The organism is Pseudomonas sp. TWR1-1-4 (genome assembly GCF_049897165.1).
Taxonomy (GTDB): Bacteria; Pseudomonadota; Gammaproteobacteria; order Pseudomonadales; family Pseudomonadaceae; genus Aquipseudomonas; species Aquipseudomonas canadensis.
On record NZ_JAFCVS010000009.1, the window covers coordinates 171,530 to 282,650 of the forward strand.

The 111,121-nt window shown below is 60.7% G+C and carries 114 protein-coding genes (2 of these 114 cut by a window edge); 51 read left to right on the forward strand and 63 right to left on the reverse strand.

Features of this window, described 5'->3' with window-relative positions:
* From amn to ACP7C6_RS27485, 3 genes are all read right to left on the reverse strand, one after another.
* A protein-coding gene (amn, locus tag ACP7C6_RS27475; RefSeq protein ID WP_161634128.1) for an AMP nucleosidase crosses the window boundary here: on the reverse strand, positions 1-1,371 show its 5' portion. It extends 102 nt beyond the left edge of the window; only the first 1,371 of its 1,473 coding nucleotides appear in the window; it begins with the start codon at positions 1,369-1,371; its stop codon lies off the left edge, out of view.
* Between the two features lie 66 nt (positions 1,372-1,437).
* Entirely contained in the window at positions 1,438-3,084 is a 1,647-nt protein-coding gene (locus ACP7C6_RS27480; RefSeq protein ID WP_426109507.1) for an acyl-CoA dehydrogenase family protein, read from the reverse strand.
* Between the two features lie 193 nt (positions 3,085-3,277).
* Positions 3,278-5,668 (reverse strand): hybrid sensor histidine kinase/response regulator, encoded by a 2,391-nt coding sequence (locus ACP7C6_RS27485; protein WP_323624913.1) that lies wholly within the window; start codon positions 5,666-5,668, stop codon positions 3,278-3,280.
* A 276-nt stretch (positions 5,669-5,944) separates the two neighbouring features.
* Here ACP7C6_RS27485 and ACP7C6_RS27490 point away from each other — a divergent pair, with 276 nt between their 5' ends.
* The 4 genes from ACP7C6_RS27490 to ACP7C6_RS27505 all read left to right on the forward strand — a co-directional run bounded on the left by ACP7C6_RS27490 (position 5,945) and on the right by ACP7C6_RS27505 (position 9,468).
* Positions 5,945-6,742 carry a hydroxymethylpyrimidine/phosphomethylpyrimidine kinase gene (locus ACP7C6_RS27490; protein WP_016978603.1) on the forward strand — a complete coding sequence of 266 codons (798 nt, stop codon included), beginning with the start codon at positions 5,945-5,947 and terminating at the stop codon, positions 6,740-6,742.
* A gap of 21 nt (positions 6,743-6,763) precedes the next feature.
* Positions 6,764-7,387, forward strand: a complete 624-nt coding sequence (gene thiE / locus ACP7C6_RS27495; protein ID WP_028618056.1) for a thiamine phosphate synthase — start codon at positions 6,764-6,766, stop codon at positions 7,385-7,387.
* A 17-nt stretch (positions 7,388-7,404) separates the two neighbouring features.
* On the forward strand, positions 7,405-8,688 hold the full coding sequence (hemL, locus tag ACP7C6_RS27500; RefSeq protein WP_016973898.1) for a glutamate-1-semialdehyde 2,1-aminomutase: 1,284 nt from the start codon (positions 7,405-7,407) through the stop codon (positions 8,686-8,688).
* A 225-nt stretch (positions 8,689-8,913) separates the two neighbouring features.
* Positions 8,914-9,468 (forward strand): tetratricopeptide repeat protein, encoded by a 555-nt coding sequence (locus tag ACP7C6_RS27505; protein WP_010206766.1) that lies wholly within the window; start codon positions 8,914-8,916, stop codon positions 9,466-9,468.
* On the opposite strand, the gene ACP7C6_RS27510 is transcribed toward ACP7C6_RS27505, so the two are convergent.
* The 6 genes from ACP7C6_RS27510 to ACP7C6_RS27535 form a co-directional block, all read right to left on the reverse strand.
* Positions 9,469-10,581, reverse strand: coding sequence for a succinylglutamate desuccinylase/aspartoacylase family protein (locus ACP7C6_RS27510; RefSeq protein WP_426109508.1), 1,113 nt, complete (start codon positions 10,579-10,581; stop codon positions 9,469-9,471).
* A gap of 9 nt (positions 10,582-10,590) precedes the next feature.
* Positions 10,591-11,301: an ABC transporter permease gene (locus ACP7C6_RS27515; RefSeq protein ID WP_426109528.1), complete on the reverse strand. Its 711-nt coding sequence runs from the start codon at positions 11,299-11,301 to the stop codon at positions 10,591-10,593.
* Positions 11,301-12,014: an ABC transporter permease gene (locus tag ACP7C6_RS27520; protein WP_426109509.1), complete on the reverse strand. Its 714-nt coding sequence runs from the start codon at positions 12,012-12,014 to the stop codon at positions 11,301-11,303. Before ACP7C6_RS27520 ends, ACP7C6_RS27515 begins: the two co-directional genes overlap by 1 nt.
* A gap of 16 nt (positions 12,015-12,030) precedes the next feature.
* Positions 12,031-12,789, reverse strand: coding sequence for a transporter substrate-binding domain-containing protein (locus tag ACP7C6_RS27525; RefSeq protein WP_426109510.1), 759 nt, complete (start codon positions 12,787-12,789; stop codon positions 12,031-12,033).
* Between the two features lie 38 nt (positions 12,790-12,827).
* A complete protein-coding gene (locus tag ACP7C6_RS27530; protein ID WP_426109511.1) occupies positions 12,828-14,882 on the reverse strand; it encodes an NAD(P)-binding protein in 2,055 nt (684 codons plus the stop codon).
* A gap of 228 nt (positions 14,883-15,110) precedes the next feature.
* Positions 15,111-15,437, reverse strand: a complete 327-nt coding sequence (locus ACP7C6_RS27535) for a DUF1820 family protein (protein ID WP_003194436.1) — start codon at positions 15,435-15,437, stop codon at positions 15,111-15,113.
* Positions 15,438-15,568: 131 nt separating this feature from the next.
* Here ACP7C6_RS27535 and miaB point away from each other — a divergent pair, with 131 nt between their 5' ends.
* The 5 genes from miaB to lnt all read left to right on the forward strand — a co-directional run bounded on the left by miaB (position 15,569) and on the right by lnt (position 20,879).
* Positions 15,569-16,897 (forward strand): tRNA (N6-isopentenyl adenosine(37)-C2)-methylthiotransferase MiaB, encoded by a 1,329-nt coding sequence (miaB, locus tag ACP7C6_RS27540; RefSeq protein WP_016978599.1) that lies wholly within the window; start codon positions 15,569-15,571, stop codon positions 16,895-16,897.
* Between the two features lie 113 nt (positions 16,898-17,010).
* The gene (locus tag ACP7C6_RS27545; protein ID WP_016978598.1) at positions 17,011-18,015 is read left to right on the forward strand and encodes a PhoH family protein; all 1,005 of its coding nucleotides are present in this window, start codon (positions 17,011-17,013) and stop codon (positions 18,013-18,015) included.
* The gene (gene ybeY / locus ACP7C6_RS27550) at positions 18,008-18,466 is read left to right on the forward strand and encodes an rRNA maturation RNase YbeY (protein WP_010206771.1); all 459 of its coding nucleotides are present in this window, start codon (positions 18,008-18,010) and stop codon (positions 18,464-18,466) included. The genes ACP7C6_RS27545 and ybeY overlap by 8 nt, the downstream gene beginning before the upstream one ends.
* Before the next feature lie 41 nt (positions 18,467-18,507).
* Positions 18,508-19,347, forward strand: coding sequence for an HlyC/CorC family transporter (locus ACP7C6_RS27555; protein ID WP_010206772.1), 840 nt, complete (start codon positions 18,508-18,510; stop codon positions 19,345-19,347).
* 8 nt (positions 19,348-19,355) lie between these two features.
* Positions 19,356-20,879 carry an apolipoprotein N-acyltransferase gene (gene lnt, locus ACP7C6_RS27560; protein WP_426109512.1) on the forward strand — a complete coding sequence of 508 codons (1,524 nt, stop codon included), beginning with the start codon at positions 19,356-19,358 and terminating at the stop codon, positions 20,877-20,879.
* Positions 20,880-20,970: 91 nt separating this feature from the next.
* Here lnt and ACP7C6_RS27565 read toward each other — a convergent pair whose 3' ends face one another.
* Positions 20,971-21,732: a YdcF family protein gene (locus tag ACP7C6_RS27565; RefSeq protein ID WP_311893814.1), complete on the reverse strand. Its 762-nt coding sequence runs from the start codon at positions 21,730-21,732 to the stop codon at positions 20,971-20,973.
* A gap of 114 nt (positions 21,733-21,846) precedes the next feature.
* On the reverse strand, positions 21,847-22,164 hold the full coding sequence (locus tag ACP7C6_RS27570) for a hypothetical protein (protein ID WP_305382997.1): 318 nt from the start codon (positions 22,162-22,164) through the stop codon (positions 21,847-21,849).
* A gap of 261 nt (positions 22,165-22,425) precedes the next feature.
* On the opposite strand from ACP7C6_RS27570, the gene leuS reads away from it, so the two are divergent.
* The 5 genes from leuS to ACP7C6_RS27595 all read left to right on the forward strand — a co-directional run bounded on the left by leuS (position 22,426) and on the right by ACP7C6_RS27595 (position 28,549).
* Entirely contained in the window at positions 22,426-25,032 is a 2,607-nt protein-coding gene (leuS, locus tag ACP7C6_RS27575) for a leucine--tRNA ligase (RefSeq protein ID WP_426109513.1), read from the forward strand.
* A gap of 88 nt (positions 25,033-25,120) precedes the next feature.
* Positions 25,121-25,726, forward strand: coding sequence for an LPS assembly lipoprotein LptE (lptE, locus tag ACP7C6_RS27580; RefSeq protein ID WP_028618068.1), 606 nt, complete (start codon positions 25,121-25,123; stop codon positions 25,724-25,726).
* Positions 25,727-25,765: 39 nt separating this feature from the next.
* Positions 25,766-26,803: a DNA polymerase III subunit delta gene (gene holA, locus ACP7C6_RS27585; protein ID WP_426109514.1), complete on the forward strand. Its 1,038-nt coding sequence runs from the start codon at positions 25,766-25,768 to the stop codon at positions 26,801-26,803.
* A gap of 194 nt (positions 26,804-26,997) precedes the next feature.
* Positions 26,998-27,162, forward strand: coding sequence for an alternative ribosome rescue factor ArfA (gene arfA / locus ACP7C6_RS27590; protein WP_003176285.1), 165 nt, complete (start codon positions 26,998-27,000; stop codon positions 27,160-27,162).
* Positions 27,163-27,223: 61 nt separating this feature from the next.
* The gene (locus tag ACP7C6_RS27595) at positions 27,224-28,549 is read left to right on the forward strand and encodes a lytic murein transglycosylase (protein WP_426109515.1); all 1,326 of its coding nucleotides are present in this window, start codon (positions 27,224-27,226) and stop codon (positions 28,547-28,549) included.
* A 130-nt stretch (positions 28,550-28,679) separates the two neighbouring features.
* On the opposite strand, the gene ACP7C6_RS27600 is transcribed toward ACP7C6_RS27595, so the two are convergent.
* From ACP7C6_RS27600 to ACP7C6_RS27660, 13 genes are all read right to left on the reverse strand, one after another.
* Positions 28,680-29,600: a S66 peptidase family protein gene (locus ACP7C6_RS27600; protein ID WP_308908902.1), complete on the reverse strand. Its 921-nt coding sequence runs from the start codon at positions 29,598-29,600 to the stop codon at positions 28,680-28,682.
* Positions 29,601-29,708: 108 nt separating this feature from the next.
* The gene (gene lipA / locus ACP7C6_RS27605) at positions 29,709-30,710 is read right to left on the reverse strand and encodes a lipoyl synthase (protein ID WP_017735632.1); all 1,002 of its coding nucleotides are present in this window, start codon (positions 30,708-30,710) and stop codon (positions 29,709-29,711) included.
* 26 nt (positions 30,711-30,736) lie between these two features.
* The gene (lipB, locus tag ACP7C6_RS27610; RefSeq protein ID WP_122683565.1) at positions 30,737-31,384 is read right to left on the reverse strand and encodes a lipoyl(octanoyl) transferase LipB; all 648 of its coding nucleotides are present in this window, start codon (positions 31,382-31,384) and stop codon (positions 30,737-30,739) included.
* A complete protein-coding gene (locus ACP7C6_RS27615; protein WP_015886061.1) occupies positions 31,384-31,659 on the reverse strand; it encodes a DUF493 domain-containing protein in 276 nt (91 codons plus the stop codon). Before ACP7C6_RS27615 ends, lipB begins: the two co-directional genes overlap by 1 nt.
* 84 nt (positions 31,660-31,743) lie before the next feature.
* Positions 31,744-32,901: a D-alanyl-D-alanine carboxypeptidase family protein gene (locus ACP7C6_RS27620; RefSeq protein WP_027605239.1), complete on the reverse strand. Its 1,158-nt coding sequence runs from the start codon at positions 32,899-32,901 to the stop codon at positions 31,744-31,746.
* A gap of 180 nt (positions 32,902-33,081) precedes the next feature.
* Positions 33,082-34,080 carry a septal ring lytic transglycosylase RlpA family protein gene (locus tag ACP7C6_RS27625; protein WP_028618072.1) on the reverse strand — a complete coding sequence of 333 codons (999 nt, stop codon included), beginning with the start codon at positions 34,078-34,080 and terminating at the stop codon, positions 33,082-33,084.
* Positions 34,080-35,090: a lytic murein transglycosylase B gene (gene mltB / locus ACP7C6_RS27630; protein ID WP_010206788.1), complete on the reverse strand. Its 1,011-nt coding sequence runs from the start codon at positions 35,088-35,090 to the stop codon at positions 34,080-34,082. Before mltB ends, ACP7C6_RS27625 begins: the two co-directional genes overlap by 1 nt.
* 17 nt (positions 35,091-35,107) lie before the next feature.
* Positions 35,108-36,211 carry a rod shape-determining protein RodA gene (gene rodA, locus ACP7C6_RS27635; protein ID WP_050587903.1) on the reverse strand — a complete coding sequence of 368 codons (1,104 nt, stop codon included), beginning with the start codon at positions 36,209-36,211 and terminating at the stop codon, positions 35,108-35,110.
* 31 nt (positions 36,212-36,242) lie between these two features.
* Positions 36,243-38,141 (reverse strand): penicillin-binding protein 2, encoded by a 1,899-nt coding sequence (mrdA, locus tag ACP7C6_RS27640; protein WP_028618074.1) that lies wholly within the window; start codon positions 38,139-38,141, stop codon positions 36,243-36,245.
* A 15-nt stretch (positions 38,142-38,156) separates the two neighbouring features.
* A complete protein-coding gene (rlmH, locus tag ACP7C6_RS27645; RefSeq protein WP_003176297.1) occupies positions 38,157-38,624 on the reverse strand; it encodes a 23S rRNA (pseudouridine(1915)-N(3))-methyltransferase RlmH in 468 nt (155 codons plus the stop codon).
* A 9-nt stretch (positions 38,625-38,633) separates the two neighbouring features.
* Entirely contained in the window at positions 38,634-39,128 is a 495-nt protein-coding gene (rsfS, locus tag ACP7C6_RS27650) for a ribosome silencing factor (protein WP_010206793.1), read from the reverse strand.
* 69 nt (positions 39,129-39,197) lie between these two features.
* Positions 39,198-39,842, reverse strand: a complete 645-nt coding sequence (nadD, locus tag ACP7C6_RS27655) for a nicotinate-nucleotide adenylyltransferase (protein ID WP_028618075.1) — start codon at positions 39,840-39,842, stop codon at positions 39,198-39,200.
* Positions 39,842-41,107, reverse strand: coding sequence for a glutamate-5-semialdehyde dehydrogenase (locus tag ACP7C6_RS27660; RefSeq protein WP_236317658.1), 1,266 nt, complete (start codon positions 41,105-41,107; stop codon positions 39,842-39,844). Before ACP7C6_RS27660 ends, nadD begins: the two co-directional genes overlap by 1 nt.
* A 175-nt stretch (positions 41,108-41,282) precedes the next feature.
* Here ACP7C6_RS27660 and ACP7C6_RS27665 point away from each other — a divergent pair, with 175 nt between their 5' ends.
* On the forward strand, positions 41,283-41,966 hold the full coding sequence (locus tag ACP7C6_RS27665) for a DNA-3-methyladenine glycosylase (RefSeq protein WP_028618077.1): 684 nt from the start codon (positions 41,283-41,285) through the stop codon (positions 41,964-41,966).
* Between the two features lie 105 nt (positions 41,967-42,071).
* Positions 42,072-43,388: a bifunctional DedA family/phosphatase PAP2 family protein gene (locus tag ACP7C6_RS27670; RefSeq protein ID WP_028618078.1), complete on the forward strand. Its 1,317-nt coding sequence runs from the start codon at positions 42,072-42,074 to the stop codon at positions 43,386-43,388.
* Here ACP7C6_RS27670 and ACP7C6_RS27675 read toward each other — a convergent pair.
* The 3 genes from ACP7C6_RS27675 to ACP7C6_RS27685 are packed head-to-tail and all read right to left on the reverse strand — an operon-like array spanning position 43,385 to position 45,063.
* Entirely contained in the window at positions 43,385-43,975 is a 591-nt protein-coding gene (locus ACP7C6_RS27675; RefSeq protein ID WP_426109516.1) for an LON peptidase substrate-binding domain-containing protein, read from the reverse strand. The genes ACP7C6_RS27670 and ACP7C6_RS27675 overlap by 4 nt on opposite strands.
* Positions 43,976-43,996: 21 nt before the next feature.
* Positions 43,997-44,713, reverse strand: coding sequence for an LrgB family protein (locus ACP7C6_RS27680; protein WP_068937069.1), 717 nt, complete (start codon positions 44,711-44,713; stop codon positions 43,997-43,999).
* Positions 44,710-45,063, reverse strand: coding sequence for a CidA/LrgA family protein (locus ACP7C6_RS27685; RefSeq protein WP_308908041.1), 354 nt, complete (start codon positions 45,061-45,063; stop codon positions 44,710-44,712). The genes ACP7C6_RS27680 and ACP7C6_RS27685 overlap by 4 nt, the downstream gene beginning before the upstream one ends.
* 177 nt (positions 45,064-45,240) lie before the next feature.
* Between ACP7C6_RS27685 and ACP7C6_RS27690 the strand changes: the two genes are divergently transcribed.
* The 3 genes from ACP7C6_RS27690 (at position 45,241) to ACP7C6_RS27700 (ending at position 48,295) form a co-directional block, all read left to right on the forward strand.
* Positions 45,241-45,696 (forward strand): MaoC family dehydratase, encoded by a 456-nt coding sequence (locus ACP7C6_RS27690; protein WP_010206803.1) that lies wholly within the window; start codon positions 45,241-45,243, stop codon positions 45,694-45,696.
* A 209-nt stretch (positions 45,697-45,905) separates the two neighbouring features.
* On the forward strand, positions 45,906-47,624 hold the full coding sequence (locus ACP7C6_RS27695; protein ID WP_068937067.1) for a C13 family peptidase: 1,719 nt from the start codon (positions 45,906-45,908) through the stop codon (positions 47,622-47,624).
* 29 nt (positions 47,625-47,653) lie between these two features.
* Positions 47,654-48,295: an oxidoreductase gene (locus tag ACP7C6_RS27700; protein WP_068937066.1), complete on the forward strand. Its 642-nt coding sequence runs from the start codon at positions 47,654-47,656 to the stop codon at positions 48,293-48,295.
* A gap of 110 nt (positions 48,296-48,405) precedes the next feature.
* On the opposite strand, the gene ACP7C6_RS27705 is transcribed toward ACP7C6_RS27700, so the two are convergent.
* From ACP7C6_RS27705 to ACP7C6_RS27720, 4 genes are read right to left on the reverse strand one after another with little or no spacing between them, the layout of a single operon-like run.
* Complete coding sequence (locus ACP7C6_RS27705) at positions 48,406-48,690, reverse strand: YceK/YidQ family lipoprotein (protein WP_028618085.1); 285 nt, start codon at positions 48,688-48,690, stop codon at positions 48,406-48,408.
* The gene (gene ubiX / locus ACP7C6_RS27710) at positions 48,683-49,312 is read right to left on the reverse strand and encodes a flavin prenyltransferase UbiX (protein ID WP_028618086.1); all 630 of its coding nucleotides are present in this window, start codon (positions 49,310-49,312) and stop codon (positions 48,683-48,685) included. The genes ACP7C6_RS27705 and ubiX overlap by 8 nt, the downstream gene beginning before the upstream one ends.
* Positions 49,309-50,658: a UDP-N-acetylmuramate:L-alanyl-gamma-D-glutamyl-meso-diaminopimelate ligase gene (gene mpl, locus ACP7C6_RS27715; RefSeq protein WP_068937065.1), complete on the reverse strand. Its 1,350-nt coding sequence runs from the start codon at positions 50,656-50,658 to the stop codon at positions 49,309-49,311. Before mpl ends, ubiX begins: the two co-directional genes overlap by 4 nt.
* A 57-nt stretch (positions 50,659-50,715) precedes the next feature.
* A complete protein-coding gene (locus ACP7C6_RS27720; RefSeq protein ID WP_028618088.1) occupies positions 50,716-52,614 on the reverse strand; it encodes a sigma-54-dependent Fis family transcriptional regulator in 1,899 nt (632 codons plus the stop codon).
* A gap of 271 nt (positions 52,615-52,885) precedes the next feature.
* On the opposite strand from ACP7C6_RS27720, the gene exaC reads away from it, so the two are divergent.
* The 9 genes from exaC (at position 52,886) to ACP7C6_RS27765 (ending at position 62,137) form a co-directional block, all read left to right on the forward strand.
* Positions 52,886-54,406, forward strand: a complete 1,521-nt coding sequence (gene exaC, locus ACP7C6_RS27725) for an acetaldehyde dehydrogenase ExaC (RefSeq protein WP_028618089.1) — start codon at positions 52,886-52,888, stop codon at positions 54,404-54,406.
* A gap of 79 nt (positions 54,407-54,485) precedes the next feature.
* Positions 54,486-55,919, forward strand: a complete 1,434-nt coding sequence (gene eat, locus ACP7C6_RS27730; protein ID WP_028618090.1) for an ethanolamine permease — start codon at positions 54,486-54,488, stop codon at positions 55,917-55,919.
* Positions 55,920-55,971: 52 nt separating this feature from the next.
* Complete coding sequence (locus ACP7C6_RS27735) at positions 55,972-57,366, forward strand: ethanolamine ammonia-lyase subunit EutB (RefSeq protein ID WP_426109517.1); 1,395 nt, start codon at positions 55,972-55,974, stop codon at positions 57,364-57,366.
* Positions 57,363-58,196, forward strand: a complete 834-nt coding sequence (eutC, locus tag ACP7C6_RS27740; RefSeq protein ID WP_068937063.1) for an ethanolamine ammonia-lyase subunit EutC — start codon at positions 57,363-57,365, stop codon at positions 58,194-58,196. The genes ACP7C6_RS27735 and eutC overlap by 4 nt, the downstream gene beginning before the upstream one ends.
* A gap of 92 nt (positions 58,197-58,288) precedes the next feature.
* A complete protein-coding gene (locus ACP7C6_RS27745) occupies positions 58,289-58,747 on the forward strand; it encodes a GNAT family N-acetyltransferase (RefSeq protein ID WP_017735604.1) in 459 nt (152 codons plus the stop codon).
* 284 nt (positions 58,748-59,031) lie between these two features.
* Positions 59,032-59,688, forward strand: coding sequence for a DedA family protein (locus ACP7C6_RS27750; protein ID WP_028618093.1), 657 nt, complete (start codon positions 59,032-59,034; stop codon positions 59,686-59,688).
* A gap of 6 nt (positions 59,689-59,694) precedes the next feature.
* Positions 59,695-60,510, forward strand: a complete 816-nt coding sequence (locus ACP7C6_RS27755; RefSeq protein ID WP_028618094.1) for a zinc-dependent peptidase — start codon at positions 59,695-59,697, stop codon at positions 60,508-60,510.
* Between the two features lie 109 nt (positions 60,511-60,619).
* A complete protein-coding gene (ppa, locus tag ACP7C6_RS27760) occupies positions 60,620-61,147 on the forward strand; it encodes an inorganic diphosphatase (RefSeq protein ID WP_003219382.1) in 528 nt (175 codons plus the stop codon).
* Between the two features lie 213 nt (positions 61,148-61,360).
* Complete coding sequence (locus ACP7C6_RS27765) at positions 61,361-62,137, forward strand: LexA family transcriptional regulator (RefSeq protein ID WP_426109529.1); 777 nt, start codon at positions 61,361-61,363, stop codon at positions 62,135-62,137.
* 274 nt (positions 62,138-62,411) lie between these two features.
* On the opposite strand, the gene ACP7C6_RS27770 is transcribed toward ACP7C6_RS27765, so the two are convergent.
* Positions 62,412-62,648, reverse strand: a complete 237-nt coding sequence (locus ACP7C6_RS27770) for a hypothetical protein (protein WP_028618097.1) — start codon at positions 62,646-62,648, stop codon at positions 62,412-62,414.
* A gap of 453 nt (positions 62,649-63,101) precedes the next feature.
* On the opposite strand from ACP7C6_RS27770, the gene ycaC reads away from it, so the two are divergent.
* The 3 genes from ycaC to ACP7C6_RS27785 all read left to right on the forward strand — a co-directional run bounded on the left by ycaC (position 63,102) and on the right by ACP7C6_RS27785 (position 64,915).
* Entirely contained in the window at positions 63,102-63,734 is a 633-nt protein-coding gene (ycaC, locus tag ACP7C6_RS27775; RefSeq protein WP_016978556.1) for an isochorismate family cysteine hydrolase YcaC, read from the forward strand.
* Between the two features lie 150 nt (positions 63,735-63,884).
* Positions 63,885-64,451 carry a hypothetical protein gene (locus ACP7C6_RS27780; RefSeq protein ID WP_028618098.1) on the forward strand — a complete coding sequence of 189 codons (567 nt, stop codon included), beginning with the start codon at positions 63,885-63,887 and terminating at the stop codon, positions 64,449-64,451.
* A 29-nt stretch (positions 64,452-64,480) separates the two neighbouring features.
* Positions 64,481-64,915: a hypothetical protein gene (locus tag ACP7C6_RS27785; RefSeq protein ID WP_028618099.1), complete on the forward strand. Its 435-nt coding sequence runs from the start codon at positions 64,481-64,483 to the stop codon at positions 64,913-64,915.
* A gap of 15 nt (positions 64,916-64,930) precedes the next feature.
* On the opposite strand, the gene ACP7C6_RS27790 is transcribed toward ACP7C6_RS27785, so the two are convergent.
* Positions 64,931-65,962 (reverse strand): PDDEXK nuclease domain-containing protein, encoded by a 1,032-nt coding sequence (locus ACP7C6_RS27790; protein WP_426109518.1) that lies wholly within the window; start codon positions 65,960-65,962, stop codon positions 64,931-64,933.
* Positions 65,963-66,148: 186 nt separating this feature from the next.
* Between ACP7C6_RS27790 and ACP7C6_RS27795 the strand changes: the two genes are divergently transcribed.
* The 6 genes from ACP7C6_RS27795 (at position 66,149) to ACP7C6_RS27820 (ending at position 72,411) form a co-directional block, all read left to right on the forward strand.
* A complete protein-coding gene (locus ACP7C6_RS27795; RefSeq protein ID WP_426109519.1) occupies positions 66,149-66,793 on the forward strand; it encodes an NAD(P)H-dependent oxidoreductase in 645 nt (214 codons plus the stop codon).
* Positions 66,732-67,109, forward strand: coding sequence for a MerR family transcriptional regulator (locus ACP7C6_RS27800; protein WP_068937059.1), 378 nt, complete (start codon positions 66,732-66,734; stop codon positions 67,107-67,109). The genes ACP7C6_RS27795 and ACP7C6_RS27800 overlap by 62 nt, the downstream gene beginning before the upstream one ends.
* A gap of 158 nt (positions 67,110-67,267) precedes the next feature.
* Positions 67,268-67,510, forward strand: coding sequence for an exodeoxyribonuclease VII small subunit (locus ACP7C6_RS27805; protein ID WP_003176346.1), 243 nt, complete (start codon positions 67,268-67,270; stop codon positions 67,508-67,510).
* Entirely contained in the window at positions 67,507-68,394 is an 888-nt protein-coding gene (gene ispA, locus ACP7C6_RS27810) for a (2E,6E)-farnesyl diphosphate synthase (protein ID WP_426109520.1), read from the forward strand. Before ACP7C6_RS27805 ends, ispA begins: the two co-directional genes overlap by 4 nt.
* Before the next feature lie 110 nt (positions 68,395-68,504).
* The gene (dxs, locus tag ACP7C6_RS27815) at positions 68,505-70,403 is read left to right on the forward strand and encodes a 1-deoxy-D-xylulose-5-phosphate synthase (protein ID WP_068937057.1); all 1,899 of its coding nucleotides are present in this window, start codon (positions 68,505-68,507) and stop codon (positions 70,401-70,403) included.
* 118 nt (positions 70,404-70,521) lie between these two features.
* Positions 70,522-72,411 (forward strand): TonB-dependent receptor domain-containing protein, encoded by a 1,890-nt coding sequence (locus ACP7C6_RS27820; protein ID WP_028618104.1) that lies wholly within the window; start codon positions 70,522-70,524, stop codon positions 72,409-72,411.
* Here ACP7C6_RS27820 and ACP7C6_RS27825 read toward each other — a convergent pair.
* From ACP7C6_RS27825 to nrdR, 11 genes are all read right to left on the reverse strand, one after another.
* Positions 72,408-73,193, reverse strand: a complete 786-nt coding sequence (locus tag ACP7C6_RS27825; protein WP_426109521.1) for a cobalamin-binding protein — start codon at positions 73,191-73,193, stop codon at positions 72,408-72,410. The two genes, ACP7C6_RS27820 and ACP7C6_RS27825, sit on opposite strands and share 4 nt — an antisense overlap.
* A complete protein-coding gene (locus tag ACP7C6_RS27830; protein ID WP_016978545.1) occupies positions 73,190-73,609 on the reverse strand; it encodes a nuclear FMR1 interacting 1 family protein in 420 nt (139 codons plus the stop codon). Before ACP7C6_RS27830 ends, ACP7C6_RS27825 begins: the two co-directional genes overlap by 4 nt.
* Positions 73,606-74,223 (reverse strand): GTP cyclohydrolase II, encoded by a 618-nt coding sequence (gene ribA / locus ACP7C6_RS27835; protein WP_016978544.1) that lies wholly within the window; start codon positions 74,221-74,223, stop codon positions 73,606-73,608. The genes ACP7C6_RS27830 and ribA overlap by 4 nt, the downstream gene beginning before the upstream one ends.
* Positions 74,224-74,453: 230 nt before the next feature.
* On the reverse strand, positions 74,454-75,173 hold the full coding sequence (locus ACP7C6_RS27840) for a substrate-binding periplasmic protein (protein ID WP_028618107.1): 720 nt from the start codon (positions 75,171-75,173) through the stop codon (positions 74,454-74,456).
* 66 nt (positions 75,174-75,239) lie between these two features.
* Positions 75,240-76,205: a thiamine-phosphate kinase gene (thiL, locus tag ACP7C6_RS27845; protein ID WP_305383093.1), complete on the reverse strand. Its 966-nt coding sequence runs from the start codon at positions 76,203-76,205 to the stop codon at positions 75,240-75,242.
* Between the two features lie 18 nt (positions 76,206-76,223).
* The gene (gene nusB, locus ACP7C6_RS27850; RefSeq protein ID WP_010206836.1) at positions 76,224-76,724 is read right to left on the reverse strand and encodes a transcription antitermination factor NusB; all 501 of its coding nucleotides are present in this window, start codon (positions 76,722-76,724) and stop codon (positions 76,224-76,226) included.
* Positions 76,721-77,197, reverse strand: a complete 477-nt coding sequence (ribH, locus tag ACP7C6_RS27855) for a 6,7-dimethyl-8-ribityllumazine synthase (protein WP_003176356.1) — start codon at positions 77,195-77,197, stop codon at positions 76,721-76,723. The genes nusB and ribH overlap by 4 nt, the downstream gene beginning before the upstream one ends.
* Positions 77,198-77,287: 90 nt before the next feature.
* Positions 77,288-78,379 carry a bifunctional 3,4-dihydroxy-2-butanone-4-phosphate synthase/GTP cyclohydrolase II gene (ribBA, locus tag ACP7C6_RS27860; protein ID WP_016978541.1) on the reverse strand — a complete coding sequence of 364 codons (1,092 nt, stop codon included), beginning with the start codon at positions 78,377-78,379 and terminating at the stop codon, positions 77,288-77,290.
* A 15-nt stretch (positions 78,380-78,394) separates the two neighbouring features.
* Positions 78,395-79,057 (reverse strand): riboflavin synthase, encoded by a 663-nt coding sequence (locus ACP7C6_RS27865; protein WP_017736638.1) that lies wholly within the window; start codon positions 79,055-79,057, stop codon positions 78,395-78,397.
* Positions 79,058-79,102: 45 nt separating this feature from the next.
* Positions 79,103-80,239, reverse strand: a complete 1,137-nt coding sequence (ribD, locus tag ACP7C6_RS27870; protein ID WP_016978539.1) for a bifunctional diaminohydroxyphosphoribosylaminopyrimidine deaminase/5-amino-6-(5-phosphoribosylamino)uracil reductase RibD — start codon at positions 80,237-80,239, stop codon at positions 79,103-79,105.
* Positions 80,236-80,700 carry a transcriptional regulator NrdR gene (nrdR, locus tag ACP7C6_RS27875; protein ID WP_010206843.1) on the reverse strand — a complete coding sequence of 155 codons (465 nt, stop codon included), beginning with the start codon at positions 80,698-80,700 and terminating at the stop codon, positions 80,236-80,238. Before nrdR ends, ribD begins: the two co-directional genes overlap by 4 nt.
* Positions 80,701-80,840: 140 nt before the next feature.
* Between nrdR and ACP7C6_RS27880 the strand changes: the two genes are divergently transcribed.
* The 3 genes from ACP7C6_RS27880 (at position 80,841) to trxA (ending at position 82,973) form a co-directional block, all read left to right on the forward strand.
* The gene (locus tag ACP7C6_RS27880) at positions 80,841-81,296 is read left to right on the forward strand and encodes a YbaY family lipoprotein (protein ID WP_028618110.1); all 456 of its coding nucleotides are present in this window, start codon (positions 80,841-80,843) and stop codon (positions 81,294-81,296) included.
* The gene (locus ACP7C6_RS27885; RefSeq protein ID WP_028618111.1) at positions 81,293-81,949 is read left to right on the forward strand and encodes a class I SAM-dependent methyltransferase; all 657 of its coding nucleotides are present in this window, start codon (positions 81,293-81,295) and stop codon (positions 81,947-81,949) included. Before ACP7C6_RS27880 ends, ACP7C6_RS27885 begins: the two co-directional genes overlap by 4 nt.
* Before the next feature lie 151 nt (positions 81,950-82,100).
* Entirely contained in the window at positions 82,101-82,973 is an 873-nt protein-coding gene (trxA, locus tag ACP7C6_RS27890) for a thioredoxin (RefSeq protein WP_426109522.1), read from the forward strand.
* On the opposite strand, the gene ACP7C6_RS27895 is transcribed toward trxA, so the two are convergent.
* Positions 82,970-83,311, reverse strand: a complete 342-nt coding sequence (locus ACP7C6_RS27895; protein WP_305383103.1) for a hypothetical protein — start codon at positions 83,309-83,311, stop codon at positions 82,970-82,972. The two genes, trxA and ACP7C6_RS27895, sit on opposite strands and share 4 nt — an antisense overlap.
* A 130-nt stretch (positions 83,312-83,441) precedes the next feature.
* Between ACP7C6_RS27895 and ACP7C6_RS27900 the strand changes: the two genes are divergently transcribed.
* The 5 genes from ACP7C6_RS27900 (at position 83,442) to ACP7C6_RS27920 (ending at position 87,357) form a co-directional block, all read left to right on the forward strand.
* Positions 83,442-84,047 carry a DUF2796 domain-containing protein gene (locus ACP7C6_RS27900; RefSeq protein ID WP_426109523.1) on the forward strand — a complete coding sequence of 202 codons (606 nt, stop codon included), beginning with the start codon at positions 83,442-83,444 and terminating at the stop codon, positions 84,045-84,047.
* 6 nt (positions 84,048-84,053) lie between these two features.
* Entirely contained in the window at positions 84,054-84,764 is a 711-nt protein-coding gene (locus ACP7C6_RS27905; RefSeq protein ID WP_028618115.1) for an ABC transporter ATP-binding protein, read from the forward strand.
* A gap of 1 nt (position 84,765) precedes the next feature.
* A complete protein-coding gene (locus tag ACP7C6_RS27910; protein ID WP_236317693.1) occupies positions 84,766-86,031 on the forward strand; it encodes an ABC transporter permease in 1,266 nt (421 codons plus the stop codon).
* 11 nt (positions 86,032-86,042) lie between these two features.
* A complete protein-coding gene (locus ACP7C6_RS27915; protein ID WP_028618117.1) occupies positions 86,043-86,564 on the forward strand; it encodes a DUF3299 domain-containing protein in 522 nt (173 codons plus the stop codon).
* Positions 86,565-86,658: 94 nt separating this feature from the next.
* On the forward strand, positions 86,659-87,357 hold the full coding sequence (locus tag ACP7C6_RS27920) for an OmpW/AlkL family protein (protein WP_028618118.1): 699 nt from the start codon (positions 86,659-86,661) through the stop codon (positions 87,355-87,357).
* Positions 87,358-87,472: 115 nt separating this feature from the next.
* Here the strand turns inward: ACP7C6_RS27920 and ACP7C6_RS27925 are convergent, their stop codons facing one another.
* Together ACP7C6_RS27925 and ACP7C6_RS27930 are read right to left on the reverse strand one after the other, a co-directional pair.
* Positions 87,473-88,357, reverse strand: coding sequence for a sugar nucleotide-binding protein (locus ACP7C6_RS27925; protein ID WP_028618119.1), 885 nt, complete (start codon positions 88,355-88,357; stop codon positions 87,473-87,475).
* Between the two features lie 86 nt (positions 88,358-88,443).
* Positions 88,444-90,528, reverse strand: coding sequence for a mechanosensitive ion channel family protein (locus tag ACP7C6_RS27930; protein WP_028618120.1), 2,085 nt, complete (start codon positions 90,526-90,528; stop codon positions 88,444-88,446).
* Positions 90,529-90,698: 170 nt separating this feature from the next.
* Here ACP7C6_RS27930 and ACP7C6_RS27935 point away from each other — a divergent pair, with 170 nt between their 5' ends.
* Genes ACP7C6_RS27935 through ACP7C6_RS27945 form a run of 3 tightly spaced genes read left to right on the forward strand, consistent with a single transcriptional unit; the run spans position 90,699 to position 93,674 of the window.
* The gene (locus tag ACP7C6_RS27935; RefSeq protein ID WP_426109524.1) at positions 90,699-91,478 is read left to right on the forward strand and encodes an endonuclease/exonuclease/phosphatase family protein; all 780 of its coding nucleotides are present in this window, start codon (positions 90,699-90,701) and stop codon (positions 91,476-91,478) included.
* A complete protein-coding gene (gene clsB / locus ACP7C6_RS27940) occupies positions 91,475-92,737 on the forward strand; it encodes a cardiolipin synthase ClsB (RefSeq protein ID WP_068937047.1) in 1,263 nt (420 codons plus the stop codon). The genes ACP7C6_RS27935 and clsB overlap by 4 nt, the downstream gene beginning before the upstream one ends.
* The gene (locus tag ACP7C6_RS27945; RefSeq protein ID WP_426109525.1) at positions 92,727-93,674 is read left to right on the forward strand and encodes a lysylphosphatidylglycerol synthase domain-containing protein; all 948 of its coding nucleotides are present in this window, start codon (positions 92,727-92,729) and stop codon (positions 93,672-93,674) included. Before clsB ends, ACP7C6_RS27945 begins: the two co-directional genes overlap by 11 nt.
* A 5-nt stretch (positions 93,675-93,679) precedes the next feature.
* Here the strand turns inward: ACP7C6_RS27945 and ACP7C6_RS27950 are convergent, their stop codons facing one another.
* The 3 genes from ACP7C6_RS27950 to ACP7C6_RS27960 all read right to left on the reverse strand — a co-directional run bounded on the left by ACP7C6_RS27950 (position 93,680) and on the right by ACP7C6_RS27960 (position 96,665).
* On the reverse strand, positions 93,680-94,435 hold the full coding sequence (locus ACP7C6_RS27950; RefSeq protein ID WP_426109526.1) for an alpha/beta hydrolase family protein: 756 nt from the start codon (positions 94,433-94,435) through the stop codon (positions 93,680-93,682).
* Positions 94,425-95,534, reverse strand: a complete 1,110-nt coding sequence (locus ACP7C6_RS27955; RefSeq protein WP_308908046.1) for a DUF3182 family protein — start codon at positions 95,532-95,534, stop codon at positions 94,425-94,427. Before ACP7C6_RS27955 ends, ACP7C6_RS27950 begins: the two co-directional genes overlap by 11 nt.
* Positions 95,535-95,705: 171 nt before the next feature.
* Positions 95,706-96,665 (reverse strand): GlxA family transcriptional regulator, encoded by a 960-nt coding sequence (locus ACP7C6_RS27960; RefSeq protein ID WP_311893747.1) that lies wholly within the window; start codon positions 96,663-96,665, stop codon positions 95,706-95,708.
* Positions 96,666-96,761: 96 nt separating this feature from the next.
* Between ACP7C6_RS27960 and ACP7C6_RS27965 the strand changes: the two genes are divergently transcribed.
* Positions 96,762-97,313, forward strand: coding sequence for a cysteine hydrolase family protein (locus ACP7C6_RS27965; protein ID WP_028618127.1), 552 nt, complete (start codon positions 96,762-96,764; stop codon positions 97,311-97,313).
* A gap of 33 nt (positions 97,314-97,346) precedes the next feature.
* On the opposite strand, the gene tam is transcribed toward ACP7C6_RS27965, so the two are convergent.
* Positions 97,347-98,108: a trans-aconitate 2-methyltransferase gene (tam, locus tag ACP7C6_RS27970; RefSeq protein WP_068937043.1), complete on the reverse strand. Its 762-nt coding sequence runs from the start codon at positions 98,106-98,108 to the stop codon at positions 97,347-97,349.
* A 101-nt stretch (positions 98,109-98,209) separates the two neighbouring features.
* Here tam and ACP7C6_RS27975 point away from each other — a divergent pair, with 101 nt between their 5' ends.
* Complete coding sequence (locus tag ACP7C6_RS27975; RefSeq protein ID WP_028618129.1) at positions 98,210-99,130, forward strand: LysR family transcriptional regulator; 921 nt, start codon at positions 98,210-98,212, stop codon at positions 99,128-99,130.
* Between the two features lie 57 nt (positions 99,131-99,187).
* Here the strand turns inward: ACP7C6_RS27975 and ACP7C6_RS27980 are convergent, their stop codons facing one another.
* Together ACP7C6_RS27980 and ACP7C6_RS27985 are read right to left on the reverse strand one after the other, a co-directional pair.
* Positions 99,188-99,703, reverse strand: coding sequence for a single-stranded DNA-binding protein (locus tag ACP7C6_RS27980; protein ID WP_003232445.1), 516 nt, complete (start codon positions 99,701-99,703; stop codon positions 99,188-99,190).
* A gap of 9 nt (positions 99,704-99,712) precedes the next feature.
* Positions 99,713-101,107, reverse strand: a complete 1,395-nt coding sequence (locus ACP7C6_RS27985) for an MFS transporter (protein WP_010206876.1) — start codon at positions 101,105-101,107, stop codon at positions 99,713-99,715.
* 178 nt (positions 101,108-101,285) lie between these two features.
* On the opposite strand from ACP7C6_RS27985, the gene uvrA reads away from it, so the two are divergent.
* Positions 101,286-104,120 (forward strand): excinuclease ABC subunit UvrA, encoded by a 2,835-nt coding sequence (gene uvrA, locus ACP7C6_RS27990; RefSeq protein WP_426109527.1) that lies wholly within the window; start codon positions 101,286-101,288, stop codon positions 104,118-104,120.
* Between the two features lie 67 nt (positions 104,121-104,187).
* Here uvrA and bfr read toward each other — a convergent pair whose 3' ends face one another.
* The 10 genes from bfr to rplO all read right to left on the reverse strand — a co-directional run.
* Positions 104,188-104,652: a bacterioferritin gene (bfr, locus tag ACP7C6_RS27995; protein WP_003176400.1), complete on the reverse strand. Its 465-nt coding sequence runs from the start codon at positions 104,650-104,652 to the stop codon at positions 104,188-104,190.
* 155 nt (positions 104,653-104,807) lie between these two features.
* On the reverse strand, positions 104,808-106,256 hold the full coding sequence (locus tag ACP7C6_RS28000) for a catalase (RefSeq protein ID WP_068937817.1): 1,449 nt from the start codon (positions 106,254-106,256) through the stop codon (positions 104,808-104,810).
* Between the two features lie 238 nt (positions 106,257-106,494).
* The gene (gene rplQ / locus ACP7C6_RS28005) at positions 106,495-106,881 is read right to left on the reverse strand and encodes a 50S ribosomal protein L17 (RefSeq protein ID WP_003176402.1); all 387 of its coding nucleotides are present in this window, start codon (positions 106,879-106,881) and stop codon (positions 106,495-106,497) included.
* Positions 106,882-106,922: 41 nt separating this feature from the next.
* A complete protein-coding gene (locus ACP7C6_RS28010) occupies positions 106,923-107,924 on the reverse strand; it encodes a DNA-directed RNA polymerase subunit alpha (RefSeq protein ID WP_003176403.1) in 1,002 nt (333 codons plus the stop codon).
* Between the two features lie 22 nt (positions 107,925-107,946).
* Complete coding sequence (gene rpsD / locus ACP7C6_RS28015; protein ID WP_003176404.1) at positions 107,947-108,567, reverse strand: 30S ribosomal protein S4; 621 nt, start codon at positions 108,565-108,567, stop codon at positions 107,947-107,949.
* Between the two features lie 18 nt (positions 108,568-108,585).
* Positions 108,586-108,975 (reverse strand): 30S ribosomal protein S11, encoded by a 390-nt coding sequence (rpsK, locus tag ACP7C6_RS28020; protein WP_002555466.1) that lies wholly within the window; start codon positions 108,973-108,975, stop codon positions 108,586-108,588.
* A gap of 30 nt (positions 108,976-109,005) precedes the next feature.
* On the reverse strand, positions 109,006-109,362 hold the full coding sequence (gene rpsM, locus ACP7C6_RS28025) for a 30S ribosomal protein S13 (RefSeq protein WP_003194635.1): 357 nt from the start codon (positions 109,360-109,362) through the stop codon (positions 109,006-109,008).
* A gap of 129 nt (positions 109,363-109,491) precedes the next feature.
* Entirely contained in the window at positions 109,492-109,608 is a 117-nt protein-coding gene (rpmJ, locus tag ACP7C6_RS28030; RefSeq protein WP_002555468.1) for a 50S ribosomal protein L36, read from the reverse strand.
* Positions 109,609-109,636: 28 nt separating this feature from the next.
* On the reverse strand, positions 109,637-110,965 hold the full coding sequence (secY, locus tag ACP7C6_RS28035; RefSeq protein WP_003194637.1) for a preprotein translocase subunit SecY: 1,329 nt from the start codon (positions 110,963-110,965) through the stop codon (positions 109,637-109,639).
* Positions 110,966-111,121, reverse strand: partial view of a 50S ribosomal protein L15 gene (gene rplO / locus ACP7C6_RS28040; protein WP_003176407.1) — the final stretch only. 282 nt of this gene lie beyond the right edge of the window; the window shows 156 of its 438 coding nt (coding positions 283-438); its start codon lies beyond the right edge, outside the window — the gene reads right to left on this strand; the stop codon is at positions 110,966-110,968.

Sequence of the window (111,121 nt, forward strand, 5' to 3'; positions counted from 1 at the left end):
CTGACTGACCGCACGCTCATAGAATGCGTTGGCCGAACCGGGCAGCTTGATCTCACTGTGCAGTGGCTTATCCGACACACACAGCAAAGTGCCGTACGGCACCCGCAAGCGATAACCCTGGGCGGCGATAGTGCCGCTTTCCATGTCCACGGCCACGGCGCGGGACAGGTTGATCAGCGGCCGCTCCTGTGCCCAGCGCAGTTCCCAGTTACGGTCGTCGTAGGTCAACACGGTGCCGGTGCGCAGGCGTTTTTTCAGCTCTTCGCCTTTTTCGCCAGTGACGTTGGCCGCCGCTTGCTGCAAGGCCAACTGCACTTCGGCCAGGGCCGGGATCGGGATGTTCGGCGGCACGACGCGGTCGAGAATCCCGTCGCGGCGCATGTAAGCGTGAGCCAGCACGTAATCGCCGATGGTCTGGGATTGGCGCAGGCCGCCGCAGTGGCCGATCATCAGCCAGCAATGCGGACGCAGCACGGCCAGGTGGTCGGTGATGTTCTTCGCGTTGGACGGGCCGACGCCAATGTTGACCAAGGTCACGCCGTGGCCGTCAGTGGCTTGCAAGTGATAAGCCGGCATCTGATAACGGTGCCACACCACCCCGGCAGCAATCGCGGAGGCTTCACCGTGGTCCATCGCTTTGTCGATCACCACGTTGCCCGGCAACACCATGCGGATAAAACGCGGGTCGCTGCGCAGTTGTTCCAGGCCATGCAGGATGAACTGGTCGACATAACGGTGGTAGTTGGTCAGCAGGATCCACGGCTGCACATGGCGCCAATCGCTGCCGGTGTAGTGCACCAAGCGGCGCAGGGAAAAGTCCACGCGCGCCGCATCGAACAACGCCAGGGGCAGCGGGTCAGTGTTTTCCCAGTCGTACAGGCCATCGGCGATGCCATCAGTGGCGGCCGACAGGTCGGTACTCGGGAACACGCGGGCCAGGGTCGCCGCAGTCACGCCGGAGCCGGCCAGTTCATCGCCCTGCTCCACTACGTAAGGGTATGGAATGTTCTGCTGGCTCACACCGACTTCCACCGTCACGGTGAAGTCGTGCATCAGCGGCACCAGTTGCTCCAGCAGGTATTTACGAAACGCCGCAGGATGGGTGACGGTAACGCTGTAGGTCCCTGGTAACTGAACCTTGGCATACGCCCGGGTGGTCTGTGGGACTTCGCCGTGGCAGTGGTAGGTCAGGCGCAGTTCCGGGTAGCGGAACAACGCACGTTGTTCGGCGTCGGGTTCGACGCGGTCCTTGAGGTATTGCTTGAGGGCTTGATTGAGCGCGCCCGTGGCACGCTCATGCAGGGCCGCCAGCCGGTCCACGGCTTCTTCAGCGGTTTGAACGACAACAAAAGCTTCGGTCACGGTAAGCATCCTGTGTTCTGACTTGCAGGCCTTTATCTTGCCTGTATCCCCGTCAGACGCAAACTTTGAATGCAATCAACAAGGTGTGGACCTGGCGACAATCGCCGCCACGTCGACGCCACGCGGCAGGGTGCCATACACTCGACCGGACGATTCGCCCAAGCGACTGGCGATAAACCCATCGCTGACCGCCGCATTGCCGGCTTCCAGCAACAGCTTGGCCTGCAACGCCACGGCGATGTCTTCGGTAAGCTGGCGCGCACGGTATTGGATGTCCTGGGTGTCCATAAAGGCTGACTTCAATTGCTCGATATGCCGCGCCAGTAGCTTGTCGCCATGCCCATCCCCCAGCTCGACAAACAGCGCTTCCAGCACGCCCGGCTCTTTTGACAACGCGCGCAGCACGTCCAGGCACTGCACGTTGCCAGAACCTTCCCACGTCGAATTCACCGGCGCCTCACGGTACAGGCGTGGCAGGATGCTGTCCTCGACGTACCCGGCACCGCCCATGCACTCGGCGGCTTCATTGATCATGGCCGGGGCGCGTTTGCAGATCCAATACTTGCCCACGGCTGTCACGAGCCTGGCGAACTTGGCTTCCTGCTCATCGCCTAAATGATCCAATGCGCGGCCCATGCGCATGCTCAGGGCCAACGCGGACTCGCTTTCCAACGCCAGGTCCGCCAGCACGTTTTGCATCAAGGGTTGTTCGCTGAGCACCCGCCCCCCCACCAAACGATGGGCACAATGATGGCTGGCCTGGGTCAGCGCCTGGCGCATCAATGCGCTGGAGCCGACCATGCAATCGAAGCGGGTCATGGCGACCATTTCGATGATAGTCGGCACGCCACGGCCTTCCTCACCGATCATCCAGGCCAGGGCGCCACGGAACTCTACTTCGCTGGAGGCGTTGGAGCAGTTGCCCAGTTTGCTTTTCAGGCGCTGGATGTAGAACTCGTTGCGCGTGTCATCCGGGCGGTGCCGGGGCAATAGGAAGCAGGTCAGGCCCTTGTCGGTTTGCGCCAGGGTCAGGAAGGCATCGCACATCGGTGCCGAGCAGAACCACTTGTGGCCCACCAGTTCATACGCCTGGCCCGGACCGCCGGCACCCACCGGATAGGCGCGAGTGGTGTTGGCGCGCACGTCGGTGCCGCCCTGTTTCTCGGTCATGGCCATGCCGATAGTGGCACCGACCTTGTGAGCGATGCCGACATTGCGCGGGTCGTATTGGGTATTGAGGATTTTCGGCAGCCAGGTCTTGGCCAGATCCGGTTGCAGGCGCAGGGCAGGCACGCAAGCGAAGGTCATGGTCAGCGGACAGCCGGTGCCGGCTTCGGCCTGGCTGTGCAGGTAGGTCATGGCGGCGCGGGCCACATGAGCGCCGGACTGCGGATGCGCCCACGGCAGCGACGGCAAGCCATGTTCGACGGCCGTGCGCATGAGTTCGTGGTAAGCCGGGTGAAACTCCACCAGGTCGATGCGATGGCCATAACGGTCATGGCTGTTGAACACCGGTTTGTTCTGGTTCGCCAGGAATCCGGCCTCCATCAACGGCCCACCGGCCAGTGCGCCGTAGGCATCGATACGCGCTTCTGCCCAGCCAGCACCAAAGCGGCGCGACCATTCCTGCAGGGGCAAATCGATACGGTACAGGTTGGTGCCGTCCAGGGACGGTGGCTGGTTGGTGACGTCGTGGGTTTCGGCAAACTGATGCAGGTTCATGACGGGCCTCCTGGAAAAAGGCCCATTTCGATTGAGGCTGTTTGTAGGAGCGAGCTTGCTCGCGAAGAACGTGAGAGCACCGCGTTTTTACAGGGTGCTCGCGTTATCGTTGACGTTCTTCGCGAGCAAGCTCGCTCCTACACGGTGCCCGTCGATTGAGGCCGGTTTTTTCAGTTAAACACCGTCATACCGCTTAAAAAAGTGGCATACCCGCCGAATGTCCGGCGCTTTCGCCCTCTACCGGACACAGCAACCGACGCTCCAACACCGCCTGCAAGGCCTCGAAACGCACAGGTTTGGCCAGGCGATCGGAGAGGCCGATGCCGTGGCAGCGCTCACGCTCCGACGCATTCAGCGACGTACTCAAGGCGATTACCGGTAACTCACCGCAGCCGGGCAATGCACGGATCTGACAACACAACGAGAAGCCACCTTCAGGGATATCCAACAGTACTGCGTCGAAATCTCCTGCTTGCAAGGCAGCCAACGCGTTCGGGCCGGTGTCCACGGTTTTCACCCGGTATCCGAGTTTGAGCAGCATGCCGCGCACCACCAGTTGGCCGACGCTGTTGTCGTCCACCAGCAGCACCGAGCACTCCTGAGGTGCGCGCTGCTTATCCGGCGCAGGCCGGGATTCAGGTGCTAGGGGACTGACCTCCACTTCAAGCTGGAAGCGGCTGCCTTTGCGCGGCTCGGAATGATGGGTGAGACGCCCGCCCAGCAGCTCGATCAGTTGCCGGCAGATCGCCAGGCCGATACCGAGGCCGCCGTACTCGCGGGTCATGGAGCCATCCAGTTGGAAGAACCGCTGATACAGGGTCGCTTCGTCGAGGAAAGCAAAGCCGATTCCGGTGTCGGTGACGATAAAGCTCAAGCGCAGGCCACCGCCACTCTGGGGCACACCGACCACGCGCAGGCGCACCGCGCCTTCGTGGGTGAACTTAAAGGCGTTGTCCAGCAGGCAATCCAGGCACTGCAGCAGTTTGTCGGCGTCGCCCAGTACGCGGTCTGGCAACTCGTCCGCCACATCGATGGAGAACGCCAGGCCTTTGCTCTGGGCGCTGGCGGTGAACTGCTGGCGCAAGGTGTCTAGCGTACCGCGCAGGCTGAATACCTGGGGTTGGGCGCTCAAGCGGCCGGCCTGCAATTCGGTGAGGGTAAGGATGCCGTTGACCATGCGCATCATGTCCCGCGCCGAACCGGCGGCGGTTTGATGGTATTGCGCCAGGTCCGCGTCCAGGGGCACGGTCTGCATCAGTTCGAGGGAGCCGATCACGCCGTTCATGGGCGTACGCAGTTCGTGCGTTAGGGTGGCGAGGAACTCGTCCTTGAGTCGGTTGCTGCGGGCCAATTGCTGGTTGAGCACTTCAAGTTTTTGGCTGGCATCGAGCAGGATCTGCGCTTGTTGCTCGCGCATGGAATTGATGCGGTCGGCCAGAGCCAGGGACAGCAGCGCCACTTCAATCGCCGAGCCGATCTGGCTGGCATACATGGTCAGGAATACGTTGGGCAGATAGCCCAGCACCATCAGCGTATTCACCACTCCACCTAGCAGGAACGCCGACCAGGCGATGATGAAATAGCGCGCCACCCGCTGGCCGCAATACCAGGCCTTGATGGCGGCGACAAAAATAGTCACGGTAAACACCAGTGCCAAACCGGTGGCCAGGCGCAGTGCCAGCGCGTAGCTGGTCATCAACGACAGCAGCATCACTACGCCACCGCAGGCCACCAGCGCCAGCAACAGCCGGTTGATCCAGCGACTGTGCTGGGCCGTGTGCAAAAAGCTGCGCGCAAACAGGCTGCCGAACAACGCCGCCGAGCCGATCAGGAATGGCGTCGCGGCATTCGCCCACCAAGGATTGTTCGGCCAGAAATACTCCACCGCCGCACCGTTGACCGACAGCTGATACATGCCAAACGAGGCAATATAAAAGATGTAATAGAGGTAGCTGGTGTCGCGCACGCTGAGGTAGATGAACAGGTTATAGACCAGCATCCCCAGCAACACGCCATAGATCAGGCCCAGCACATACAGGCGCAGCGGCTGTTGCTCCAGGTAGGCGGTGCTGGACCACAGCGTCACAGGCGCCTGGATCGATCCTTCGCTTTGCAGGCGCAGGTACACGGTTTTTGCCTCGCCCGGCGTGAAGTCGACCTTGAACAAGTAGTTGTTCTGGCGGATCTCACGGGCGGAAAACGGCAGCGCATCCCCAGTACGTCCTGCCAGCCGATAAGTGCCGGTGTTGTCGGGCAGGTAGAGGTCAAGATGGTCGAGCGGCGGGTACGCCAACTCCAGCAACCAGGTGCGCTGCGCTTCGGGATTAGTGGGTAGGTAATGCAGATTGACCTTGAGCCAGAACACCGAGCGCGAGTAGCCAGCATTCAGGGTGTCTTTATCGTGGGGCTTGAACTGCGCGGTGGCGGACGGCGCGATCACATCCGCGATGGTGAGGGCATCGGTCGGGTCTTCGAGCACTTGCATCGCTCGCCCCAACGGCAGGCTTTGTGTGTCCTGGTTAAACTCGATGGCGTTGGCGAGCATCGGCAACCCGCACAACAATAAAATCAGCAAATAGCGCATAGAGCCCCAGCGTGGCCTGTCCGGTTATGTCAAAAAGCCCCCCATTCCTTTTGAGAAGACGTACACCGGCAATACAGTAAGTAGTTTGGATCCACTCTAGCATAGCCACTAAAGGCTATTGGACACCATTGAAATAATTTTTTGAAAGGCTCTAGAACGAGGCTTTCAGCGATATTCAGCGAGTGCAAAACCGCCAAAAAAGCGTCACTGCGATGGCAAAATTCAACCATCGCCAGACGGCCCCGCCAAAAGCGTTTGGTGGTAAGCTCGCGCACCATGAATATCTACAGCTCTCGTCCCGTTGTCCTCTGTCTCTCCGGCCATGACCCCAGTGGTGGCGCCGGCTTGCAGGCAGATATCGAAGCCCTGCTCGCCCAGGGTTGCCATGCGGCTCCGGCCGTCACCGCCTTGACCGTGCAAAACACCGTCAATGTCATCGATTTCCGCGTGCTCGACCGCGAGTGGGTACTGGCTCAGGCCAATGCTGTACTCGGCGATTCAGAAGTGGCGGCGGTCAAGCTGGGCATGCTCGGTTCCACCGCGATGGTCGACACCGTAGTCGAACTGCTGCAGGCGCATCCGCACCTGCCGGTGGTATGCGACCCGGTGCTACGCGCCGGCGGCGGTGGCAGCCTGGGCAAGGACGAAGTCGGTTATGCAATGCGCGAGCGGTTGTTGCCGCTGTCGCTGATTGCCACGCCCAACCTGCCGGAAGCGCGCATCCTCGCGGAGCTGCCTGAAGGCACCGCAGACGAATGCGCCGAGAAGCTGCTGCCGTACATCAAGCACCTATTGATCACCGGCGGCCATGGCGACGAGCACGAAGTGCACAACCGCCTCTATAGCCGCGACGGCACGCGCCAGACCTTTACCTGCCAGCGCCTGCCCGGCAGCTATCACGGTTCGGGCTGTACGTTGGCCAGTGCGTTGTCCGGCCGGATTGCCCAGGGCGAAGGCTTGGTGAGCGCCGTGCAATCGGCCCTCAACTACACTTGGCGCACCTTGCGTGATGCCGAACAACTCGGCCAGGGCCAGTTTGTACCGCGCCGGCTGCCGCTGGATTTTTGCTCGTAAGACGACAGAGGGGCCTGCCCGATGAAACTACGTGGCCTTTACGCCATTACCGACAGCCAACTGCTGGCCGGTAAATTCCTCGCCTACGTCGAAGCAGCGTTGGACGGTGGCGTGACCCTGCTGCAATACCGCGACAAAAGCAGCGACGAAGCCCGACGCCTGCGTGAAGCAGAAAAGCTGCGGGAGCTGTGCTCGCGCTACAAGACCCAGTTGATCATCAACGACGACGCCGAACTGGCCGCCCGCCTCGGCGTCGGCGTGCACCTGGGCCAGACCGACGGCCCGCTGACCCCGGCCCGTGCCCTGCTAGGCTCCAAAGCCATCATCGGTTCCACCTGCCACAGCCAGATCGAACTGGCCGAGCAGGCCGCCAAGGAAGGCGCCAGCTATGTCGCCTTCGGCCGCTTCTTCAATTCCAACACCAAGCCCGGCGCACCGGCCGCCACCACAGAGATGCTGGCCCAGGCCCGTGCGCGTTTGCAGTTGCCGATCTGCGTGATCGGCGGCATCACCCTGGAAAACGCCGCCCCCCTGGTAGCCCACGGCGCCGACCTGCTGGCGGTGGTGCATGGCCTGTTTGGCGCCGACAGCACCCAGGAAGTCACGCGCCGCGCCCGTGCGTTCAACGCCCTTTTTCAGATTTGATTTAAGAGAGCCCGATCATGTCCCGTTCCGAAACGCTGTTTGCCAATGCCCAGAAACACATCCCCGGCGGTGTGAACTCCCCCGTGCGTGCGTTCAAGAGCGTGGGCGGCACGCCGCTGTTCTTCAAGCATGCCGAAGGCGCCTACGTCACCGACGAAGATGACAAGCGCTACGTGGACTACGTCGGCTCCTGGGGCCCGATGATCCTCGGCCACAGCCACCCGGACGTGTTGGACGCGGTGCGCAAGCAACTGGAACACGGCCTGTCCTACGGCGCGCCGACCGCCATGGAAACCGAGATGGCCGATCTGGTCTGCTCGATCGTACCGTCGATGGAAATGGTGCGCATGGTCAGCTCCGGCACCGAAGCCACCATGAGCGCGATCCGCCTGGCCCGTGGTTTCACCGGCCGCGACAGCATCATCAAGTTCGAAGGCTGCTACCACGGTCACTCCGACAGCCTGCTGGTGAAAGCCGGTTCCGGCCTGCTGACCCAAGGCGTGCCAAGCTCGGCCGGTGTGCCGGCGGCTTTCGCCAAACACACCCTGACCCTGCCGTTCAACGACATTGCCGCCGTCGAGCAGATGCTCAACGAAGTGGGCCAGGACGTGGCCTGCATCATCGTCGAGCCGGTGGCCGGCAACATGAACTGTGTACCACCGGCGCCAGGCTTCCTCGAAGGCCTGCGCGAGCAGTGCGACAAGCACGGCGTGGTGCTGATTTTCGACGAAGTGATGACCGGTTTCCGCGTCGCGCTCGGCGGCGCACAGGCTCACTACGGCGTCACGCCGGACCTGAGCACCTTCGGCAAGATCATCGGCGGTGGCATGCCGGTGGGCTGCTTCGGCGGCAAGCGTGAAATCATGCAGCACATCGCGCCACTGGGCCCGGTGTACCAGGCGGGCACCTTGTCGGGTAACCCGCTGGCCATGGCCGCCGGCCTGACCACCCTACGCCTGATCAGCCGCCCGGGCTTCCACGCCGAGCTGACCGACTACACCACGCGCCTGCTCGACGGCCTGCAACAGCGCGCCGATGCCGCTGGCATTCCGTTTGTCACCACCCAGGCGGGCGGGATGTTTGGCCTGTACTTCAGCGGCGCTGACGATATCGTCACGTTTGATGACGTGATGGGCAGCGACGCCGATCTGTTCAAGCGCTTCTTCCACCTGATGTTGGAAGGCGGTGTGTACCTGGCGCCAAGCGCTTTCGAAGCCGGCTTCACCTCGATCGCCCATGGCGAAGCCGAGTTGAAACTGACCCTCGATGCCGCCGAACGCGCCTTTGCCGCATTGAAATAATGGGTCGTACAAATCAGGCGCCGCGCAAACGGTGTCTGATTTGCTACTTTGCTTACAGAGATTTCCGCGTTTTTTAGAGAAATCACCTGCAATCCGGCAGATAACTTGCCCAAGCAGCAGAAAAACGAGTAAAGACTTTGTAAGCAGAGGCCTGCTTATTTCATAATGCGCGCTTATTGGATCCCCCGAGGGTCCGCGCGCCCCGTCAGAGGTAAGTCGATTCCCATGAAACGCACCGGCCGCACCCTGGTTCTGGGCTGCCTGTTGCTCCTTCAGCCGCTGCTGGCACATGCACAAGCAGGCGGCAACTCGTTGTTAATCCCAGCGATGGGTCGTTGCACCCTCAATACCCAGCCAGACAGCCAGGCCGAAGCCCTGAGCGCGTGCCAGAAACAGGCCGACGGCGGGGATGCGCAGGCGCAATACGAGTTGGGCGAGTACTTCCACGACAGTAAAAACCCGGCCCGCGACCTCAACAAGGCCTTGAGCTACTTCGAGAAAGCCTCGTTGCAAGGGCACGCCCAAGCGCAATTCGAACTGGGCAACATGTTCTTCAAAGGCGAAGGCGTGCCGGCCAACAACGTCCAAGCGTATATCGTGCTGAAAATGGCCGCGGTCAACGGCGCAGAAGACGCACTGGACACCGCCGACGAAGTCGCCGAGCACATGCAGCGCGATGAGTTGGAAGTGGCGACCCAGGTGCTAGGGCAGATTTTCCGCAATTATCTGCAGGAATTGCAGAGTGCCGACGGGCGTTCGCCCTTCTCACCCCTGCCCTGATCAAGGCGACAACAAATAACCCTGTCGGTATGCCTTTTGGCCGGCGACATGGGCGATTGTCATACCGGTGCTAGCCATTCGCCGTATTGATCGAACATACAAAAGCCCTGCATGTGTGCAAGCCACCGGCGTCACGCGATCGGTGATCGGGTCGATGATTTCCGCCACGATTTGCCCTGCCTTCAGGTAATCTCCCACCTGCGCGCAGAACACGATCAAGCCTCCCGTCGGGCTGGTCACCGGCTCTACCCCTGCCAACGGGGTCGGTAGATTGAGCAATGGCGGCAATGGAGGCGCTTGGCTATCAATCGCACCACGCTCAATTAGAAAGTTAATCAACGCCTGGCAATCCTGACGAGCCAGCCCATGATCCACATCAGCAACCCCTCTTAATTCCACGGTCACAGCGAACCCAGGTGCCGAGAAGCGCCCGGCAAACCGCGCCTGCATTTGCTCCCAAAACAACGTAAAGCACTCATCGAACGACTGCCCACCGGCTTCTTTGGTCAAAAAGCAGGCCTCCGCGCCCAGATAGCGGGCCAGCGGCTCCACCTGTGACCAGAAATCCGGCGACAGATACAAGTGCTGCACGGCTTCGAAATCACAATGCAGGTCCAGCACGATATCGGCGTCACAAGCCAGCGTCTGCAGGATCAGGCGCATGGATTGCAACTGCGTCGCCGATACCTGGCTGGCAAGCGTTTGCCGCAAGGTCGAGCGGATCAGTTGTAGATTGCTGGAAGGATCATCAGTCAACAGACCTTGCACGTCATCACCGACCTGCTGGCTGACATCAAGGAAGAAACGGTTGAAGTTCTCACGGCTGTCGTTATCGAAGCGCCCCTGCGGCACGTCCATGAGTACCTGCTCCAAACCCAGCGGATTGGCTACCGGCACCAGCACGACCGACCAAAGTAGCAGCCCGGCCGCCTCCATCTGTGCCAGTTGCTGCTTCAGGTGCCATAACACCAGCATCCCCGGCAACTCATCAGCGTGCAGCGACGCCTGGAGGTAAACCTTACCTGCCGGATTGGCTGGCTCGTAATGAAAACTCTGGATCTGCCGGGTCATACCCGGCACGGCCGCCAGTAATTCATGTACGCGAGTCTGCATAGCGGCCCCCTATCGGCCTGGATCGAGAAAGCGCAACCAACGTCGTTCAGCCAGGCGAAACAGACCGACCAAGACAAACGTGATGCACAGGTAAAGAGCTGCGGCAAGGCCGAAGGACTGGAAGGTCAAGAAGGTCGCAGCGTTGGCATCCCGGGCAACTTTGAGGATGTCCGGAACCGTGGCCGTAAACGCCAACGTGGAGGAATGCAGCATGAAGATCACTTCATTGCTGTAGTACGGCAATGCCCGGCGCAAGGCCGAGGGCATGACCAAGTGGATATACAGCTTCCAGCTTTCAAACCCCAAGGATCGCGCGGCCTCGATTTCACCGCGCGGTATTGCTCGAATGGCGCCCGCCAGTATTTCGGTGGTGTAGGCCCCAGTATTCAGGGCGAACGCCAGCAGCGTGCAGTTCAGTGCCTCGCGAAAAAAACTATCCAGCAGTGGCTGCTCACGCACCGCGGTAATGCTGTAAATCCCGGTGTAGAAAATCAGCAACTGGATATAAAGCGGCGTGCCACGGAACAGATAGGTGAAGCTTTGCACCGGCCAACGCCAGCGGCGCCGGGACGACGCCCTGGCGATGGACAGTGGCAGTGCCAGCAACAGGCCAAAACACAGCGAGGCGCTGGTCAGCCATAAGGTCATTGCCAGGCCGGTCACTTGTTGACCGTCGGAATAGAGGAGTGGTCGCCAATATTCCTGGATCAGCTCAATCATCATGATGCCTCCTGCACACCGGCACCGTAGCGGCGACCCAGCCAGCGCAACGCGGCGTTTGAAACGCTGCTGAGCACCAGGTAGATCAACGCTGCAAACAGCAAAAAAGCTAACAATTGCTGGCTGCTCTTGCCCGCCACCTGGGCCACTTTCACCAGGTCCGCCAAGCCGATGATCGACACCAGCGCGGTGGCCTTGAGCAACACCATCCAGTTATTGCCCAGCCCTGGCAGGGCGAAGCGCATCATCTGCGGGAATATCACGTGCACAAAGCCTTGATAGAAGGTCATGCCAAGGGCCTTGGCGGCCTGATACTGGCCAAGAGGCACGGCCAGCAAGGCGCCGCGAAAGGTCTCGGTGAAATAGGCGCCGTAGATAAACCCCAGGGTCAGCACGCCCGCGCTGAAGGGGTCGATTTCGATGTAGGCCCAACCCAGCGCATTTGTCAGACGACTCAAGCCTGTTTGCAGCCCATAGAAGATCAACAACATCAACAATAGGTCCGGCACCCCACGGATCAGGGTGGTGTAGAGCTGTGCGCAGATGCGCCAGGACCTGACCTTGGACAACTTGGCGCCGGCCCCCAGCAAGCCGAAGACCAGCCCCAGCAGCAATGACAGCAACGCCAGTTGCAGCGTTACCCAGACACCGCGCAATAACAGCGGTGCAAAACCGTCCAGGGTCGCGGCGAATTGCGTAAAAGTGGGTAGCATGTTGCGCCCTCGCCGGTCATTGGCCGCTGAACATGTCCACACCCGGGAAATACTGCTCTTGCAGCCGGGCATAGGTGCCATCGGCGTGCAATGCCGCCAGCCCCTTATCCAGCAGGGTTTTCAAGGCCTGATTGCCTTTGGCTATGCCGATGGCACTTTTGGAAGGCATCAGTTCGCTTTCAATCAACGGCCCCAGCACAAACCCCGCTCCTTGGTTGGATCGCAAAAAACCGCTCTGCGCCTGCTGGGCGTCCTGCAATGAAGCGTCCAAACGACCCGCCACCAGGTCGGCATACACCTGCTCCTGATCGGCATAAGCCACGATTCTCAAGCCTTGCTTGGCGAGCACTTGCCGGGCGTAGGTTTCCTGGGTGCTGCCCTGCAAATAGCCTACGGCCTTGCTCTTGGACAGCTCGGTGCCTGGGCGGAACACCATGGCGGTGGGGCTGGAAAAAACCTCCGAGGAGAAATCGATCACCTTTTGTCGTGCGTCAGTGACCGTCATTGAAGCCAGGATCGCATCAATCTTGCCGGCATTCAGGCTGGGGACCAGGCCGTCGAAATCGCTTTCGACCCATTGGCAGCGAACGTTAAGGTTACTGCAAATGGCAGTACCCACATCAACTTCGAAACCTGTCAACGCCCCCTTAGTGTCCTTGTAGGCAAACGGGGCGTAGTTAGGGTCAACACCAAAACGTATTACCGTATATTCATTGGCAAAGAGAAATGTATTTATAAACAGTGTTGCAAATAACGTCAGGATTATTTTTTTCATTATTATAGGCCTCGTCATTAATGAAACAGCAGGACTGACTACACTTCGATAAAAGGAATTTCTCGACGTACAACTAATGAATCAGCAGGCGCATCGAACTCTCGTGCCATGCGATGCCCTGAATACACAGCGGCTGCAATGGTGCCCGGCGCCACGCAGTCGCCGATTAACGCCAGCGTGGTGATACCGGCCGCGCGCATTTGTTCGGGGCCGTTATGCAACGCCTGATACAGCGCTTGCTCGGGCGCTCGAGAGGTGACCAACAACAAGGACGCGGCGGGAACGAAGCGGGTTCGCTCGGTGTAGACACACCCGGCGACCACGCCCTCCGGCATGCCGCCGACCAGCGTGTGAGACGCGATGATCGTGACACTCAACTCCAGCAGGCGACGCTGGATGCGATGCTGTTCAAGGGTGTTATGGGTCCAGGCCGCTACATCTGCCGCCGGGGTAACGAAGATTACGTCCACACCCCGCGCCACCAAATGCTCGGCCAGCACGCTGCCCATGTAGTAATGATCATCGTCGAACAACAGCACCGGTGACGGCGGCAACACACCGGCCATCACGTCGTCCGGCGTCAGTACGGGCAGGCACTCCAGGCCCGGCATAGGGTGACGCAGGGCGCGTCCCAAGCCGTCCCGCCGCCAGTGGGAGCCGGTGGCGATAAACACGTGCTCGGCAGCGAAGTCGAGCACATCCTGGACTTGCATGGGGCTTTCCCGATAAATCTCGACCGACGCCAGGCGGCTCAAGGCATCCAGTCGATAGTCGACGACCCGAGCCCAACTCGCCAGTCCGGGAAGGCGCGCCTCCAGCGTCACGCGCCCACCCAGCGTGCGCAGGCTGTCGGCCAGCGCTACATCCATTCCTCTCGCCCCCAATATCCGTGCGCACTCAAGCCCTGCGGGCCCGGCGCCGACCACCAGCGCGCGCCCAGGCTGAGGCGCTCGCTGGACCGACTCGGGGTGCCAGCCGCGCCGCCACTCCTCGCCCATGGTCGGGTTCTGGGTGCAACGTAAAGGCGTGCTGGTGTGATCACCACTGACACACACGTTGCAGCCTATGCACTCACGAATTTCCTCCGCGCGCCCCTCTTCAATCTTCTTCGGCAAGAAAGGATCGGCAATCGAAGGGCGGGCTGCGCCGATCAGGTCGATTACCCCACTGCGGACCAGGGAGACCATGGTGTCCGGCGAAGTAAACCGCCCGACGCCAACCACCGGCTTGCGGGTCAGCGCCTTAAGCCCCTGCAGGAAGTCCGCTTGGTAACCTTCCGGAGCAAAGCGCGACGTCATGCTGTCGTTGGACCAGTCGGCGACATTCACATCCCATAAATCCGGCAAGTCCGCCAACATCGAGAAGATCTCAGCGCCTTCGCCCTCGCGACTCAAGCCACCCGCCATCTGCTCATCCACCGCCAGGCGTACTGCCACGGCACACCGGTCACCCACTGCGTCGCGGGTGTCTTCAATCAGTTCGCGCAACAGGCGCACCCGGTTCTCTAACACACCGCCGTACTCATCAGTGCGCCGGTTGTTACGTGGCGTAAGGAAATGGAATGGCAGGCCCAGATCATGCCCGGCGTAAACATAGATGATGTCAAAACCCGCGTCCCGCGCACGCAGCGCAGCTGCCCGGTGCAGTGCACGCAGTTGCTGGATATCGGCACGGCTCATGGCCCGCGCCTGCACGGGGTCATAACCCCGCACCGGTGTATTGGAGGGTGCCCAGGGGATTTCACGGCTGTAGCGGTTGGGCGCGGAGTAACCGTTGAACGCCAACTCGACGCCGGCCAGAGAACCGTGGTGGTGAACCGCCTCACACATCCGCGCAAGTGCCGGAATGTCGCGCTCATCCCACAACCGCGCTTCTATGTAGGGCGAGAACTCGCTCAGCGGGCTGATCTCACACTCCTCGGTACAGACCACGCCCCACCCACCCTCGGCTTTTAACCCCCGCATGCGGGCCATAGCCGACGGATGCACATGACCCATGCCATTGCAGTGGGGCACTTGATAAAAGCGATTGCGGGTGCGAACCGGGCCGATTTGTACCGGTTCAAACAGAATGTCGTAACGAGGATCGCGCACAGGGCTACTCCCGAACAGGTACGTTCGTTAATGACTGCGTGATTAAGAAACTCGGTGTTAACTAGTGGCGAGGTGTAACTGTGCTGAAGTAAGGGAAACTTCGAGGCGCTTTATTATTAATGCATCTATGACGCCCTCTGCGCACAGACGAAAACTGCTACTTTTCCAGCAGAATGTCCATGCACAACAGGAACATTTCAGAAGTGTCCTACAAATTTACAATGGACTTTACTTTTCAGGCATCGGCATCGGAAACGGCATCACGTTACTGGTGCCACGCGCTTCGCTGATCTTCGGCGTGCCCAAACGCTCGACCTCATCGATGCGCACAATCGAATGCATCGGCACAAAGCTGCGCACCACGCCTTCGAACTGCGCCTTGAGCTTCTCTTCGCCCGGGTCGACGACCAACTGGGTGCGCTCGCCAAAGACGAACTCTTCCACCTCCAGGAAACCCCACAGATCGCTCTGATAGATCTGCTTGGCGTACATTTCGAACACCTGGCCCTGGTTGAGGAAAATCACCTTGTAGATTGGAGCTTCACGTTTGGTCATGGTGGGCGAATAACACATCGGGGATATAAAAGAGGGCGCGAACTATAGCATGGCACCCGATGCACAACGCTAGGAACCAATGGGCATGCCCCCTATAATGCGCGGTTCTTTACCACCAGTTGACGATTCCCATGGCCAAGAAGCTTTACATCGAAACCCACGGTTGCCAGATGAACGAGTACGACAGCTCGCGCATGGTCGATCTGCTGGGCGAACACCAGGCCCTGGAAGTCACCGCCCGCGCCGAAGATGCCGACGTGATCCTGCTCAATACCTGCTCGATCCGCGAGCGGGCCCAGGACCGTGTGTACTCGCAGCTGGGCCGCTGGCGCGAATTGAAACTGGCCAACCCGGACATGGTGATCGCCGTCGGCGGTTGCGTGGCCAGCCAGGAAGGCGCCGCGATCCGCGACCGCGCGCCCTATGTTGACGTGGTCTTCGGCCCGCAGACCCTGCACCGCCTGCCGGAAATGATCGACGCCGCGCGTGTTACCAAGCTGCCGCAAGTCGACGTGTCATTCCCTGAAATAGAAAAATTCGACCATTTGCCCGAGCCGCGCATTGACGGGCCGAGCGCCTACGTGTCGGTGATGGAAGGTTGCAGCAAGTACTGCACCTTCTGCGTGGTGCCTTACACCCGTGGCGAAGAAGTCAGTCGGCCGTTTGACGACGTACTGTCGGAAATCATCCACCTGGCCGAAAACGGCGTGCGCGAAGTGACCCTGCTGGGCCAGAACGTCAACGGCTATCGCGGCCAGACCCACGACGGCCGCCTGGCCGACCTGGCGGAATTGATCCGCGTGGTCGCCGCCGTGGACGGTATCGAGCGCATCCGCTACACCACCTCGCACCCACTGGAGTTCTCCGACAGCCTGATCCAGGCCCACGCCGAAGTGCCGGAACTGGTCAAGCACCTGCACTTGCCGGTGCAATCGGGCTCTGACCGCATCCTCTCGGCGATGAAGCGCAACCACACGGCCCTGGAGTACAAATCCAAACTGCGCAAACTGCGCGCGGCGGTGCCGGGTATCTGCATCAGCTCGGACTTTATCGTCGGCTTCCCCGGCGAGACCGAGAAAGACTTCCAGCAGACCATGAAGCTGATCGAAGACGTCGGCTTCGACTTTTCCTACTCGTTCGTCTACAGCCAGCGCCCCGGCACCCCGGCGGCCGACCTGCTGGACGAAACCCCGGAAGCGCTGAAAAAAGAGCGCCTCAACGCGCTGCAACACCGCTTGAACCAGCAGGGTTTCGAGATCAGCCGACAAATGGTCGGTTCGACCCAGCGCATCCTGGTCACCGACTACTCGAAAAAAGACCCCGGCGAACTGCAAGGCCGTACCGAGAACAACCGAATCGTAAACTTCCGTTGCGATAATCCGACCCTGATCGGCCAGTTTGCCGATGTACACATCGACGCGGCGCAGCCCCATTCGCTGCGTGGGTCGTTGATCCCATAATCACTTTTTGAATTATCGCCAGCCAACATGTGCCGTTTAAGTGCTTTCGCACACAGCCGGCTGGCGTTATTCTCTATTTCACCTCAACAGCCAAAGGGCGGCTAAAAGCGACCTTGAACGCACCCATAGCAGAACCCCATCGTTTCATCCTCGAGCCCTTTGAGGCTCTCCGTTTCGCCAACCTGTGCGGACAGTTCGACGAGCACCTGCGCCTGATCGAACAACGCCTGGGCATCGAGATCCGCAATCGCGGCAATCAGTTCGAGCTCATTGGTGAGGCCCTGCACACTAAATCCGCAGAAAACCTGCTGCGCCGTCTCTACCGCGAAACCAAGGGTAGCGAGCTGTCGCCAGAAATCGTGCACCTGTATTTGCAGGAATCGGCTGTGGAAGACTTGGCCAACAATCCGGTGGCTGAAGCCAGCGTGGCCCTGCGTACCAAAAAAGGCATGATTCGCCCAAAGGGCTTGAACCAGCAGAAGTACGTCAAGGCAATCCTCGGTAACGATATCAATTTCGGCATCGGCCCTGCCGGTACCGGCAAGACCTACCTGGCCGTGGCCTGTGCAGTGGATGCCCTTGAGCGCGAGCAAGTGCGCCGCATCCTGCTGGTGCGCCCAGCGGTCGAGGCCGGCGAAAAGCTCGGTTTCCTGCCCGGCGACCTGGCCCAGAAGATCGACCCGTACCTGCGGCCGCTCTACGACGCACTTTACGAGATGCTTGGCTTTGAATACGTGGCCAAATTGATCGAGCGCCAGGTGATCGAGATCGCCCCGCTGGCCTACATGCGCGGCCGCACCCTGAGCAACAGTTTCATCATCCTCGACGAAAGCCAGAACACCACAGTCGAGCAGATGAAAATGTTCCTGACTCGCATCGGGTTCGGCTCCACGGCCATTATCACCGGCGACATTACCCAGGTTGACCTGCCCAAGGGCACCAAGTCGGGCTTGAGCCATGTGATTGAAGTACTCAAGGACGTGCCGGGCATCAGTTTCACGCACTTCTCGCCCAAGGACGTGGTGCGCCATCCGCTGGTACAGCGCATTGTCGAAGCCTACGAGCGCTTCGAACACCGCGATGACGGGCTGTCCAAGGACGTTCGCCGCGATGCTTGAGCTTGACCTGCAGCTGGCCACCGATGCGCCCGCCCCCAGTGAAGCCCAGTTCCGCCAATGGTGTGCCCTGGCCCTGCGCCAGCGCACCGCCGATTCGGAACTGACCATTCGACTGGTGGACGAGCCCGAGGGCCGTGAACTGAATCACACCTGGCGCCAGAAGGATTATGCGACCAACGTGTTGTCCTTCCCTGCCGACGTACCGGATGAGCTGCTGGATATCCCACTGCTGGGCGATCTGGTCATCTGTGTCGCCGTGGTGGAGCGCGAAGCAAAAGAACAAGGCAAGGAACTTGAGGCCCATTGGGCCCATCTAGTCATCCACGGCTGCTTGCATCTCTTGGGTTACGACCATATAGACGATGACGAAGCCGAGGAAATGGAAACACTGGAACAAACGTTGCTTGCAGAATTGGGTCATCCGGACCCGTATGCGGACGACGAAGTTTAAAAACACTCAACTGTAACAATAAAGGATTCAGAGTAATCGCTATGAGCGAAGACCGATCGAGCAACGGGCAGAAGTCATGGCTGGGTAAGCTGACCCAGGCTTTTGCCCACGAGCCGAAAAACCGCCAGGAGCTGCTTGAGCTGCTGCGCGAGGCCCATCAGAACAAGTTGCTGGACAGCGAAGCGCTGGCCATCGTCGAAGGCGCCATCCAGGTGGCTGACCTGCAAGTACGCGACATCATGGTCCCGCGCTCGCAGATGATCAGCATCAAGGCGACCCAGACCCCACGGGAATTCCTCCCGGCCGTGATCGACTCGGCGCACTCGCGCTACCCGGTGATCGGTGAAAGCCATGACGACGTCATGGGCGTCCTGCTGGCCAAGGACCTGCTGCCGTTGATCCTCAAGGAGAACGGCGACAGCTTCAACATCAAGGACCTGCTGCGTCCGGCCACCTTCGTGCCCGAGTCCAAGCGCCTGAACGTGTTGCTGCGTGAATTCCGCGCCAACCACAATCACATGGCCATCGTGATCGACGAATACGGCGGCGTAGCTGGGCTGGTGACGATTGAAGACGTGTTGGAACAGATCGTCGGCGACATCGAAGACGAACACGACGTCGAAGAAGACAGCTACATCAAGCCGCTGCCCAGCGGTGACTTCCTGATCAAGGCGCTGACGCCGATCGAGAACTTCAATGAGTTCTTCGACAGCGAATTCTCCGATGACGAGTTCGATACCGTGGGCGGCCTGGTGATGAGTGCGTTTGGCCATCTGCCAAAACGTAACGAGACCACCGAGATCGGCGCGTATCGCTTCCGCATCCTGAATGCCGACAGCCGTCGCATCCATCTGATCCGCCTGACACCTATTGCCCGCTAAGGAATGACATGCAGCGCCTAACCCGCCCCGGCTGGCCCGGTAATTTGCTGGCCGTGGTGGCCGGCGCCATCACCACCCTGGCGCTGGCGCCGTTCGACCTGTGGCCGTTTGCGCTGGTCGCGGTCGGCTTGTTCTATGTCGGGCTGCGGGACCTGAGCCCGCGCCAGGCATTGGGCCGCGGTTGGTGTTTCGGCTTCGGCTTGTTCGGCGCCGGCACTAGCTGGATCTACTACAGCATCCACCACTTCGGCGGCGCTTCGGTGCTGCTGGCGGGTTTCCTGATGCTGCTGTTTACCGCCGCTATCGCGTGGTTCTTCGCCCTGCCCGCCTGGTTGTGGGCGCGCTGGTTGCGGCGCAATGAGGCGCCGTTGGCGGATGCGTTGACGTTTGCCGCCTTGTGGGTGGGCCAGGAAGCATTTCGCGGCTGGTTCCTCACTGGTTTCCCGTGGCTATACTCCGGCTACAGCCAGCTTGACGGCCCGCTGACGGGCTTGGCCCCAGTGGGCGGCATGTGGCTGATCTCCTTTGCCCTGGCACTGACAGCAGCGCTGCTGTGCAACCTGCCGCGTCTGCTGGCTGGCAAGCGCAACGCATTTATCGGCGCAGGCCTGGTGTTGCTGGTCGCGCCCTGGGCCATCGGCCTGGCGCTCAAGCATCACACCTGGACCAGCCCCTCCGGTGCGCCACTGACCGTGGCCGCCATCCAGGGCAACGTCGAACAAAGCATGAAATGGGACCCGGAGCAGCTCAACGCACAGCTCGCGCTGTACCGCGACATGAGCTTCACCTCCAAGCCCGTCGACCTGCTGGTGTGGCCGGAAACCGCCGTGCCGGTGCTCAAAGAGTCTGTCGAAGGCTACCTGGGCATGATGGGCAAGTTCGCCGCCGACCGGCACACCGCGCTGATCACCGGCGTGCCAATCCGCCAGGAAGTGCATCACCAGAAGCGCTACTTCAACGGCATCACCGTGGTTGGCGAAGGCGACGGCACCTACCTCAAGCAGAAGCTGGTGCCCTTTGGCGAGTACGTGCCGCTGCAGGACATGCTGCGCGGCCTGATTGCGTTCTTTGATCTGCCAATGTCGGACTTCGCACGCGGACCGTCCGACCAGGCGATGCTGCAGGCCAAGGGCTATCAGATTGCGCCGTTCATCTGCTACGAAGTGGTGTACCCGGAGTTCGCCGCAGGCCTGTCGGCGCAGAGCGATTTGCTGCTGACCATCAGCAACGACACCTGGTTCGGCCGCTCCATCGGCCCGTTGCAGCACCTGCAAATGGCGCAGATGCGTGCACTGGAAGCTGGTCGCTGGATGATCCGCGCCACCAACAATGGCGTGACCGGGCTGATCAACCCGTTTGGGCAGATCACCGCGCAGATCCCGCAATTCGAGCGCGGCATCCTCTACGGCGAAGTGGTGCCGATGCACAACCTCACGCCGTACCTGCAATGGCGCTCATGGCCGTTGATCATTGTGTGCCTGGGGCTGTTTGGCTGGACGCTGCTGGCGGGCCGGATGTCGAAAACGGTCTAACGCCTGTAGGAGCTGGCTTGCCAGCGATGGCGTCCTTAAAGTAAACACAGGTCTCAAGGGACTCATCGCCGGCAAGCCGGCTCCTACATGTTCAGCGGTAGAACAACCGGTAGCCCACCTGCCCCACCGCTTCGTTGATCAACTGCCCGCTGCGCCACACCGCTACGAATTCAGGCATCCACCCGCCCAGTGGCCGTGCGTTGTCCACGCCCAGAAAACCCACGGGCGCCGGCACCACGGTAAAGCCCGCTCTCTCAAAGCTCCACACCGAACGCGGCATGTGCCAGGCCTGGGTCACCACCACGACGCGCTTGATGCCCGCTGGCAGCAGAATCTCTGCGCTCATCTGCGCATTTTCCCAAGTGGTACGGCTGCGCTCTTCCTTCCAGCGCACCGCTACACCGAAGTCATCCTGCATCGACACTGCCATCAACTCCGCTTCGCTGGGCGGTGTGCCGTAATGCAGGCCGCCGCTGGTCAGCACCGGCAAGCCGGAAGCCTTGGCCAATCGTGCGGCGTAGCGCTGGCGCTCCAGGCCGATCCCGGTGGGCTGGTCGGTGCCCCAGGCCGGGTCACCGCGCTCACGTCCGGAGCCCAATATCACTATCGCGTCGGCGCGCTGGGCCAGCGTCGACCAGTCTTCCCGGGGCAATGCCGGTTCGGTTTCCAGGGCCCGTGCGCCCCGCTCCACCACAACCGGCAGGCTGATCAACCACAGCCCCCCAAAACCCAGGGCAAAGCAGCACGCGGCCAAGCGCGGGCGGCTGCGACGAAACCACCAGGCAAGTGCCAACAGCAGCAAGAGAATGCCGGGCGGCAGGAGCAGTTGTTTGATGAAATAACGAATAGGCATCGGGCATCTCCATAGATGCCCGAAGCCTAAGGTGTAACGGGGTTTAGCGACAATCTTTACGGTGACATGCTTTACAGTGAAACGGCGTGGTGAAGCCGTCCAAGGGGCAGTGAATTACTTGTAGCGGGCGGACCGGAGCTTTTCCGGGCCACGACCGGCCGACAAGTCCTTGAGCCACACCACTTTGGCTGAGTGCGCAGGCTCCTTGATTGGCGGGGTTGCCACCAGAGGAGGCGCACTGCGCCCATTCCTTTCCAGATATACCTTGATCAGTTCCAGCTCCGCGCAACTAAGACCGCGCAGTTCCAACTCCACAGGCCGTTCATCACGCAATCGGCCTGCTGTCCTCGCTGCATCCAATGCACGACCCAAGCGGTCGATCAGTCCTTCGTAGACATCCGGTTTCGATACGATTCTTTGCGATTCAACCATCCCCTCACCTCATTGAAGAAAGACTTGCTCCCCAATAAACAGCGTAGTCCTCGTGGCTGCGCGCGCCTGGCGCCGCGACAGACGGCCCTGCCTGCGCAATCAGGGTTTCCCTCGATAGAGTGGGGTCATGTATGCTACGGCGCTTCCTGTAACTCCACTTCCCGCAGGGTTTGGGCACGGACGCGCCGCTTTTTGGTGTCGATCAACCTGAACGTTGCACCGAAGAGGATTAGGCCACCCCTATTCAGTTCAAAAGTAGCCATGCACGAACAATATCAGCCCCGTGAAATAGAAAATGCCGCCCAAACCTTCTGGGACGAGCAAAAGTCCTTTGAAGTCAGTGAACAGCCAGGCAAGGAGACTTTCTATTGCCTATCGATGTTCCCTTACCCCAGCGGCAAGCTACACATGGGGCACGTGCGTAACTACACCATCGGCGACGTGATTTCCCGCTACCAGCGCATGCAAGGCAAGAACGTCCTGCAACCCATGGGTTGGGACGCCTTCGGCATGCCGGCGGAAAACGCCGCGATGAAAAACAACGTGGCCCCCGCCAAGTGGACCTACGAAAACATCGCCTACATGAAGACCCAACTGCGCAGCCTGGGCCTCGCGGTGGACTGGTCCCGCGAAGTGACCACCTGCAAGCCGGACTACTACCGCTGGGAACAATGGCTGTTCACGCGCCTGTTCGAAAAAGGCGTGATCTATAAGAAGAGCGGCACCGTGAACTGGGATCCGTTGGACCAGACCGTACTGGCCAACGAGCAAGTGATCGACGGTCGCGGCTGGCGCTCCGGCGCGCTGATCGAAAAGCGCGAAATCCCGATGTACTACTTCAAGATCACCGCCTACGCGGATGAGCTCTTGTCGAGCCTCGACGATTTGCCGGGCTGGCCTGAACAGGTCAAGACCATGCAGCGCAACTGGATCGGCAAATCCAAGGGCATGGAAGTGCAGTTCCCGTACAACGTCGATTCGATCGGCGAAGCGGGCGCACTCAAAGTCTTCACCACCCGTCCGGACACTTTAATGGGAGCGACCTACGTCGCTGTGGCCGCCGAGCACCCGCTGGCCACCCAGGCCGCACAGAACAATCCTGAACTGCAGGCGTTCATCGCTGAATGCAAAGGCGGCAGCGTGGCTGAAGCCGACGTCGCCACCCAGGAGAAAAAAGGTCTGCCGACCGGCCTGTTCGTCGAACACCCCCTGACCGGCGAGAAGCTGCCGGTGTGGGTCGCCAACTACGTGCTGATGCACTACGGCGATGGCGCCGTAATGGCAGTGCCGGCTCACGACGAGCGCGATTTCGAATTCGCCACCAAGTACAGCCTGCCGATCAAATCCGTTGTGCGCACCAGCTCGGGCGATACCAACCCGGCCCCGTGGCAAGACGCCTATGGCGAGCACGGTGAGCTGATCAATTCCGGCGAGTTTGATGGCCTGGACTTCCAAGGCGCCTTCGACGCCATCGAAGTCGCCTTGATCAAGAAAAACCTCGGCGCCTCGCGCACCCAGTTCCGCCTGCGCGACTGGGGTATCAGCCGCCAGCGCTACTGGGGCTGCCCGATCCCGATCATCCACTGCGAAAGCTGTGGCGACGTGCCAGTACCGGAAGACCAACTGCCAGTCGTCCTGCCGGAAGACGTGGTGCCGGACGGCGCCGGTTCGCCATTGGCGCGCATGCCCGAGTTCTACGAATGCAGCTGCCCGAAATGCGGCCAGCCTGCCAAGCGTGAAACCGACACCATGGACACCTTTGTCGAGTCCTCGTGGTACTACGCCCGCTACGCCTCGCCGCACTATGAGGGCGGCCTGGTAGAAAAATCCGCGGCTGACCACTGGCTGCCGGTGGACCAGTACATCGGCGGTATCGAACACGCCATCCTTCACCTGCTGTACGCGCGCTTCTTCCACAAGCTGATGCGTGATGAAGGCCTGGTGAGCTCCGATGAGCCGTTCAAGAACCTGCTGACCCAGGGCATGGTGGTCGCCGAGACTTACTACCGTCGCGAAGCCAACGGTGCCTACACCTGGTTCAACCCGGCGGACGTCGAGCTTGAGCGCGACAGCAAGGCCAAGGTCATCAGCGCCAAGTTGATCGCCGACGGCCTGCCCGTGGAAATCGGTGGCACCGAGAAGATGGCCAAGTCGAAGAACAACGGCGTTGACCCACAGTCGATGATCGATCAGTTCGGCGCCGATACCTGCCGCCTGTTCATGATGTTCGCCTCGCCGCCTGACATGAGCGCCGAATGGTCCGACTCCGGCGTCGAAGGCTCGCACCGCTTCCTCAAGCGCGTCTGGCGCCTGGCGCACGCCCACATCAGCCAGGGCCTGCCGCGCAAGCTGGACGTGGCCGCCTTGAGCGACGAGCAGAAACTGATTCGCCGCAGCACCCACCTGGCCATCAAGCAAGCCAGCCAGGACGTGGGCCAAAACCACAAGTTCAACACCGCCATCGCCCAGGTGATGACGCTGATGAACGTGCTGGAAAAAGCGCCACAAGCCACCGAACAGGATCGCGCACTGGTACAGGAAGGCCTGGAAACGGTCACCCTGCTGCTGGCACCGATCACGCCGCACATCAGCCACGACCTGTGGAACCGCCTGGGCCACAGCGACGCCGTCATCGATGCGCGCTGGCCGGTGCAGGATGACAGCGCCCTGGTACAGGACACGCTGCAACTGGTAATCCAGGTCAACGGTAAACTGCGTGGCCAGATCGACATGCCGGCCACGGCCAGCCGCGAAGACGTCGAGGCTGCTGCCCGCGTCAACGAGAACGTGCTGCGCTTTACCGAAGGCCTGACGATCCGCAAAGTGATCGTGGTGCCTGGCAAACTGGTCAATATCGTCGCTAGCTAATCGGATCGGGCGCAGGGTTCAAACCCTGCGCCGAACAAAGCCTTCAGGGCCTCGATAAGGCCCACATGGTTTCAAGGGGAGCAACAAAATGATCAAACGCAATTTGCTGGTGATGGGCCTTGCCGTGCTGCTGAGCGCTTGCGGCTTCCAGCTGCGCGGCACCGGCACCAACGACCTGGCGATCAAGGAACTGGACGTCAGCGCCCGCAATGCCTACGGCGAAACCGTGACGCAGTTGCGCCAGGTTCTGGAAAACAGCGGCGTGCACGTCTATACCGGCGCGACGTACAAACTGTTCCTGGTAGACGAGAGAGAAACCCAGCGTAACCTGAGCTACGCCAGCGCCGGGCGTGCATCCGACGTCGAGCTGAGCACCGAATTGAGCTTTCAAATCCAGGGTCGCGACCATCTGCCGTTGATGGGTGACAAGATCCAGGTCCAGAAGGTCGTGAGCCACGATGGCAACAACCTGGTGGGCTCGGACTCGGAAATCGTCCAGGTGCGCAAGGAAATGCGTCGCGAGCTGGTTCAGCGCATGATCCTGCGTCTGCAACTGCTGACGCCGGTGCAATTGGAAGCCCTGCAGCAACAAGCTGACAACAAGGCCAAGGCCGATGCTGACGCGCTGAAAGCCGCCAAAGAGTACGAAGACAACACACCGAAACAATCGCCTGTTGAAGTTCCTGTCGAGTAAGCCAGACGGGGCGCCCCAAGCGCCCCGTTCGCCCTGCCTATGAAACTTGCTCCCGCCCAACTCGCCAAACACCTGCAAGGTGGCCTTGCGCCTGTCTACATCGTCAGCGGCGATGACCCGCTGCTGTGCCAGGAAGCCGCCGACGCCATCCGCACGGCTGCACGTCAGCAAGGCTTCGACGAACGCCAGGTCTTCAGCGCCGACGCCAGCTTCGACTGGGGCACGCTGCTGCAAGCTGGCGCGAGCATGTCGCTGTTTGCCGAGAAACGCTTGCTGGAGCTGCGCCTGCCTTCGGGCAAGCCGGGCGACAAAGGTGCCGCCGCCCTGATGGAGTACTGCTCGCGACCGGCCGAAGACACGGTGCTGTTGATCAGCCTGCCCAAGCTCGACGGCAGCGCGCAGAAAACCAAATGGGGCAAGGCCCTGGTGGAAGGGCCGCAAACCCAGTTCATCCAGATCTGGCCAGTGGACAGCAACCAGTTGCCGCAATGGATACGCCAGCGCCTGTCCCAATCGGGGCTGTCGGCGACCCAGGACGCAGTGGAGCTGATCGCGGCTCGGGTCGAAGGCAACTTGCTGGCCGCCGCCCAAGAGATCGAGAAGCTCAAGCTGATGGCCGAAGACGGGCAGATTACCGTCGAGACCGTCCAGGGCGCCGTGGCGGATAGTGCGCGCTTTGATGTGTTCGGGCTGGTGGATGCGATCCTCAATGGCGAACCCGCCCACGCCCTGCGCATGCTCGAAGGCCTGCGCGGTGAAGGCGTGGAGCCTCCGGTGATTCTCTGGGCCCTGGCCAGGGAACTGCGCGTACTGGCCAATATTGCCCTGCAATACAGCCAGGGCACGCCGTTGGACAAGGCCTTCAGCCAAGCCCGACCGCCGGTTTGGGACAAGCGCAAACCGCTGATGAGCAAAGCGCTGCAACGGCACTCTGCACAACGCTGGGCGCAGCTCTTGCTGGAAGCGCAGCGCATCGACGCTCAGATCAAGGGCCAGGCGGCCGGTTCGCCGTGGATGAGCCTGAGCCGTTTGTCGCTGCTGATGGCCGGCCAGCGCCTGACCCTTCCCGCCGAGTAACCACCGCTCTCTGTAGGAGCCGGCTTGCCGGCGATGGGGCCGTTGACGGTAACGGTGATCCCAAGACCGCCATCGCCGGCAAGCCGGCTCCTACAGGTGATGCGTGACCTTCCTACCTATCGCCGGGCTTTACAGCAGTCCAACATCGGCAGATGATTTGCACCGCTCCATCCCACCTATCGAGAGTAACGACCATGAGCAAAAAGCCATCCAAGCATGGCCCCAACAAGGCCAAATCCATCATCGCCCAGCCACTGTTCCGCAGCCGTCAGGAACGCGCCGGCAAGGGCAAAGGCAGCTACCGCCGCGAAGCCTTCCAGTCTAATAGCTGGGAGGCTTCTTACTTTCTGGCTGCCTGAAGGCAAGCGCCCCTCCGACATGATAAGGTCTGCACCTGATTTGTAATCCCTGGACCTGTGCATGCCCTCTAGTCTTTCCCGTCGTTGGCACATTCGCCAATTGATCGCTGCCTCCAGCCTCATTCTGCTCGTCGCCTGCGCGGAAAAACCCACTGCCGCCGACGCTCAACCCCTGCCCAAGCTCCAGACCGCCCCTGTGGTAGCGCCCGCTGTTGTGGCCCCGCTGGCGGTGGATAATCTGGACATCCAGCCGACCCAGACCTTTGCCGAATGGCAGGCTGGCTTCCGTGTGCAAGCCCTGCAGGCCGGCATCACCGCCGCTGTATTCGATAACGCCTTCGCCAATGTCACCCCCGACATGGCAGTGATCCGTGCCGACCGCAGCCAGCCGGAGTTTTCCCGCCCGGTGTGGGAATACCTCGACGGCGCCCTCTCGCCGCTGCGCGTGCGTAACGGCCAGGCGCTGCTGATCAAGTACGCCGATACCCTGCAAAGCATCGAACAACGTTATGGCGTTGACCGCCAGGCGCTGGTATCGGTATGGGGCATGGAGAGCAACTTCGGCCAGTTCCAAGGCAATAACTCGGTGATCCGTTCCCTGGCGACCCTCGCTTACGAAGGGCGTCGCCCGGCATTCGCCCAGGCGCAATTGCTGGCCGCGTTGCAAATCATCCAGCACGGCGATATCCAGGCCGACCAGATGAAAGGCTCCTGGGCCGGCGCCATGGGCCAGACCCAATTTATCCCGACCACCTACAACACCCACGCCGTGGACTTCGACGGCGACGGTCGCCGCGATATCTGGAACAGCCCGGCTGACGCCCTCGCCTCCACCGCGCACTACCTGCAGAGCTCCGGCTGGCAGAAAGGCCAGCCATGGGGCTTTGAGGTGAAACAACTGCCGGCGAACTTCGATTACGCGCTGGCCGATGGTGGCATCCGCAAAACCGTTGCCGAGTGGATGAAACTCGGTATTCAGCTGCCCTTTGGCGCGAGCATGCCGCCGAACGTCGACCAACTGTCCGCCGCTCTGCTACTGCCCGCAGGTTATCGTGGCCCGGCGTTCCTGGTGCTGGATAACTTCCGTGCGATCCTCAAGTACAACAACTCGTCGTCCTACGCCTTGGCGGTCGGCCTGTTGTCGGAACGTTTCGGTGGTGGTGGTGTGATTCGTGGCGATTGGCCGAAGGATGAGCGGCCATTGAGCCGCTCGCAGCGTATCGACCTGCAGACGGCCTTGAGTGCCAATGGCTATGACGCGGGCAACCCGGATGGGATTATCGGCGCCAATACGCGCAAGGCGATTCGTGCGGCGCAGCAGGCGCTGGGCTGGCCGGCGGACGGGTATCCGACGGTGAAGTTGCTGGAGTCGCTGCAGAACCGTTAGATCGGCTTATGGCTGCTACCGCTTTCGCGAGCAAGCCCGCTCCCACATTTGACCGAGTACATACATTTGGAATGCGGTTGAATGTGGGAGCGGGCTTGCTCGCGAAGGCGGTTTAACGGGCGACAACAGGCTACGGCTTTAACACTACATCCTGCTCCAACACCAACTGCTGCTCCCCCGCATCCAGCCGTACCAACGCACCCATCGGCAGCGTCAGGTTCGGATCGCAATGCCCACTGCGCCAGCCGGACAACACCGGAATGCGCAACGGTTCGAAGGTCTGCTTGAGCAGGCGCTCCAGCGCGGCACTGTCCACACCCGCCACATCCCCGACCAGCACACCGGCCACCTGCGCCAGCTTGCCCGCCAGGCGCAGGTGCGTCAGCAGTCGGTCAATGCGGTAGATCGGCTCGTTGACGTCTTCGATCAGCAGGATGATGCCTTCGGCGTCGATCTCAAAAGGCGTGCCCATGACTGCCGCGATCATCGACAGGTTGCCACCCAGCAGACGCCCGCAGGCGATACCCGGTTCAATAGTGGTCAGCGGGTAGGCTGCGGGGTGCGCCAGTACGCTGCCAGCACCCAACTGGCCACGAAGCATGCTGAACAATGAAGACTCGGTAGGTGGCTGCTTGTCACCCAACAGGTCGGCGTTGAGCATCGGACCGTGGAAGGTCACGAAACCGGCGTAGCGACTGATGGCCAGGTGCAACGCGGTGATGTCGCTGTAGCCTACGAATGGCTTGGGGTTGGCGCGCAGCAGGCCGAAGTCCAGACTATCGAGCAGGCGTGGCGTGCCGTAGCCGCCGCGCAGGCAGAAGATGGCGTCGATGTCAGGGTTGGCAAAGGCGTTGTGCAGGTCGTTGAGGCGGGTTTTATCGCTGCCGGCGAGGTAGCCGTCGCGTTCATAGACGCCGGGGAAGATTCGCAGCTCGTAGCCGCGAGTGCGCATCCACTGGCCGGCTTTTTCGACGTCCAGGGTGGCGGGGCCGGCGGGGGCGATCAAGGCGACGGTGCCTTCGCTGCGAAGGGCAGGTACTGCAGCGGTCAGTTGAGTCATCCATGGTTCTCATCAGTTGATGGGGCCGCTTCGCAGCCCAGCGCGGAGCAAGCCCGCTCACCACAGCAAGCCCCTCCCACATTGGGGCTGCGGCGCGACTTAAGAAACCAGGCTTGCCTTGACCAGCTTGGCCTGCTCGTCCGCGTGGTACGAGGAACGTACCAGCGGGCCCGACGCCACGTTCTTGAAGCCCATCTTGTAACCTTCCTCGGCGAACCAGGCGAAGGTGTCCGGGTGCACGAAACGCTGCACCGGCAAGTGGCTGCGGGACGGTTGCAGGTACTGGCCCAGGGTCAGCATGTCGATGTCGTGTTCGCGCATGCGCTTCATGACTTCGATGACTTCTTCGTCAGTCTCGCCCAGGCCCAGCATCAGGCCGGATTTGGTCGGGATGTGCGGCATCATCTGCTTGAATTTCTGCAGCAGGGTCAGCGACCACTGGTAGTCCGAACCCGGACGCGCAGCCTTGTACAGGCGCGGCACGGTCTCCAGGTTGTGGTTGAACACATCCGGCGGCTCGGCGGCGGTGATTTCCAGCGCCACGTCCATGCGGCCACGGTAGTCCGGGACCAGGGTTTCGAGCATCACGTTTGGCGACAGTTTGCGGATTTCGCGGATGCAGTCGGCAAAGTGCTGGGCACCGCCGTCGCGCAGGTCGTCGCGGTCTACCGAGGTGATCACCACGTACTTGAGGCGCAGGTCGGCGATGGCGATGGCCAGGCTTTCCGGCTCGTTGACGTCCAATGGCTTCGGACGGCCGTGGCCGACGTCGCAGAACGGGCAACGACGGGTGCAGATGTCACCCATGATCATGAAGGTGGCGGTGCCGCCGGAGAAGCATTCGCCCAGGTTCGGGCAGGACGCTTCTTCGCACACGCTGTGCAGCTTGTGTTTGCGCAGCAGGGCCTTGATACGGTCGACTTCCGGCGAAACCGGGATGCGCACGCGGATCCAGTCAGGTTTCTTCGGCAGTTCGGTGGTCGGAATGATCTTCACCGGGATGCGTGCAACCTTCTCGGCGCCGCGCAGCTTGACGCCGGCTTCCACCTTGGCACGCGGGGCCGGGGCCGGACGGTCGGTAACGTCCACCGTCGGGATCATGGTTTGCACTGCATCAGTAGTCATAATCAGTCGATTCCGCCCGTAAGGGTCGTCTGCTCAGCATAGTCGAGGTGTTTGACGAGCTGCGCACGCAGCCGGGCACTCACCTCGGCAAATTTAATCGGTGAAGCATGGTCACTCAGTTGCGTCATCGCCAACCCGGCGTAGCCACACGGGTTGATCCGCCGGAACGGGGCCAGGTCCATGTCCACATTCAGGGCCAGGCCATGAAAGGAACAGCCGTGGCGAATCCGCAGCCCCAGCGAGGCGATTTTCGCGCCGTCGACATACACACCCGGTGCATCGGGCTTGGCCGCGGCGGTCACGCCGTAACTGGCCAAAAGCTCGATCAGGCATGTCTCCATGCGGCTGACCAAGTCGCGTACGCCAAACCCCAGCTTGCGCACATCCAGCAACAGGTATGCGACAAGTTGACCCGGGCCATGGTAAGTCACTTGGCCACCTCGGTCGACCTGCACCACCGGAATATCACCCGGCAGCAACAGATGCTCGGCCTTGCCGGCCTGGCCCTGGGTGAAGACCGGCGGGTGTTCCACCAGCCAGATTTCATCGGGGGCCGAGGTGCCGCGTTCATTGGTGAACCGCTGCATGGCGTGCCAGACGGGCTCGTAGTCCATCCGGCCGAGCTCGCGAAAGCCCAGGACGTGAGACATCACAGCACCATGTGCACGAAGCCGGTGGCCCGCAGTTCGCTGTTGATGTTGTAGAGCTGGTCTTGATCGGTCGCAACGATGTGCAACTGGATCGTGGTGTATTTGCCGGTTGAGCTGGAGCGCTCATCCACGCGCTGATCGTTGATCGTTGCGTGTTTGCGCACGATCTCGAGGATCAGGTCTTTACGGCCGACACCGGTATCGCTGATCACCTTGATGGGATAGTCCACCACCGGAAATTCGATCTTTGGCGCCTTTACTTCTTTATCGGTCATGGCAGAACGGCCTCGTAAGCGGTAAGCCGTGGCGACGGCAAAGCCCCGCGTCGGATCAACGCGGGGCTTTGCAGGTGCACACAATCAGTTGAACAAGCCGTAGAAGAATAGACGGATGCTATCCCACACGCGGCGGAAGATACCACCTTCGTCGACGGCGTCCAGTGCGATCAGGTCGGCGCTGTGCACCACCTTGTCGTCCAGTTTCACTTCGACCTTGCCAATCACGTCACCCTTGGCGATTGGAGCAACCAATTGCGGGTTCATGGTCATGCTGGCAGCGAGCTTTTTCAGCTGGCCTTTAGGCATGGTCAGGGTCAGGTCTTCAGCCAGGCCGGCCTTGACTTGGGAGGTTGCGCCTTTCCACACCGGCGCGGTCGCCAGTTCAGCACCCTTCTGGTAGAAGGTCTGGGTTTCGAAGAAGCGGAAACCGTAGGTCAGTAGTTTCTGCGTTTCGGCCGCACGGGCCTGCTCGCTGTTGGTGCCGAAGACCACGGCGATCAGGCGTTGGCCATCACGTACGGCGGACGACACCATGCAGTAGCCGGCTTCGTCGGTGTGGCCGGTTTTCAGGCCATCGACGGTCTTGTCACGCCACAGCAACAGGTTGCGGTTAGGCTGCTTGATGTTGTTCCAGAAGAACTCTTTCTGGGAGTAGATCGCGTAGTGCACCGGGTCGACACGGATGATCGCGCGCGCCAGGATCGCCATGTCGTGAGCCGACGAGTAGTGCTCTGGGTTCGGCAGACCGGTCGGGTTCATGAAGTGGCTGTTGGTCATGCCCAGGTCGGCCACGGTTTTGTTCATCATGTCGGCGAATGCGTCTTCGCTACCGGCGATGTGCTCGGCCAGGGCGACGCTGGCGTCGTTACCCGACTGAATGATGATGCCGTGCAGCAGGTCGCTCACGGTGACTTGCGAGCCGACCTTGATGAACATCCGCGAACCGCCGGTGCGCCAGGCGTTTTCGCTGACAGTAACCGGGTCGTTCTCGCCGATCTGGCCGCGACGGATTTCCAGGGTCGCGATGTAGGCAGTCATCAGTTTGGTCAGGCTGGCCGGCGGCAGGCGCTGGTCACCGTTGCTCTCGACCAGCACGTTGCCACTGGCGGCATCCATGAGGACCCAGGACTTGGCGGCCAGTTGCGGGGAAGCCGGCACCATTTCAACGGCCCAGGCGGCCGGGGTGATGATCAGCGAAAGAAGCAGGCACGTGCGTTTGGCTAAGGTGGTGATGTTCATCCGTCTCTCGAAATTGCTTATGGAAACTTGCCCTCGCGGGCAAAACTTATTCAGACAGCCCGTTGCCAGACTGTCGCGTGTTCGGTTGCCCGCTCACCCCTTGCCCCTGGGTTTTTATTGTCTAACGAGCCAACAACCAGGGTTCGAGCCCGCGCACGAGCCTGAACCATCAATTCTCTATTATTCGGCAGTGACGACGCTGGGTTGCCCCAGGTTGGCCATGCGCACGCTGTTCTGAACGTGTGCCACTTCGCTCGGCGAGCCGATCGGGCCCATGCGTACACGGTGCAAGGTTTGCTGGTTACGCACGATGGAACTAATGAACACCGGCGCGTTGACCATGCCACTGAGCTTGGACCTTAACAGTTCTGCCGCATCCGGGTTGGCGAAAGCGCCGACCTGCAGGTATTGCCCGCCAGCCATGGACGCACCAGGCGCCGCATGCGGCACGACCACCGTATCAGGCGCGTGCTGTGCCGGCGGCGGCGTCCATTGCTCGATCTTGCCGGTGGAAGCAGTCACTTGCGGCTGTTGGGTTTGCGGCTCATTGAGCATCAGCGGTGCCGGCTTGCCACGCTGGGCCCAGTACTGCGCCGGGTCGATGCCTTCGACCTTCACGCGCGCAGTGCCGGTTTCGGCGTAACCGAGTTTCTTTGCGGCGGCGTAGGACAAGTCGATGATGCGGTCCGAGTAGAACGGGCCACGGTCGTTCACGCGCAGGATCACTGTGCGATTGTTGTCCAGGTTGGTCACGCGTACATAGCTGGGCAGCGGCAAGGTCTTGTGCGCCGCGCTCATGCCGTACAGGTCATACACTTCGCCGTTGGCGGTGTTCTGGCCATGGAACTTGGTGCCGTACCAGGACGCCGTACCCGATTGCACGTAGGTCTTGGACTCCTGCAACGGGAAGTAGCTTTTGCCCAGCACGGTGTAGGGGTTGGCCTTGTACGGACCGGTGTGCAGGGTCGGCGTAGCATCCGGGATCTTCGACACGTCGACGTCCCACCACGGCGCGCCGTCTTTGTGCGCGCGGTTGATATCCAGACCCGGCTGGGAACGGACAACCGCGCCCCCGGACTTCGGCGCCGGGCCACGGCTGGTGGAGCAACTGACGACCAGCAGGGACAACGCGGCGAACGCCACCAGCTTGAGCGGTTGATTGAACGGCGATGCCCGCATTACTTGTTGCCCCGTGCTTGGACCAGCATGTCTGACAGCTGATGCACGGCCATGGCGTACATCACACTGCGGTTATAACGCGTGATTGCGTAGAAATTCTTAAGGCCCATCCAGTATTCCGGGCCGTTTTCGCCTTCAAGGCGGAACGCCGTGACTGGCATATCATCCGGCAGCGCATTCTGACTCGACCAGCCCAGCGCCCGCAACTCCCCGACCGTCTTGGCCGGCTCGATGCCCTGGGTCAGGCCTTCATCGGCGCGGTCACCGGTGACATCGGCGCGGATCACCACCGGCTCGCCGGCTACCCAGCCGTGGCGCTTGAAGTAGCTGGCCACGCTGCCGATGGCATCGTCGGGGTTGCTCCAGATGTTGATATGCCCGTCGCCGTCAAAATCCACCGCATAGGCGCGGAAGCTGCTCGGCATGAACTGCGGCAAGCCCATCGCACCGGCGTAGGAGCCTTTGAGTGTCAGCGGGTCGACCTGTTCTTCACGGGCCAGCAGCAGGAATTCGCGCAGTTCCTTGCGGAAGAAGTCAGCGCGCGGCGGGTAATCGAAGCCCAGGGTCGACAAGGCGTCGATCACCCGGTAGCTGCCGGTATTGCGCCCGTAGAAGGTTTCGATGCCAATGATCGAGACAATCACCTGGGCCGGTACACCGTACTCCTGCTCGGCGCGTGCCAGTACGGCCTCGTGCTGGCGCCAGAAATCCACACCCCGCGCCACACGGGCGTCCGTCAGGAACATCGGGCGGTATTCCTTCCACTGCTTCACACGTTCGGCAGGGCGGGAGATGGCGTCGAGGATCGCCTGCTTTTTCTGGGCTTCGCGGAACACGCCCATCAGTTGTTCACCGGCGAAACCATAGTCGCGGGTCATTTCACCGACAAACTCGGCGACCTGGGGTGAACCATCGTAGTCACCGGCCTGCGCCTCTTGCGTTGCGCCCAGCAGGCCAATCAGGCCCATCCAGGACGCGTGCCGAGTCGCCCAGCCGCGCATTACTTGCATTGACATCTTCACCTTATTCAAACCTGCGCGATCCATTTGCGATGCGTATGAATCGACATCAAAACCCCAAACGCTGACAGCAATGTCACCAGCGAAGTTCCGCCGTAGCTAATGAACGGCAACGGCACCCCAACCACCGGCAACAGGCCACTGACCATACCGATGTTGACGAAAACGTAAACAAAAAAAGTCATGGTCAAGGCACCGGCCAGCAATTTGCCGAACAGTGTCTGCGCCTGGGCGGTGATCACCAGGCCGCGACCAATCAACAGCAAATAGATCAGCAACAGCGCGCAAATGCCCACCAGGCCGAACTCTTCGCCCATTACTGCAATGATGAAGTCGGTATGGCTTTCCGGCAAAAAGTCCAAATGCGACTGGGTACCCAGTAACCAACCCTTACCAAATACTCCACCGGAGCCGATGGCGGCCTTCGATTGGATGATGTTCCAGCCGGTGCCCAGCGGGTCGCTTTCCGGGTCGAGAAAGGTGAGGATCCGCTGCTTCTGGTAGTCGTGCATAAAGAAGAACCACATGGCGATGGCCACGGGTACGGCGGCGGCCAGTACGCTGAGGATCCAGCGCCAGCGCAATCCGCCCATGAACAGCACGAACGCACCGCCCGCCAGGATCAGCAGCGAGGTGCCGAGGTCGGGCTGGCGCACGATCAGGATGAAGGGTACGCCGATCAGGATCAGGCTGATCCCCACGTGCTTGAGCTGCGGCGGCAAGGTGCGCTTGGACAGGTACCAGGCGATGGTCGCCGGCATCAGGATCTTCATGAATTCCGACGGTTGGAAGCGAATCACCCCCGGAATGTTGATCCAGCGGGTCGCGCCCATGGCGTTGTGGCCCATTACGTCCACCACCACCAAAAGCAATACGCCTGCCACATAGCCGAGTGGCACCCAACGGGCCATGAAGCGCGGCTCAAGCTGAGCGATTACCACCATCGACAACAAGCCCAGGCCGAACGACGAGGCCTGCTTGATCAGCAGGTCCCAGTTCTTGCCGCTGGCCGAATACAGGACAAACAGGCTGCCCGCCGCGAGGGTCAGCAGCAGGATCAGCAACGGGCCATCAATGTGCATGCGCTGCAGCAACGTCGCACGGCGACGCATCACATCCTCACTGGAGAGGATGCGGTCAAAATTACTCTTCACGGGCCGTAACCTCGGTGCTTGAAGGGGGGCCGCCATATTCGGGCTTGAGCCTGCCGTCGTCGGCCAACAGCCAGGCGTCCATCACTTGACGCACAACGGGCGCCGCGACGCCGGAGCCGGACTCGCCGTTCTCGACCATCACCGCTACCACGATTTTCGGGTCGTCCGCCGGGGCGAAGCCGACAAACAAGGCGTGGTCTCGGTGGCGTTCCTGAACCTTGGTGCGGTCGTATTTCTCGCCCTGCTTGATCGCCACGACCTGGGCCGTACCGCTCTTGCCGGCGATGCGGTATTGAGCGCCAATCGCGGCCTTGCGCGCAGTACCACGGGCGCCGTGCATCACTTGCTGCATGCCATGGTTGACCTTGGTCCAGTCGGACGGGTCGCGCAGCACGATGTCCGGGATCGGGTTTTCGTCCAAAGGCTTCTCGCCCTCGATGGTCTTTGCCAGGTGTGGACGGTTCCAGATGCCTTTGTTGGCTACCAGTGCCGTGGCCTGGGCCAATTGCAGCGGCGTGGCTTGCATATAGCCCTGGCCGATACCGAGAATCAGGGTTTCACCCGGGAACCACGCCTGGCGGCGGGTTGCGCGCTTCCATTCGCGCGACGGCATCAGGCCAGGTGACTCTTCGAACATGTCCAGGGAGACTTTCTGACCGAGGCCGAATTTGCCCATGTAGGCAGAGAGGCGGTCGATCCCCAGCTTGTGCGCCAGGTCGTAAAAATAGGTGTCGTTGGAGCGCATGATCGCGGTGTCCAAGTCGACATAGCCGTCACCGGTGCGGTTCCAGTTACGGTATTTATGATCGTAGTTGGGCAGCATGTAGTAGCCGGGGTCATAGACTCGACTGGAGGCCGTCACCACACCCGCGTCCAACCCCGCAATCGCCACCGCCGGCTTGATCGTCGATCCCGGCGGATACAGGCCGCGAAGCACGCGGTTGAACAGTGGCCGGTCGATGGAATCGCGCAATTCGGCGTAGGCCTTGAAGCTGATGCCGGTCACGAACAGGTTGGGGTCAAAGCTCGGCTGACTGACCATCGCCAGCACTTCGCCCGTCTTCGGGTCCAGGGCAACCACCGCGCCACGACGACCACCCAGGGCCATTTCGGCAGCTTCCTGCAGCTTGATGTCCAGGCTCAGCACGATGTCTTTGCCCGGCACCGGGTCGGTACGCTTGAGCACCCGTAGCACGCGGCCACGGGCGTTGGTCTCGACTTCTTCGTAACCCACCTGGCCGTGCAACTCCGGCTCGTAGAAACGCTCGATGCCGGTCTTGCCGATATGGTGGGTGCCGCTGTAATTGACCGGATCGAGGGTCTTCAGCTCTTTCTCGTTGATCCGCCCCATGTAGCCGACAGAGTGGGCAAAGTGCGGCCCTTGCGGGTAATGCCGCACCAACTGCGCCACCACTTCCACACCCGGTAGACGGAACTGGTTCACCGCGATCCGCGCGATCTGTTCTTCGGTCAGCTCGAACAGGATGGGCACCGGCTCGAACGGCCGGCGCCCCTGCTTCATGCGTTTTTCGAAGATCACCCGGTCTTCCGGCGTCAGCTGCAGCACCTCGACGATCACATCGAGGATCTGCTGCCAGTCGCCGGACCGCTCTCGAGTCATGCTCAGGCTAAAGCTGGGCCGGTTATCCGCCACCACCACGCCATTGCGGTCGAAAATCAGCCCACGGGTTGGCGGAATCGGTTGCACATGCACCCGGTTGTTTTCCGACAAGGTGGAGTGATAGTCGTACTGGATCACCTGCAGGTAATACAGGCGCGCGATCAGCACGCCCAACAACGCCACCACCATGATTGCGCCAAACACCACGCGAGCGCGTACAAGACGTGCGTCTTTCTCGTGGTCCTTGATGCGGATCGGCTGGGTCATCGGGAGAGGCGCAGATTATTTGTGGTAAGGGTGCCCGGACAGAACTGTCCAGGCGCGATACAGCTGTTCACCGATCAGAATCCGTACCAACGGGTGCGGCAACGTCAGCGCCGACAACGACCAACGCTGATCTGCTCGCGCACAGACTTCCGGCGCCAGCCCTTCGGGGCCGCCGACCATGAAGTTGACGGTACGCGAATCCAGGCGCCAGCGATCCAGTTCCACCGCCAACTGCTCGGTGCTCCAGGGTTTGCCGTGCACTTCAAGGGTGACGATGCGCTCGTTGGGGCCGACCTTGGCCAACATGGCTTCGCCTTCCTGACGGATGAAGCGCGCCACATCGGCATTCTTGCCCCGGGTGTTAAGCGGTATTTCCACCAGCTCAAGCGACAGCTCAGCGGGCAGACGCTTGGCATACTCGTGCCAGCCTTCTTCCACCCACTTGGGCATGCGTGAACCGACAGCGATCAGACGCAGGCGCACAGCCGTTCCTTATTCCTGGTCTTTGTTCAGCTTGTCGAAGTGCGCGTGGCCCACTTCCGGGCTGTGGTGCTTGCCATCGGCGGCACGGCTCTGCTCGGCGCCTTTCCACAGACGCTCCAGGTCGTAGAACTGGCGGGCGTTGGAGGTCATCATGTGAACGATCACGTCGTCCATGTCCAGCAGCACCCAGTCGCTGTCGCCCTTGCCTTCTTCACCCAATGGCTTCACGCCCTGGGCTTTGACGGCTTCGCGGACCTTGTCCAGCATCGCGCCGATCTGGCGGTTCGAGGTACCGGTGGCGATGATCATGTAGTCGGTGATGCTCTGCTTGTCGCGCACGTCAAGCACCTGGATGTCCTGGGCTTTAACGTCTTCCAGGGCGGCCACGGCGACTTTTACCAGCTCTTCGCCGGCCAGCTCAGGGCCGGTGTGGGCTTCTACTGGCAGCGGAGCGCTTTTGAAGGTGCCTTTGCGCTTAACTTTGCTTACGTCTTTGTTCGTCATATAAAACTCGTTTTGCTCGTATGTTCGGGCGCTCGCTGCACATTGATTCGTGCGTTCAAGCGCGCCTTTTCAGTTCGACGCACGGTAAAGCCCGTGCGCATCGATGTAGGCCAGGACCGCGTCAGGCACCAGGAAACGTACCGACTTACCGCTGGCCAGCAGTTGACGGATCTGGGTGGCGGACACCGCAAGCGGGGTCTGCCAGACGAATGCAATATTCCCGTTCGGCCCGGTCAGGGCCAAGGGGTCACTTACCGACCGCGCGGCCAGCAGGTTGCGCAAGGCATCCGGCGGTTCGCTGTCGGCATCCGGGCGTTGCAAAACCAGGATGTGGCAATGCTGGAGGAGTTCCTCCCAGCGGTGCCAAGAGGGCAGGCCGCAAAATGCGTCCCAGCCCAAAAGCAGAAACAACTGGTCATCCGCGGCCAACTCGGCGCGCATCAGTTCCAGGGTGTCAACAGTGTAGGACGGTTTATCGCGCTTGAGCTCGCGGTCGTCCACCACCAACGGCGATATGCCCTGCACCGCCAGGCGCACCATTTCCAGGCGCTGCTGCGGTGACACTTGCGGCGTATCGCGATGGGGCGGCCGAGCGTTGGGCATCACACGCAACTCGTCCAGCGCAAGGGCATCCGCGACTTCCAGGGCACTGCGCAAATGGCCGATGTGCACGGGGTCGAAAGTACCGCCGAGCAGCCCGATGCGTTTACCCATCAAGTGCGCACATGACCGTCGCCGAACACCACGTACTTCTCGCTGGTCAGGCCTTCCAGACCAACCGGGCCGCGTGCGTGCAGCTTGTCGGTGGAGATACCGATCTCCGCCCCCAGGCCGTACTCGAAGCCGTCGGCAAAACGCGTCGAGGCGTTGATCATCACCGAAGCGGAATCCACTTCGTTGAGGAAACGCCGGGCATCGCTGAAATGCTCGGAAACAATGGCGTCAGTGTGCTTGGAGCCGTAGGTGTTGATGTGTTCGATGGCTTCGTCCAGGTCGTCGACCAGCTTGATCGACAGGATCGGCGCCGTGTATTCGGTGTACCAGTCCAGCTCGGTCGCCTCAATTACGTCCGCGCCCAACAGCGCACAGGTGCGCTCACAACCGCGCAGCTCAACACCTTTGTCACGGTAGATGGCAGCCAGCGGCGGCAGCACGCGCTCGGCAATGCCGACGTGCACCAGCAGGGTTTCCATGGTGTTGCATGGGGCGTAGCGGTGGGTCTTGGCGTTGTCGGCGATGCGGATCGCCTTGTCAATGTCGGCGGCGATGTCGATGTAGACATGGCACACGCCATCCAGGTGCTTGATCACCGGCACCTTGGCGTCGCGACTGACGCGCTCGATCAGGCTCTTGCCACCGCGTGGCACGATCACGTCGACGAATTCCGGCATGGTGATCAGCGCGCCCACGGCGGCGCGGTCGGTGGTTTCTACCACCTGCACCACTTCGGCGGGCAACTCGGCCACGGCCAGGCCCTGCTGGATGCACGCGGCGATGGCACGGTTGGAATTGATCGCCTCGGAACCGCCACGCAGGATGGTGGCATTGCCAGACTTGAGGCACAGGCTCGCGGCGTCGATGGTCACGTTCGGGCGCGACTCGTAAATGATGCCGATCACGCCCAGGGGCACGCGCATCTTGCCGACCTGGATGCCGGACGGCAGGTAACGCATATCGCGGATTTCACCGATGGGGTCAGGCAGCTTGGCTACCTGACGCAGGCCTTCGATCATGTCGTCGATACGTGCCGGGGTCAGCGCCAGGCGGTCCAGCAGGGCCGGTTCCAGGCCATTGGCGCGGCCGTTGGCCAGGTCTTGCTCGTTGGCGGCGGTGAGCTCGGAGCGCGAAGCATCCAGAGCGTCGGCGGCGGCCAGCAGGGCGCGGTTCTTCTGCGCGGTGCTCGCACGGGCGATCAACCGCGAGGCCTGACGGGCAGCGCGACCCAGGCGGGTCATGTAGTCAAGAACGGACTCAGTCATGGTCAGGGAGTCTTGGCAGAGAGGAAAGCGGCAGATTATAGCTGTGACGCCGCCCGACTGACAGCGGTGAGGGGCGGATGGTCGAAATGAACTGTAAAAACCTGGGGTTCAGCGGTAATTAAGGTGGGAGTTGTTATGATTCCGTCACATTTAGCCGTATTTACCCCTGACTGCCATGCCCAGCTCATCGCCCCAACTCCCCGCAAGCGCCCTGCCCGATAGCTTTTTCGACCGTGACGCACAAACGCTCGCGCGAGATTTGCTCGGAAAAGTCATACGCCATCGCGTCGGAAAAATCTGGCTTTCGGCGCGAATTATTGAAACCGAAGCCTATTACGTGGCCGAAAAAGGCAGTCACGCGTCATTGGGCTACACAGAAAAACGTAAGGCTTTGTTTCTGGACGGCGGCCATATCTACATGTACTACGCCCGTGGCGGCGATTCCCTGAACTTCAGCGCCCATGGACCGGGCAATGCCGTGTTGATCAAATCGGCCTATCCGTGGGTCGATGAATTATCCGGCCCGGCGAGCCTTGCGCAGATGCTGCTGAACAACCCGAATGCCGACGGCAGCCCGCGCGCGTCGCAAAAGCTGTGCGCTGGCCAGACACTATTGTGCAAAGCCTTGGGGCTGAAGGTGCCGATGTGGGACGCCAAGCGCTTCGATCAGGAACTGCTCTACGTTGAAGACGTCGGCCAGACCCCGACCCAGATTATCCAGACCACGCGCCTGGGCATCCCCAGCGGCCGTGATGAACACCTGATGTACCGCTTCGTCGATGCTGGCTACGCGCCTTATTGCACGCGGAACCCGCTGCGCCGCGGCCAGGTCGAAGGCCGCGACTACTTTTTGACTTAACACGACCTGTAGGAGTCCGGCTTGCCGGCGATAGCGATCTCAAGGTCGCCATCGTCGGCAAGCCGGACTCCTACAAGGTGCACGAACCTGGATGGAGGGGATTGTATGGGCCAATGGCTCGATAGCATTACCGGCTGGTTGACCCTGAACCCCGAATGGCTGGCGGTCGCGGTGTTTATCGTCGCGTGCGTGGAGTGCCTGGCCATCGCCGGGTTGATCGTGCCGGGCACGGTGTTGTTGTTTGCCATTGCCGCCCTCGCCGGCAGCGGTGCGTTGTCACTCAGTGAAACCCTGTTGCTGGGTTTCCTCGGCGGTCTACTGGGTGATGCGGTTTCCTACTTCCTGGGCCGACATTTCCATCAGAACATCCGGCGCTTGCCCGGCTTACGTCACCACCCTGAATGGATGAACGGCGCCGAGACCTACTTCCACAAGTACGGCATCGCCAGCCTGTTGGTCGGCCGCTTCATCGGCCCGCTGCGGCCCATGCTGCCGATGGTGGCCGGGATGTGCGACATGCCCTTCCCGCGCTTTGCGATTGTCAGCATCGTCGCGGCCGCAGGCTGGTCGGTGGCGTATCTGCTGCCAGGCTGGGCAACCGGCGCGGCTTTCCGTCTGCCTTTGCCCGAAGGTTTCTGGCCCGAAGCGGCAGTAGTTGCGGGATGCCTTGCGGTATTGATTGGACTGAGCCTGAACAGCAGCTTGCGCGGCCATCGTCGCGCCACCTTGTGGATTGGCTGTGCCAGCCTGGTGCTGTTGATTGCGTTGTTTATTGGCTACCACTCGCTGGACAACTTCGACAAAGGTCTCAGCGCCCTGGTGCAGGAACACCGCAGCCCCTGGCTGGACGAGGTGATGGTACGCATCACCCAACTGGGCGAATTCAAGAAGATGTTCTTCGCCAGCGCCGTGTTCACCGGTCTCTTGCTCCTGGCGCGACAATGGCGCCATGCTGTGTTTGTCGGCGCAACGCTGGCCGGGGCTGCGGTGATCAACACGGGGACCAAGCTGTTTTTCGCGCGAGGCCGCCCGGAAATTCTGACAGACCCGTTGACCAGTTTCAGCATGCCCAGTGGCCATGCGTCCGGGGCGTTCGCGTTTTTCCTGGCCCTGGCGATCCTGGCCGGTCGCGGGCAACCCGTGCGGTTGCGCCTGACCTGGATGTTGCTGGGCTGCATTCCCGCCGCGTTCATTGCGCTGTCGCGGGTTTACCTCGGTGCCCATTGGCCCACGGACATCCTGGCTGGCACACTGCTGGCGATGACGGTGTGCGCGTTCAGCCTGGGCGTCAGCCAGTACCGAAGCCCGCTGCCGGCCATGTCGCAAAAAACCTGGTGGCTGTTGCTGCCGGCGCTGGTCGCGGTGCTGAGTTTCATCGCGCTCACCGGCACGCCCCACGCCCTGCTGCGCTACGCCTATTAAGTGAACAGTTCGCCCTGCAACTCGTCGAGCAGCATCTGGATCGCATCCAGGCGCTGCTGCGGGTCATCAAGTTGCAGCAGGTCGATCTTGTCGGCCTCGGTAAAGGGCAGCAGATACGCCAACTGATTGCCCAAGGCTTGCTGCCCGTCGGCGTGGGCGTCCATGTCCAGCGAGGCCACCATCGGGTGCTCGGCCAACGCTTGGAGCAGCGCCAGCAGGTCGGCGTCTTCCTCTTCCAAGGGTTGATCCGGCAGTTCTTCGAGCCATTGCACCTCGGCCACCAGCAACTGATTTTTCTGCACGCCAGCGTCCCGCACGCGGAAGCGGCGCCCGCCCTCGACACGAATCCCCAACAAGCCATTGTCTTGTTGTTTGAAGTCACGGATCAGCGCTTCACAGCCGATCAATGCGTAGACGTCGGGTGCCGTGCCCACCTCCTGGCCGTCAAGAATGCACACCACGCCGAAGCTTTCGCCCTTTTTCATGCAACGCGCGACCATGTCCAGGTAGCGCGCCTCGAACAGTTGCAGGTCGAGGGTGCAGCCAGGGAACAGCACGGTATTGAGCGGGAACAGCGCCAGACTCATAAAGGTTTCCTTAAACCCGGTTTAAACGATCACCGACACGGCCAGCGGCAGGAATACCGCCGTGGCCACGCCCATCAGACTCATCGCCAGCGCTGCAAAGGCGCCGCATTCTTCGCTTTCCTGCAGGGCCACCGAGGTGCCCACCGCGTGGGCCGTCATGCCCAGCGCCATGCCGCGCGCCTCGGGGCTGTGCACACCCAGGCGGGACAAATACGCCGGACCGATCATCGCGCCGATCACGCCGGTGATCAGCACAAATACCGCCGCCAGCGCCGCCACGCCGCCAATCTGTTCAGCCACCAGCATGGCGATCGGCGACGTCACCGACTTGGGGGCCATGGTCATCAGCATCATGTGTTCGGCGCCAAACCACCAACCCAGCAGCACACACAGGCCGGTGGCCAACACCCCACCTATCACCAGCGTAGTAAAAATCGGCCAGAACAATTGGCGAATGCGCCGCAGGTTCAGGTAAAGCGGCACCGCCAGGGCCACCGTCGCCGGGCCGAGCAGGATGCCCATGATCTCGGTGCTCTTGCGGTACTCGGCGTAGCTCAGGCCACAGCTGATCAGCACGCCGATCACCAGCAGCATGGACACCAGCACCGGTTGCAGGAAGATCCAGCGGGTTTTCTCAAACCCTGCCAGTACCAGCTGATAAGCGCCGAGGGTGATGCCGATGCCGAACAACGGGTGATGAATCACCGCCGTCCACGCGCCCTGCCAGTCGAAGATCATTGATCCTTCTCCTTGCGCTTGACCATCTGCTGCATCAACACACCGACGAAGCCCATGGCGATCACCAGCGACAGCACCAGCGCGCCAACAATGGCCCAGAAATCCGCGGCAATGTCCTTGGCATACACCATCACCCCCACCGCCGGCGGCACCAGCAGCAACGGCAAGTAACGCAATAGACTGCTGGCGGCCAGGCTCAAGGGCTCGCCGACTTCGCCCTTCCAGATCAGGAAACCCAGCATCAGCAGCAAGCCGATGATCGGCCCCGGCAGCACCGGCAACAGCAAATGATTCATCGCCGTGCCGATCAGTTGAAACAGCACCAGCCAGGTCAGGCCACGTAACAGCATCCGTTCTTCCCCCTCAAGACTCGCCCGCATTATAAGCACGCCCGCCCTATGCACCGGCATTCGCCAAAAGCATGGTGGGTTGACCGAGCCGATTGGCCATGATGATCTACATTGGTTCTCTGTAACCCATAAAAAACCAGACGTTGTACACAGCGTGATGAACCAAGGAGAGACGCAATGCCCTATGTACCCGTAGCGCAGCTCAAAGATTATGTCGGCAAGGAACTGGGACGTTCCGAATGGCTCACCATCGACCAGGCGCGTATCAACCTGTTCGCAGAAGCCACTGGCGATCATCAGTTCATCCACGTCGACCCGGTCAAGGCCGCGCAAACCCCGTTCGGCAGCACCATCGCCCACGGTTTCCTGTCGCTGTCACTGATGCCCAAGCTGATGGAAGACCTGCTGATCGTGCCCGAAGGCCTGAAGATGGCCGTCAATTATGGCCTGGACAGCGTGCGTTTCATCCAGCCGGTCAAGGTCAATTCCAAGGTACGCCTGAACGTGACGCTCAATGACGTCACCGAGAAAAAGCCCGGCCAATGGCTGCTCAAGGCCACTGCCACCCTGGAAATCGAAGGCCAGGAAAAACCGGCTTACATTGCGGAGTCGTTGTCACTCTACTTTGTGTAACCCCCCGCCCTGTAGGAGCTGGCTTGCCAGCGAAAAACGCACAGCCGCCGCATTCCCTCCGAATGCCTGCGCCATCGTTGAAGAGCATCGCCGGCAAGCCGGCTCCTACGGGTCTGTGTAGAGGCAAAATCCTCACCACAGTGTATGTAAATTTATGTATGAAACTCGCAGCTGCGGCATACTCGGCGCTCAATTATCCGGATCCCGCTATGCGCCCACTCGCTCCCCTCGCCCTTGCCCTGTTGCTCACCGCTTGCGGAGACGGCGAATCGCTGTTGCCGCCCGATGCGCGCCTGCCCGACGGCGGCCGTTACCGGGGCGATGTGGTCGATGGCTTGCTGCAAGGCCAGGGCCGCGTGGACTATCCCAACGGCAGTTGGTACGCCGGCCAGTTCGACAAAGGCCAGTGGCACGGCCAGGGCGAGTGGCATGGCAGCAACGGCGAAGTCTATAAAGGCCAGTTCAAGCAGGGCCTGTTCGACGGCCAGGGCAGCCTGACCACGGCGGGCAGCCACTATGTGGGCGGTTTCAAGAATGGTCGACGCAACGGTGAAGGCACCCTTAAAGAGGGGCAAATGACCTACCGCGGCGAGTTCAAGGACGACCAGTATTCCGGCCTCGGTCGCCTGGAACTGGCCGACGGTAGCCAATATCAGGGCCAATTCGCCCACGGCAAGCCGAATGGCGAAGGCCAGCGCAACGACGACAGCGGCAACCAGTTCAGCGGTCATTTCGTTGATGGCCAGTTGGAAGGTAATGGCACGTTCAACAGTGCCGACGGCGACATCTATGTCGGCCAGTTCAAACAAAACCAACTGAACGGCAAAGGCCGCTACGAGAACGCCGACGGCGACGTGTGGATCGGCCAGTTCAAGGAAGGCGCGCTCACCGGCAAGGGCGAATTGATCGGCGTCGACGGCAGCCACTATGTCGGCCAGTTCAGCGATTGGCGTTTCACGGGTGAAGGCCGCCTGAACCTCACCGACGGCAGCTTCTATATCGGCGGTTTCGACAGCGACAGCTATCAAGGTAAAGGCACCCTGGTCCTCACCGACGGTACCGTACAGGCCGGCACCTGGGTCAACGGCATGCGCGTGCGTGACGCCGACGGCAAACTGCTGCCCGACCCGCTGGAGATCGGCGTGCTCGCCCAGGGCCGCTTGCTCGACGCCGCCCTCGCCGCCGTGCCCACCTCCACTCCGGCCGTGGAGTTGTACACCCTGGCCGTGGCCGGCGACGGCAAGCAGAGCGTGTTCCTGCGCGAAGCCGATTATGTCAGCAACATGCTCGCCACCCGCTTTGGCGCACGCGGACAGATTCGCCTGGTCAACCACCGCGACCACATTGCCGACCGCCCCCTGGCCACTCGCGAAAGCCTGCGCCGCGCCGCGCAGACCCTGGCCGACCGCACCGGGCCGGAAGACCTGGTGTTTATCTACATGACCAGCCACGGCACCCACGAACACGAGCTGGTGCTGGACCAACCGCGCATGGAGCTGGCCGACCTGCCCGCCGATGAGTTGGCCGCCGTGCTGGCGCCGCTCAAGAACCGGGACAAGATCGTGGTGATTTCCGCCTGCTACTCCGGTGGTTTCATCCCGGCCTTGAAGGATGATCGTACCTTGATCATGACCGCGTCCCGTGCCGATCGCGTGTCCTTCGGTTGCTCCGAGGAAGCTGACTTCACCTACTTTGGCGACGCCCTCTTCGCCCAAGCCTTCAACCAGACCGACGACTTGCAGCAAGCCTTCAAGCTGGCGCAACTGCATGTGGCCGAACGCGAACAGGCGGACAACTTCGAAGCCTCCGAACCGCAAATCTGGGCCCCCAAGGGCGTGATCGCCCACTGGCAATTATTACGCAAACAGCAGGCACGAAAGGCGCTCGAAAGCGTCTCAATGAATAGCAAGGAAGCCAAAGGCAACTAAGCTGTAATGTGTAACGAGGGGGAAACACCATGTACCTGACACCGCAGCATATCTTGCTCGCTGGCGCCTCTGGCCTCACCGGCGAACACCTGCTCGACCGCCTGCTCAACGAACCTACCGTGACCCGGGTGCTCGCGCCCAGCCGCAAGCCACTGGCCGAACACCCGCACCTGGAAAACCCGGTGGGCGACCCGGCAGTGTTCCTGCCGCAACTGAGCGGCCAGGTGGATATCGCCTTCTGCTGCCTGGGCACTACCCTCAAACAGGCGGGTTCCGAAGCGGCTTTTCGCGCCGTCGACCTGGACATGGTCGTGGCCTTCGCCAAACGCGCGCGGGAAATGGGCGCACGCCACCTGATCGTGATCAGCGCGATTGGCGCCGACCCGAAATCCTCGATCTTCTACAACCGTGTCAAAGGGGAAATGGAAGAGGCGTTGAAAGCCCAGGACTGGCCACAACTGACCATCGTGCGGCCATCGTTGCTGTTGGGGGAACGGCTGGAACCGCGCTTGGCCGAACAACTGGCCGGGCCGTTGTCGAAGCTGATTCCCGGCAAATACCGTGGCATCGAAGTGTGCGAACTGGCCCGGGCCATGTGGCGCCTGGCGCTGGAAGAGCAGGATGGGGTGCGGGTGGTGGAGTCGGATGAGTTGCGCAAGCTAGGTAAATAATAGGTTTCAAATACCTGTAGGAGCGAGCTTGCTCGCGAAGAACGCCCAGGCGCCGAGTTCTTCCAGGACACCCGCGCTTTCCTTAACGATCTTCGCGAGCAAGCTCGCTCCTACAAACCGCCTGTGGCGTTGAAGCCAACGCCCAACACCGTCAACACCGACAGCGGCAACAACAACGTATCGAGCAACGCACTCGCCGGCAGATCCACACCGGGATAAGCCGGCGCCTCGGCACCAAATCGGTCCTTGGCGCAGCAACCGCCATTCATTGCATACAAATCCAACCGCGTGCCGGCATACACCACCGGCGCGCCAGGTTGCGCCGCGTCCAACGTGCGCGCCGTGGCGCAGCCCGTCAGTTGCAGCGCCAGCACGATCAGCAGCGCCTTATTCATCGCTGCTCAAATGGTGTTCGCCCCAACGCGGCAGCATGTCCTGGGGAATGTTCAGCAGGTTGAGGATGCGCGCCACCACAAAATCCACCAGGTCATCGATGGTCTGCGGCTGGTGATAGAAACCCGGCGAGGCCGGCAAAATCGTCACGCCCATGTTCGACAGCTTGAGCATGTGCTCCAGGTGAATGCTCGAATACGGCGCTTCACGGGGCACCAGGATCAACTGGCGGCGCTCCTTCAAGGTCACGTCCGCTGCGCGCTCGATCAGGTTGTTGCAGGCACCCGTGGCAATCGCCGACAGGGTTCCGGTGGAACACGGCACTACCACCATCGCTGCCGGCGCACCCGAACCAGACGCCACGGGCGACATCCAGTCCTCTTTGCCATACACCTTGATCTGCCCCGCCGCCGCACCGGTGTATTCGGTGAGGAAGGCCTGCATCGTCTGTACCTTGGGCGGCAGCGCCACGTCGGTCTCGGTGGCCATCACCAGTTGCGCGGCCTTGGAGATCAGGAAGTGCACCTCACGGTCTTCACGCACCAGACAATCCAGCAGGCGCAAACCATAAGGCGCACCGGAGGCGCCGGTCATCGCCAGCGTGACGCGTTCCGGGCCACTCATTTCAGCGCCTCGGCCAGTTTGCCGTGCAGGCCACCAAAACCGCCGTTGCTCATGACCACCACGTGGGTGCCCGGCTTGGCCTGGTGCTTGACGTGTTCAATGATGCCTTCGATGGAGTCGCAGACGATGGACGGCACAGTGCACAGGGCAGCAATCGCCGGCAGGTCCCAACCGAGGTTGGCCGGCGCGTACCAGACCACTTGGTCGGCATCGTTGACGCTTTCCGGCAGGCCATCGCGGTGGGCACCGAGCTTCATGGAGTTGGAGCGCGGCTCGACAATCGCGATGATCGGCGCATCACCGACCCGTTTGCGCAGGCCATCCAACGTAGTAGCAATGGCCGTGGGGTGGTGGGCAAAGTCGTCATAAATGGTAATCCCATTCACATCAGCGACTTTTTCCATGCGGCGCTTTACGCTTTTGAAAGCGCTCAACGCTGCAATGCCCATGGACGGCACCACGCCTACATGCCGCGCAGCTGCGAGGGTGACCAAGGCGTTGGCGACGTTGTGCTGGCCGGTCATGTCCCATTCGACGATGCCTTGGGCTTGGCCTTCGAACAGCACTTCAAATCTGGAACCGTCTTCGCTGAGCAGCTTGACCTGCCACTGCCCGCCCGCGCCGGTGGTTTGCACCGGGGTCCAGCAGCCCATCTCGATCACACGCTGCAAGGCGGGTTCGGTGGTCGGGTGGATCACCAAGCCTTCGCTTGGAATGGTGCGCACCAAATGGTGGAACTGACGCTCGATGGCCGGCAGATCGGGGAAGATGTCGGCGTGATCGAATTCCAGGTTGTTCAGGATCGCCGTGCGCGGGCGGTAGTGAACGAACTTGGAGCGCTTGTCGAAGAAGGCGCTGTCGTATTCATCCGCCTCGATCACAAAGAACGGCGTATCGCCCAGGCGCGCCGACACCGAGAAGTTCTGCGGTACACCGCCGATCAGGAAGCCCGGGCTCATGCCCGCATGTTCCAGCACCCAGGCCAGCATGCTGCTGGTGGTGGTCTTGCCATGAGTGCCCGCAACCGCGAGTACCCAGCGGCCTTGCAGCACATGGTCGGCCAGCCACTGCGGGCCGGACACATAAGGCAAACCTTTATTGAGTACGTATTCGACCGCCGGGTTGCCACGCGACATAGCGTTGCCGATCACCACCAGGTCCGGGACCGGATCGAATTGCGATGGGTCGTAGCCTTGGGTCAGCTCGATGCCCTGGGCCTCGAGTTGCGTGCTCATGGGCGGATAGACATTGGCGTCGGAGCCTGTCACGTGATGGCCCAGCTCTTTGGCCAGTACTGCCATCGAGCCCATGAACGTGCCGCAAATACCGAGAATATGAATGTGCATAGTCGACCTCGTAAAACATCGAGGCAGGTTAGCGCAGGGGGGCGAAAATCGCACCCTTTAGCTGAGGGCGTGACGTGCGATGCCGTGCCTGCGCAGCTTTCTATACAGTGTGTTGCGGCTGACGCCCAGTTGCTCTGCCGTGTGCGTCATGTGCCAACGCTGTTGCTGTAAAGCAGTGAGCAATGCAAGGCGCTCGGCGTCTTCCAACGGCGATTCCATCGATTTGGCCTGCGTGACCGACACGGGTCGGGCCTGACGAATCTGCGCGGGCAAATCCTCCAGGCCGACACGCCCACCCTCACACAGCGCCACCAGGGTGCGCAGTACCGTGCGCAACTGCCGGACGTTACCCGGCCAGGCAAACGCCAACAACGCCCCACGCGCCGACGGGTCGAGGGCGACCGACTCACCATTGGCCTCCTGGGCCAGCAGGAAATCCAATAGCTGGGACTTATCGCTACGCTCGCGCAAAGGCGGCAAGCCGACTTCCAGGCCATTGAGCCGGTAATACAAATCTTCGCGGAAGCTGCCGTCCTGCACACGCTCCAGCAAATTCCGGTGGGTGGCGCTGATAATTCGTACGTTCACCGCCTGGGGCTCACCGCCGAGCGGGACAACCAGCCGATCCTCCAGCACCCTTAACAGCCGGGTTTGCAACGCCAGGGGCATGTCGCCGATTTCATCGAGGAACAGGGTGCCGCCGTCGGCTTGCTGCAACTTGCCTTGCATGCCCTCTTTGCGCGCACCGGTAAAGCTGCCGCCGCGATAGCCGAACAGCTCGCTCTCGATCAGGCTTTCCGGGATGGCGGCGCAATTGAGTGCGACGAACGCCTTGTCGGCACGTTGGCTGGCCAGGTGCACCGCCTTGGCGAAGGCTTCTTTGCCGGAACCGGTTTCGCCGTTGATCAACAACGGGACATCGCGTTCGAACACCCGCAGCGCCTTGCGAAAATCTTGTTGCAGCGTCGGATCGCCCAGGCAAATGCCGGGCAACGGCGCAGGCGCAGGCTTGATGAAAGGCGCCGGTACGCTGCGCACTTGCCCGCGCAATGCGGCAAACAGTTGTCGACCATCGCGGGTGCGCAATGGCCAACTGGCCGTGGCATTGGCGCTGGCGCGGCCGAGCAATTGATCCAGGGAACAGTCGAAAAACCCCTCCACAGGCTGTCCCAGCAAACCGCCCCGCAACTGCCCAAGCAGGTTCAGGGCACTTTGGTTCACTGCGCAAATTCGCCCTTCGCCATCGAACGCCAATAGCCCTTCACTGAACAGCCCCACCGACTCGGCCTGCAGGTGAAAACGCAGCAGCCAATGGTTTTCGAAATGGCGCAGGAAGTAACAACTCTCGATCATCTTCGCCGACAGGTTCACCAGCGCCATGGTGTGGAACTGGCTCTGGCGCGACACCGCCTCCCGCGCCGAGGACACATCCAACACCGCCAGCAGATCCCCATGAGGGTCGAACACCGGGCTCGCCGAGCAGGTCAGCCCGGTATGCCGGCCACGGAAGTGTTCGTCACGATGAATGGTCAGGGATTGGCGCTCCACCAGGCAGGTGCCGATGCCATTGGTACCTTCGCAGGCCTCGCTCCAATCCGCACCCAGCCACAACCCGGCGCGCTCGAAAATCTTGCGCTCGGACGGCGCGGTGACACAGTTGAGGATCACCCCGCGCGCATCCGTAAGCAACACCGCATGGCCGGCGCCCGAGAGCTGTTGATGCAAGCTGTTCATCTCGCTGCCGGCGATGTGCAGCACTTGCTGCAGACGCTCGCGGCTTTCCAGCAAGCGACCATGTTCAAGCACAGTGGGTGCAATGGTTTGCGCAGGGTCGAGGTGGTAGTCCTCCAGGCAACGCAGCCAGGAGCGGGCGATGGATGGATCGCTGGACGGGTCGCGGCCATGGGCCACGGTGAGGACTTGCTGGGCATGGCGACTGAAATGATCGTTGTGCATTTCTTATTATTCTCCCTGCGTGAGAACTGCCAGCATCCCCCAGCCATCCAGCCAATGCAATCCCAGGGCGACCCACCGGTCACAGGCTGTACCGTTTGTGGCACAAACTGTCACATCGCCTGTATCGCGCCTGCCACAGCAACGCCTTGCTACAAAGCCTAACCCGTTGATTTACCTGGCGGGCGAAGCGGTGGCCCAACCTTTGCTCTACGCTTTGTAAGCGCAGCAGCGCTGCACTCCGAATAAACATAAAAGCCAGGAGATACCCACCATGCGTTACGCACACCCCGGTACTGAAGGCGCCATCGTTTCGTTCAAGGCCAAGTACGGCAACTACATCGGTGGCGAGTTCGTTGCGCCGGTCGACGGCAACTATTTCACCAACACCTCGCCGGTCAATGGCAAGGCAATCGCCGAATTCCCGCGCTCCACCGCCAAAGACATCGACAAGGCCCTGGATGCCGCTCATGCCGCCGCCGACGCCTGGGGCAAGACCTCGGCCCAGGACCGCGCGCTGGTCCTGCTGAAAATCGCCGACCGCATCGAACAGAACCTCGAACTGCTGGCCATCACCGAAACCTGGGACAACGGCAAGGCCGTGCGTGAAACCCTCAACGCCGACATCCCACTGGCCGCCGACCACTTCCGCTACTTCGCCGGCTGCATCCGCGCCCAGGAAGGCACCAGCGCCGAAATCAACGAACACACCGCGTCCTACCACTTCCATGAACCGCTGGGCGTGGTCGGCCAGATCATCCCGTGGAACTTCCCGATCCTCATGGCCGCGTGGAAACTCGCGCCGGCCCTGGCCGCCGGTAACTGCGTGGTGCTCAAGCCCGCCGAGCAAACCCCGCTGGGCATCACCGTGCTGCTGGAGGTGATCGGAGACCTGTTGCCACCTGGCGTGTTGAACGTGGTTCAAGGCTTCGGCAAAGAAGCCGGCGAAGCCCTCGCCACCAGCAAGCGCATTGCCAAGATTGCCTTCACCGGCTCGACGCCCGTCGGCTCGCACATCATGCATGCGGCGGCCGAGAACATCATTCCGTCCACCGTGGAACTGGGCGGCAAGTCGCCGAACATCTTCTTCGCCGACATCATGAAAGCCGAGCCATCCTTTATCGAGAAAGCCGCTGAAGGCTTGGTGCTGGCGTTCTTCAACCAGGGTGAAGTGTGCACCTGCCCTTCCCGTGCGCTGGTGGAAGAGTCGATCTACGACGACTTCATGAAAGTCGTGATGAAGAAAATCGAGTCGATCAAACGCGGCGACCCGCTGGACACCGACACCATGGTCGGCGCCCAGGCGTCCGAGCAGCAGTTCGACAAGATCCTGTCCTACCTGGAAATCGCCAAAGGCGAAGGCGCGCAACTGCTGACCGGCGGCAAGGTTGAGAAGCTCACCGGCGACATGGCCGGCGGCTATTACATCCAGCCGACCCTGCTCAAGGGCACCAACGAAATGCGCGTATTCCAGGAAGAAATCTTCGGCCCGGTGGTGAGCATCACCACCTTCAAGGACGAAGCCGAAGCCCTGGCAATTGCCAACGACACCGAGTTCGGCCTGGGCGCCGGCGTGTGGACCCGCGACATCAACCGCGCCTACCGCATGGGCCGCGCGATCAAGGCGGGCCGCGTGTGGACCAATTGCTATCACCTGTACCCGGCGCATGCCGCGTTTGGTGGTTACAAGAAGTCCGGCGTGGGCCGTGAGACGCACAAGATGATGTTGGATCACTATCAGCAGACCAAGAACTTGCTGGTGAGTTACGACATTAATCCACTCGGGTTCTTCTGACCCTCTCGTGGGCACCGGTCCACCGGTGCCCACGCCTGTTCGCGCTCAACCAAAACAATAAGAACGGACGGTACTTCTCATGCCTAGCGAACCTACTGGATCCTCCGTCGACTTCGAAAAAGTCGACTCTCAATACTTCCAACAACGCGAACTGAAAAAAGGCGCCGCCGGCTGGGTGTTGCTGGTCGGCCTCGGCGTTGCCTACGTGATCTCCGGCGACTACGCCGGCTGGAACTTCGGCCTGGCCCAAGGCGGCTGGGGCGGGATGTTCCTCGCCACATTGCTGATGGCCACCATGTACCTATGCATGTGTTTTTCCCTGGCCGAACTATCTTCCATGATTCCTACCGCTGGCGGCGGCTACGGTTTCGCCCGCAGCGCATTCGGGCCGTGGGGCGGGTTCCTCACGGGCACTGCGATCCTGATCGAATACGCCATCGCCCCCGCTGCCATCGCGGTGTTTATCGGCGCGTATTGCGAGTCGCTGTTCGGTATCGGGGGCTGGATGATTTACCTGGCGTTCTACATCATCTTTATCGGCATCCACATTTTTGGCGTGGGCGAAGCCCTGAAGTTGATGTTTGTGATCACCGCCGTGGCCGCAATTGCATTGGGTGTGTTCCTGGTCGCGATGGTGCCGCACTTCAATGTCGCCAACCTGTTGGACATTCCGGTGACCGAGGCCAAGGGCGCCAGCACTTTCCTGCCGTTTGGCTATGTAGGTGTGTGGGCCGCAATTCCCTATGCCATCTGGTTCTTCCTCGCGGTAGAGGGTGTGCCCCTGGCCGCCGAAGAAACCAAGAACCCAAAACGCGACCTGCCTCGCGGCCTGATCGGCGCCATTGTGGTGCTGACCAGTTTTGCCCTGCTTATCCTCGTGATTGCACCGGGCGGCGCGGGTACTTACGCGCTGATCAAATCCGGCAACCCGCTGGTTGAAGCACTGGCATTGTCTTACGGCGGCTCGACCTGGATGGGCAGTTTCGTCAACCTGGTCGGCCTGGCGGGCCTGATCGCGAGCTTTTTCTCGATCATCTACGCCTATTCGCGGCAGATCTTCGCACTGTCCCGCGCCGGCTACCTGCCGCGCAAACTGTCCCAGACCAATAAAAGCAAGGCGCCGGTACTGGCCTTGGTGATCCCCGGCATCATCGGCTTTGGCTTGTCGCTGACCGGCCAGGGTGACCTGCTGATTCTGGTGGCGGTGTTTGGCGCAACCATTTCCTACGTGCTGATGATGGCCGCGCACATCACCCTGCGCATCCGTCGCCCCAAAATGGACCGTCCGTACCGCACACCGGGCGGCATCTTTACCTCCGGCGTTGCGCTGGTGCTGGCCTGCGTGGCCGTGGTAGCGGGCTTTCTGGTGGATCCACGGGTGGTGATTGGCGCCGCGATCATCTATGGAGTATTAATTGCTTACTTTGCTTTCTACAGCCGGCATCACTTGGTAGCAGGCACGCCTGAAGAAGAATTCGCGGCGATCCAGGCCGCAGAGGCCGCCTTGCACTAACTGCCGTAAACCTCGACGCGGGCAGCCGCCCGCGTCGTCAAGGAGACACTGTATGGCAAGCTTTTCCCACGCGGTCGGTGCACAAACCTACCGTTTTGACAGCCTCAAGGATGTGATGGCCAAGGCCAGCCCCGCGCGTTCCGGGGACTTTCTGGCCGGCGTCGCCGCACAGAACGACGGTGAACGGGTGGCGGCGCAGATGGCGCTGGCAAATATCCCGCTGAAGCACTTCCTGCAAGAAGTGCTGATCCCCTACGAAAGCGACGAAGTCACCCGCCTGATCATCGACACCCACGATAGACAAGCGTTTGCCGCGGTCAGCCACTTGACCGTGGGCGGTCTGCGCGACTGGTTGCTCAGCGATGCGGCCGACGAACATTCCTTACGCGCCTTGGCGCCAGGTCTGACACCAGAGATGGCCGCCGCCGTGTCCAAGATCATGCGCGTACAGGACCTGGTGCTTGTGGCGCAGAAGATCCGCGTGGTCACGCAATTTCGCGGCACTATGGGCCTGCGCGGGCGTTTATCCACACGCCTGCAACCGAACCATCCTACAGACGAACCGGCGGGCATCGCCGCGAGCATTCTGGACGGCCTGCTTTACGGCAACGGTGACGCCATGATCGGCATCAACCCGGCCACCGACAGCATCGCCTCGATCTGCGCCATGCTGGAGATGCTCGACGCGATCATTCAGCGCTATGAGATTCCGACCCAGGCTTGCGTACTCACCCACGTCACCACCTCCATCGAGGCCATCAACCGTGGCGTGCCGCTGGATCTGGTATTCCAGTCGATCGCCGGCACTGAGGCGGCCAACGCCAGTTTCGGCATCAGCCTGAGCGTGTTGCAGGAAGGCTACGAGGCGGGCTTAAGCCTCAATCGCGGCACGTTGGGCCAGAACTTGATGTATTTCGAGACCGGCCAGGGCAGCGCCTTGTCGGCCAATGCGCACTTTGGCGTCGACCAACAAACCTGCGAGACCCGCGCCTACGCGGTAGCCCGACATTTCAAACCGTTTCTGGTGAATACCGTCGTAGGATTTATCGGTCCGGAGTACCTCTACAACGGCAAGCAGATCATCCGCGCCGGCCTCGAAGACCACTTCTGCGGCAAGCTGCTCGGCGTGCCCATGGGTTGCGACATCTGCTACACCAACCACGCCGAAGCCGACCAGGACGACATGGACACCCTGCTGACCCTACTGGGCGTGGCCGGGATCAACTTCATCATGGGCATCCCCGGCTCCGACGATATCATGCTCAACTACCAGACCACTTCGTTCCACGACGCGCTCTACGCCCGGCAAACATTGGGTTTAAAACCGGCGCCGGAGTTTGAACAGTGGCTGGCAAAAATGGGTATCTTCACGCAAGCCGACGGCAAGGTGCACTTCGGCAACAGCCTGCCACCGGCCTTTCGCCAAGCTTTGGCGCAACTGGGATGAAGGAGCCGCCCGTGCAACTCGACCTGCCTGACAACCCCTGGCTGGAACTGCGCCGCCTGACCCCGGCGCGCATTGCCCTGGGCCGCACCGGCACCAGCATTCCTACCAATGCGCAGCTGGATTTTCAGTTTGCCCACGCCCAGGCGCGGGACGCGGTGCATTTACCTTTTGACCATGCGGGCCTCAGCAGCCAGCTGGCCGAGCGCGGGCGTGAATCGCTGTTGCTGCACAGTGCCGCTGCCGACCGACACAGCTACCTGCAACGCCCGGACTTGGGTCGGCGCCTGAGTGATGAATCCGCCCAAGCGCTGCGCGACCATGCGTCAGCCAACCCCGGCGGCGTGGATTTAGCCGTGGTGGTGGCCGATGGTTTATCCGCCCTGGCCGTGCATAAACATACCCTGCCCTTTCTGACACGCATGGAAGAACAAACCCACGGGGAAGGTTGGTCCTTGTCGCCGGTCATCCTGGTGGAACAAGGCCGCGTGGCGGTGGCCGATGAAATCGGGCAATTGCTTGGTGCCAAGATGGTGGTGATCCTGATCGGCGAACGGCCGGGGCTCAGTTCACCGGACAGCCTGGGGCTGTACTTCACCTACAACCCCAAGGTCGGCCTCACCGACGCCTATCGCAATTGCATCTCCAATGTGCGCCTGGAAGGCCTGAGCTATGGCATGGCCGCCCACCGTTTGCTGTACTTGATGCGAGAGGCGTGTCGTCGCCAGCTGTCGGGGGTCAATCTCAAGGACGAGGCGCAGGTCCAGACCATTGAATCGGAAGATCCGGACCTGATGAAAGGCAATTTCCTGCTCAGTTCACCGGATGACTGATCGCGGCACGATTGCGCTTTTTCGCGCCATTAGGCAGCATCGAGTCACGGCCGCTTGTGTGGTCATACCCCATTTGGAAGTTGAGGCCTGGCATGCGGATTACTCAAGCGACCCTGGAACACCTGGACCTGTTGACCCCGCTGTTCGTCAAATACCGTGAGTTCTACGGGGCCTTGCCCTTCCCGGATTCGTCACGGGCCTTTCTGGAGAAGCGCCTGCGCCGCAAGGAATCGGTGATTTACCTGGCTCTGGCGGATGATGACGACAAAAAACTGCTGGGCTTTTGCCAGCTGTACCCGAGCTTTTCGTCGTTGTCGCTCAAGCGGGTGTGGATCCTCAATGACATCTATGTGGCTGAAGACGCACGCCGGCAACTGGTGGCGGATAACCTGATGCGCACGGCGAAAAAAATGGCCAAGGAGACCCACGCGGTACGGTTGCGGGTATCGACCAGCAGCGACAATGAAGTGGCGCAGAAGACCTATGAGTCGATTGGGTTTCGCGAAGATACGGAGTTCAAGAACTACGTATTGCCGATCAGCGAAGACTGAACACCCCCATCACCTGCAGGAGCCGGCTTGCCGGCGATAGCATCACCTCGGTCTCACTGCTACACCGAGGCGCCTGCATCGCTGGCAAGCCAGCGCCTACAGGTGAGCAGCGACCGCCGCGGCATTGCGACATCCCCCGCTACAAAACCAACACGCTTTTCACCGCTCAATCCGTATAATGCGGACCTTTCAGGGTTGTAAGAATTGCGGCATACACTTGTAGCCTTATTACCCGAGCTTCCGCACAGGCCTGCTGAGCCGGGCCATTCACACAGGTGCCATCCATGGATTTCAACCCGCTCGACCTTATCCTGCATCTCGACGTCTACCTCGACCTGCTGGTAACCAATTACGGTCCGTGGATCTACGCCATTCTGTTCCTGGTCATCTTTTGCGAAACCGGCCTGGTGGTCATGCCGTTCCTGCCGGGTGATTCGTTGCTGTTCATCGCCGGCGCCGTGGCCGCAGGCGGCGGCATGGACCCGGTGCTGCTGGCCGGCCTGCTGATGCTGGCGGCGATCCTGGGCGACAGCACCAATTATGTAATTGGACGAACGGCAGGAGAACGCTTGTTCAGCAACCCGAACTCGAAAATCTTCCGCCGCGACTACCTGCAAAAGACCCACGACTTCTATGACAAGCACGGCGGCAAAACCGTAACCCTGGCGCGCTTCCTGCCGATCCTGCGCACCTTCGCGCCGTTCGTTGCCGGCATCGCGAAAATGCCCTACCCGCGCTTCTTCGGCTTCAGCGTATTCGGCACCATCCTGTGGGTCGGTGGCCTGGTGACCCTGGGTTACTTCTTCGGCAACGTGCCCTTTATCAAGAAAAACCTGTCGCTGCTGGTGGTGTTCATCATCCTGCTCTCGCTGGTGCCGATGATCATTGGTGTGTTCCGCAGCCGGTTTGGCCGCACATCCTCCGAAGCCAAGCCGCAGTAACCTGCGATGTGGTCCCTCAGCGCCTGGCGTCGCCGGCGCTTGCTGGCCAAGCACCCGATTGCCGAAGACACCTGGCAGCGGGTGCGCCACCACCTGACCTTCCTCGACGGCATCAGTGCCGAGCAGGACCAGTGGCTGCGCGAAGCCTGCGTGGTGTTTCTTGCGGAAAAACACCTGACCGCCCTGCCCGGCGTCGAACTGCACCAGGAACAACGCCTGCTGCTCGCCGCCCAGGCGCAACTGCCGCTGATGAATCTGGGTGACCTCGACTGGTACCAGGGCTTCCACGAAATCGTGCTGTACCCCGACGACTTCGTCAGCCCGCAGCGCCATCGCGACAGCAGTGGCATCGAACACGAATGGGACGGCGAACACAGCGGCGAAGCCTGGCAACAGGGCCCGGTGATCCTCGCCTGGCCCGGTGTGCTGGCCAGTGGCAACTGGGAAGGCTACAACCTGGTCATTCACGAACTGGCACACAAGCTCGACATGCTCAACGGCGACGCCAACGGCTTGCCGCCGCTGCACAACGACATGCGCGTGCAGGAATGGGCCAGCGTGATGCAGAGCGCCTACGACGACCTCAACCGTCAGCTGGACGCCAACCCGGACGCCGAGACTGAGATCGACCCCTACGCCGCCGAAAACCCGGCTGAATTCTTTGCCGTCACCAGCGAATATTTTTTCAGCGCCCCGGATTTGCTGGTCAGCCACTATCCCCAGGTGTACGCGCAACTCAGCCGCTTCTATCGCCAGGATCCGCTGGCCCGCCTCACCCAACTGCAAGCCAGCGACCCGCGCTACCAGCCACAAGACGAATGACCGTACGACGTCTGGCGCGTGGCATCGGCGTCAGAATGTGCCTATAATCGCCGCCACTTTTAGGCCAATCCGGCCATGTTTAATGGCCAATTAACGGGGGCAACGCCCAATGAGCTACAGCAAGATTCCGGCTGGCAAAGACCTGCCGAACGACATCTACGTCGCCATCGAGATTCCGGCCAACCACGCGCCGATCAAATACGAAATCGACAAAGACAGCGACTGCCTGTTCGTTGACCGTTTCATGGCCACCCCGATGTTCTACCCGGCCAACTACGGTTTCATCCCCAACACCCTGGCCGACGACGGTGACCCCCTCGACGTGCTGGTCGTAACCCCTTACCCGGTTACCCCAGGCTCGGTAATCCGCGCGCGCCCAGTCGGCATCCTGAACATGACCGACGACGGCGGCGGCGATGCCAAAGTTATCGCAGTGCCACACGACAAGCTGTCCCAGCTGTACGTGGACGTGAAGGAATACACCGACCTGCCGCCCCTGTTGCTGGAGCAGATCAAACACTTCTTCGAGAACTACAAAGACCTCGAAAAAGGCAAATGGGTGAAGATCGACGGTTGGGGCAACGCAGATGCCGCCCGCGCCGAGATCCTGAAGTCGGTCGCTGCCTACAAAGGCTGATACCCGCTCCTCATTGCCCCGGCAATTGAAAAAGCCCCGATCATTCGGGGCTTTTTTGTGGGAAAAATTAAACAGCAAGTTCAATTATTTATAGAAGATGTTTAATTTAAGTTTTAATCCGACGTATCAGACTACAACTAAGCAAAGACCTACATGACCAACTCAACGCATGGTTTATTTGATCTGTTTTCCCGGTCAGTAAGCTTTGTGTTTATGAATACATCAGGTGATCGTTTAAAAGCGCTACTGCGGGAAGTCCATCTTTCCGCCTCCGACTTCGCCAAGAACCGCGGCGTCACGCCTCAACACGTGAACAACTGGTTCAAGCGCGGTGTACCCATGGGCCGACTCAACGAGATCGCAGAACTGCTGTGCATCTCCAGCCGTTGGCTGCGCACCGGCGAAGGCCCCAAACACCCACCGGCCAACTTCCTGCTGGAAGGCCCGACGACCCGAAAAGGACTGCCCACCACCCGCGAAGGAAGCGGCAAATACCTCACAGGCCCCGCCTGTCATCCAGAAAAAATCGACGTGGAGATCGACCTCCACCCCTCATTCATCTCCACCGAACGCATCCGCGTCACCCTGCACATCCTGCAAGCCCTCACCGTCAAACCCGACCGCGCCCTGTGCGCCTACATGGTCGACAACAGCATGATCGACATCATCCAACAAGGCGCCACCCTCGCCATCGACCGAGGCCGCACCCAAATCATCGACGGCGAGATCTATGCCGTAGAACACGACGGCATGCTGCGCATCAAATACCTCTACAACCGACCTGGCGGTGGGTTGAGGATGCGTAGCCACAATGCCGGTGAACATCCCGACGAGTACCTGACGTACGAGCAACGGTTTGAGCAGAACTTCCAGATTGTGGGGTGGGTGTTCTGGTGGTCCACGCTGAATAACCGCCGCCCGCCCGTGCCGCTGGATGAGCATTTATTGGGCTGGGACGGCTCTAAATCGGATCCGGAGGTGGGCATTTGAGGTGAATATGGGTATCATGCGCCGCACATTTGGCAGGGGGTGGCTTTAGGCTATTCACCCTGCTCGGCGATGCGGAGGAGTTCCCGCTGATGCCCCTACTATTCAGCCCGACGCAACGTGGGCTGAGCGATTTGAAGGCTGGTGAGGCTTGTCAAAAACAAGCTGAAGCAGTCCCCGAGAAGCCGGCCACAAGCCGGCTTTTTAATGTCTGCAAGAAACCCAAGTCAATTGTCCAACAGGCTATTGGACAATTGAATGACCCAAAGCGGGCAGTTTAGCTAGGCTGCAAACACTCCACCGCCCGATCCGCCACCATCTTCGCCAACTCCACCAAATGCATCACCGCCCTCTGTGGCGCACCCAGCGGTTCCCCAAGTACCTGCGACGTAGCCACCGCACACTGCAGCAACTCCGCCACACGCACCCAGGCATCCTCAAAGCTCAGTTCTTCATTGACTACAAATGGGTTGGCTGCACGCGACGAGCGTGAATCCGAACAATCGTTATCCATAGCAAAACCTCTAGCGGTAAGTGAATACCACCGTCTTTTCGCGACTAAACGAGTAGAGGTGGCGGCTGTACGCAGGTTAGTCGACCGGCCGCTAGGCACCGGCGCACCCGGAGGTGCCCTGCGCACAGCCACCATAAAGTGCAGGTGAGAAGACACCTGTCTTTGGGATGGCGCGTGCGCCTAGCGAAGTCCGGGCGACTAAACCCGATCACTGAATAAACCAATGACGACCCGCAGCCTAGTCACGCACTCCCGCTGGCGCAATGCGCTTGGGATTCTCTCGGAAACGTCCTTCAAATGAAAGGGACTGATACTGCTGGCCCTCCAACCATTGTCACCTCTGAGTTGACGGTATTACCGGTTTCACCCGATTTATCCCCCGACCCCCACCCATTAATCTGTGCCCATGTTGAACGCAACGCCCAACCAACCTAAACATAAAAGGATTCAACCATGAGCACTGCAACCTACAACCGCCTCAACAAAGACGACGCCATTGTTCTGCTGGTCGACCACCAGACCGGCCTGATTTCCCTGGTGCAGGACTTCTCGCCCAACGAGTTCAAGAACAACGTGCTGGCCCTGGCCGACCTGGCCAAGTTCTTCAACCTGCCGACTATCCTCACCACCAGCTTCGAGCAAGGCCCAAATGGCCCGCTGGTGCCAGAGCTGAAAGAGATGTTCCCGGACGCGCCCTACATCGCCCGCCCAGGCCAGATCAATGCGTGGGACAACGAAGATTTCGTCAAGGCGATCAAGGCCACTGGTCGTAAGCAGATCATCATTGCGGGCGTGGTGACGGATGTGTGCGTGGCGTTCCCGACCTTGTCGGCGCTGGCGGAAGGGTTTGAGGTGTTTGTGGTGACCGATGCATCGGGCACGTTCAATACCACGGTGCAGCAGGCGGCGTGGAGCCGGATGACGCAAGCGGGTGCGCAGTTGATGAACTGGTTCTCGGTGGCGTGTGAGTTGCACCGCGACTGGCGCAACGATATCGAAGGCCTGGGGAACCTGTTGTCCCAGCGCATTCCCAACTATCGCAACTTGATGAATGGTTACTCGGCGTTGACGGCGCGTAAGGACTAACTCAACTGCTGCACACACTAAGCCTGCCTTAAAACGCAGGCTTTTTTTGGTTAACTAGCAATGCGCCATTAGCACACTCGCCCTAATTGTGACGGCACCGCCTCACCACTAAAGTCCTTCGCTTATTTCGAGCCTCAAGGAAGGACGCTATTGAATACCTTAACCAAAGTCGGACGCTGCCTGGCACTGCTGCCCGTCTTGCTGATCAACACAACGTCGGTAGTGGCCGATGAAGAAACACCGATCGGCGACTGGTCGATCATCTACGGCAGCGGCCGCGCCCATAAAAATGTGATGTATGTGGCCGACCGTACCTCCGTGGTGCCGTCGAACCACAACAAGGGCGCGAAACTGGTGGCCGTCACGGTGGTGTATGAAGAACCGGGCAAGCCGATGATCGATGTGTACAACATCGAAGTGCAGTGCTCCACGCGCAAGGTGCGCTTTCTCAATGGCCAGTCGGTTGCACCGTTTTCCTACACCCTTACGCACTTGAAAGTCTCCAACACGTGGCAGACGCCAAAGGAGTTCTGGCTCGACCGCACGCTCGCGTATGTCTGCGAACCGGGCAAGAGCAAGGACACCATCGCCATGGGCAAGATGACCCACCTGCAGATGATCCAGACCACCAAGGCCATGTTCGAGCAGTTGGGGCCGACTCAGGAGAAGAGCCAGATGATCGATGACCTCGACGACATGCTGGGCAACAAGCGCTGAGCAACACTCACCTACAAGAAGGATTCACGATGCCTACATGGACAAGGCTGTTGCTGGCTGGGCTTTTGTTGCCCGCCGTGCTGTTTATAAACGGGTGTCACTTGATTGCACAGTCGCGCTGGGAAGGCCGTGACGTGCAAGAGGCGCTGGATTTATTCGGCAAGCCCGACTCGATGAAGAAGCAGAATGCGCCCAATGGCGACACGCAGGTGGTGATGACCTGGCACAAATCCTCTTCATGGACGACCACTGAAGCCGCCGGGACTTCAATGAATCACACCGGGAACGGGATGGTGTACACGGAGTATTACCAGCAGGTCGGGCACAGTTCGGATTGCAAGCTGGAAGCCACGGTGGATAAGGCGAAGAAGATCGTGCTGTTCCGGATTGAGGATGGCCGGATCCTGCATGGCAAGTGCCTGAATGTGCCATTTGTGCCGGGGTATATTCCGCCGGGGTTTTGAGGCTATCAGTCGGTTTTAACCCGCCAGCTCCCGCTCGATCTGCTCGATGCTTGGCAGGCTGGTTCGCAGCTCTGCGGGCAACGACTCAACCAGTTGATATTCCGCTACACCAATCGGTCGATTGTTATCGCGCAACGCATATTCGGCGACGACTTCGTTCTTGCTCTTGCACAACAGCAGGCCGATGGTGGGCCCATCTTGTGGATGTTTAAGCTGGGCATCGACGGCAGCCAGATAAAAGCTCAGCTTCCCCAGGTGCTCGGGTTTGAACGTGCCGGCTTTCAGTTCGATGACCACATAGCAGCGTAGCTTCACGTGATAGAACAGCAGATCGACAAAGAACTCATCGCCTCCGACATCCAGCAGTACTTGCTGGCCGACAAAGGCGAAACCGGCGCCCAGCGCCAACAAAAAGTCGGTGACGTGCTTGATCAAGGCGTTTTCTATGTCGCGCTCCTGCGCGTCCAGGGCCAGGCTGAGGAAGTCAAAACGGTAAGGGTCTTTCAGCGACTCACGCGCCAGGTCGGATTGTGGTTTGGGCAGGTGGGTCTCGAAGTTGCTGACCGCCTTGCCACTGCGCTCCAACAAGCGGTTTTCGATTTGCATCACCAGCGAGTTACGCGACCAGTTGTTCTCTATCGCCTGGGCTATGTACCAGCGGCGGGTTTCGGGGCCGGGGAGTTTGTCGAGCAACACCACATTGTGGCCCCAAGGCAATTGTGCAGCAGCCTGTTGCACAAATTCAGCATCTGGCCACGCCTCGGCAAAAGCACGCATGTACTTGAGATTACGCGGCGAAAAACCCTTCATTCGGGGAAAGGCCGCACGCAAATCCTGGGCAAGTCGATCTATGACTTTGCTGCCCCAGCCCTGCTCCGCCTGGCGGGTCAAAATGTCGTGGCCGATCTGCCAATAGAGCAATACCAATTCCCGATTCACTGCCAGTGTTGCGCGCTGTTGCGCCGCATGAATACGGCCTTTCAGGTCGGTCAGCCAGTCACTGTAGCCCGCTGGAGGTGTAGTCAAGCCGATACAGGGTTCGCTCATGCCATGTCACTCTGGATTTTTGAGGCAGGCTAGTCAGGCACATTGACTGTCACAAGGGGCGAAGGTCGTTCCAAGAAGGACCCTTCAATAACTACAGAAACGTCCTGCTGGCCATTGCGGACTACTGACTTGACTCTCCCCTATACAGCAGCCTTTACCCTGGAACGCCCTGTTCAGGACCTCCCCATGACCCCGCGTACCCTGGTGATCCTCGGCCATCCTTCCGCCTCCAGCTTTTGTTCAGCCCTGGCCGATACCTACATCCAGGCGGCAAAAAACGCCGGCCATGAAGTACGTGTCGTACGCTTGGGCGACTTGGCTTTCGACCCCGTCCTTCATCACGGTTACACCCAGATTCAGCCGCTGGAGCCCGACCTGCTCAGCGCGCAATCCGACATTCTCTGGGCCACTCACCTGACATTTATTTTCCCGATCTGGTGGGGTGGCATCCCGGCGTTGATGAAGGGTTTTATCGACCGAATCTTCCTACCCGGTTTTGCCTTTAAATACCGAGCGGGCAAGGCTTTTCCTGACAAACTGCTCCACGGCCGAACGGCACATTTACTGGTGACCCTGGACACGCCGCCATGGTATTACCGTTGGTTCTATCGCATGCCGGGCATTCACCAGATGCGCAAGACCACGCTGGGGCTTTGTGGTGTCAAGACTGCAAAGACGCTGCTGTTCGGGCCGGTGTTGGGCTCCACTGCGGCGCAGCGGGATACATGGCTGAAACAGGTCGGCGCTTTAACGGAAAAAAGGAGTTTTCATGTACATCGGCAAAGCCGCGCAGTTGTCGGGCACGACCATCAAGGCGATTCGTCACTATGAGGCAATTGGGCTGCTGCCTGCGCCACAGCGTCAGGGCCAATACCGGGTCTATTCGGCGCAAAACGTTGAGCTGCTGATGTTTATCAAGTGCGCGCAGCAATTGGGGTTCAAGCTCAAGGAGTTGCAGGAAATTCTTGCAGGCCACATAGGCGATGTATTGCCCTGGGAGCGGGCGGACCAGGCAATCGCAGACAAGAAGCAGGAACTAGCCCTGAAAATTGCCGCGCTACAGGAAATGCACGTGGGATTGCAGACATTTCAAGCACAGTTGAAAACATCACAAGAACAGTGCTCGTCAATGGCGCAAAGATCCTGACCGGCGGTGAGCCGAATAAAATGGGTATTCGGCTCATTTGATGAGCCGAATAGGGCGCTTATTCGGCTCACCGCCTGAACACCCTCCCCCACTCATTTGCCCAGAATCCCCATGTCTGCTAGTGTCGCGCCGGTTTACCGTCTACCGGAATAGCCGCCATGGCCCGCAAAAAAGTTGCACTCGATTTCGAACAATCCCTCGCCGACCTGCAAACCCTGGTCGAGCGTCTGGAGAACGGCGAGTTGTCGCTGGAAGACTCGTTGACGGCGTTTGAGCAAGGCATCGGCCTGACCCGCGACTGCCAGAGCGCCTTGGCGCAGGCGGAGCAGAAGGTGCAGGTGCTGCTGGAACGTGACGGGGAGTTGGCCGAAGAACCTTTCGATGCGGAACAGCCCGAATGATCGACGCGTATCAGGCCAGTAGCCAAGCCCGGGTCAATGCGGCGTTGGAACCCTTGTTTGTTGCGCCAAGCCCCGAACTCAAGCGTCTTTACGAAGCCATGCGCTACAGCGTGATGAATGGTGGCAAGCGCGTGCGTCCGTTGCTTGCGTATGCGGCGTGCGAAGCTTTGGGCGCAGACGCCGAGCAGGCCAATGGCGCGGCCTGTGCGGTGGAGTTGATCCACGCCTATTCCCTGGTGCATGACGATTTGCCGGCGATGGACGACGACGATTTGCGTCGCGGCCAGCCAACCACCCATAAAGCCTTTGATGAAGCCTGCGCGATCCTCGCCGGTGACGGCCTGCAAAGCCTGGCGTTCAGCGCACTACTGGACCCGACGCTGAGCAGCGTCAACGCCGAGATCCGTTTGCGCATGCTCACGGCGCTGGCCGTGGCAGCGGGTCCGGCCGGCATGGTGGGTGGCCAGGCCATCGACTTGGGTTCGGTCGGCCAGAAGCTCGATCAACAAGCCCTGGAGTACATGCACCGCCACAAGACCGGCGCCTTGATCGAAGCCGCCGTGCATCTGGGCGCGCTGGCCAGTGGGCGTGCCGAAGGCGCTCAATTGACGGCGTTGAGGACCTACGCGCTGGCCATCGGCCTGGCGTTCCAGGTGCAGGACGATATTCTCGACGTAGAAAGTGACACGGCCACCCTGGGCAAACGCCAAGGCGCCGATATCGCACGGGACAAACCGACGTATCCGGCACTGCTTGGGCTGGAAGCCGCCAAGGCTTATGCCCTGGAACTGCGTGACCAGGCCCTGAACGCCCTGCGACCTTTCGACGCGGCAGCAGAGCCACTGCGTGACTTGGCGCGGTATATCGTCGAACGTCGGCACTGATAACGGCGGCCTTTGCGGCCGCATATCGGCCAAGTTCGGTGCTCTGCGTGGGCAGTTTGCGATGCTTGAGGTAAACTGCCGCCTCTTCTATACCTATAACGATTCGCCTGATGCCCACGACGTTTCAAGAGATTCCCCGCAAGCGCCCGTCCACGCCCCTGCTTGACCGTGCTGTCACGCCGGTCGGCCTGCGTCGACTGGGTGAAGCCGAGCTGGAAACCCTGGCCGATGAGTTGCGCCTGGAATTGCTCTACACGGTCGGCCAGACCGGTGGGCATTTCGGTGCCGGCCTGGGCGTCATCGAGCTGACCATCGCCCTGCATTACGTATTCGATACCCCGGATGACCGGCTGGTGTGGGACGTGGGCCATCAGGCGTATCCGCATAAAATCCTCACGGGGCGCCGCGAGCAGATGGGCACCCTGCGCCAGAAGGACGGCATTGCCGCCTTCCCGCGCCGCGCCGAGAGCGAGTACGACACCTTTGGCGTCGGCCACTCCAGCACCTCCATCAGTGCCGCGCTGGGCATGGCGATTGCCGCCCGCCTGCAAGGCAGCGACCGCAAGGCGATTGCGGTCATTGGTGATGGCGCGCTGACCGCCGGCATGGCGTTCGAAGCGCTGAACCATGCGCCGGAAGTGGACGCCAACATGTTGGTGATCCTCAACGACAACGACATGTCGATCTCGCGCAATGTCGGTGGCCTGTCCAATTACCTGGCCAAGATCCTCTCCAGCCGCACCTACGCCAGCATGCGCGAAGGCAGCAAGAAGGTGCTCTCGCGTCTGCCTGGCGCGTGGGAAATTGCCCGCCGTACCGAAGAATATGCCAAGGGCATGCTGGTACCCGGCACCCTGTTCGAAGAGCTGGGCTGGAACTACATCGGCCCGATCGACGGCCACGACCTGCCCACCCTGATCGCTACGCTGCGCAACATGCGTGACCTCAAGGGCCCGCAGTTCCTGCATATCGTCACCAAAAAAGGCAAAGGCTTCGCCCCGGCGGAAGTCGACCCGATCGGCTACCACGCCATCACCAAGCTGGAACCGCTGGACGCTCCCGCCGCTGCGCCGAAAAAGGCCAGCGGGCCGAAGTATTCCGGTGTGTTTGGCGAATGGCTGTGCGACATGGCCGCCGCCGACCCGCGCCTGGTAGGCATTACCCCGGCGATGAAGGAAGGCTCCGACCTGGTGGCCTTCAGCGAGCGTTTCCCGCTGCGCTACTTCGATGTGGCGATTGCCGAACAGCACGCGGTGACCTTCGCCGCCGGCATGGCCTGTGAAGGCGCCAAGCCGGTGGTGGCGATCTACTCCACCTTCCTGCAGCGCGGTTACGATCAGTTGGTACATGACGTGGCGGTGCAGAACCTCGACGTACTGTTCGCCATCGACCGCGCTGGTTTGGTGGGCGAAGACGGCCCGACCCACGCCGGCAGCTTCGACTTGTCATACCTGCGCTGCATCCCCGGCATGCTGGTGATGACACCGAGCGACGAGAACGAACTGCGCAAGATGCTCAGCACCGGCCACCTGTACAACGGCCCGGCGGCTGTGCGTTACCCGCGCGGCAATGGCCCGAATGCAGTGATCGAGAAAGACCTTGAGCCTATCGAGATCGGCAAGGGCATCGTGCGTCGCCAAGGCAGCAAGACTGCGTTCCTGGTGTTCGGCGTGCAACTGGCGGAAGCGCTGAAAGTAGCCGAGAAAATCGACGCTACCGTGGTCGACATGCGCTTCGTGAAACCGCTGGATGAAGACCTGGTGCGTGAGATTGCCGGCAGCCATGAGCTGCTGGTGACCGTCGAAGAAAACGCCATCATGGGCGGTGCCGGTGCGGCCGTCAGCGAGCTCCTGGCGCGGGAGAATATCCTCAAGTCGGTGCTGCACCTGGGCTTGCCGGATGTGTACGTCGAACACGCCAAGCCGGCGCAGATGCTGGCGGAATGCGGGTTGGATGAGGTCGGCATCGAAGCGTCAGTGCGCGAGCGCATGGCACTACTCGGCCCGTAACACCCCGAACACTTGTAGGAGCTGGCTTGCCAGCGATAGCGGCCGCACATTCAACATCAGTGTGTCAGACAGACCGCCATCGCCGGCAAGCCGGCTCCTACAACGCTATGGACAGCCTATGAATCGTCTGCACTTTGCCCTGCCCTTTCTTCTTCTGCCTGCCACCGACCTGCTCGCCGACACCCGCGACGACGCCTTGAAACTCCCCGATGTGGTCATCAGCGCCAACCGGCAGGTCCAGTCCCGCAACGACAGCAGCGCCGCCAACACCGTCTTCACCCGCGACGATATCGACCGCCTGCAACCCACCAGCGTGACTGACCTGCTCAGCCGCGTGCCTGGCGTACAAGTCGCGCCGACCGGTGGCCGTGGCAGCCTGCCGGGGATTTATATCCGTGGCACCAAATCCGCACAAAGCCTGGTGCTGGTGGACGGCCAGCGCATCGCCAACACCACTTCCGGCGACAGCGGCCTGCAGTACCTGAACGTCGATCAGATTGAACGGGTTGAAGTGCTGCGCGGCTCGCGCTCGGTGATCTATGGCAGCGATGCGATTGGCGGCGTGATCCAGGTGTTCACTCGACGTAATGCCGAGCAGGGTCTACAGCCGCGCTTGAAAATGGGCTTTGGCAGTCACCAAACCTGGGAGCGCAGCCTCGGTCTGTCCGGTGGCGATGAACACACGCGCTTCAACCTCGGCGCGAGCCTGGATGAGACCGCCGGAATTAACTCGACGCACACGTCATTTCCCAGCGATGGCGACCATGATGCCTACCGCAACCAGTCCATCAGCCTGAACCTTAGCCACGCCTTCAACGATGAGCTGGAAGCGGGTTTCAATCTGTTGGATAACCGTGGCAAGTCGGAGTACGACAACAGCTTCGGCCGCTACGACTTCGCCACCGGGCAAACGCTGGGGCAAAAGCCCTACACCGACTACACCGTGAGCAGCGCCAGCGGCTACGTGGATGCCAAACTCAACGAACGCTGGCAATCGCGCCTGGAACTGGGCCACAGCGAGAACCGCGATACCAAGCGCGACACCCTCAGTGACGATTTCAGCGTGTTCAACACCTACCGCGACTCGATCAACTGGCAGAACGATCTGACACTGAATGAGCAAAACAGCCTGATACTCGGCGGTGACTGGTACGAAGACCGCCTCCATGGCTCTACCACCTTTACCGAGAACAGCCGCTGGAACCGCGCAGCCTTTGTGCAGCATCGCTTCCACGGCGAAGGGTTTTCCACCGAGCTGGGCCTGCGGCGCGACCAGAACCAGCAGTTTGGCGGGCAGAACAGCTGGAGCGGCACCCTGACCTTACCGATCAACTCGGACAATGACCTGCTGCTGAGCTACAGCGAGGGCTTCCGCGCCCCTACGTTCAATGACTTGTACTACCCGGACGAATACGGCTTCAAGAACAGTAACCCTGACCTGAAGCCCGAAACCTCGAAAAGCTACGAAGTGCAATGGCGTAGCCAACTCAGCGACACCAGCCGCCTGGAAGCTTCGCTGTACCGCACCGATATCCAAGATGCGATCGTGTTCGGCAGCGACGGCCCGCAAAACGTCAGTTCGGCGCGCATCAACGGCTTCGAAGCCGCGCTCAAGCAAGAGCTGTTCGGCTGGCAAAGCAGCTTGGGACTGGCAATGATTGATCCACGAGACCGCGATTCCGGACGTACGCTGGCGCGTCGCGCCAGGCGCACCGTGAGCCTGGACCTGGATCGCCAATTCGACCAATTCGGCATCGGCGCCAGCTGGCAGGCAGTCAGCAGCAGCTACGACGACCCGAAAAACCAGCAGCCGTTGGGTGGCTATGGGTTGCTCGGGTTGCGCGCCAGTTGGGCGCTGAACCGCGAAATCATGCTGAACATGAAGGTCGATAACCTGCTGGACAAAGCCTACAGCCGGGCGCTGTATCAGTATCAAGGCCAGCAATTTGGCTACCGGGAAGAGGGCCGTGCGCTGATGGTTGGCGTGACTTGGACGCCGGACCTCTAGCGAGGCGCGATCACCTCACACAACCGCGCCACCGCCTCCAGCATCTGCCCGCTGGGCCGCTCCAGGCCCTTATCCGGCACCACTCGCACCCGTTCCGCCATCGCTGGCCAGACCTTCCAGGCCTCCTTCTGTGCTTGATCCCCGACCAGAATCAATTCGGGATCACGCTGCAACACCGACTCAATACTCACCTGCGGCGCGGGCAGCCTGAGGTCATCGAACACATTGCGCGCACCGCACACATTCAACGCATCGCTGATGATCTGCCCGCCGCCCACGGTATACAACGGTTGGTTCCACACCTGGTAAAACACACGCAATGGCTCGGCACGCTGATAGCGCTGACGCAGTTCGACCAAGCGATGGCGTAATTGCGCGGCCAATTGCCGGCCGGCTTCAGCACGGCCCAATTGCTCGGCGATGGCCTGGACCTGGGTGGTGAGTTGTTCAAGGCTATGGGGCTCAGCGACATAAACCGGGATGTTCAGCCGCTGCAACTGCGCACGCTGGGCCGGGCCGACGCTGCCGGGCCACAGCAGGATCAGATCCGGCTTGAGGCTGAGCAGGCGCTCCATGTCCAATTGGCCGTAACGTCCCACTGACGGCACTTGCGCCAGCGCAGCCGGACGATCGCCGCCATCGAGTACCCCCACCAGCACGTCGGCAGCACCCAATTCAGCGACGATTTCAGTCAGGGACGGTGCCAGGCTGACCACCCGCTCGGCCGCCAAAGCCTGGGCAGAGCACGCCAGCAGCAAAACCGCCAGCCAGCGACGTCTCATCCCAGTTGACGGGGGATGCGGTAGAGGTAGAACAGCACCAGCGTCGACAGTGCCAGCAGGAACAGCGGCACCGCCTCCAGGCCGACGAACACCGCCAGCGCGCCGATCCAGGCCGGGACGGCTGCCACCAGCAACGCCGTACGCCGACGGGCCGCCAAGGTAATCCAGGCAGCCGGTTCTTCCGGGGTATCGAGGGCTTTGGAGGTGGCGATCAACGCGTGCTTATAGCCGTGGAAGTAACGCAGGCTGAGAAACATCGAGGCCACGCCGGCAATGAAGAACGGCATGGCCAGCACCGGGAGCAAGGATTCGGCTTGGCCGAACACCAGGTTGATCACAAACAGGGGGAGCAGCGCCAGGGCCAGGTACTGCCACCAATTGAAGGACAGTCGCCGTTTCACCTGGCCTCGGGTCACGCGCGGTCGACCTCGCCCTGGTGCTCGTTGCCCATCATGTGGTCGAGCTTGCTGGCCTTGGTGGCCAGGTAGAGCTTGTTGTGCGGGTTGTGCCCGGTGTGCAGCGGCACGCGCTCGGCCACGGTGATGCCCATCTCGGTCAAGGCTTTGACCTTGCGCGGGTTGTTGGTCATCAGGCGCAGGGACTTGACGCCCAAATGCTCCAGCATCGGCAGGCAGATCGCGTAGTCACGCTGGTCGGCAGCAAAGCCCAGGCGCTCGTTGGCTTCAACGGTATCGGCGCCGCCATCTTGCAGCTCGTAGGCGCGGATCTTGTTCATCAGGCCAATGCCACGGCCTTCCTGACGCAGGTACAGCAGCACGCCACGGCCTTCACGGGCGATGGCCCGCATGGCGGCTTCCAGTTGCGAACCGCAGTCGCAGCGCTGGCTGAACAGCGCGTCGCCGGTCAGGCATTCGGAATGCACACGCCCCAGCACCGGCGCGCCATCAGCGATATCGCCCAAGCTCAGCACAACGTGCTCGCGCCCGGTGGCTTCTTCGAGAAAGCCGTTCATGGTGAACGTGGCAAAAGGGGTAGGCAGCTTGGAAGCGGCGACGAAAACGACGGGCACCGTGTGCTCCTGATTTCAGTTTTTACGATGGCGGCCATTGTAACAGCAGGTTCCTACAGACGCTTAAGCTGAATTATCGCTGATAAAGATCAATAGGTTCGATTGGCCTTCTTATTGATTCTATGTAGGAGCGAGCTTGCTCGCGAAAAATCGTCAACGATGACGCAAGCATTCTGAGTGACCGCGGCGTGCTTGCGTTTTTCGCGAGCAAGCTCGCTCCTACAGGGGATCTAGAACGGATAGGGTTGTTTCCAGTGCTCGAAAATCGCCTTTAACTCGCCGCTTTTCACCAGGGCCGCCATGCGCTGGTCGAAGACGCCCATCAAGGCGCGGCCCCGTTCGTTATCGGCAAACCCGATGTATAACGGGAGTTCGGCGATGTGAGTCAGTGCGAACTTCGACGGATCACCTGCCTGATTGAGCACGTACTTGGCCTCGGTCAGCGCATCGATGTAGAAGTCGGCCCGCGCGTGTTCCAGCATCGGCAAAATACCGTCGCGGCGCTCGATCTGGTTGAAACGGTGCACATTGGGCAAGTACTCCTCGTACTTGTAGCCACGCACCCAGGCCAGGCGGTAATTGCCCAGCGTGGCTACCGTCGGCGCTGGCGTGCTGGCCAGGCCGAGGGCGTAGATGTGGTCGGAATCGAAATTCCAGTGGGGGTACAACACACCCGTGGCTTCATCGCGATAGGACCCGACCCAGCCATCCACTTCGCCGCGCTGGGCCAGGCCGACCGAGCGGGTGTAGGGCACCGAGCGCGTCTGCAGCGTGATTCCGGCAGGTTCGAACACCTTGCGCAGCACGTCCCAGGCCAGGCCGCTACCGTCTTTGTTGGTGTAGTCGTTCCACTCTTCACTGGCCAGCATGACCTTGCCGGGCACGCCCTGTGCCTGGACCAACGACGTAAAGGCACACAGCACTATCAGCAGCCAACGGCGCACATCCATGGTGGCGACCTCCTACAGGGCCTTGCATCCTTAATTACGCTATAGAGGGTAGCGCAGCTCGCCGATTCAGGGCATCCCGCGAAAATGTTGATAACCACGAATGGCTGGCGTGATGTCTTGCCCGTTGGCGTCCAGCAGTGTCACGCCCTGCCCCGCCTCGACCCGTCCGATCACATGGACCGGCCAGCCGTCGGCCAGCAACGGCGCCAGCTCGACGGGTGGCAGGGTGAACACCAGCACATAGTCATCGCCCCCGCTCAACGCCGCTATGCGCGCCGCGTCATCGCCGACAAACGCCAACAGCGCCTGAGACAAAGGCAAGCGCTGACGCTCGATCAACAGACTGACAGCCGAGGCTGTGGCGATATGCCCGCAATCAGCCAGGAGGCCGTCGGAAATATCCATGGCAGACGTAGCCTTGCCGCGCAGCGCCAGCCCCAGGCCCAACTGCGGTTGCGGCGACCAGTAGTGGGCCAGCAGTGGATCAGCGATGGCCGCGTCAGCACTGCGCTCGCCCAATACCAACGGCAACGCGCCGGCCGCATTGCCCAGCTCGCCGCCGACACACAGCAGGTCACCCGGCTGCGCACCGCTGCGGGTCAAGGCTCGCCCGGCGGGTACGCGACCAAACACAGTCAGGGTCAGGCTTAACGGCCCACGGGTGGTATCGCCGCCCACCAGGCCCACGCCGCAGCTTTGCGCCATCAGGTTCAAACCCTGGGCATAGCGTTGCAGCCAATCGGCATCGACCGTCGGTGTGGTGAGAGCAAGGGTAAAGGCGAGGGGGTTGGCGCCCATGGCGGCCAGGTCGCTTACCGCCACGGCCAACGAGCGCTGGCCCAGCAGGAACGGGTCGCAGGGGTCGGCAAAATGCACCCCGGCCACCAAGGTATCGGTGGAGATTGCCAGCTGCTCCCCGGCGGGGAGCGCCAGCAAGGCGCAGTCGTCACCAATCCCAAGTGCAATGCCTTCGCCGCCTTGCGCACAGGGCGCGGCGGCGAAGTAATTGCGGATCAGCTCAAACTCGCCCATCAAGGATTCAAGCGCGGTTTAGCGCTTGTACGCCTTCACTTCGGCTTCACGCAGGCGCGGGGCCAGCTTGTCGAGTACGCCGTTGACGAACTTGTGGCCGTCGGTCGAACCGTAGACTTTCGCCAGTTCGATACCTTCGTTGATCACCACGCGGTACGGCACGTCGACGCGATACAGCAGTTCCCACGCGGACAGGCGCATCACGCACAGTTCAACCGGGTCCAGCTCTTCGATGGTCAGGTCCAGGCAAGGTGCCAAGGCCGTGTCGATCTCGGTCAGGTGCGCATGCACACCGTGCAGGATGTCGTGGAAGTACGGCAGGTCGGCGAAGGTGAAGTCGTTGTCGACGCGAAACTGTGCTTCGATCTCGTTCAACGAAGCGCCCGCCAGGTGACGCTGGTACAGCGCCTGGGTCGCCAACTGACGAGCAGCGCGACGCTTCTCGTTCTTGGACGGCTTGCCAGCATCGGCTGGACGTGGCTCACGCGGGTTGAAGTTGTCGCTCTCGTCGGAAATCACTTGGCCTCCAACTGCGACAGCAGGCTGACCATTTCCAGGGCGGACAGGGCAGCTTCAGCGCCTTTGTTACCGGCCTTGGTGCCGGAACGCTCGATGGCTTGCTCGATGGAATCAACGGTCAGCACGCCGAAGGCGACTGGCACACCGAACTCCATGGACACCTGGGCCAGGCCCTTGGTGCATTCACCGGCCACATATTCGAAATGCGGAGTACCGCCACGAATGACTGCGCCCAGGGCAATGATTGCCGCGTACTCACCCTGTTGGGCAACTTTCTGCGCAACCAGTGGAATTTCGAAGGCGCCAGGGGCACGGATGATGGTGATGTCGCTCTCGCTCACACCGTGGCGAACCAGGGCGTCCACGGCACCGCTTACCAGGCTTTCAACCACGAAGCTGTTGAAGCGGCCAACCACCAGGGCGTAGCGGCCTTTGGGGGCGATGAAGGTACCTTCGATGGTCTTCAGGGTCATTCGACAAATCTCTTAAAGAGCCGGGACGCGTGTATGACGCGTCCCTTAGTGATATTTGAACCGCGAACAAGGGGCGAAAATCGCCAGCCTTTATTCGGAGGGCACGTATTCTACTACTTCCAGGTCGAAACCGGATATCGCATTAAATTTCATTGGCGCACTCATCAAGCGCATTTTGCGCACGCCCAGGTCACGCAGGATCTGCGAACCGGCGCCGACGATGCTGTAGGTGGTCGGTTTTTTCACCGGCGCGTGGTCAGCCGTTTCGCGGATATGCGCCAGCAAGACATCGCCATCCAGCGGGTGACCGAGCAACAGCACCACACCGCTGCCAGCCTCGGAGACCGCAGCCATAGCGGCGCGCAGGCTCCAGCGGCCCGGTTGCTTGACCATCAGCAGGTCGCGCAATGGGTCCATGTTGTGCACACGCACCAAGGTCGGTTCTTCGGCGCAAATGCTGCCCAGGGTCAGGGCCATGTGCACGTCGCCTTCCACTGAATCACGGTAGGTCACCAAATTGAATTGGCCCAGTTCGCTGTCCAGTGGCTGCTCGGCAATCCGCTGAACGGTACGTTCGTGGATCATGCGGTAGTGAATCAGGTCGGCAATGGTGCCGATCTTGAGGTTGTGTTCGGCGGCAAAGGCTTCGAGTTCGGTACGACGCGCCATGGTGCCGTCATCGTTCATCACTTCGCAGATCACCCCGCTCGGCTCGAAACCGGCCATGCGCGCCAGGTCGCAGGCGGCTTCGGTGTGGCCGGCACGGGCCAGGGTGCCGCCCGGTTGGGCCATCAACGGGAAGATGTGGCCGGGGCTGACGATGTCTTCGGCCTTGGCGTCTTTCGCGGCGGCGGCCTGCACGGTGCGGGCGCGATCGGCGGCGGAGATGCCCGTGGTGACGCCGGTGGTGGCTTCAATCGAGACGGTGAATTTGGTACCAAAACCCGAGCCATTGCGCGGCGCCATCAACGGCAGCTTGAGCAACTCGCAGCGCTCACGGCTCATGGGCATGCAGATCAGCCCGCGGGCGTGCTTGGCCATGAAGTTGATGTGCTCAGGCAGGCAGGCCTCGGCGGCCATGATGATGTCGCCTTCGTTTTCGCGGTCTTCGTCATCCATCAGGATGACCATCTTGCCTTGGCGGATGTCTTCAACCAGTTCTTCGATGCTATTGAGCGCCACGCGGCACCCCCTTGGTCAGGATTTCAGGTAGCCGTTAGCGGCCAGAAAACTTTCGGTGATGTTACTTCCGGTTGGCTCTGCGGCCTTATCGCCCAACAACAGGCGCTCCAGGTAACGGGCAAGCAAGTCCACTTCCAGGTTCACCCGGCGACCAGGCTGGTAAGACGCCATGATGGTTTCGCTGAGGGTGTGGGGAATGATGGTCAGTTCAAATTCGGCGCCATTCACGGCGTTCACGGTCAGGCTGGTGCCGTCGACGGTGATCGAGCCTTTGTGGGCGATGTACTTGGCCAGCTCTTTTGGCGCGCGGATGCGAAATTCCACGGCCCGCGCGTTTTCGCTGCGCGCGACCACTTCGCCGACGCCGTCGACGTGGCCGCTGACCAGGTGACCGCCGAGGCGAGTGGTCGGGGTCAGGGCTTTTTCCAGGTTGACCGGGCTACCGGCCTTGAGGTCGTTCATCGCGGTGCAGTCCAGGGTTTCCCGGCTGACATCGGCGGCAAAACCGTTGCCTGGCAGCTCGATGACGGTCAGGCACACGCCGTTGATGGCAATGCTGTCGCCCAGCTTGACGTCGCCCAGGTCGAGCTTGCCGGTTTCAACCGACAAGCGAACGTCGCCGCCTTTTGGGGTCATTGCACGAATGCTGCCGATGGATTCGATGATGCCGGTGAACATGGCCTTCTCCTGGAAAACGTTACCGCGCTGGGCGCAGGCAGAAAATTATACGCTCGCTGCTGGCACAGGGATGGCAGTGACTCGCCAGTCATCGCCCACAGCGCGCATTTCAGTGATCTTGAGTTGGGGGGCATCGGCCAGTTTCTCAAGCGGCCAGTCCAACAAAGGCCGCGCGGCGGAACCGAGGAACTTGCCGGCGATGAAAATCACGTATTCATCCACCAGGCCTTGCTGGGCAAATGCACCGGCCAGGCTTGGGCCGGCTTCCACCAGTACTTCGTTGACGCCACGGGCCGCCAGCGCCACCAGCGCCGAGCGCAGGTCGACCTGGCCATCGACGCCCGGCACTACCAGGCACTCGGGGCCACGGGGGAATTGGTTTTCCGCGGTCACGCAGGTGATGACCAACGCCGGGCCAGCCTTGAAAAACGGCGCATTGAGCGGCACCCGCAGGCGGCCGTCGATCAGCACGCGCAACGGCGGGCGCGACATGGCCAGGGCGGTGGTGGCTTCATCCAGGCCGAGTTCGGCGGCGCGCACAGTCAGGCGGGCGCCGTCGGCCAGCACCGTGTCGGCGCCAGTCAGCACCACACTCGCCTCGGCGCGCAGGCGTTGCACAGCGGCGCGGGCAGCCGGACCGGTGATCCATTGGCTTTCGCCACTGGCCATCGCGGTGCGGCCATCCAGGCTCATCGCCAGCTTGACACGCACGAAGGGCAGGCCGTGTTCCATGCGCTTGAGGAAACCCGGATTCAGCGCGCGTGCTTCAGCTTCCAACACACCGCTGCGCACCTCGATACCGGCTTGAGCCAGGCGCTGCATGCCGCGCCCCGCCACTTCCGGGTTCGGGTCCTGCATCCCGGCCACCACGCGGGCGACACCCGCGGTGACCAACGCATCAGCGCAAGGCGGCGTGCGCCCGTGATGGCTGCACGGTTCGAGGGTCACGTACACCGTGGCACCTCGGGCCTTGGCACCGGCGGCGCGCAGGGCATTGGGCTCGGCATGCGGTTCGCCGGTCCGCTCATGCCAGCCTTCGCCGACAATCTGCCCATCACGCACAATCACGCAACCCACACGTGGGTTGGGATGGGTGGTGTACAGGCCCTTGCGCGCCAGTTCCAGGGCGCGGGCCATGTAATGGGCGTCGAGCACAGCTTGTTCGGCAGACGGTGGGTTCATTCTTTGGCAGGCTCACGGGCCAGGCGGTCGATCTCTTCGCGGAACTCATTGAGATCCTGGAAGCGTCGATACACCGAGGCGAATCGGATGTAGGCAACTTCGTCGAGCTTTTGCAGCTCGCCCATCACCAGTTCTCCAACCACCAGACTCTTGACCTCGCGTTCGCCGGTGGCGCGCAGCTTGTGCTTGATATGCACCAGCGCCGCCTCCAGCCGCTCAACACTCACCGGGCGTTTTTCCAGGGCGCGCTGCATACCGGCGCGCAGTTTTTCTTCGTCGAAAGGCTGGCGGCTGCCGTCGGACTTGATCAGACGTGGCAATACCAGTTCGGCGGTTTCGAAGGTGGTGAAACGTTCACCGCAGGCCAGGCATTCGCGCCGGCGACGCACTTGATCGCCCTCGGCGACCAGACGCGAGTCAATGACCTTGGTGTCGTTGGCACCGCAGAAGGGACAGTGCATGGTAGGCAGGCAACAAATAAAGGGAGGGCCATGGTAGCGCATCCCTGTGGCAAGACAAGCCATAGCCTTTACGGTATATAGGCTGACTATTATGTTTCATATTTTTAAAGCCACGGATTTTGTCCTTTCTGGAGCCGTACATGCAGTTACGACCACTTGTTTTGCTCACCCTGTTCAGTTTCCTGGTCGCCTGCAGCAGCGAAGCCCCCAAGCCGGCCGCACCTCAGCCCACGCCGGCACAAGAGAAAAAAGTCCCCGGCATTGAAGACATGGGCCCCCTGCCCGCCTACCAGCGGGAAATCAGCGGCAGCCTGACCAACATTCCGGCCGGTGCCGAAGTCGAAATGGCCCTGCTGGTGATCGACGATCGTTCGCGCCCACAGCAATTGCTCGCCAGCAGCGTGCTGACCGGCAACGGCCAGCCCCTGGCTTTCCGCCTGCGCTTTAACCCCGAGGCGTTCCCAGCCGGTGCGCGGGTTGAATTGCGCGGGCGCGCGAGCCAGTCCGGCCAACTGATCCTGCACCTGCCCGCCGTGCGCATCACCCAAGCGATCACCCAGACCACCGGCCCCCTGCAACTCGTCAAGGCACCATGACGCCACCGCTGGACCTGCAAGCGGCCCTGAGCGAACTGATCGGCGACGCGCAGCTGGTGCCCTGCCCATTGCCGGGCACCGAGCTGTCGTTGTGGCTGCTGGATGCAGACAACATGGACCGCGCCTTCAGTCCCGAAGAAACCCAGCGCATCCTGCATGAACCGCCCTACTGGAGTTTTTGCTGGGCCAGCGGCCTGGCGCTGGCGCGGTACCTGGCGGCGAAACCCGAGTGGGTCGCCGGCAAGCGCGTGCTGGATTTTGGCGCAGGCTCCGGCGTGGCCGGGATTGCGGCGGTCAAGGCCGGCGCGTTGGAAGTAGTGGCCTGCGACCTCGACCCGCTGGCCTTGGCGGCCTGCCGGGCGAATGCCGCGCTCAACGACGTGGAGCTGGGCTACTCCGCCGATTTTTTCGCCGAAGCCGACCGCTTCGACCTGATCATGGTCGCCGACGTGCTCTACGACCGCGCGAACCTGCCGCTGCTCGACCAGTTCCTGACCCGAGGCCGCGAAGCGCTGGTGGCAGATTCGCGCGTGCGCGACTTCCAGCACCCGGATTACCAGCGGCTGGCGATTCTTGATGCGCTGACGTTGCCGGATCTGGCGGAGCCTTGGGAGTTTCGCAAGGTGAGTCTGTACCATTCCCGGCGCTCGTGAGACCTTCGCGAGCAAGCCCGCTCCCACATGTGACCGCATTCCCCCTGCAGGAGCGGGCTTGCTCGCGAAAGCGGTGCCGAATCCGCCGCACTTTCAGCCAGGCTCGCCAGCCCTTATAGTTGCCCCATTCCCGCTTTATTCGAGACGCCTCATGAGTCAACCCACGCCGTATATCTTCGATGTCACCACCGCCACCTTCGACCAGGCAGTGATCCAGAACTCCTTCGAAAAACCCGTGCTGGTGGATTTCTGGGCCGAGTGGTGCGCGCCGTGCAAGGCGTTGATGCCGATGCTCGCGAAAGTTGCCGAGAGTTATCAGGGTGAGTTGCTGCTGGCCAAGGTCGATTGCGAGGCCGAGCAGGATATCGTTGCGCGCTTTGGCATTCAAAGCCTGCCGACGGTGGTGTTGTTCAAGGACGGCCAGCCCGTGGATGGGTTTGCCGGGGCGCAGCCGGAGTCGGCGGTGCGCGCGATGCTGGAGCCCCATGTACAGATGCCGCCACCGGCGGCGGCGGATCCGTTGGAGCAGGCCCAGGCGTTGTTTGCCGAAGGTCGCATCACCGATGCAGAAGCCGTGCTGGTGACAGTGCTGGGCGAGGACAACACCAACGCTGCTGCGCTGATCCTCTACGCACGCTGCCTGGCCGAGCGCGGTGAACTGGGCGAAGCCCAGACCGTGCTGGACGCGGTGAAAAGCGACGACCACAAAGCCGCCCTCGCCGGGGCCAAGGCACAGATCACCTTCCTGCGCCAGGCTGCCGATCTGCCGGATGCCGCCGAGCTGAAAAGCCGCCTGGCGCAAAACCCGCAGGATGACGAAGCGGCCTACCAACTGGCGATCCAGCAACTGGCGCGCCAGCAGTACGACGCGGCGCTCGAAGGTCTGCTCAAGCTGTTCATTCGCAACCGCAGCTACAGCGAAGGCCTGCCGCACAAGACCTTGCTGCAGGTGTTCGAACTGCTGGGCAATGATCACCCACTGGTGTCCGTGTACCGTCGCAAGTTGTTTGCCGCGTTGTACTAATCGCCAACCCAGCTGTACAGCGGCGTATCTGCGCCGCTGGCCACTTTTACGTTCGAGCTGTGGCGCAGGCGCACCAGCAGGCGCTTGCCTGACGCCGCATCGCCGGCCAAGCCTTCCAACTGATCCAGCAACTCCAGGCCGCTGAGCTGGCCGGCCTTGCGCAACAGGTCCTGGGCGTTCTGCCACAGGTCGTCATTCTGCTTGACCGGTGCCACTGACGCTGCGGCGGGGACAGGCGTCGCCTGCAACTGCGCGCCCAGCCGTGCCCAATCGCCGTCGTCCAGCTCCAGGGTCAAGTCCACCGGCAAGTCGCCGACCGTTCCACGAATTCGCAACATCGTCCTTACTCCTGCACTTTTCTGACAAGCATGCTCCCATGCGGCTTGCGCAACGCCAAGCGGGCGGTCAAACTCAGCGGCAATTGTTATAAGATCACATAACAAAACTTTCATCTTCTGGAGCCTTCTCATGCGCCGTCTGTTGCTTGCTTTGCCGTTTGCCCTGCTGCCACTGGCGGTTGCCCACGCTCATGATGATCAGGACCATGAACACGGTAGCCTTGGCGCCCACGAACATGGCGTCGGCCGTCTCAACGCAGTGCTTGACGGCCAGGCCCTGGAGCTGGAACTGGACAGCCCGGCGATGAACCTGGTGGGTTTCGAACACCTGGCCACCACCCCGGCGGACAAAGCCAAGGTCGCCGCCGTGCGCAAACAGCTGGAAAACCCTGTCGCCCTGTTCAACTTGCCCAAGGGCGCCGGTTGCGTGGTCAGCAGCCAGGAACTCAACAGCCCGTTGTTCGGTGACAAGCCGGAAGCCGATCATGACGACGACGATGATGACCACGCCACCGACGGCAAAGGCGCGGCTGCCCACGAGCATCATCACGACCACAGCGAAATTCACGCCCACTACCAGTTCACCTGCGCCACGCCGACGGCCCTGAGCAACCTTGACCTGACCCAGGTGTTCAAGACCTTCCCCGCCACCCAGAAAATTCAGGTACAACTGATCGGTCCGAGTGGCCAGCAAGGTGTGGAAGCCACGGCCACAGCAGCCACCTTGAAGTTCTGAGTTCCCATGACACACGCATTGATCGAACTGTCTGACCTGGGCTTCAACTGGCCCGGTCACCCCCAGTTGCTGGACATCCCCGCGTTCCGCCTGGAAGCGGGGGAAACCCTGTTTCTCAAGGGCCCGAGCGGCAGTGGCAAAACCACGCTGCTGGGCCTGCTCGGCGGCGTGCAGACACCCAACCAGGGCAGCATCCGCCTGCTCGGCCAGGAGCTGACCGAGCTATCGGCCGGCGCCCGCGACCGCTTCCGCGTCGACCACACCGGCTACATCTTCCAGCAGTTCAACCTGCTGCCATTCCTGTCGGTGCGCGAGAACGTCGAACTGCCCTGCCACTTTTCCACGTTGCGTGCACAGCGGGCGAAACAGCGCCACGGCAGTGTCGACCAAGCCGCCGCTGCTTTACTTGCGCACCTTGGGTTGAAAGACAAAAACCTGCTGGATCGCCGCGCCGACTCGCTGTCCATCGGCCAGCAGCAACGCGTCGCCGCCGCCCGTGCGTTGATTGGCCAGCCGGAGCTGGTGATCGCCGACGAGCCCACTTCGGCTCTGGACTACGACGCCCGCGAAGCCTTCCTACAGCTGTTGTTCGCCGAATGCCGCGAAGCCGGCGCCAGCCTGCTGTTTGTCAGCCATGACCAGAGTCTGGCTTCGCTGTTCGACCGCAACCTGTCGCTGGCCGAACTCAATCGCGCCGCCACGCCCGCAGAGGTTTGAGATGTATCTGTTCCGTCTAGCCATGGCCAGCCTGGCTAACCGCCGCTTTACCGCGATCCTCACCGCGTTCGCCATCGCGCTTTCAGTCTGCTTGTTGCTCGCGGTGGAACGTGTGCGCGTTGAAGCGCGCAACAGTTTCGCCAGCACTATCAGCGGCACCGACCTGATCGTCGGCGCGCGCTCCGGCTCGGTGAACCTACTGCTGTACTCGGTGTTCCGCATCGGCAACGCCACCAACAACATCCGCTGGGACAGCTTCGAACATTTCGCCGCCAACCCCCAGGTGAAGTGGGCGATCCCGATTTCCCTCGGTGACTCCCATCGCGGCTACCGCGTGATGGGCACCAACGAATCCTACTTCGAGCACTACCAATACGGCCGCAAGCAAAACCTTGAACTGGCCAGCGGCCGCGCCTTCGCCATCGACCCGTTTGAAGTGGTGCTCGGTGCCGAAGTGGCTGACGCGCTGCATTACAAACTTGGCGACAAACTGGTGCTGGCTCATGGCGTGGCGGTGGTCAGCCTGGTGAAACACGATGACAAACCCTTCACCGTGGTCGGCATTCTCAAGCGCACCGGCACGCCGGTAGACCGCACGTTGCACATCAGCCTCGGCGGCATGGAGGCGATCCATATCGACTGGCACAATGGCGTACCGGCCCAAGGCAAAGGCCGCATCAGTGCCGACCAGGCGCGCAACATGGACCTCACGCCGCAGGCCATCACCGCGTTCATGCTCGGCCTGAACAACAAGATTTCCACGTTTGCCCTGCAGCGCGAGATCAACGAATTCCGTGGCGAACCGATGCTGGCGATCCTGCCCGGCGTGGCGCTGCAAGAGTTGTGGAGCATGATGGGCACTGCCGAGAAGGCGCTGTTCGTGATCTCGCTGTTCGTGGTGCTCACAGGCTTGATCGGCATGCTCACGGCGATCCTTACCAGCCTCAACGAGCGCCGCCGCGAAATGGCAATTTTGCGCTCGGTGGGTGCGCGACCGTGGCATATCGCAACGTTGCTGATCTTCGAAGCCTTCGCCCTGGCACTGTCCGGCGTAATCGCCGGGGTCGGTTTACTGTATGTGTGCATCGCCGCCTCGCGCGGGTATTTGCAGGCCAATTACGGCCTGGACCTGCCGATGGCCTGGCCGAGCGAATATGAATGGACGCTGCTCGCCGGTATCCTGGCCGCCGCGCTGTTGATGGGCAGCGTGCCCGCGTGGCGCGCCTATCGGCAATCCCTGGCCGATGGCCTGTCCATACGTTTATGAGGAAGGTTGCGATGCGTCGTGCGCTATTTGCGTTGTTGCTGCTGGTGGCAGTTCCCACCTGGGCGGAAGATCAGCCCAAGGATTTGTCCTGGCAGGAGATGATCCCGCCAGACGCGCCGCCGGAAATCCCCAACATGAAACCGCTGCACGACTTGTCGAACATGGCCGATGCGTTATCGGTCGAGGCAGCGCCAGCGGCCAAGCAGGACTTGCCCAACGCCCCGGTGGTGCAAAGCCTCGACGGCCAGCACATCCGCTTGCCGGGCTACATCGTGCCGCTGGAAGTCAGTGAGGAAGGCCGCACGACGGAGTTCTTGCTGGTGCCGTATTTCGGCGCGTGCATCCATGTACCGCCGCCACCCTCGAACCAGATCGTGCATGTCAAAAGCGAAATCGGCGTGAAGCTCGATGAGCTGTACCAGCCGTACTGGATCGAAGGCGCGATGCAGGTCAAACCGTCCACCAGCGAACTGGCCGACGCCGGTTACCAGATGGACGCTGAGAAAATTTATATGTACGAGCTGCCCGAATAGCGCTGATCGCCCTTTCATTGAGCTGAGTCAAAAGACCGGACGGAACGATCTTTACCATTGGACGTACAACTTTTAAACGTCCTTTGGAGCTCCCATGAACAAGTCTCTGCTCGGCGCGTCCCTCTTCGCGCTCGCCCTCGTCGCCCCCGTTGCACACGCTCACGAAGCGGGCGACATTCTGGTGCGCGCCGGTGCAATCACCGTGAACCCGAAGGCGGACAGCGGCCATGTCAAAGTTGACCAGGGCCCATTGGCCGGCGCCAACCTGGGCGGCAAGGCGACCATGAGCAGCGATACCCAACTGGGCCTGAACTTCGCCTACATGCTGACCAACCACGTCGGTATCGAACTGCTGGCCGCCACGCCGTTCGAGCATGATGTGAAGATCAAGAACACCGCCCTCGGCGCCGCGAACGGCAAGCTCGGCACCCTGAAACACCTGCCGCCGACCCTGAGCATCGTGTACTACCCGCTGGACAACAAGTCGGCCTTCCAGCCGTACGTCGGCGCCGGTATCAACTACACCTGGATCTACGACGAACACGTTGGCAGCCGTGCCCAAGGCGCAGGCTTCAGCAACTTCAAGGCCGAAAATTCCTGGGGCTGGGCCGCGCAGATCGGTGCGGACTACATGATCAACGACAAGTGGATGATCAACGCCCAGGCGCGCTACATCGACATCAGCACCAAGGCGACTGTGGACAACAACGCCCTGGGCCAAGGCACTCGCGCCAAGGTCAATGTGGACGTGGACCCGATGGTTTACATGGTGGGTATCGGCTACAAGTTCTAAACCACACTGCCCCCCCCTTGTAGGTGCCGGCTTGCCGGCGATGCAGACACCTCGGTCTTTCAGTTAAACCGAGGTGATGCTATCGCCGGCAAGCCGGCTCCTACGCGTTTGGGGGTCAGGTATGACGGTAGAACCGATCCAGCAATGCCGGCAACCCTGCCCGCCATGCCCGTGGCTTGATGCCGAAGGTGTGAAGGATTTTCTTGCAGGCGAGCACCGCGTGTTGCGGTTCTTCGCTCGCATCCGGCCGGGCCGCGTGCGCCTGGGCGGTAGGGGATTCGATCGCCAGCGGATGGTAGTTGCGCGCTTCAGTGAGAATCGCCTGGCCCAGTGCCAACGGTGTAGTCGCCTCCTGGCCGGCGTAGTGATAAGTGCCCCACAGCGGTGCCGCGCAATCGAGCTGCTTGAGCACCGAGATAATCACCCGTGCCGCATCGTCCACCGGCGTCGGGTTGCCGCGACGGTCGTCGGCCATCAGCAATTCATCCGGTTTCTCCGCCCGAGCCAGGAAGCGCCCCAAGGTACCGTCGACACTGTCATCCAACAGCCAGCCAAACCGCAACAGCACATGTTGCGGGCAGGTGGCGCGCACGCTCTGCTCGATGCGCCACAACGCCTGGCCGCGCAGGCCCAGGGGCACCGGCTCGTCCTTTTCGCTGTAGGCGGTGGCGCGGGAGCCATCGAACACGCGGTAGCTGGACGGTTGCAACAGGGTGATGCTGTGGTGCTGGCACAACTCGGCCAGGCGCTCGATGGCAAATTCCTGGGCAGCCAGGCGGGTTTCGCTGACCGCTTCTGCCTGGAACCAGTCGAAATAGTAGGCGAGGTTGATCAACGCATCGGGACGGGTGTCGTCGAGCAATTGGGTGAGGCTCGCGGCATCCCAGCCGTCTTGGGGCGGTTTGGGTGCGAGGAAACCGATGTCTTCCTCTGCACCGAGGCGAATCAGCGCCTGCCCGAGGGCATTCCCGCCGCCCAGTAACATAAGGCGCATTCGCATAGATTGAGCAGGCCCGGTCTGTTTGGAACGAAGGTTTTCTGGTCTTGGCCAGAATCGTTGCATTTTGCGGGTTTGTAGCGCAACCGTCACGGATTAACTATCTTCGCGCCAGCCTCGGTAGGTTCATGCTCAAGGGCCGTCCGCGCAGGCACCATGACCTGCTGTGGATAAGTCTGCGCGAAATGCACCTGGTCACAGTTATCCACAAGCTTTTTCAAGCGTTGGTTGAATGCACGGCTTACTGCATATTGCCCGCCCGACACCGTGCGGAACTGCGCCGTGAGCACCACGCCGTTGAGGTCCATCTTGTCGACGCCGAATACTTCCAGCGGACCTTGCAGGTTGTACTTGAGGAAAACGTCGTCACGGATCGACTGCCCCGCCTCGCGGATCAGTTCCACCGCCCTGTCCACATCCGTGTCGTAAGTGAACTGTACCGAGAAAAACGCATAGGCAAATTGCCGCGACTGGTTGGTGACCGCCTTGATCTGCCCGAACGGCACCGAGTGCACAAAACCCTTGCCATCGCGCAGGCGCAGGGTGCGGATGGTCAGGCCTTCGACGGTGCCGGCGTGGCCGGAGTCGAGTACCACCCAATCGCCAATGGACAGGGTGTCTTCAATAATGATGAACAGCCCGGTGATTACATCCTGCACCAGTTGCTGCGAGCCAAAACCAATGGCCAGGCCGACCACGCCGGCACCGGCCAGCAGCGGCGCGACGTTGATGCCGAGGTTGGCCATGGTGGTGATCGCGCAGATCACCACCAGGATGATCTTCACCGCATTGCGCAGCAGCGGCAGGATGGTTTTCACCCGCGTGCTCGGTTGGCGGCTGGAGCGTTTGTTGACCGGCGGTTTCAGCGCTTCCTGGATCGCCGTGTCGAGCACCACCCAGAACAGCCACGTCATCAGCAGGATCAGGCCGATGCTGCTGAGAGAATCGCTGATGGCCCGGCCCACCGAGTTGCGCTGGGCGAACTCGAACAGCGACACGCCCCAGATCCGCCCGAGAATTTCGATAAACGCAATGGCCATGACAATGCGCAGGATCGCGTGCAACAGGCTGAGGAAGCGTTCCTTGTACGCACTGCTGCGTTGGATCGCCACTTGGCTGCGGGACTTGAACAGGTGTTGCAGCACCGTGCTGAGGAACACCGTGCCGATCAGCAGGATCGTGGTGAACAGTGCGCAGCGCAGGACTTTCTGGTTATCGTCACCAGCACCGATCAGGTTGATCGCCGACACCAGCACCATCAACAGGATCGGCCAATACCACAGGCCGGAAAATATCCGCAGCGATTGTTGCAACGCCGGGTGTTTGAGGCGCTGGGCCAGTGGTCGATTGCGGATCAGATGGGCGACCGGACGACGCAGGCGGATCACCAGCATGCCGAAAATCACCGCCGCAAACAGCCCGGTAAACACGGCAATGCTGCTGGTGATATTGCCGCCCAACTGACGGGCGATTTGCGGGCTGGTCAGCGCATCGCTGAGGGCGGCGAGGAAGCCGATCAGGAACAGCGGTTTGGGGCAGTAGTCGCGAATAATCTGCACCGCCGGGCGCTTGTGGCCAACATTGAACATGACGATGACGCACAACAGCATCGAGGTGGAAAAGATACCGCTACTGGTGGCGTAGGCAAAACACAGCGCCAGCGCACGGCCTACAGAGGTGGGCAGAAAGTGGCTGACATACAGCGTCAGCGGCAGACAGATAAGCGCGGGAGTCGTATAGGGAATCACATACCCTAGCACCGCCAGCAGACGTTTGCGCCGCTCGAAGAACGAGCGACGGCCCAGGCGCTGTACGATAAATCGCCCCAGCAGCGTCATCGCCACAAAAGCGCCAACCCACACGCCGGACAGCAGCAGGAAATCCCCCGCCACGCTCCAGGGTGAGCGCGCAGCGGTCTGGTTGACCAGCCGCCCGACCTCGTCGGCCGCTCGGTCCGCGCGCAGGCGCCATTCATCGATCAGATTCTGATTGAGGTCGAGCTTTTGCTGTACATCATCGATGCTGGAACTGATTGCCCCCAGCAGCCCGCCCTCCACCAGCAATTCCGGCTTGGCCGGCGCTTCAGGTTCCGGCGCAGTGGCCGCCGCTTGCAGTGCGCCACTGCCACAAAACAGCAGTGCGCCGAGCAGTAATGCGGTCTTTAGATTCAGCAAAACACCGATCTCCTTCAGAAGGGTCTGTAAGGAACTGACGGGTTTGCGCGTTGATCGTTCCCCTTCAGCGGCATCATTGTGCCGTCTGTAGGACGTTGGAAACTTTCAGCCAAAAATCAGAGTCAGCCATAAACGGGGGCCAGGCCCCCACTTCTTTCACAGGAGCAATCATGGCTGCGATTCCCGACTGGGTGCCCATCACCCCCAGCGTCGCCATCACTCGCTTCACGGTGCTGACGGTCAATATCCACAAGGGCTTTACCGCCCTGAATCGACGTTTCATCCTGCCCGAGCTGCGTGAAGCGGTGCGCAGCGTGGGCGCGGATATGGTGTTTTTGCAGGAAATCCACGGCACCCACGAACGCCATCCACAGCGCTTCAGCGACTGGCCGAACATGCCGCAATACGAATTCCTCGCCGACAGCATCTGGCCGCAGTTCGCCTACGGCCGCAACGCGGTCTACCCCCACGGCGACCACGGCAACGCGCTGTTGTCGAAATTCCAGATCGTGCGCCACGACAACCTCGATATCTCCCAAAGCGGCCATGAAAACCGTGGCCTGCTGCATTGCGTGCTACGCCTGCCGGGCACCGGCCAGGAGATCCATGCGATCTGTATCCACCTCGGCTTGCGCGAGGTGCACCGCCAGCAGCAACTGCGCTTGATCGAGCAGCGCATCAGCGAGATCCCAGCCTACGCGCCGCTGGTGGTGGCCGGTGACTTCAACGATTGGCGCCAGAAGGCCGACCTGAGCAAGGCCGGTTTGAAGGAAGTGTTTATTGAATCCATGGGCAAACCCGCACGCACCTTCCCGGCGCGCCTGCCGTTGCTGCCGCTGGACCGGATTTATGTGCGCAATCTGAAGGTGCATAACCCTAGGGTGCTAACGACGCGGCCTTGGTCGCACCTGTCCGACCATGTGCCGCTGTCAGTGGAGGTCGAGCTATGAACGTGGCCGTGGAACATATCTCCACCGACCAGCCGCCGGACGAAGCCAAGGCCCGCGACCTGGACTACGGCTGGCAGCGTGGCAACCAGGTTGAGTTACTGGAGAACGGCGAGGCGTATTTTCCCAAGGTGTTCGAAGCCCTGCGCGCGGCCCGCCGGGAAATTCTGTTGGAGACCTTCATTCTTTTCGAAGACAAGGTGGGCCATGAGCTGCACGGCATCCTGATCGAGGCCGCGCAGCGTGGAGTCAAGGTGGTGGTGAGCCTCGATGGCTTTGGTTGCGGCGAACTGAGCCCGTCATTTCTGGGCGAGTTGGCGGACGCCGGCGTGACGGTGCAGATGTTTGACCCGGCGTCCAAGACCCTGGGCATTCGCACCAACTGGTTTCGTCGCCTGCACCGCAAGATTGTGGTGGTGGATGCGGAGGTGGCGTTTATCGGCGGGATCAACTTTTCCGCCGATCACCTGGGAGATTTCGGTCCCGAAGCCAAGCAGGACTACGCGGTGCAGGTGGTGGGTCCGGCCGTAGCAGACCTACATCATTTCGCTTTGGCGCAAAGTGGTCGCCAAGTCCGCACGCGACGGGGTTGGCGGCGGCGCCAGCAACGGCCTCCATTGTGGTCCACCGACCAGGGCGATGGCTTGGTGCGCTTGATTTACCGCGACAACGTGCAGCATCGCGATGACATTGAAGAAGCCTATATCCACGCGCTGAGCAAGGCGCAAACACGTGCGGTGATCGCCAACGCCTACTTCTTCCCCGGCTACCGCCTGCTGCGCGAAATCCGCAATGCCGCGCGCCGTGGCGTGCAGGTGCAACTGATCATGCAAGGCCAGCCCGATGTGCTGCTGGCCAAGCTGGCGGCGCGGATGCTCTACGACTATCTGCTCAAAGATGGCGTAGTGATCCACGAATACTGCCAGCGCCCGCTGCACGGCAAAGTCGCGTTGGTGGATGACGAATGGAGCACCGTGGGTTCGAGCAACCTGGACCCGTTGAGCCTGTCGCTGAACCTGGAAGCCAATGTGTTGATTCGTGACCGCGCGTTCAATCAACAACTTTACGAACGCCTGGAAACACTCGCCAAAGACCACTGCCAGACCATGCCGGAGAACCGCAAGCCGCGCCTGTGGCTGTGGCGGTTGACCGTGGGTTTCCTGGTGTTTCATGTGATGCGCCACTTCCCGGCCTTGACGGGATGGTTGCCGGCGCACAAGCCACGGTTGAAACCCATCGAGAGCCAGTCCAATGACCGCTGAATCCCGATTCAAGCGCTGGAAGAAACCGCTGACCATCGCCTTCTTCCTGATGCTGATCGTGCTGTTCACCCTGCTCGCTCGGCGTATCGATTGGAGCGAAGTGGTGCAGACCCTGGGCGACTTCAAGGTGCGCACACTGGTGATCGCAGGCGCGCTGACGCTGTGCAGTTTTCTGGTGTACGCCAGCTTCGACTTGATCGGCCGCACCTACATTCGCCAGAACCTGGTGTGGAAGCAGATCCTGCCAGTGGGCATCATCAGCTACGCCTTCAACCTCAACCTGAGCGCGTGGGTCGGCGGCATCGCCATGCGTTATCGGCTGTATTCGCGCTTGGGGGTGAGTACCGGCAATATCGCCAAGATCCTCGGCCTGAGCCTAGCCACCAATTGGTTTGGCTACATGGCGATTGCCGGGGTGGTGTTCAGCAGCGGTTTGGTGACCATGCCGCCGGGGTGGAAGGTCAGCACCACGGCCTTGCAGGGCATTGGCGCGTTGTTGGTACTGGCCAGCCTGGGTTATCTGGTGGCCTGCCAGTTTTCGAAGAAACGTGCGTGGACGATTCGCGGCATGGAAATCAACCTGCCGTCGGTGCGCATGGCGTGCTTGCAGTTGCTGCTGGGCGCGTTGAATTGGTCGCTGATGGCGGCGGTGATTTTTACCCTGTTGCCGGCCAAGCTGGACTATCCGCTGGTGCTGGGCGTGTTATTGATCAGCGCGATTGCCGGAGTGCTCACCCACATTCCGGCCGGGCTGGGCGTGCTGGAGGCGGTGTTTATTGCGCTGTTGCAGCATGAGGCGTCGCGGGGCAGTTTGCTTGCCGGGCTGATCGCGTATCGGGCGATTTACTTCATCTTGCCGTTGCTGATCGCGCTAGTGATGTACCTGGGCGTGGAGGCCAAGGCGAAGGCGTTGCGGGTGAAGAAGACACCCGCCTGAACGCTTTAACGGGACTGAATGATGCTCAACCGCTCGCCCACCACCATCTCGGTGATCCAGTCCACCAGGATTGAGGTGTAAGCCTGCTGGGAGACTGGGTCGCTGAGGGAATGGTCGGCGCCGTCGATGATTCGGTGGGTCAGGGAGTGGGTCTGCTGGCACGCCGCGCGGTAGCTCATGATGGTGGCATGGGGCACGTGGTCATCGGTTTCCGATTCGACGATCAGCACATCACCGGTAAACGCCGAACACGCATGCAAGGCGCGATTGGTTTCGGCGTGGACCAACGTGCTGCGGTAGTCCATCAGGTCAGCCTTATCCAGTTCACGCTTGGGCTTGAGCCATTCCTGGTCGCGATACAGCGCCGGCACGCGCAGTGCCAGCCAGCGCACCGGGCGCAATGAGGTGAGAATCGCCGCGAGGTAGCCGCCGTAACTGGTACCCACCACTGCCACTGCCGAGGTGTCGATCGCCGGGTGGGACAGCAGTCGGTCATAGGCCGCCATCAGGTCGCGCAGGTTGTCTTCGCGGGTGACGCGGGACAATGGAATACCGGTGCCGGCGTGCCCGCGCAGATCGAAGGTCAGGCATACACAGCCCAAGCCGGCGATGCCTTTGGCCCGCTCGAGGTCTCGCTCCTGGCTGCCGCCCCAGCCGTGCACAAACAACACGCCGGGGACTTTGGATTTGGGGCTCAGGAAGGTGCCGCTCATCTGTTCGTCGTCGATATCGATCGCAATGCTTTCACTTCTAGCCGTCATAAGAGGTAACCGTCACGTACTTGAGAAGAAACTCGCTGCTTTGCGCCGGGCCGCGATACACCTCGATGGCATTGGCCGGCAGCGGTTGGTCCACATAGGTTTCCACCGAGGACACATGGATCGCACGCAGGCCAGGGTTGTTGATAAAACTTTGCAGCGCTGCGACTTCCGCGCTACTGGCCCCGCCCATGCGCCAGGATTGTTCGAGCACGCCGCTGCGGCGTTGGCCATTACTGTCCAGGCCTTGCGCGATGTCGTAATTACGCCGCGAGGCATAAAAGCCGGGGTAGGCCTCATCGGCGGCCGTGTCGAACACCTGGGCTTGTTCGATGGCTTCGCGTACGTCGTCGGCCAGTTCGAGTTGCAACAGGTCTTCGTAATAGCCGGGCACGACCAGCAGGTTGGAACCGCCGTAGACCTCTTCGCCCTGCCCGTCTTTCGTCAGGTATTGCTCGCCGCAGTAGCTGAACACGTGGTCGCCGATAAAACTTTGGCCAACGCTGTGAGTGACCACATCGTGCAGATCCTGCTCCAGAACAACCCCTTCGTTGAAGAGTTTTGCGGCCTCGGATCGCGCCAGCACGGCCTCGAATTCATCCAGGCTGTGGATAACTTCCTGGCCTCGGCCCGCGCAGGCGTGCACGGGTTTCAAGCGGATGGGGCCGCTGTGGAGCAAGCGTGTGGCGGCGAGCCGCGCGTCTTCCAGTGCGAAGACGCTCAAGCCGTCCAGCACGACATTGCGTACACGCTCGCAGAACAACGCCGACCAACCTTCCGGCGCTTTAGCGTCAGGGCCGAGCAAGCCATGACTGATGGCCTTGGTGCAAATAAAGTCGTGGTCGACGTAACCGCCCCACAAATCCTCCGGGCCTTTGATATTCAGCGCTCGCGCCTGGGCCTGACCGACCAGGGTTTGTGTGGGCAGCAGGTACAGCGCCCGCCCCGCGTGCAGATCAGGGTCGTAGCTGCCGCCGAATTTGAGCCCGAGAATCTGCGCCAACCAGCGCGCCAGGGCGCGGTTGGTTTCGACCTCATGTAGCGGCGCCCCCTCACGTGTGGAGTGAGCTACCACCAGCTTCTTGCGTTGAGTCGGGGTCATGCGTCCCCCTTGGCCATCCCGCCATGTGTGTAGACGGAACGTTGCAGAGATCAAGCCAAGGCGCGTTCGCACGGGATTGCATTCAAATCAACCAGTTGCCGAAAAACCGATGGCAGTTGGCCTGTTTTATTCTGCACGACGACGCGTTAACGCGGCGGCGTTCTGCACGATTCACACGCCGAAACGGCTGCGGTAGTCGCTGGGCGAAAGGCCGGTGATCTTCTTGAAGGTGGCGCGAAAGGCACCGGGGTCCTGGTAACCCACGGTCCATGCGATATGGTCGATGGTGCCGTTGGTAAACTCCAGCATCTGCCGCGCCTTGCCCACACGCAAGTGCTGACAGTACTCGGTGGGTTTCAAGCCCGTCGCGTTGCGAAAGCGCCGCAGGAAAGTGCGCTCTTCCAAACCCGCTTCCTGGGCCATTGCCGTAAGGGAAACATCCACCGCGCCACTGGCTTGAAGCCAGTGCTGAACCCTGAGGATGGCCGCGTCGCCGTGGCCGAGTATCGGCGCGAAGTTGCTGCCGCATTGGCTGGCGCTGTCACTGTGCTCGATCACCAGGAAACGCGCGGTATCGGCCGCGATGCTCGGGCCCATCAGGCGATCGACCAGGCGCAGGCCGAGTTCGGACCAGGCCATCAAGCCGGCGGTGGTGATCAGGTCGCCGTCATCGACGATGGGCTTATCCGCCTCCAGGCGCACCGCCGGGTAACGGGCCGCGAAGGATTTGGCGGAAGACCAGTGCGTCGTGGCACTGCGTCCGTCGAGCAACCCGCTGCGCGCCAGCATGATCGAGCCAATGCACACACCGCCCAGTACCATGCCTGCCGCGTGTTGCTGGCGGATCCATTCCAGTAGCGCGGGCGGCGCCTGGTCTTCGGTGAATTCACCGATCGACGGCGGCACCAATACGGCCATCATCGGCTGGTCAGGGCCGGGATGGCTGCTGAATACGCGCGCCGGTTTGCCGGTAACATCCACCTGCCAATGGCTGACCCGCAGCAACGGCAATTGCGCGGACTGATGCTCGGCGGCGATGCGGTTAGCCACGCCGAACAAGTCGGTCAAGCCATGCACGGCCGCCAACTGCGCACCTTGGTAGATCAACACGCCCAGCTCGACGACCGCCATTGTCAGTTTTCCCCCTGTTATTGTCGGTGCAGCCAATCCCCGGTGCAGGCGCCAGCTAAGATACTGGGCCCATCAACCCATCACGAGGCAATACACATGGCCAAGCAAGCGCTCATCCTAATCGATATCCAGAACGACTACTTCCCTCAGGGCAAGTGGCCACTCGACGGCGTGGACGCCGCAGCAGACAAGGCCGCGCAGGTGCTGCAGGCGTTTCGCCAGGCGGGTGATGCGGTGATTCATGTGCGTCACGAGTTCACCTCCGAGGACGCGCCATTCTTCACGCCGGGTTCCGAGGGTGCGCACCTGCACAGCAAAGTGCTGAACGAAGGCAATGAGCCGGTGGTGCTTAAACACTTTGTGAATGCGTTTCGCGAAACCAACCTGCGCGCACTGCTGGAACAACGCAGCATCACGGACCTGGTGGTGGTCGGTAGCATGAGCCATATGTGCATCGACGCGGTGGTACGTGCAGCAGCGGACCTGGGCTATAAGGTCACGCTGATCCATGACGCCTGCGCCACGCGGGATCTGGAGTTCAATGGCAAGGTGATCCCGGCTGCTCAGGTGCATGACGCTTACATGGCATCACTGGCGTTCGGCTACGCAACCGTAGTATCGACCGATGAGTTCCTCGCCCCCGTGTAGGAGCCGGCTTGCCGTCGATAGCGTCACCACGGCCTACGCAGTGGCAATGATGAACAGGCGCGGAAACGGCAGCAACACCGTGCCATCAGCTAGGGCTGGATAGGCCTGTGTAATCCGCGCCTGGTATTCCTGCAGGAAGGCGGCTTTTTCGCTGTCGGTCAAAGGCGCGAGGAACGGTCTCAGCGCCGATGCCTTGAACCACTCCACCACGGCTGCGTGATCCACCAGCGGGTGCTGATAGGTGGTGCGCCACACATCGACCGTACTGCAATGCTTGCTCAGCAGTTCGTAGTAGTAGCTCGCGGTGTGGCGCTCGTTGTGTTTGACCGTTCCGATCTTGGCCGACCATGGACCCTCTGCCGCGACTTCGCGGGCAAGCCGGTGGGCGGGCTCATCGAGGTTGTCCGGGGTTTGCACCGCTAGCGTACCGCCGGGCGTCAGTTGGTGGACCAAGTGGGGGTAAAGCGTGGCGTGGTCCGGTAGCCATTGCAGGGACGCGTTGGCCAGGATCACATCGAATGCTTGCGCCGGGTTCCAGGCGCCGATATCCGCCAACTCGAAGTTCAGCGCCGGCAGCCGCTTGCGGGCGTCGGCCAGCATGTCGTCGGAGCTGTCCATGCCCGTGACGTGGGCTTGCGGGAAGCGTTCGGCCAGCACCTCGGTGGAGTTGCCGGGGCCGCAGCCCAGGTCCACGGCGGTGCGGACGTCAGTGTTTGGAATGGCCGCCACCAGGTCGCGAACGGGACGGGTGCGCTGCTGTTCAAACATCGTGTATTGCTTGGCAGACCAGGTCATCACGGCTTTCCTTCTTTTTGAGGTTGGCCACAGCGTAAATCTTGTGAGCCATGAGAACAAATGCCAGGATTGAAGCCCTCCCATACCTGAAAAGTATTCCTATGCTGGAGCTTCGCCAACTCAAGGCCTTCGTTGCCATCGCTGAAGAAGGCTACATCACCCGCGCGGCGGAACGCCTGGGCATGCAGCAGCCCCCGTTGACGCGGATGTTGCAAAACCTTGAGGCCGAGTTGGGCGTGGTGTTGATGGAGCGCCTGCCCCGTGGTGTACGCCCCACCACCGCCGGGCTCGCGTTGCTGGATGAAGCCCGGGAGATCCTTGCGCACGCTGAAGGGATTGCAGAGGTGGTACGCCGTGCCGCACGCGGTGAACGTGGGCGCCTGGCGATCGGCTTCACCAGTTCGGCGGCGCTGCATCCTTTTGTGCCGAGTGTGCTGCGGCTGTTTCGCGAAACCTTTGTCGGCGTCACAGTGGTGCTGGAGGAAGCTGGCACCGGCGAACTGCTGGATGCCTTGGTACACGAAAAACTCGACGCGGCGTTTATCCGCTCGCCTCTCAGTGGGACTCAGTCGCTGCAGGACGAACCTATTCTGGTGGAACCGATGCTGCTGGCGCTGCCCACCGAGCATCCGCTGGCGCTTGATGCAGGCTCTCCCCTACCCTTGAAGGCACTGGCGACCGAATCCTTCGTGCTCTATCGCCGTCGCGTGGGGTTGGGGTTGTATGACGCGATTCTGGTGGCGTGTCGTGAAGCGGGGTTCAGCCCGCAGGTGGTCCAGGAAGCACCGCGCATGACGGCGACATTGAGCCTGGTGGCGGCAGGACTTGGTGTGTCCATCGTGCCAGCGTCGATGCAGCGGCTGCGCGGGGACGGCATCGTGTATCGGGAGCTGACGGAGTGCCAGAGCCTGGTGGCGCCACTGCATTTGGCGACGCGTATCGATGACGGTTCGGCCGTGTTAGGCCGGTTCAAGGATATGGTTGTCATCGCCGCTTCGACTGACGCTGATCACGGCCAATAAAAAACCCCCGAGGCCTGAGCCAAACGGGGGTTTTGCGTGTTCCGGACTTTAGAGTCCTCAGAACGGGATATCGTCATCAAAGCTGTCGAAATCCGGAGCCGGCTGCGGAGCGGCCTGCTGTGGCGCTGGACGCGACTCACGCTGTGGCTGCTGGCTTGGCTGTGGACGCGACTGCTGTGGACGCGGTGCCGAGTTGGACATGCCGCCCTGGCCCTGTTGGTCGCCCTGTGGACGGCCGCCCAGCAGTTGCATGGTGCCTTGCATGTCGACCACGATTTCAGTGGTGTAACGCTTGATGCCGTCTTTTTCCCACTCGCGGGTTTGCAACTTGCCTTCGATGTACACCTGCGAACCTTTACGCAGGTACTCACCAGCGATCTCAGCAACCTTGCCGAACATCGACACACGGTGCCATTCAGTTTTCTCGACCTTCTGGCCGGTCTGCTTGTCGGTCCACTGTTCGCTGGTCGCCAGACTCAGGTTGGTCACGGCGTTACCGTTAGGCAAGTAGCGAACCTCGGGATCCTGGCCGCATGTACCGACCAATATGACTTTGTTAACCCCACGGGCCATAACGTTCTCCTAGGCTGGGCGCGCTGTCGGCACTGGGTTGACCAGTTGCTCGAGCGTCGCGCGATCCAATAATTCGGTGTCCAATTTGATGTAAATGGCCGCTTCTTCCGCGACCACGACTGCATCTGTTACCCCTACGACTGCCTTGAGGCGCTCTACCAGACCACTTTCGCGGATCGCCTCAGGCGATAGCGGCAAACGCAGGCTCGTGACGTAGGGAGGTTCGCGCATGGTAACAGCAAAGGCCAGCCAAAGTGCAGCCAGCCCGGCGCATCCAAGGAACACAACCGACAAACCGCCATGCTGGAACATCCAGCCCCCCATGATGCCGCCCAGTGCAGAACCGAGGAACTGGCTGGTGGAATACACCCCCATCGCCGTGCCCTTGCCGCCAGCGGGTGAAACTTTACTGATCAGCGAAGGCAATGAAGCCTCCAGCAGGTTGAACGCGGTGAAGAACACCACCGTGCCGATTACCAGCGCCCGCAGGCTGTCGCCGAACTGCCAGAAGAATAGCTCAGTGAGCATCAGCGTCGTGACGGCGCCGAGCAGGATTCGTTTCATTTTGCGTTTTTTCTCGCCATAGATGATGAACGGGATCATGGCGAAGAACGAAATCAGCAGCGCAGTGAGGTAGACCCACCAGTGCTGCTCCTTGGGCAGGCCGGCTTTTTCAACCAGCGCCAGGGGCAAGGCGACGAAGCTGCACATCAGCATCGCGTGTAATACGAAGATACCTAAATCCAGGCGCAGCAGGTCAGGATGCTTGAGCGTCGGCAAGAGCGCCTTGCGTGCGACGCCCGACTCGCGATGCTGCAGCGTGCCGGTGGAGCGCGGCACCATAAAGGCAACGATCACGATGCCAAACAGCGCCATACCGCCGGTGGCAAGGAATAGGCCATGCAAGCCGAACGCACGGGTCAGCAAGGGACCGACCACCATGGCCACGGCAAACGACAGACCGATAGTCATGCCGATCATGGCCATGGCTTTCGTGCGATGTTGTTCGCGGGTCAGGTCCGATAACAAGGCCATCACCGCTGCGGAAATCGCGCCGGCGCCTTGCAGGATCCGTCCGGCAATCACACCCCAGATAGAGTCGGATTGGGCCGCGAGCACGCTGCCGAGGGCGAACACGATCAGCCCGAGGTAGATCACCGGACGACGGCCAATGCGGTCGGAAATGATCCCGAACGGAATCTGGAAAATCGCCTGGGTCAGGCCATAGGCGCCAATGGCCAGGCCGATCAATGCGGGGGTCGCGCCTGCGAGATCCATTCCATAGGTCGCCAGCACCGGCAACACCATAAACATGCCCAGCATACGGAAGGCGAACACCAGGGCCAGACCGCTTGCCGCTCGGGTCTCGCCGCTACTCATGCGTTCGCTGTGGGGATCGTGCATGGAAAAACCTCGTGTGAACCGGCGGCGATTCTACCAGTCCCATCGATTGAGAGGGTATATGCGGCGGTTTGCCGCGCAGCTTTCATCTAAGGCTGCAAGCGGCCTTTTGACAGTGTATATTCATCCAGTCTTTAGCCGTATACTCCGGCATTATTCACGCCCGCCGTGCGAGGCCATCTTGGACAAGATCCTGATTCGTGGGGCTAGAACCCACAACCTGAAGAACATCGACCTGACCCTGCCCAGGGACAAACTGATCGTCATCACCGGCTTGTCCGGGTCCGGCAAATCGTCCCTGGCGTTCGACACGCTGTATGCCGAAGGCCAGCGTCGCTATGTGGAATCGCTGTCGGCCTACGCCCGCCAGTTCCTGTCGATGATGGAAAAACCCGACGTCGACACCATTGAAGGCCTGTCGCCAGCGATCTCCATCGAACAGAAATCGACCTCCCATAACCCGCGCTCCACCGTGGGCACCATTACCGAAATCTACGATTACCTGCGCCTGCTGTATGCACGCGTGGGTATTCCGCGTTGCCCGGACCACGACATTCCCCTGGAAGCCCAGACCGTCAGCCAGATGGTCGACCTGGTGCTGGCCCAGCCGGAGGGCGCCAAGCTGATGCTGTTGGCGCCAGTGATCCGTGAGCGCAAGGGTGAACACCTTTCCGTCTTCGAAGAACTGCGGGCCCAGGGTTTTGTGCGCGCACGCATCAACGGCAAGCTGTATGAGCTGGATGAAGCGCCGAAGCTCGACAAGCAAAAGAAGCATACGATTGATGTAGTAGTCGACCGCTTCAAGGTGCGCGCCGACCTGCAGCAGCGCCTTGCGGAATCCTTCGAAACCGCGTTGAAGCTGGCCGACGGCATTGCATTGGTTGCACCGATGGACGACGAGCCGGGCGAAGAGATCATCTTCTCCGCGCGCTTTGCCTGCCCGATTTGCGGCCATGCAATCAGCGAGCTGGAACCCAAGCTGTTCTCCTTCAACAACCCGGCCGGCGCCTGCCCGACTTGCGATGGCCTGGGCGTGAAGCAGTTCTTTGACATCAAGCGCTTGGTCAATGGCGACCTGACGCTGGCGGAGGGCGCGATACGCGGCTGGGACCGGCGCAACGTCTATTACTTCCAGATGCTCGGGTCGTTGGCCTCGCATTACAAGTTCAGCCTGGAAGTGCCGTTCAACCAACTGCCGGCGGATCAGCAGAAGGTCATCCTGCATGGCAGCGGCTCGCAGAACGTCGACTTCAAATACCTGAACGACCGTGGCGATATCGTCAAGCGCTCCCATCCTTTCGAAGGCATTGTGCCAAACCTGGAGCGTCGCTACCGCGAGACCGAATCGGCCAGCGTGCGCGAAGAGCTGGCGAAATTCCTCAGCACCCAGCCGTGCCCGGATTGCCGTGGTACTCGCCTGCGTCGCGAGGCGCGGCATGTGTGGGTGGGCGAGAAGACACTACCGGCGGTGACCAACCTGCCAATCGGCGATGCCTGTGAGTACTTTGGTGTGCTCAAGCTGACCGGTCGCCGTGGCGAAATCGCTGACAAGATCCTCAAGGAAATCCGCGAGCGCTTGCAGTTCCTGGTCAACGTTGGCTTGGATTACCTGTCGCTGGATCGCAGTGCCGACACCTTGTCCGGCGGTGAAGCCCAGCGGATTCGCCTGGCCAGCCAGATTGGTGCTGGCCTTGTGGGTGTGTTGTACATCCTCGATGAACCGTCGATTGGCTTGCACCAGCGCGACAACGATCGCCTGCTGGGCACCTTGAAACACCTGCGGGATATCGGCAATACGGTGATCGTGGTCGAGCACGATGAAGATGCAATCCGCCTGGCGGATTATGTGGTCGACATTGGCCCGGGGGCGGGTGTGCATGGCGGGCATATAGTCGCTGAAGGCACGCCGGCCGAAGTCATGGCTCATCCGGACTCACTGACCGGCAAATACTTGTCTGGTCGTGTGAAGATTGCAGTGCCGGCCAAACGCACGCCACGTAACAAGAAGCTGGCGTTGCACCTTAAGGGCGCGCGTGGCAACAACTTGCGCAATGTCGACCTGGAAATTCCACTGGGTCTGCTGACCTGCGTGACTGGTGTTTCCGGCTCGGGTAAATCGACGCTGATCAACAATACGTTGTTCCCCTTGAGTGCCACCGCCCTGAACGGCGCGACCACCCTGGAAGCCGCTGCTCACGACAGCATCAAGGGACTGGAACACCTGGACAAGGTGGTCGATATTGATCAAAGCCCCATTGGTCGTACACCGCGCTCCAACCCGGCGACCTACACCGGCTTGTTCACGCCCATCCGTGAGCTCTTTGCCGGGGTTCCGGAATCCCGCTCACGGGGTTACGGGCCGGGCCGGTTCTCGTTCAACGTCAAGGGCGGGCGCTGTGAAGCGTGCCAGGGCGATGGCCTGATCAAGGTGGAAATGCACTTCCTGCCAGACATCTACGTGCCGTGCGATGTATGCAAGAGCAAGCGCTACAACCGCGAAACCTTGGAGATCAAGTACAAGGGCAAGAGCATCCACGAAACCCTGGAGATGACCATCGAAGAAGCACGCGTGTTCTTCGACGCGGTCCCGGCGTTGGCGCGCAAGCTGCAGACGCTGATGGACGTGGGCTTGTCGTACATCAAGCTGGGGCAGTCGGCGACCACGCTGTCAGGTGGTGAGGCGCAGCGGGTGAAGTTGTCTCGCGAGCTGTCCAAGCGCGATACCGGCAAGACCCTGTACATCCTCGATGAGCCGACCACCGGCCTGCACTTCGCGGACATCCAGCAACTGCTGGACGTGCTGCACCGCTTGCGCGACCACGGCAACACCGTGGTGGTGATCGAGCACAACCTTGATGTGATCAAGACGGCAGATTGGCTGGTAGACCTGGGGCCGGAAGGTGGCTCCAAAGGTGGCCAGATCATTGCCGTGGGGACGCCGGAGCAAGTCTCCGAAATGCCGCAGTCGCACACCGGTTACTACTTGAAACCGTTGTTGGAACGCGACCGGGCCTGACTTTTTCGGGCCCAAAGAAAAGCCCCTGTCACTTTGCGGTGACAGGGGCTTTTTTTGTAGCCGGGAATCAGAACTGCGATTGCAGGTAATTCTCCAGGCCAATCAGCTTGATCAGGCCCAACTGCTTTTCGAGCCAGTAGGTGTGATCTTCTTCGGTGTCATTCAACTGTACCCGCAGGATTTCCCGGGTGACATAGTCGTTGTGCTGCTCACAGAGCTCGATGCCTTTGCAGAGCGCGGCACGGACCTTGTACTCGAGGCGCAGGTCGGCAGCGAGCATGTCAGGCACCGTGGTACCCACATCCAGATCATCAGGACGCATACGCGGAGTGCCTTCGAGCATGAGGATACGGCGCATCAGTGCGTCGGCGTGCTGTGCCTCTTCTTCCATCTCGTGGTTGATACGTTCGTAGAGCTCGGTAAAGCCCCAGTCTTCGTACATGCGCGAATGGATGAAATATTGGTCACGAGCAGCCAGTTCGCCCGTCAGCAACGTGTTGAGGTAATCGATTACGTCGGGGTGACCTTGCATCGCCCTACATCTCCCTGCTTGAAAGTCTGTAGTTTGAACCATGATGACTTGAAGGTCACGGGATCGACGGCAGAAAAGTGATGTTTTTCGGAGAAAAGTAGCTGAAATAACGCAAAAACCGCCCAAATGAGGGCGGTTCTGCTTATCGTTTAGAGTCAGTTAAGCGATACACCCAACGCCTTTGCGATTGCTTCTCCATAAGCCGGATCGGCCTTGTAGAAGTGCTGCAGTTGGCGCTGAACCACATCACTGGAAACGCCACCCATCGCGCCGGCAATGTTGTTGGTGAGCAAGGCCTTCTGCTCATCGTTCATCAAGCGGAACAGCGCACCGGCATGGCTGTAGTAATCCGTGTCTTCACGGTGATCGTAACGGTCAGCTGCGCCACTCAGGGCCAATGCAGGCTCCGCATACTGCGGTGCTTGCTTTGGTGCATCGGTGTAGCTGTTTGGCTCATAGTTAGGCGCTGCGCCGCCATTGCTGCCGAAGGCCATCGAACCATCGCGCTGGTAGCTATTCACCTGGTTACGCGGCGCGTTCACCGGCAGTTGCTGGTGATTAGTGCCAACACGATAGCGATGCGCATCAGCGTAAGCGAACACACGACCTTGAAGCATGCGGTCTGGCGACAGACCAACACCAGGAACCATGTTGCTTGGGCCGAATGCAGCTTGTTCCACTTCAGCGAAGTAGTTCTGCGGATTGCGGTTCAGTTCCAACTCGCCGACTTCGATCAACGGGAATTCCTTCTGCGACCAGGTTTTGGTCACATCGAAAGGGTTCTCGTAATGAGCGTTGGCCTGGGCCTCGGTCATGATTTGGATGCATACGCGCCATTTCGGGAAATCACCGCGCTCGATCGCGCCAAACAGATCACGCTGGGCGTAATCAGGGTCAGTACCAGCCAGGCGAGCAGCTTCAGCCGGCGCCAGGTTCTTGATGCCCTGCTTGGTCTTGTAGTGCCACTTCACCCAGTGACGCTCACCCTTGGCGTTGATCAGGCTGTAGGTGTGACTGCCGAAGCCGTGCATGTGACGGTAGCCGTCAGGGATGCCACGGTCCGAGAACAGGATAGTGACCTGGTGCAGCGCCTCAGGGGAGTGCGACCAGAAATCCCACATCATTTGCGCGCTTTTCAGATTGCTTTGCGGCAAGCGTTTCTGTGTGTGGATGAAATCCGGGAACTTCAAAGGATCGCGAATAAAGAACACAGGGGTGTTGTTACCCACGATGTCCCAGTTGCCCTCTTCGGTATAGAACTTCAAGGCAAAACCACGTGGGTCGCGCTCGGTATCAGCCGAACCACGCTCACCGCCAACGGTGGAAAACCGCAGGAAGGTAGGGGTTTGCTTGCCAACGGACTCGAACAGCTTGGCGCTGGTGTATTGCGTGATGTCTGTAGTGACCGTGAAAGTACCGTAAGCCCCCGAACCCTTGGCGTGCACACGACGCTCAGGAATGTTTTCACGGTTGAAGTGAGCGAGCTTCTCGATCAGGTGAAAATCGTCGAGCAGCAATGGGCCCCGCGGGCCGGCGGAACGGGAATTCTGGTTGTCCGCAACGGGGGCGCCGCTGGCGGTGGTAAGGATTTTATTCTGGCTCATGCACAATTTCCCTCAGGTCGGACTTGGAACTGCCGGCTAATCGGCTTGGAAGGAGTATTGATCATCAACATGACACCTACAAATTCATTAAATTGTAGGCGTCGATAGATATTTCCTACCGAACACTCCTTCTCCCATAGTGCCAAGCACAATCCTCGGAAGCTTGTATTGAACACGCTTTTATCACAGGCACAAAAAACCGGGCACTAGGCCCGGTTCTTCGATACAGCTTGTCGTCTTACTCGGCGCTTACAGCTTCGCCGGCAGTAGCACGATCAACCAACTCGACGTACGCCATAGGCGCGTTGTCGCCAGCGCGGAAACCGCACTTGAGGATGCGCAGGTAGCCACCCTCACGGGTAGCGTAACGCTTGCCCAGGTCGTTGAAGAGCTTACCAACGATAGCTTTCGAACGAGTACGGTCGAAAGCCAGACGGCGGTTAGCCAGGCTGTCTGTCTTGGCCAAAGTAATCAGCGGCTCAGCAACGCGACGCAGTTCTTTAGCTTTCGGCAGTGTAGTTTTGATCAGCTCGTGCTCGAACAGCGACACCGCCATGTTTTGGAACATGGCCTTGCGGTGCGAGCTGGTACGGCTCAGGTGACGACCACTTTTACGATGACGCATGGTTCATTCCTTACCAAACTCACGTTCGGTGATTACGACGATCAGGCAGTCGCCTTGTCGTCCTTCTTAAGACTTGCAGGCGGCCAGTTGTCGAGGCGCATGCCGAGGGACAGACCGCGGGAGGCCAGAACGTCCTTGATTTCAGTCAAGGATTTCTTGCCCAGGTTCGGAGTCTTCAACAGTTCTACTTCGGTACGCTGAATCAGGTCGCCGATGTAGTAAATGTTTTCCGCCTTAAGGCAGTTAGCCGAACGTACAGTCAGTTCCAGATCGTCAACCGGGCGAAGCAGGATCGGATCGATCTCGTCTTCCTGCTCGATTACCACTGGTTCGCTGTCACCTTTGAGGTCGACGAACGCAGCCAACTGCTGTTGCAGGATGGTTGCAGCGCGGCGGATAGCCTCTTCAGGATCCAGAGTACCGTTGGTTTCCAGATCAATAACCAGCTTGTCCAGGTTAGTACGCTGCTCGACACGGGCGTTTTCCACCACGTATGCGATACGGCGAACCGGGCTGAACGAAGAGTCAAGCTGCAAGCGACCAATGCTGCGGCTTTCATCTTCATCGCTCTGACGCGAGTCGGCCGGTTCATAACCACGACCACGAGCTACGGTGAGCTTCATGTTCAGGGCGCCGTTAGACGCCAGGTTAGCGATTACGTGATCGGGGTTAACGATCTCGACATCATGATCCAGCTGAATATCGGCAGCGGTAACCACCCCCGAACCCTTCTTCGACAAGGTCAGCGTAACTTCGTCACGGCCGTGCAGCTTGATAGCCAGACCTTTAAGGTTCAACAGGATTTCAATTACGTCTTCCTGTACACCTTCGATGGCGCTGTACTCGTGGAGCACACCGTCAATCTCGGCCTCGACTACTGCACAGCCGGGCATTGAGGACAACAGGATGCGGCGCAGCGCGTTGCCCAGGGTGTGGCCAAAACCACGCTCGAGAGGCTCGAGAGTAATTTTGGCGCGGGTTGGACTGACAACCTGCACATCAATGTGGCGGGGTGTCAGGAACTCATTTACCGAAATCTGCATGGATGCACCTATTTTCTAGCCCTTACTTGGAGTAGAGCTCGACAATCAGGCTTTCGTTGATGTCGGCGGACAGATCACTGCGAGCAGGAACGTTCTTGAAAACGCCCGACTTCTTCTCAGTGTCTACTTCTACCCATTCTACGCGGCCACGTTGGGCACACAGATCGAGAGCTTGGACAATGCGAAGTTGGTTTTTTGCTTTCTCGCGAACTGCGACCACGTCACCAGCACGAACCTGGTAGGACGGAACGTTTACGGTCTGACCGTTAACGCTGATCGACTTGTGCGATACCAACTGACGGGATTCGGCACGAGTCGAACCAAAGCCCATACGGTATACAACGTTGTCCAGACGGCATTCGAGCAGTTGCAGCAGGTTTTCACCGGTTGCACCTTTCTTGCCAGCAGCTTCTTTGTAGTAGCCGCTGAACTGACGCTCGAGAACGCCGTAGATACGACGGACCTTCTGCTTTTCACGCAGTTGGGTGCCGTAATCGGACTGGCGACCGCGGCGTTGGCCGTGGATACCAGGTGCTGCTTCAATGTTGCACTTCGATTCGATCGCGCGCACGCCGCTCTTCAGGAAGAGATCGGTGCCTTCGCGACGAGCGAGTTTGCATTTTGGACCAATGTAACGAGCCATTCTTTACAATCTCCTGGATTACACGCGGCGCTTCTTCGGCGGACGGCACCCGTTGTGCGGGATTGGCGTCACGTCGGTGATGCTGGCGATCTTATAGCCACAGCCGTTCAAAGCACGGACAGCAGACTCACGACCTGGACCTGGACCCTTGACGTTAACGTCGAGGTTTTTCAGGCCATATTCCAGCGCAGCTTGACCAGCACGTTCAGCAGCTACTTGAGCAGCAAACGGGGTGGACTTGCGGGAACCGCGGAAACCCGAACCACCGGAGGTAGCCCAAGAAAGCGCGTTACCTTGACGGTCGGTGATGGTCACGATTGTGTTGTTAAAAGAAGCATGGATGTGGGCGATGCCATCAACCACTGTCTTTTTAACTTTTTTACGAGGACGAGCAGCAGGTTTTGCCATGATAATTTTCCTGTCGATTCGCTGGGGCGATTACTTGCGGATCGGCTTACGCGGACCTTTACGGGTACGCGCGTTAGTCTTGGTACGCTGACCGCGTACTGGAAGACCACGACGATGACGCAGACCGCGATAGCAACCGAGGTCCATCAAACGCTTGATTTTCATGTTGATTTCGCGACGCAGGTCACCTTCAGTGGTGAACTTCGCCACTTCGCCACGCAGCTGTTCAATCTGCTCGTCGCTCAGATCCTTGATCTTAGCGGCTGGGTTTACCCCAGCAACTGCGCAAATTTTCTGCGCAGTAGTGCGACCAACACCATAGATGTAGGTCAGCGAGATAACAGTGTGCTTGTTATCTGGAATGTTAACGCCTGCAATACGGGCCATTCAGTGGGACTCCAATTGACAGCTACCTACGCCCCGGAAGCCAAGAAATAGGGCGCGAGATAATATCGCTGTAATAACAAATAATCAACCCGGCAGCGCACTAGCTGCCGGGCTTCAAGCGGATCACACTCAGCCTTGGCGCTGTTTGTGACGCGGTTCCGCGCTGCAAATTACTCGAACAACACCTTCGCGGCGAATAATCTTGCAGTTACGGCACAGCTTTTTCACCGATGCACGAACTTTCATCACCAACTCCTCGAACCTTATGGGGTACTCAGCGCAACATGCCGCTGCCGTAGCCCTTCAGGTTGGCTTTCTTCATCAGGGATTCGTACTGGTGCGAAACGAGGTGCGATTGTACTTGGGACATGAAGTCCATCACAACCACGACCACGATCAGCAACGAGGTCCCGCCAAGGTAGAACGGAACGTTTGCTGCAACCACCAGAAACTGGGGCAACAAGCACACGGCCGTCATATATAGAGCACCGAACAGGGTCAAACGAGTCAGAACGCCATCAATGTAGCGTGCAGACTGCTCACCTGGACGGATGCCCGGAATAAAGGCACCGGACTTCTTCAGGTTTTCCGCTACGTCTTTCGGATTGAACATCAACGCCGTATAGAAGAAGCAGAAGAAAATAATCCCTGCACTAAACAGCAGAATATTCAACGGCTGACCAGGAGCGATCGACTGAGAGAGGTCCTGCAGCCAGCCCATGTTTTCGGACTGACCAAACCAGGTACCCAACGAAGCCGGAAACAGCAAAATGCTGCTCGCGAAAATTGCCGGAATAACACCGGCCATATTCACTTTCAGCGGCAAGTGGCTGGTCTGCGCAGCAAAAACCTTACGGCCCTGCTGACGCTTGGCGTAGTGAACAGCAATACGACGCTGGCCACGCTCAATGAACACCACAAAACCGATAATCGCTACTGCCAGCAAACCGATGGCAACCAGGGCGAAAATGTTGATATCACCCTGACGTGCAGACTCGAAAGACTGCCCGATCGCTCTCGGAAGACCGGCGACGATACCTGCGAAAATCAACATCGAGATACCGTTGCCAACACCACGCTCAGTAATCTGCTCACCCAGCCACATCATGAACATCGCACCAGCCACAAATGTGGATACCGCGACGAAATGGAAGCCAAAGTCACCAGTGAACGCAACGCCCTGCCCTGCCAGGCCAACGGACATGCCGATAGCTTGAACCAAGGCGAGGACGACAGTGCCGTAGCGGGTGTACTGGCTAATCTTGCGACGGCCAGCTTCACCTTCCTTCTTCAACTGCTCCAGCTGCGGGCTGACGGCGGTCATCAATTGCATGATGATCGATGCCGAAATGTACGGCATGATCCCCAGTGCAAAGATGCTCATCCGTTCCAGCGCGCCGCCGGAAAACATGTTGAACAAGCTAAGAATGGTCCCCTCATTCTGTCGAAACAGGTCTGCGAGTCGGTCCGGGTTGATACCTGGAACCGGGATGTGTGCGCCTATTCGGTAGACGATAATCGCCAGGAACAGAAAACGCAGACGAGCCCAAAGTTCAGACATACCGCCTTTGCCGAGCGCTGAGAGAGCACCTTGCTTAGCCATTTATTCCTCGAACTTGCCGCCAGCTGCTTCGATAGCCGAACGCGCACCTTTGGTGGCGCCGATTCCCTTGCCGATAGTGACAGCGCGAGTCACTTCACCGGACAGCATGATTTTCACACGCTGTACGTTGACGTTGATCACGTTGGCATCTTTCAG

Bases quoted from the DNA above. Each gene is read 5' to 3' on its own strand.
- ACP7C6_RS27800 (WP_068937059.1), top strand. From the start codon at position 66,732: ATGTACATCGGCAAAGCCGCGCAGTTGTCGGGCACGACCATCAAGGCG.
- lipA (WP_017735632.1), bottom strand. From the start codon at position 30,710: ATGATCCCGACGGTGGACGTTACCGACCGTCCGGCCCCGGCCCCGCGT.
- mpl (WP_068937065.1), bottom strand. From the start codon at position 50,658: ATGCACATTCATATTCTCGGTATTTGCGGCACGTTCATGGGCTCGATG.
- rsfS (WP_010206793.1), bottom strand. From the start codon at position 39,128: ATGACGAACAAAGACGTAAGCAAAGTTAAGCGCAAAGGCACCTTCAAA.
- ACP7C6_RS27570 (WP_305382997.1), bottom strand. From the start codon at position 22,164: ATGGTTGAATCGCAAAGAATCGTATCGAAACCGGATGTCTACGAAGGA.
- ACP7C6_RS27620 (WP_027605239.1), bottom strand. From the start codon at position 32,901: ATGAACATCACCACCTTAGCCAAACGCACGTGCCTGCTTCTTTCGCTG.
- eutC (WP_068937063.1), top strand. From the start codon at position 57,363: ATGAAGGAGCCGCCCGTGCAACTCGACCTGCCTGACAACCCCTGGCTG.
- hemL (WP_016973898.1), top strand. From the start codon at position 7,405: ATGTCCCGTTCCGAAACGCTGTTTGCCAATGCCCAGAAACACATCCCC.
- ACP7C6_RS27480 (WP_426109507.1), bottom strand. From the start codon at position 3,084: ATGAACCTGCATCAGTTTGCCGAAACCCACGACGTCACCAACCAGCCA.
- ybeY (WP_010206771.1), top strand. From the start codon at position 18,008: ATGCTTGAGCTTGACCTGCAGCTGGCCACCGATGCGCCCGCCCCCAGT.
- ACP7C6_RS27820 (WP_028618104.1), top strand. From the start codon at position 70,522: ATGAATCGTCTGCACTTTGCCCTGCCCTTTCTTCTTCTGCCTGCCACC.
- ACP7C6_RS27680 (WP_068937069.1), bottom strand. From the start codon at position 44,713: ATGATCTTCGACTGGCAGGGCGCGTGGACGGCGGTGATTCATCACCCG.
- rodA (WP_050587903.1), bottom strand. From the start codon at position 36,211: ATGCGTCGCCGTGCGACGTTGCTGCAGCGCATGCACATTGATGGCCCG.
- ppa (WP_003219382.1), top strand. From the start codon at position 60,620: ATGAGCTACAGCAAGATTCCGGCTGGCAAAGACCTGCCGAACGACATC.
- ACP7C6_RS27705 (WP_028618085.1), bottom strand. From the start codon at position 48,690: ATGAATAAGGCGCTGCTGATCGTGCTGGCGCTGCAACTGACGGGCTGC.
- ACP7C6_RS27565 (WP_311893814.1), bottom strand. From the start codon at position 21,732: ATGCCTATTCGTTATTTCATCAAACAACTGCTCCTGCCGCCCGGCATT.
- rpsM (WP_003194635.1), bottom strand. From the start codon at position 109,362: ATGGCCCGTATTGCAGGCGTTAACATTCCAGATAACAAGCACACTGTT.
- ACP7C6_RS27490 (WP_016978603.1), top strand. From the start codon at position 5,945: ATGAATATCTACAGCTCTCGTCCCGTTGTCCTCTGTCTCTCCGGCCAT.
- ACP7C6_RS27980 (WP_003232445.1), bottom strand. From the start codon at position 99,703: ATGGCCCGTGGGGTTAACAAAGTCATATTGGTCGGTACATGCGGCCAG.
- rpsK (WP_002555466.1), bottom strand. From the start codon at position 108,975: ATGGCAAAACCTGCTGCTCGTCCTCGTAAAAAAGTTAAAAAGACAGTG.
- nadD (WP_028618075.1), bottom strand. From the start codon at position 39,842: ATGGGTAAACGCATCGGGCTGCTCGGCGGTACTTTCGACCCCGTGCAC.
- ACP7C6_RS27750 (WP_028618093.1), top strand. From the start codon at position 59,032: ATGGATTTCAACCCGCTCGACCTTATCCTGCATCTCGACGTCTACCTC.
- ACP7C6_RS27960 (WP_311893747.1), bottom strand. From the start codon at position 96,665: ATGGCGGTCGTCGAGCTGGGCGTGTTGATCTACCAAGGTGCGCAGTTG.
- ACP7C6_RS27555 (WP_010206772.1), top strand. From the start codon at position 18,508: ATGAGCGAAGACCGATCGAGCAACGGGCAGAAGTCATGGCTGGGTAAG.
- ACP7C6_RS27910 (WP_236317693.1), top strand. From the start codon at position 84,766: ATGTATCTGTTCCGTCTAGCCATGGCCAGCCTGGCTAACCGCCGCTTT.
- ACP7C6_RS27965 (WP_028618127.1), top strand. From the start codon at position 96,762: ATGGCCAAGCAAGCGCTCATCCTAATCGATATCCAGAACGACTACTTC.
- ispA (WP_426109520.1), top strand. From the start codon at position 67,507: ATGATCGACGCGTATCAGGCCAGTAGCCAAGCCCGGGTCAATGCGGCG.
- ACP7C6_RS27695 (WP_068937067.1), top strand. From the start codon at position 45,906: ATGCGCCCACTCGCTCCCCTCGCCCTTGCCCTGTTGCTCACCGCTTGC.
- arfA (WP_003176285.1), top strand. From the start codon at position 26,998: ATGAGCAAAAAGCCATCCAAGCATGGCCCCAACAAGGCCAAATCCATC.
- ACP7C6_RS27535 (WP_003194436.1), bottom strand. From the start codon at position 15,437: ATGACCAAACGTGAAGCTCCAATCTACAAGGTGATTTTCCTCAACCAG.
- ACP7C6_RS27510 (WP_426109508.1), bottom strand. From the start codon at position 10,581: ATGCAGACTCGCGTACATGAATTACTGGCGGCCGTGCCGGGTATGACC.
- bfr (WP_003176400.1), bottom strand. From the start codon at position 104,652: ATGCAAGGTCACCCCGACGTAATCGATTACCTCAACACGTTGCTGACG.
- ACP7C6_RS27700 (WP_068937066.1), top strand. From the start codon at position 47,654: ATGTACCTGACACCGCAGCATATCTTGCTCGCTGGCGCCTCTGGCCTC.
- ACP7C6_RS27660 (WP_236317658.1), bottom strand. From the start codon at position 41,107: ATGACTGAGTCCGTTCTTGACTACATGACCCGCCTGGGTCGCGCTGCC.
- ACP7C6_RS27685 (WP_308908041.1), bottom strand. From the start codon at position 45,063: ATGCTGTTACGTGGCCTGACCTGGCTGGTGCTGTTTCAACTGATCGGC.
- ACP7C6_RS27790 (WP_426109518.1), bottom strand. From the start codon at position 65,962: ATGAGCGAACCCTGTATCGGCTTGACTACACCTCCAGCGGGCTACAGT.
- ACP7C6_RS27745 (WP_017735604.1), top strand. From the start codon at position 58,289: ATGCGGATTACTCAAGCGACCCTGGAACACCTGGACCTGTTGACCCCG.
- ACP7C6_RS27840 (WP_028618107.1), bottom strand. From the start codon at position 75,173: ATGGATGTGCGCCGTTGGCTGCTGATAGTGCTGTGTGCCTTTACGTCG.
- holA (WP_426109514.1), top strand. From the start codon at position 25,766: ATGAAACTTGCTCCCGCCCAACTCGCCAAACACCTGCAAGGTGGCCTT.
- rplQ (WP_003176402.1), bottom strand. From the start codon at position 106,881: ATGCGTCATCGTAAAAGTGGTCGTCACCTGAGCCGTACCAGCTCGCAC.
- ACP7C6_RS27525 (WP_426109510.1), bottom strand. From the start codon at position 12,789: ATGAAAAAAATAATCCTGACGTTATTTGCAACACTGTTTATAAATACA.
- ACP7C6_RS27505 (WP_010206766.1), top strand. From the start codon at position 8,914: ATGAAACGCACCGGCCGCACCCTGGTTCTGGGCTGCCTGTTGCTCCTT.
- ACP7C6_RS27925 (WP_028618119.1), bottom strand. From the start codon at position 88,357: ATGCGAATGCGCCTTATGTTACTGGGCGGCGGGAATGCCCTCGGGCAG.
- ACP7C6_RS27485 (WP_323624913.1), bottom strand. From the start codon at position 5,668: ATGCGCTATTTGCTGATTTTATTGTTGTGCGGGTTGCCGATGCTCGCC.
- ACP7C6_RS27950 (WP_426109526.1), bottom strand. From the start codon at position 94,435: ATGACGGCTAGAAGTGAAAGCATTGCGATCGATATCGACGACGAACAG.
- ACP7C6_RS27895 (WP_305383103.1), bottom strand. From the start codon at position 83,311: ATGTTGCGAATTCGTGGAACGGTCGGCGACTTGCCGGTGGACTTGACC.
- ACP7C6_RS27765 (WP_426109529.1), top strand. From the start codon at position 61,361: ATGAATACATCAGGTGATCGTTTAAAAGCGCTACTGCGGGAAGTCCAT.
- ACP7C6_RS28000 (WP_068937817.1), bottom strand. From the start codon at position 106,256: ATGAGCCAGAATAAAATCCTTACCACCGCCAGCGGCGCCCCCGTTGCG.
- eat (WP_028618090.1), top strand. From the start codon at position 54,486: ATGCCTAGCGAACCTACTGGATCCTCCGTCGACTTCGAAAAAGTCGAC.
- ACP7C6_RS27670 (WP_028618078.1), top strand. From the start codon at position 42,072: ATGGGCCAATGGCTCGATAGCATTACCGGCTGGTTGACCCTGAACCCC.
- ACP7C6_RS27915 (WP_028618117.1), top strand. From the start codon at position 86,043: ATGCGTCGTGCGCTATTTGCGTTGTTGCTGCTGGTGGCAGTTCCCACC.
- ACP7C6_RS27905 (WP_028618115.1), top strand. From the start codon at position 84,054: ATGACACACGCATTGATCGAACTGTCTGACCTGGGCTTCAACTGGCCC.
- ACP7C6_RS27675 (WP_426109516.1), bottom strand. From the start codon at position 43,975: ATGAGTCTGGCGCTGTTCCCGCTCAATACCGTGCTGTTCCCTGGCTGC.
- rpmJ (WP_002555468.1), bottom strand. From the start codon at position 109,608: ATGAAAGTTCGTGCATCGGTGAAAAAGCTGTGCCGTAACTGCAAGATT.
- ACP7C6_RS27920 (WP_028618118.1), top strand. From the start codon at position 86,659: ATGAACAAGTCTCTGCTCGGCGCGTCCCTCTTCGCGCTCGCCCTCGTC.
- ACP7C6_RS27770 (WP_028618097.1), bottom strand. From the start codon at position 62,648: ATGGATAACGATTGTTCGGATTCACGCTCGTCGCGTGCAGCCAACCCA.
- ACP7C6_RS27615 (WP_015886061.1), bottom strand. From the start codon at position 31,659: ATGACCGATAAAGAAGTAAAGGCGCCAAAGATCGAATTTCCGGTGGTG.
- thiE (WP_028618056.1), top strand. From the start codon at position 6,764: ATGAAACTACGTGGCCTTTACGCCATTACCGACAGCCAACTGCTGGCC.
- trxA (WP_426109522.1), top strand. From the start codon at position 82,101: ATGAGTCAACCCACGCCGTATATCTTCGATGTCACCACCGCCACCTTC.
- leuS (WP_426109513.1), top strand. From the start codon at position 22,426: ATGCACGAACAATATCAGCCCCGTGAAATAGAAAATGCCGCCCAAACC.
- ACP7C6_RS27900 (WP_426109523.1), top strand. From the start codon at position 83,442: ATGCGCCGTCTGTTGCTTGCTTTGCCGTTTGCCCTGCTGCCACTGGCG.
- ribH (WP_003176356.1), bottom strand. From the start codon at position 77,197: ATGACCCTGAAGACCATCGAAGGTACCTTCATCGCCCCCAAAGGCCGC.
- ACP7C6_RS27975 (WP_028618129.1), top strand. From the start codon at position 98,210: ATGCTGGAGCTTCGCCAACTCAAGGCCTTCGTTGCCATCGCTGAAGAA.
- ACP7C6_RS27520 (WP_426109509.1), bottom strand. From the start codon at position 12,014: ATGCTACCCACTTTTACGCAATTCGCCGCGACCCTGGACGGTTTTGCA.
- ACP7C6_RS27795 (WP_426109519.1), top strand. From the start codon at position 66,149: ATGACCCCGCGTACCCTGGTGATCCTCGGCCATCCTTCCGCCTCCAGC.
- ACP7C6_RS27515 (WP_426109528.1), bottom strand. From the start codon at position 11,301: ATGATTGAGCTGATCCAGGAATATTGGCGACCACTCCTCTATTCCGAC.
- clsB (WP_068937047.1), top strand. From the start codon at position 91,475: ATGAACGTGGCCGTGGAACATATCTCCACCGACCAGCCGCCGGACGAA.
- ACP7C6_RS27880 (WP_028618110.1), top strand. From the start codon at position 80,841: ATGCAGTTACGACCACTTGTTTTGCTCACCCTGTTCAGTTTCCTGGTC.
- rpsD (WP_003176404.1), bottom strand. From the start codon at position 108,567: ATGGCTCGTTACATTGGTCCAAAATGCAAACTCGCTCGTCGCGAAGGC.
- lptE (WP_028618068.1), top strand. From the start codon at position 25,121: ATGATCAAACGCAATTTGCTGGTGATGGGCCTTGCCGTGCTGCTGAGC.
- ACP7C6_RS27625 (WP_028618072.1), bottom strand. From the start codon at position 34,080: ATGCGGGCATCGCCGTTCAATCAACCGCTCAAGCTGGTGGCGTTCGCC.
- thiL (WP_305383093.1), bottom strand. From the start codon at position 76,205: ATGGGCGAGTTTGAGCTGATCCGCAATTACTTCGCCGCCGCGCCCTGT.
- ACP7C6_RS27935 (WP_426109524.1), top strand. From the start codon at position 90,699: ATGGCTGCGATTCCCGACTGGGTGCCCATCACCCCCAGCGTCGCCATC.
- ycaC (WP_016978556.1), top strand. From the start codon at position 63,102: ATGAGCACTGCAACCTACAACCGCCTCAACAAAGACGACGCCATTGTT.
- nrdR (WP_010206843.1), bottom strand. From the start codon at position 80,700: ATGCACTGTCCCTTCTGCGGTGCCAACGACACCAAGGTCATTGACTCG.
- secY (WP_003194637.1), bottom strand. From the start codon at position 110,965: ATGGCTAAGCAAGGTGCTCTCTCAGCGCTCGGCAAAGGCGGTATGTCT.
- ACP7C6_RS27805 (WP_003176346.1), top strand. From the start codon at position 67,268: ATGGCCCGCAAAAAAGTTGCACTCGATTTCGAACAATCCCTCGCCGAC.
- ACP7C6_RS27755 (WP_028618094.1), top strand. From the start codon at position 59,695: ATGTGGTCCCTCAGCGCCTGGCGTCGCCGGCGCTTGCTGGCCAAGCAC.
- miaB (WP_016978599.1), top strand. From the start codon at position 15,569: ATGGCCAAGAAGCTTTACATCGAAACCCACGGTTGCCAGATGAACGAG.
- ACP7C6_RS27735 (WP_426109517.1), top strand. From the start codon at position 55,972: ATGGCAAGCTTTTCCCACGCGGTCGGTGCACAAACCTACCGTTTTGAC.
- tam (WP_068937043.1), bottom strand. From the start codon at position 98,108: ATGACCTGGTCTGCCAAGCAATACACGATGTTTGAACAGCAGCGCACC.
- ACP7C6_RS27665 (WP_028618077.1), top strand. From the start codon at position 41,283: ATGCCCAGCTCATCGCCCCAACTCCCCGCAAGCGCCCTGCCCGATAGC.
- ribD (WP_016978539.1), bottom strand. From the start codon at position 80,239: ATGAACCCACCGTCTGCCGAACAAGCTGTGCTCGACGCCCATTACATG.
- ACP7C6_RS27955 (WP_308908046.1), bottom strand. From the start codon at position 95,534: ATGACCCCGACTCAACGCAAGAAGCTGGTGGTAGCTCACTCCACACGT.
- lipB (WP_122683565.1), bottom strand. From the start codon at position 31,384: ATGTCTCACGTCCTGGGCTTTCGCGAGCTCGGCCGGATGGACTACGAG.
- exaC (WP_028618089.1), top strand. From the start codon at position 52,886: ATGCGTTACGCACACCCCGGTACTGAAGGCGCCATCGTTTCGTTCAAG.
- ubiX (WP_028618086.1), bottom strand. From the start codon at position 49,312: ATGAGTGGCCCGGAACGCGTCACGCTGGCGATGACCGGCGCCTCCGGT.
- ACP7C6_RS27865 (WP_017736638.1), bottom strand. From the start codon at position 79,057: ATGTTCACCGGCATCATCGAATCCATCGGCAGCATTCGTGCAATGACC.
- mltB (WP_010206788.1), bottom strand. From the start codon at position 35,090: ATGCAAGTAATGCGCGGCTGGGCGACTCGGCACGCGTCCTGGATGGGC.
- ACP7C6_RS27945 (WP_426109525.1), top strand. From the start codon at position 92,727: ATGACCGCTGAATCCCGATTCAAGCGCTGGAAGAAACCGCTGACCATC.
- ACP7C6_RS27885 (WP_028618111.1), top strand. From the start codon at position 81,293: ATGACGCCACCGCTGGACCTGCAAGCGGCCCTGAGCGAACTGATCGGC.
- ACP7C6_RS27690 (WP_010206803.1), top strand. From the start codon at position 45,241: ATGCCCTATGTACCCGTAGCGCAGCTCAAAGATTATGTCGGCAAGGAA.
- ACP7C6_RS27720 (WP_028618088.1), bottom strand. From the start codon at position 52,614: ATGCACAACGATCATTTCAGTCGCCATGCCCAGCAAGTCCTCACCGTG.
- ACP7C6_RS27985 (WP_010206876.1), bottom strand. From the start codon at position 101,107: ATGCACGATCCCCACAGCGAACGCATGAGTAGCGGCGAGACCCGAGCG.
- dxs (WP_068937057.1), top strand. From the start codon at position 68,505: ATGCCCACGACGTTTCAAGAGATTCCCCGCAAGCGCCCGTCCACGCCC.
- ACP7C6_RS27595 (WP_426109515.1), top strand. From the start codon at position 27,224: ATGCCCTCTAGTCTTTCCCGTCGTTGGCACATTCGCCAATTGATCGCT.
- lnt (WP_426109512.1), top strand. From the start codon at position 19,356: ATGCAGCGCCTAACCCGCCCCGGCTGGCCCGGTAATTTGCTGGCCGTG.
- mrdA (WP_028618074.1), bottom strand. From the start codon at position 38,141: ATGACCCAGCCGATCCGCATCAAGGACCACGAGAAAGACGCACGTCTT.
- ACP7C6_RS27825 (WP_426109521.1), bottom strand. From the start codon at position 73,193: ATGAGACGTCGCTGGCTGGCGGTTTTGCTGCTGGCGTGCTCTGCCCAG.
- ACP7C6_RS27785 (WP_028618099.1), top strand. From the start codon at position 64,481: ATGCCTACATGGACAAGGCTGTTGCTGGCTGGGCTTTTGTTGCCCGCC.
- ACP7C6_RS28010 (WP_003176403.1), bottom strand. From the start codon at position 107,924: ATGCAGATTTCGGTAAATGAGTTCCTGACACCCCGCCACATTGATGTG.